Source organism: Pseudomonas sp. UBA7530, from assembly GCF_002479365.1.
GTDB lineage: Bacteria > Pseudomonadota > Gammaproteobacteria > Pseudomonadales > Pseudomonadaceae > Aquipseudomonas.
Genome location: NZ_DLMS01000013.1, coordinates 278,374 through 375,062, shown reverse-complemented (window position 1 = coordinate 375,062; position 96,689 = coordinate 278,374). Strand labels below are relative to the sequence as shown.

General features: G+C 63.3%; 87 protein-coding genes and 2 pseudogenes (1 of these 89 running past the window's edge). 42 read left to right on the top strand and 47 right to left on the bottom strand.

The window, feature by feature from the left end:
• The first annotated feature begins 243 nt into the window (after window positions 1-243).
• Window positions 244-1,011 carry a hypothetical protein gene (locus B2U07_RS22355; RefSeq protein WP_275546102.1) on the top strand — a complete coding sequence of 256 codons (768 nt, stop codon included), beginning with the start codon at window positions 244-246 and terminating at the stop codon, window positions 1,009-1,011.
• 64 nt (window positions 1,012-1,075) lie between these two features.
• Complete coding sequence (locus B2U07_RS22350; RefSeq protein WP_275546103.1) at window positions 1,076-1,738, top strand: glutathione S-transferase family protein; 663 nt, start codon at window positions 1,076-1,078, stop codon at window positions 1,736-1,738.
• 65 nt (window positions 1,739-1,803) lie between these two features.
• On the opposite strand, the gene B2U07_RS22345 is transcribed toward B2U07_RS22350, so the two are convergent.
• Both B2U07_RS22345 and B2U07_RS22340 read right to left on the bottom strand, forming a co-directional pair.
• Window positions 1,804-2,286 (bottom strand): GAF domain-containing protein, encoded by a 483-nt coding sequence (locus B2U07_RS22345; RefSeq protein WP_275546104.1) that lies wholly within the window; start codon window positions 2,284-2,286, stop codon window positions 1,804-1,806.
• Complete coding sequence (locus B2U07_RS22340; RefSeq protein ID WP_275546105.1) at window positions 2,283-3,173, bottom strand: ATP-binding protein; 891 nt, start codon at window positions 3,171-3,173, stop codon at window positions 2,283-2,285. Before B2U07_RS22340 ends, B2U07_RS22345 begins: the two co-directional genes overlap by 4 nt.
• Window positions 3,174-3,240: 67 nt before the next feature.
• Between B2U07_RS22340 and B2U07_RS22335 the strand changes: the two genes are divergently transcribed.
• Window positions 3,241-5,604, top strand: a complete 2,364-nt coding sequence (locus B2U07_RS22335; RefSeq protein WP_419096373.1) for a response regulator — start codon at window positions 3,241-3,243, stop codon at window positions 5,602-5,604.
• On the opposite strand, the gene B2U07_RS22330 is transcribed toward B2U07_RS22335, so the two are convergent.
• From B2U07_RS22330 to pdxB, 3 genes are all read right to left on the bottom strand, one after another.
• Complete coding sequence (locus B2U07_RS22330) at window positions 5,594-6,052, bottom strand: MarR family winged helix-turn-helix transcriptional regulator (protein ID WP_275546107.1); 459 nt, start codon at window positions 6,050-6,052, stop codon at window positions 5,594-5,596. The two genes, B2U07_RS22335 and B2U07_RS22330, sit on opposite strands and share 11 nt — an antisense overlap.
• A complete protein-coding gene (locus B2U07_RS22325) occupies window positions 6,049-6,534 on the bottom strand; it encodes a glutathione peroxidase (RefSeq protein WP_275546108.1) in 486 nt (161 codons plus the stop codon). Before B2U07_RS22325 ends, B2U07_RS22330 begins: the two co-directional genes overlap by 4 nt.
• Window positions 6,535-7,009: 475 nt before the next feature.
• Window positions 7,010-8,140 (bottom strand): 4-phosphoerythronate dehydrogenase PdxB, encoded by a 1,131-nt coding sequence (pdxB, locus tag B2U07_RS22320; protein WP_275546109.1) that lies wholly within the window; start codon window positions 8,138-8,140, stop codon window positions 7,010-7,012.
• A gap of 149 nt (window positions 8,141-8,289) precedes the next feature.
• Here pdxB and B2U07_RS22315 point away from each other — a divergent pair, with 149 nt between their 5' ends.
• Together B2U07_RS22315 and B2U07_RS22310 are read left to right on the top strand one after the other, a co-directional pair.
• Window positions 8,290-9,663, top strand: coding sequence for an MATE family efflux transporter (locus B2U07_RS22315; protein WP_296277966.1), 1,374 nt, complete (start codon window positions 8,290-8,292; stop codon window positions 9,661-9,663).
• A gap of 39 nt (window positions 9,664-9,702) precedes the next feature.
• The gene (locus B2U07_RS22310) at window positions 9,703-10,761 is read left to right on the top strand and encodes a DUF3080 domain-containing protein (RefSeq protein ID WP_275546111.1); all 1,059 of its coding nucleotides are present in this window, start codon (window positions 9,703-9,705) and stop codon (window positions 10,759-10,761) included.
• Between the two features lie 86 nt (window positions 10,762-10,847).
• Here the strand turns inward: B2U07_RS22310 and tusA are convergent, their stop codons facing one another.
• Together tusA and rlmM are read right to left on the bottom strand one after the other, a co-directional pair.
• Window positions 10,848-11,099: a sulfurtransferase TusA gene (gene tusA / locus B2U07_RS22305; RefSeq protein WP_003460892.1), complete on the bottom strand. Its 252-nt coding sequence runs from the start codon at window positions 11,097-11,099 to the stop codon at window positions 10,848-10,850.
• Between the two features lie 90 nt (window positions 11,100-11,189).
• Window positions 11,190-12,245: a 23S rRNA (cytidine(2498)-2'-O)-methyltransferase RlmM gene (gene rlmM / locus B2U07_RS22300; RefSeq protein ID WP_197856576.1), complete on the bottom strand. Its 1,056-nt coding sequence runs from the start codon at window positions 12,243-12,245 to the stop codon at window positions 11,190-11,192.
• Between the two features lie 256 nt (window positions 12,246-12,501).
• On the opposite strand from rlmM, the gene acnA reads away from it, so the two are divergent.
• The 8 genes from acnA to B2U07_RS22260 all read left to right on the top strand — a co-directional run bounded on the left by acnA (window position 12,502) and on the right by B2U07_RS22260 (window position 20,189).
• Window positions 12,502-15,243: an aconitate hydratase AcnA gene (gene acnA / locus B2U07_RS22295; RefSeq protein WP_275546112.1), complete on the top strand. Its 2,742-nt coding sequence runs from the start codon at window positions 12,502-12,504 to the stop codon at window positions 15,241-15,243.
• A 181-nt stretch (window positions 15,244-15,424) separates the two neighbouring features.
• Window positions 15,425-16,990: a methyl-accepting chemotaxis protein gene (locus tag B2U07_RS22290; RefSeq protein ID WP_275546113.1), complete on the top strand. Its 1,566-nt coding sequence runs from the start codon at window positions 15,425-15,427 to the stop codon at window positions 16,988-16,990.
• Between the two features lie 183 nt (window positions 16,991-17,173).
• Window positions 17,174-17,395, top strand: a complete 222-nt coding sequence (locus tag B2U07_RS22285) for a helix-hairpin-helix domain-containing protein (protein WP_275546114.1) — start codon at window positions 17,174-17,176, stop codon at window positions 17,393-17,395.
• Window positions 17,396-17,423: 28 nt separating this feature from the next.
• A complete protein-coding gene (locus B2U07_RS22280) occupies window positions 17,424-17,786 on the top strand; it encodes a VOC family protein (protein WP_275546115.1) in 363 nt (120 codons plus the stop codon).
• Between the two features lie 215 nt (window positions 17,787-18,001).
• Complete coding sequence (locus tag B2U07_RS22275; RefSeq protein WP_275546116.1) at window positions 18,002-18,703, top strand: SDR family oxidoreductase; 702 nt, start codon at window positions 18,002-18,004, stop codon at window positions 18,701-18,703.
• A 13-nt stretch (window positions 18,704-18,716) separates the two neighbouring features.
• Window positions 18,717-19,280 carry a GNAT family N-acetyltransferase gene (locus tag B2U07_RS22270; RefSeq protein WP_275546198.1) on the top strand — a complete coding sequence of 188 codons (564 nt, stop codon included), beginning with the start codon at window positions 18,717-18,719 and terminating at the stop codon, window positions 19,278-19,280.
• Window positions 19,281-19,302: 22 nt separating this feature from the next.
• Window positions 19,303-19,839: a DinB family protein gene (locus B2U07_RS22265; RefSeq protein WP_275546117.1), complete on the top strand. Its 537-nt coding sequence runs from the start codon at window positions 19,303-19,305 to the stop codon at window positions 19,837-19,839.
• Window positions 19,840-19,850: 11 nt separating this feature from the next.
• Entirely contained in the window at window positions 19,851-20,189 is a 339-nt protein-coding gene (locus B2U07_RS22260; protein WP_275546118.1) for a hypothetical protein, read from the top strand.
• 63 nt (window positions 20,190-20,252) lie between these two features.
• Here B2U07_RS22260 and B2U07_RS22255 read toward each other — a convergent pair whose 3' ends face one another.
• The 4 genes from B2U07_RS22255 to B2U07_RS22240 form a co-directional block, all read right to left on the bottom strand.
• A complete protein-coding gene (locus tag B2U07_RS22255) occupies window positions 20,253-20,960 on the bottom strand; it encodes a type 1 glutamine amidotransferase (protein ID WP_275546119.1) in 708 nt (235 codons plus the stop codon).
• A gap of 117 nt (window positions 20,961-21,077) precedes the next feature.
• The gene (locus B2U07_RS22250; protein WP_024307795.1) at window positions 21,078-21,422 is read right to left on the bottom strand and encodes a ribonuclease E inhibitor RraB; all 345 of its coding nucleotides are present in this window, start codon (window positions 21,420-21,422) and stop codon (window positions 21,078-21,080) included.
• Between the two features lie 360 nt (window positions 21,423-21,782).
• Window positions 21,783-22,712 carry an alpha/beta hydrolase gene (locus B2U07_RS22245; RefSeq protein ID WP_296277958.1) on the bottom strand — a complete coding sequence of 310 codons (930 nt, stop codon included), beginning with the start codon at window positions 22,710-22,712 and terminating at the stop codon, window positions 21,783-21,785.
• On the bottom strand, window positions 22,696-24,171 hold the full coding sequence (locus B2U07_RS22240; protein WP_296277957.1) for a flavin-containing monooxygenase: 1,476 nt from the start codon (window positions 24,169-24,171) through the stop codon (window positions 22,696-22,698). Before B2U07_RS22240 ends, B2U07_RS22245 begins: the two co-directional genes overlap by 17 nt.
• A gap of 103 nt (window positions 24,172-24,274) precedes the next feature.
• Between B2U07_RS22240 and B2U07_RS22235 the strand changes: the two genes are divergently transcribed.
• Entirely contained in the window at window positions 24,275-25,294 is a 1,020-nt protein-coding gene (locus tag B2U07_RS22235; RefSeq protein WP_296277955.1) for an AraC family transcriptional regulator, read from the top strand.
• Between the two features lie 4 nt (window positions 25,295-25,298).
• Here B2U07_RS22235 and B2U07_RS22230 read toward each other — a convergent pair whose 3' ends face one another.
• The 6 genes and pseudogenes from B2U07_RS22230 to B2U07_RS22205 all read right to left on the bottom strand — a co-directional run bounded on the left by B2U07_RS22230 (window position 25,299) and on the right by B2U07_RS22205 (window position 29,994).
• Window positions 25,299-25,481: a DUF1289 domain-containing protein gene (locus tag B2U07_RS22230; protein ID WP_197856588.1), complete on the bottom strand. Its 183-nt coding sequence runs from the start codon at window positions 25,479-25,481 to the stop codon at window positions 25,299-25,301.
• 108 nt (window positions 25,482-25,589) lie between these two features.
• Window positions 25,590-26,366: pseudogene (scpB, locus tag B2U07_RS22225) on the bottom strand (SMC-Scp complex subunit ScpB); the annotation flags it as partial.
• Entirely contained in the window at window positions 26,363-27,061 is a 699-nt protein-coding gene (locus B2U07_RS22220) for a segregation and condensation protein A (protein ID WP_275546199.1), read from the bottom strand. The gene B2U07_RS22220 and the pseudogene scpB, both read right to left, overlap by 4 nt.
• A 140-nt stretch (window positions 27,062-27,201) precedes the next feature.
• Entirely contained in the window at window positions 27,202-28,416 is a 1,215-nt protein-coding gene (locus B2U07_RS22215) for a tryptophan--tRNA ligase (RefSeq protein ID WP_296270479.1), read from the bottom strand.
• 71 nt (window positions 28,417-28,487) lie between these two features.
• Window positions 28,488-29,114, bottom strand: a complete 627-nt coding sequence (locus B2U07_RS22210) for an L-threonylcarbamoyladenylate synthase (RefSeq protein ID WP_296277951.1) — start codon at window positions 29,112-29,114, stop codon at window positions 28,488-28,490.
• Between the two features lie 13 nt (window positions 29,115-29,127).
• Window positions 29,128-29,994, bottom strand: coding sequence for a PHP domain-containing protein (locus B2U07_RS22205; RefSeq protein ID WP_296277949.1), 867 nt, complete (start codon window positions 29,992-29,994; stop codon window positions 29,128-29,130).
• A 118-nt stretch (window positions 29,995-30,112) separates the two neighbouring features.
• On the opposite strand from B2U07_RS22205, the gene B2U07_RS22200 reads away from it, so the two are divergent.
• The 5 genes from B2U07_RS22200 (at window position 30,113) to B2U07_RS22180 (ending at window position 33,454) form a co-directional block, all read left to right on the top strand.
• Window positions 30,113-30,412 carry a YciI family protein gene (locus B2U07_RS22200; RefSeq protein WP_197856593.1) on the top strand — a complete coding sequence of 100 codons (300 nt, stop codon included), beginning with the start codon at window positions 30,113-30,115 and terminating at the stop codon, window positions 30,410-30,412.
• Window positions 30,413-30,453: 41 nt separating this feature from the next.
• On the top strand, window positions 30,454-30,837 hold the full coding sequence (locus B2U07_RS22195) for a translation initiation factor 2 (IF-2, GTPase) (RefSeq protein ID WP_275546125.1): 384 nt from the start codon (window positions 30,454-30,456) through the stop codon (window positions 30,835-30,837).
• A gap of 4 nt (window positions 30,838-30,841) precedes the next feature.
• On the top strand, window positions 30,842-31,519 hold the full coding sequence (locus tag B2U07_RS22190; protein WP_275546126.1) for a response regulator transcription factor: 678 nt from the start codon (window positions 30,842-30,844) through the stop codon (window positions 31,517-31,519).
• 135 nt (window positions 31,520-31,654) lie between these two features.
• Entirely contained in the window at window positions 31,655-32,062 is a 408-nt protein-coding gene (locus tag B2U07_RS22185; protein ID WP_197856596.1) for a Spy/CpxP family protein refolding chaperone, read from the top strand.
• A 63-nt stretch (window positions 32,063-32,125) separates the two neighbouring features.
• Window positions 32,126-33,454, top strand: coding sequence for a sensor histidine kinase (locus tag B2U07_RS22180; RefSeq protein WP_197856597.1), 1,329 nt, complete (start codon window positions 32,126-32,128; stop codon window positions 33,452-33,454).
• 11 nt (window positions 33,455-33,465) lie between these two features.
• On the opposite strand, the gene B2U07_RS22175 is transcribed toward B2U07_RS22180, so the two are convergent.
• Together B2U07_RS22175 and B2U07_RS22170 are read right to left on the bottom strand one after the other, a co-directional pair.
• Window positions 33,466-34,026, bottom strand: a complete 561-nt coding sequence (locus tag B2U07_RS22175; RefSeq protein WP_197856598.1) for a nitroreductase family protein — start codon at window positions 34,024-34,026, stop codon at window positions 33,466-33,468.
• 163 nt (window positions 34,027-34,189) lie between these two features.
• A complete protein-coding gene (locus tag B2U07_RS22170) occupies window positions 34,190-34,561 on the bottom strand; it encodes a YkgJ family cysteine cluster protein (RefSeq protein WP_197856599.1) in 372 nt (123 codons plus the stop codon).
• A 321-nt stretch (window positions 34,562-34,882) separates the two neighbouring features.
• Between B2U07_RS22170 and B2U07_RS22165 the strand changes: the two genes are divergently transcribed.
• Window positions 34,883-36,337 carry a TrkH family potassium uptake protein gene (locus B2U07_RS22165; protein ID WP_197856600.1) on the top strand — a complete coding sequence of 485 codons (1,455 nt, stop codon included), beginning with the start codon at window positions 34,883-34,885 and terminating at the stop codon, window positions 36,335-36,337.
• Between the two features lie 3 nt (window positions 36,338-36,340).
• Window positions 36,341-37,795, top strand: a complete 1,455-nt coding sequence (locus B2U07_RS22160; protein WP_197856601.1) for a TrkH family potassium uptake protein — start codon at window positions 36,341-36,343, stop codon at window positions 37,793-37,795.
• A gap of 9 nt (window positions 37,796-37,804) precedes the next feature.
• Here the strand turns inward: B2U07_RS22160 and B2U07_RS22155 are convergent, their stop codons facing one another.
• Window positions 37,805-38,815, bottom strand: a complete 1,011-nt coding sequence (locus tag B2U07_RS22155) for an AraC family transcriptional regulator (RefSeq protein WP_197856602.1) — start codon at window positions 38,813-38,815, stop codon at window positions 37,805-37,807.
• A gap of 129 nt (window positions 38,816-38,944) precedes the next feature.
• Between B2U07_RS22155 and B2U07_RS22150 the strand changes: the two genes are divergently transcribed.
• The 3 genes from B2U07_RS22150 to B2U07_RS22140 all read left to right on the top strand — a co-directional run bounded on the left by B2U07_RS22150 (window position 38,945) and on the right by B2U07_RS22140 (window position 41,435).
• Window positions 38,945-39,262 carry an Mpo1-like protein gene (locus tag B2U07_RS22150; RefSeq protein ID WP_074675013.1) on the top strand — a complete coding sequence of 106 codons (318 nt, stop codon included), beginning with the start codon at window positions 38,945-38,947 and terminating at the stop codon, window positions 39,260-39,262.
• A gap of 39 nt (window positions 39,263-39,301) precedes the next feature.
• Entirely contained in the window at window positions 39,302-39,889 is a 588-nt protein-coding gene (locus B2U07_RS22145) for an HD domain-containing protein (RefSeq protein ID WP_197856603.1), read from the top strand.
• A 157-nt stretch (window positions 39,890-40,046) separates the two neighbouring features.
• On the top strand, window positions 40,047-41,435 hold the full coding sequence (locus B2U07_RS22140; protein ID WP_197856604.1) for an adenylate/guanylate cyclase domain-containing protein: 1,389 nt from the start codon (window positions 40,047-40,049) through the stop codon (window positions 41,433-41,435).
• A 227-nt stretch (window positions 41,436-41,662) separates the two neighbouring features.
• On the opposite strand, the gene B2U07_RS22135 is transcribed toward B2U07_RS22140, so the two are convergent.
• Together B2U07_RS22135 and B2U07_RS22130 are read right to left on the bottom strand one after the other, a co-directional pair.
• Window positions 41,663-42,703 carry a glycosyltransferase family 4 protein gene (locus B2U07_RS22135; RefSeq protein WP_275546127.1) on the bottom strand — a complete coding sequence of 347 codons (1,041 nt, stop codon included), beginning with the start codon at window positions 42,701-42,703 and terminating at the stop codon, window positions 41,663-41,665.
• Window positions 42,700-43,518: a UDP-2,3-diacylglucosamine diphosphatase gene (locus B2U07_RS22130; protein ID WP_197856606.1), complete on the bottom strand. Its 819-nt coding sequence runs from the start codon at window positions 43,516-43,518 to the stop codon at window positions 42,700-42,702. The genes B2U07_RS22135 and B2U07_RS22130 overlap by 4 nt, the downstream gene beginning before the upstream one ends.
• A 134-nt stretch (window positions 43,519-43,652) precedes the next feature.
• Here B2U07_RS22130 and B2U07_RS22125 point away from each other — a divergent pair, with 134 nt between their 5' ends.
• The 3 genes from B2U07_RS22125 (at window position 43,653) to B2U07_RS22115 (ending at window position 45,733) form a co-directional block, all read left to right on the top strand.
• Window positions 43,653-44,399 (top strand): AraC family transcriptional regulator, encoded by a 747-nt coding sequence (locus B2U07_RS22125; RefSeq protein ID WP_275546128.1) that lies wholly within the window; start codon window positions 43,653-43,655, stop codon window positions 44,397-44,399.
• Window positions 44,400-44,549: 150 nt separating this feature from the next.
• Window positions 44,550-44,885, top strand: coding sequence for a tRNA-binding protein (locus tag B2U07_RS22120; RefSeq protein WP_275546129.1), 336 nt, complete (start codon window positions 44,550-44,552; stop codon window positions 44,883-44,885).
• Window positions 44,882-45,733: a DMT family transporter gene (locus B2U07_RS22115; RefSeq protein ID WP_275546130.1), complete on the top strand. Its 852-nt coding sequence runs from the start codon at window positions 44,882-44,884 to the stop codon at window positions 45,731-45,733. Before B2U07_RS22120 ends, B2U07_RS22115 begins: the two co-directional genes overlap by 4 nt.
• 8 nt (window positions 45,734-45,741) lie before the next feature.
• Here B2U07_RS22115 and B2U07_RS22110 read toward each other — a convergent pair whose 3' ends face one another.
• Window positions 45,742-46,023 carry a SelT/SelW/SelH family protein gene (locus tag B2U07_RS22110; RefSeq protein ID WP_197856610.1) on the bottom strand — a complete coding sequence of 94 codons (282 nt, stop codon included), beginning with the start codon at window positions 46,021-46,023 and terminating at the stop codon, window positions 45,742-45,744.
• 72 nt (window positions 46,024-46,095) lie between these two features.
• On the opposite strand from B2U07_RS22110, the gene B2U07_RS22105 reads away from it, so the two are divergent.
• The gene (locus tag B2U07_RS22105; protein ID WP_296277942.1) at window positions 46,096-48,282 is read left to right on the top strand and encodes a patatin-like phospholipase family protein; all 2,187 of its coding nucleotides are present in this window, start codon (window positions 46,096-46,098) and stop codon (window positions 48,280-48,282) included.
• A 50-nt stretch (window positions 48,283-48,332) separates the two neighbouring features.
• Here B2U07_RS22105 and B2U07_RS22100 read toward each other — a convergent pair whose 3' ends face one another.
• The 3 genes from B2U07_RS22100 to recQ form a co-directional block, all read right to left on the bottom strand.
• Entirely contained in the window at window positions 48,333-50,375 is a 2,043-nt protein-coding gene (locus B2U07_RS22100; RefSeq protein WP_296277940.1) for a FimV/HubP family polar landmark protein, read from the bottom strand.
• 336 nt (window positions 50,376-50,711) lie between these two features.
• A complete protein-coding gene (locus B2U07_RS22095; RefSeq protein ID WP_275546133.1) occupies window positions 50,712-51,143 on the bottom strand; it encodes a MarR family transcriptional regulator in 432 nt (143 codons plus the stop codon).
• 243 nt (window positions 51,144-51,386) lie between these two features.
• On the bottom strand, window positions 51,387-53,519 hold the full coding sequence (gene recQ / locus B2U07_RS22090; RefSeq protein WP_275546134.1) for a DNA helicase RecQ: 2,133 nt from the start codon (window positions 53,517-53,519) through the stop codon (window positions 51,387-51,389).
• Between the two features lie 172 nt (window positions 53,520-53,691).
• Here recQ and B2U07_RS22085 point away from each other — a divergent pair, with 172 nt between their 5' ends.
• The 4 genes from B2U07_RS22085 to lapD all read left to right on the top strand — a co-directional run bounded on the left by B2U07_RS22085 (window position 53,692) and on the right by lapD (window position 57,518).
• Entirely contained in the window at window positions 53,692-54,276 is a 585-nt protein-coding gene (locus tag B2U07_RS22085) for a YecA family protein (RefSeq protein ID WP_197856615.1), read from the top strand.
• A 45-nt stretch (window positions 54,277-54,321) separates the two neighbouring features.
• Window positions 54,322-54,720, top strand: a complete 399-nt coding sequence (locus B2U07_RS22080; protein WP_275546135.1) for a YbaN family protein — start codon at window positions 54,322-54,324, stop codon at window positions 54,718-54,720.
• Between the two features lie 167 nt (window positions 54,721-54,887).
• Window positions 54,888-55,568 (top strand): cysteine protease LapG, encoded by a 681-nt coding sequence (lapG, locus tag B2U07_RS22075; protein WP_275546136.1) that lies wholly within the window; start codon window positions 54,888-54,890, stop codon window positions 55,566-55,568.
• Between the two features lie 9 nt (window positions 55,569-55,577).
• On the top strand, window positions 55,578-57,518 hold the full coding sequence (lapD, locus tag B2U07_RS22070; protein ID WP_275546137.1) for a cyclic di-GMP receptor LapD: 1,941 nt from the start codon (window positions 55,578-55,580) through the stop codon (window positions 57,516-57,518).
• A 49-nt stretch (window positions 57,519-57,567) separates the two neighbouring features.
• On the opposite strand, the gene B2U07_RS22065 is transcribed toward lapD, so the two are convergent.
• Both B2U07_RS22065 and B2U07_RS22060 read right to left on the bottom strand, forming a co-directional pair.
• Window positions 57,568-57,909: a tryptophan synthase subunit beta gene (locus B2U07_RS22065; RefSeq protein WP_197856619.1), complete on the bottom strand. Its 342-nt coding sequence runs from the start codon at window positions 57,907-57,909 to the stop codon at window positions 57,568-57,570.
• A 133-nt stretch (window positions 57,910-58,042) separates the two neighbouring features.
• Window positions 58,043-66,850, bottom strand: coding sequence for a retention module-containing protein (locus B2U07_RS22060; protein WP_296277936.1), 8,808 nt, complete (start codon window positions 66,848-66,850; stop codon window positions 58,043-58,045).
• A gap of 447 nt (window positions 66,851-67,297) precedes the next feature.
• Between B2U07_RS22060 and B2U07_RS22055 the strand changes: the two genes are divergently transcribed.
• The 3 genes from B2U07_RS22055 to B2U07_RS22045 all read left to right on the top strand — a co-directional run bounded on the left by B2U07_RS22055 (window position 67,298) and on the right by B2U07_RS22045 (window position 72,445).
• Window positions 67,298-68,653, top strand: coding sequence for a TolC family outer membrane protein (locus B2U07_RS22055; protein ID WP_296277934.1), 1,356 nt, complete (start codon window positions 67,298-67,300; stop codon window positions 68,651-68,653).
• Between the two features lie 270 nt (window positions 68,654-68,923).
• Window positions 68,924-71,074, top strand: coding sequence for a type I secretion system permease/ATPase (locus B2U07_RS22050; protein WP_296277932.1), 2,151 nt, complete (start codon window positions 68,924-68,926; stop codon window positions 71,072-71,074).
• A 12-nt stretch (window positions 71,075-71,086) separates the two neighbouring features.
• On the top strand, window positions 71,087-72,445 hold the full coding sequence (locus B2U07_RS22045) for an HlyD family type I secretion periplasmic adaptor subunit (RefSeq protein ID WP_296277931.1): 1,359 nt from the start codon (window positions 71,087-71,089) through the stop codon (window positions 72,443-72,445).
• Between the two features lie 166 nt (window positions 72,446-72,611).
• Here B2U07_RS22045 and B2U07_RS22040 read toward each other — a convergent pair whose 3' ends face one another.
• The 5 genes and pseudogenes from B2U07_RS22040 to aceK form a co-directional block, all read right to left on the bottom strand.
• The gene (locus B2U07_RS22040) at window positions 72,612-73,205 is read right to left on the bottom strand and encodes a tRNA-uridine aminocarboxypropyltransferase (RefSeq protein ID WP_296277929.1); all 594 of its coding nucleotides are present in this window, start codon (window positions 73,203-73,205) and stop codon (window positions 72,612-72,614) included.
• Between the two features lie 93 nt (window positions 73,206-73,298).
• The gene (locus B2U07_RS22035) at window positions 73,299-74,339 is read right to left on the bottom strand and encodes a methyl-accepting chemotaxis protein (RefSeq protein ID WP_419096376.1); all 1,041 of its coding nucleotides are present in this window, start codon (window positions 74,337-74,339) and stop codon (window positions 73,299-73,301) included.
• 243 nt (window positions 74,340-74,582) lie between these two features.
• A pseudogene (locus B2U07_RS23230) lies at window positions 74,583-74,864 on the bottom strand (PAS domain-containing protein); the annotation flags it as partial.
• A gap of 357 nt (window positions 74,865-75,221) precedes the next feature.
• Window positions 75,222-75,353 (bottom strand): PA1414 family protein, encoded by a 132-nt coding sequence (locus tag B2U07_RS22030; protein WP_269476126.1) that lies wholly within the window; start codon window positions 75,351-75,353, stop codon window positions 75,222-75,224.
• An 86-nt stretch (window positions 75,354-75,439) separates the two neighbouring features.
• Window positions 75,440-77,158, bottom strand: coding sequence for a bifunctional isocitrate dehydrogenase kinase/phosphatase (gene aceK / locus B2U07_RS22025; protein WP_296277925.1), 1,719 nt, complete (start codon window positions 77,156-77,158; stop codon window positions 75,440-75,442).
• 211 nt (window positions 77,159-77,369) lie between these two features.
• Between aceK and B2U07_RS22020 the strand changes: the two genes are divergently transcribed.
• Complete coding sequence (locus tag B2U07_RS22020; RefSeq protein WP_296277924.1) at window positions 77,370-78,260, top strand: DMT family transporter; 891 nt, start codon at window positions 77,370-77,372, stop codon at window positions 78,258-78,260.
• 243 nt (window positions 78,261-78,503) lie between these two features.
• On the opposite strand, the gene cysK is transcribed toward B2U07_RS22020, so the two are convergent.
• On the bottom strand, window positions 78,504-79,475 hold the full coding sequence (gene cysK / locus B2U07_RS22015) for a cysteine synthase A (protein ID WP_296277923.1): 972 nt from the start codon (window positions 79,473-79,475) through the stop codon (window positions 78,504-78,506).
• 136 nt (window positions 79,476-79,611) lie between these two features.
• Here cysK and B2U07_RS22010 point away from each other — a divergent pair, with 136 nt between their 5' ends.
• The 3 genes from B2U07_RS22010 to B2U07_RS22000 all read left to right on the top strand — a co-directional run bounded on the left by B2U07_RS22010 (window position 79,612) and on the right by B2U07_RS22000 (window position 83,069).
• A complete protein-coding gene (locus B2U07_RS22010; protein ID WP_296277921.1) occupies window positions 79,612-80,688 on the top strand; it encodes a DUF748 domain-containing protein in 1,077 nt (358 codons plus the stop codon).
• A gap of 150 nt (window positions 80,689-80,838) precedes the next feature.
• Window positions 80,839-81,684, top strand: coding sequence for an AAA family ATPase (locus B2U07_RS22005; RefSeq protein ID WP_072424653.1), 846 nt, complete (start codon window positions 80,839-80,841; stop codon window positions 81,682-81,684).
• Window positions 81,685-81,890: 206 nt separating this feature from the next.
• Window positions 81,891-83,069, top strand: a complete 1,179-nt coding sequence (locus B2U07_RS22000) for a vWA domain-containing protein (protein WP_296277919.1) — start codon at window positions 81,891-81,893, stop codon at window positions 83,067-83,069.
• 304 nt (window positions 83,070-83,373) lie between these two features.
• On the opposite strand, the gene B2U07_RS21995 is transcribed toward B2U07_RS22000, so the two are convergent.
• The 5 genes from B2U07_RS21995 to B2U07_RS21975 form a co-directional block, all read right to left on the bottom strand.
• Window positions 83,374-84,435: a DUF2167 domain-containing protein gene (locus B2U07_RS21995; RefSeq protein WP_296277917.1), complete on the bottom strand. Its 1,062-nt coding sequence runs from the start codon at window positions 84,433-84,435 to the stop codon at window positions 83,374-83,376.
• A gap of 138 nt (window positions 84,436-84,573) precedes the next feature.
• Window positions 84,574-85,098, bottom strand: coding sequence for a DUF2937 family protein (locus tag B2U07_RS21990; RefSeq protein ID WP_275546156.1), 525 nt, complete (start codon window positions 85,096-85,098; stop codon window positions 84,574-84,576).
• Between the two features lie 4 nt (window positions 85,099-85,102).
• Window positions 85,103-85,876, bottom strand: coding sequence for a class II glutamine amidotransferase (locus B2U07_RS21985; protein ID WP_197856640.1), 774 nt, complete (start codon window positions 85,874-85,876; stop codon window positions 85,103-85,105).
• 4 nt (window positions 85,877-85,880) lie between these two features.
• On the bottom strand, window positions 85,881-86,327 hold the full coding sequence (locus B2U07_RS21980) for an HIT family protein (protein WP_197856641.1): 447 nt from the start codon (window positions 86,325-86,327) through the stop codon (window positions 85,881-85,883).
• 63 nt (window positions 86,328-86,390) lie between these two features.
• A complete protein-coding gene (locus B2U07_RS21975; RefSeq protein WP_275546157.1) occupies window positions 86,391-86,864 on the bottom strand; it encodes an MFS transporter in 474 nt (157 codons plus the stop codon).
• Between the two features lie 101 nt (window positions 86,865-86,965).
• Between B2U07_RS21975 and B2U07_RS21970 the strand changes: the two genes are divergently transcribed.
• On the top strand, window positions 86,966-89,008 hold the full coding sequence (locus B2U07_RS21970) for a S9 family peptidase (RefSeq protein WP_275546158.1): 2,043 nt from the start codon (window positions 86,966-86,968) through the stop codon (window positions 89,006-89,008).
• 78 nt (window positions 89,009-89,086) lie between these two features.
• Here the strand turns inward: B2U07_RS21970 and B2U07_RS21965 are convergent, their stop codons facing one another.
• Complete coding sequence (locus tag B2U07_RS21965; RefSeq protein WP_275546159.1) at window positions 89,087-89,398, bottom strand: hypothetical protein; 312 nt, start codon at window positions 89,396-89,398, stop codon at window positions 89,087-89,089.
• Between the two features lie 75 nt (window positions 89,399-89,473).
• Between B2U07_RS21965 and B2U07_RS21960 the strand changes: the two genes are divergently transcribed.
• Window positions 89,474-89,842: a YajD family HNH nuclease gene (locus B2U07_RS21960; RefSeq protein ID WP_161866313.1), complete on the top strand. Its 369-nt coding sequence runs from the start codon at window positions 89,474-89,476 to the stop codon at window positions 89,840-89,842.
• 71 nt (window positions 89,843-89,913) lie between these two features.
• On the opposite strand, the gene B2U07_RS21955 is transcribed toward B2U07_RS21960, so the two are convergent.
• The 5 genes from B2U07_RS21955 to rnd all read right to left on the bottom strand — a co-directional run bounded on the left by B2U07_RS21955 (window position 89,914) and on the right by rnd (window position 94,234).
• Window positions 89,914-91,140, bottom strand: coding sequence for a hypothetical protein (locus tag B2U07_RS21955; RefSeq protein ID WP_275546160.1), 1,227 nt, complete (start codon window positions 91,138-91,140; stop codon window positions 89,914-89,916).
• A gap of 102 nt (window positions 91,141-91,242) precedes the next feature.
• Window positions 91,243-91,692: a YcgN family cysteine cluster protein gene (locus B2U07_RS21950; protein WP_197856646.1), complete on the bottom strand. Its 450-nt coding sequence runs from the start codon at window positions 91,690-91,692 to the stop codon at window positions 91,243-91,245.
• A 182-nt stretch (window positions 91,693-91,874) separates the two neighbouring features.
• Entirely contained in the window at window positions 91,875-92,807 is a 933-nt protein-coding gene (locus B2U07_RS21945; protein WP_275546161.1) for a D-2-hydroxyacid dehydrogenase, read from the bottom strand.
• 3 nt (window positions 92,808-92,810) lie between these two features.
• Window positions 92,811-93,104 carry a YcgL domain-containing protein gene (locus tag B2U07_RS21940; protein ID WP_013716186.1) on the bottom strand — a complete coding sequence of 98 codons (294 nt, stop codon included), beginning with the start codon at window positions 93,102-93,104 and terminating at the stop codon, window positions 92,811-92,813.
• On the bottom strand, window positions 93,101-94,234 hold the full coding sequence (gene rnd, locus B2U07_RS21935; RefSeq protein ID WP_275546162.1) for a ribonuclease D: 1,134 nt from the start codon (window positions 94,232-94,234) through the stop codon (window positions 93,101-93,103). Before rnd ends, B2U07_RS21940 begins: the two co-directional genes overlap by 4 nt.
• 130 nt (window positions 94,235-94,364) lie before the next feature.
• Here rnd and B2U07_RS21930 point away from each other — a divergent pair, with 130 nt between their 5' ends.
• Window positions 94,365-95,426: an SMP-30/gluconolactonase/LRE family protein gene (locus tag B2U07_RS21930; RefSeq protein ID WP_275546200.1), complete on the top strand. Its 1,062-nt coding sequence runs from the start codon at window positions 94,365-94,367 to the stop codon at window positions 95,424-95,426.
• 162 nt (window positions 95,427-95,588) lie between these two features.
• On the opposite strand, the gene B2U07_RS21925 is transcribed toward B2U07_RS21930, so the two are convergent.
• Window positions 95,589-96,269 (bottom strand): spermidine synthase, encoded by a 681-nt coding sequence (locus tag B2U07_RS21925; protein ID WP_275546163.1) that lies wholly within the window; start codon window positions 96,267-96,269, stop codon window positions 95,589-95,591.
• 169 nt (window positions 96,270-96,438) lie between these two features.
• Window positions 96,439-96,689: the 3' end of an NADP-specific glutamate dehydrogenase gene (gene gdhA / locus B2U07_RS21920; RefSeq protein WP_275546164.1), read on the bottom strand. 1,087 nt of this gene lie beyond the right edge of the window; only the last 251 of its 1,338 coding nucleotides appear in the window; its start codon lies beyond the right edge, outside the window; its stop codon occupies window positions 96,439-96,441.

The following is a 96,689-nucleotide window of genomic DNA, read 5'->3' as shown; positions in this document are numbered from 1 at the left end:
AGGCCACTAGACGAAGGGGACACACCCCGGAACATCAAGCAACTTTCCGGCTTCCTTCGCTTCGCTTTAGGCTTTGCGCTGGAAGTGGCGCGCATTCTATGGAGGCTTTGAGAGGTCGTCAACCACTCTCTAAAAAATTTTTAAAATCAAAGACTTCAGCCCATAAATTGACATGACACTAGGAGCGATGCGACCAAGCCACTACACTCGGTCGAAAAGTTGATTCTCGAGAGGTCCCAAGCAGTGTCCGCACTCGTGATAACCATGCTGATAGTCGGCGGCATCGCCCTGCTGATGGTAATTGCCTACATCAACCATGCCGTCGAGAACAGCAAGCTGGAGAAAGCCCGCCAGCGCGCCGACCTGCTCGACCGCATTCGTCGCTGCCAGGATATCTCCGAACGCATGCCCGGCCAGTTGATGACGCCGCAATTGAAGCTGCTGCTCAGCCAGCTACAGCTCCAGGTCAGCGAACGCCTGCTGCCGCTGGATAAGCAAAACGCCGCGTTGCAGAACGATATCGCCACCCTGAAGACCGAGATCGCCAAGGGCGAATCCATCGCGGTGCAGAACCCGCCTCAGCCCGTCACCAACGAAGCCAAGGCCAAGGACATACGTTTCCTTCTGGAAAATCTCCATGCGTTGATCACCGGCTCGGTACAGGGCGGCCTGCTGCCCGTCAGCGAAGGCAAGCATTGGCTCAAGCAGATTCGCCAAATGCTGGTGCTGGTGCATATCGAGTTCTTCAGCACCCTTGGCCAGACGGCAATGCAGCAGAACCAGCCTGGCCAGGCGCGCCTGGCCTTCGAGCGCGGCGTGCAGTACCTGCGCAAGCAACCCGAACCTGCGCCTTACCAGGCGCAACTCAAACGCTTCGAGGAGCAGTTGGCGCGCGCCAATGCAATGGTCCTCAACAACAATGCACCCGCAGCGCAAGAACCGAGCGAGTTGACCGAAGGTCTGAAAGACCTGGAAGACGACGACTGGAAAAAGAAGAACATCTACGACTGAGCGGCGGCAGAGCAACGTTCGCCTTCGCTCAGCCCAACACGCTGACCGAGGATTAGGAGCTGCAATGAGCATGACCGTTTACGGGGCGCCACTCTCCCCGTTCGTCCGTAAAGTCTGTCTGTGCCTGATCGAGAAGGGCCTGGATTACGAACTCGAAGTGGTCATGCCCTTCGGCCAGCCGGACTGGTTTCGCGAACTCAACCCTCTGGGGCGCATTCCTGCCTTTCGCGACGGCGACCTCACGCTGGCGGACTCCAGCGTCATCTGCCAGTACCTGGAAGAACATTACCCCGAGCACAAGCCGTTGTATGGCGCCGATGCCGAGCAACGCGCCAAGGTGCGCTGGCTGGAAAAATACGCCGACTACGAGCTTGCACCGCTGTGCACCTTCACCGTGTTCCGCAACCGCGTGCTGAAAGCCACCATGGGCCAGCCGTGCGACGAGGAAAAGGTGCAGCAGGCGCTCCGGGACAAACTACCGAACCACTTCGATTACTTCGAAGCCACGCTGGGCGATGCGCCCTATTTCCTCGGCGAGCGACTGTCGATGGCCGATCTGGCGCTGGCCTGCCAGTTGATCAACATGGAGCACGGCGGCGAAACACTGGACGCCGCGCGCTGGCCGAACCTGACCGCGCACTTTCAGCGCGTCAAGGCCAGCGCCTCCATGCAGCACCTGCTGCCACGCGAGCTGCGCACGCTGGAGAAGATCGGCGCCAAGCGTTAACAGCAAACGCACCGACCGTTAGCGGGATCAGCACAAACGGTCGGCACACATGATGGCCTTGCGACTCAGCAGTCGCTGGCGGCCAGGAAGATCGCCGCCAGCGCTTCGATGCCGGCCTGATCCGCTTCGGTGAAACGCCCTACCGACGGGCTGTCCAGATCCAGCACGCCGATCAGGCGGCCGTCCTTGACCAGGGGCACCACCAATTCGCTGTTCGACGCGCTGTCGCAGGCGATATGTCCGGCGAAGGCATGCACGTCTTCGACTCGCTGCGTCTGCAAACTCGCCGCAGCCGCTCCGCACACGCCGCGACCGAAAGCGATGCGCACGCAGGCTACCTTGCCCTGGAACGGGCCAAGCACCAGTTCGCCATCCTTGACCAGATAGAAGCCGGCCCAGTTGAGGTCGGCCAGTTCGTGAAAAAGAAAGGCGGAGAACTGTGCGGCGTTGGCGATGAAGTCACGTTCACCGGACAGCAGCGCCTGCAGTTGCGCACTCAGTAGCGGATAACCATTGAGGTCAGCCCCGGCCTGGGAAAGATCGATCATGCCTGTTGCTCCAGCAGTTGCAGCCCGACCCAGTGGCGGGCGAATTGATAGGCGCAGCGCCCATTGCGGTTACCGCGTCCCAGCGCCCAGCGAATGGCCGCCTTTTCCAGCGCCTCGTCCCAGCTCCAGTTCAGCCCCACCTGGCGCGCCTGCACGTCAACCCAGTGACGCACGACGATCAGGAAGTGATCCTGGCTGAAGGGATAAAACGACAGCCACAGACCGAATCGATCGGACAATGCGATCTTGTCCTCCACCGCCTCATTGGGGTGCAGTTCGCCGTCGACCATCTTCCAATTCTCGTTGTCACTCTGCCGCTCGGGCACCAGGTGGCGCCGGTTGGAGGTCGCATAGAGCAGCACGTTGTCCGGCGCCTGTTCCAGCGAACCGTCGAGCACGCTCTTGAGCACGCGGTAGTCGCCCTCGCCTGCCTCGAATGACAGATCGTCGCAGAACAGCACGAAGCGCTGCGGCAAACCGGCCAGCAGTTCCACCACGCGCGGCAGGTCGGCCAGATGATCGCGTTCGATCTCGATCAGACGCAGACCAGCCCTGGCGTGCTCGGCAAGCAGCGCACGCACCAGAGAGGATTTGCCGGTACCACGCGCACCCCAGAGCAACGCATGGTTGGCCGGCATGCCGCTGACGAACTGACGGGTATTGCGCGCCAGCTGCTCGCGCTGGGCGTCCACACCCAGCAGGTCGCTCAGCGACAGGTCGAGGCTGACCTCCAGCGGCAACAGGTAACCGCTGCGGCCATCGCGCACCCAGCGCGCGGCCACGCATGTGTTCCAGTCGACCTGCGGGCGCAGCGCAGGCAGCAAAGGCTCGAGACGCTCCAGCACCTGCTCGGCGCGGGCGAGAAAATCCAGCAATCGGGAATCCACGGTCTACTACTCCTTTTGCGCAGAGCCGCACGTTGCAGGCTCTGCCGGTACAGGGTCGCTATCAGCTATGCTTGGCAAGCGCCAAGGATCAGAGACTACGCACGCATTTATGGATATTTCGCTCACCAATCGCCTGTCATTCAAACAGGCCGGCTTGACCGTGCTGGTGGCGTTTATCCTTGGCACGCTGCTGAGCGTCACCCAGGTGGCGATCGATTATGCCAGCGAAGAGGCCTCCATCAACCGCGAGATTCGCGCACTGCTGGAAATCAGCCACAACCCCGCCGCCCGTATCGCCTACAACATCGATGCGGAACTGGCGCAGGAGCTGGTACTCGGCCTGCTGCGCTCGCCAGCGGTGACCCGCGCCGAGCTGATCGACAACAGCGGCCTGGTGCTGGCCAGCGTCAGTCGGCCGCGTAGCGAGAGCCGTTACCGTTTCATGAGCGACAGCCTGTTTGGCGCCGAGCGCGCATTCCAGGACCCGCTGTTCGTCTCCCACGCGCCTCACGAGCCGCTGGGTTTCCTGCGCCTGGAGATCGATACCTACGCCTTCGGCAGCCACTTCCTGCGGCGCTCGCTGCTGACCCTGCTCACCGGCTTCGCACGCAGCCTGTTGCTGTCGCTGATCCTGCTGGTGATGTTCTATTTCATGCTGACCAAGCCGCTGACCGGCGTGATTCGCGCACTGAGCCAACGCAACCCGCAGGATCCGCATCATCGCCCGGTGCCCTGCCCCAAGGGCCATGAGCGCGACGAGATCGGCATCCTGGTCGAAGTCACCAACCGCCAGCTGTCGAGCATTGCCCAGGAGATTGAGCAACGACGCAACGCCGAAGACCGGCTGACCCAATACCTCGGCGAGCTGGAAAACATCGTCTCGGCGCGCACCGCCGAGCTCAAGGCCACCAACGCCCGCCTCAGCCAATCCAACAGCGAACTGGAGATGGCGCGCACCACCGCGCTGAACATGGCGCAGGCACGCTCGGCCTTCCTGGCCAATATGAGCCACGAGATCCGCACACCGCTCAACGGCCTGCTGGGCATGCTGGCGTTGGCGCTGGACGGCCCGCTCAGCCCCGAACAACGTCAGCAGCTGGGCATCGCCCATGACTCCGGCAAGGTGCTGGTGGAACTGCTCAACGACATCCTCGATCTGTCGAAATTCGAAGCCGGCCAGCTGGAGCTGGAAGAAATCCCCTTCGACCTCGGCGCCCTGGCCGAGGAAACCGCCAGCCTGCTGTCGCAGAACGCCGCCAGCGCCGTGGAGCTGACCTGCCTGATCGATCCGGCACTGCCGGCGCAGGTGCTGGGCGATCCGACGCGGGTGCGCCAGATCGTCAGCAACCTGCTGTCCAACGCGCTCAAGTTCACCCGATTCGGCCGTGTCGACCTGATCGTCGCCAGCAGCGCGGACGGCATCAGCATTCGCGTGCGCGATACCGGTATCGGCATCGCCGCAGACGCCCAGGCGCGCATCTTCCAGCCCTTCGCCCAGGCCGAAGTGGGCATTACCCGCGAGTACGGCGGCACCGGGCTGGGTCTGGCGCTGACACGGCGTCTTTGCCAAGCGATGCAAGGCAAGCTGACCCTGCAATCGAAGGAAGGCTTCGGCAGCGAGTTCTGCGCCGAGCTGCCGCTGCCGGCTCATGCCCAAGCCGCCATGCAGCCCTCACTGCAGGGCCGCATCGTAGCCATGACGCCGGCCAGCAGCGGCCTGCAACAAATGCTCAGCCAATGGCTGCCCACCTGGGGCCTGAGCTACCAGCGCCTGGACACCGATGCCAGCCTGCTCGGCGTGGACGCCGACCTGCTGATCAGCGATTGCCCCGAGTGTCTGCTGGGCCTTCGCCCAACGATCACCACACCGGTTTTGCTGGTCACGGCCTACGGCAATTTCCTACCGCATGACCAGGCACAACGTCTCATGCCGCTGCTGCAGATTGCCCGCCCCCTGGCGCGCAACGGGTTGTTGCAGATGCTGCGGCACATCCTGCAGAGCGACGACAGCGAGCTGGGTAACGACGCCCAGGCGCAGCCTCGCCGGCAAAGCGCAGCGCGCGTGCTGCTGGTCGAAGACAATCCGGTGAACCAGATGGTCGCCAAGGGCATGCTGGCCAAGCTCGGCTATCAGGTTCTGGTCGCCGGTCATGGCGGTGAAGCCCTGGAAATGCTGGAGCAACAGCCCGTCGACCTGATCCTGATGGACTGCAACATGCCGGTAATGGACGGCTACGAGGCCAGCCGGCGCATCCGCAGCAACGGCCGCTGGCCGGAACTGCCCATCGTCGCCCTGACGGCCAATGCGCTGTCCGACGAGCGCGAACGCTGCCGCGCAGCCGGCATGAATGACTACCTGGCCAAACCCTTCCGCCGTGAAGAACTGGCAGCCATGCTCGACACCTGGCTGCCCAGCGACGTCACTCGCTGAGCCGCGCCAGCAAACGATCCAGGCTGCGACGCAGCCCTTCCATCTCCAGCAGGTCCTGATCACCGAACTGGCAAAGCAACTGCGCCTTGAGCGGCAGAACCTGCGCCTGCAGCGCCCTGCCGGTCTCGCTCAGCGCCAGATGCACCTCTCGCTCGTCCGCCTGCGCACGACGGCGCTGCACCAGGCCCATCTGTTCCAGACGCTTGAGCAGCGGCGTCAGGGTTCCAGAGTCCAGCTGCAGACGTTGCCCGAGCGCCTTGAGCGTCGGCTGCGCGGGCGCATGTTCCTGCCACTCCCACAGCACCAGCATCGCCAGGTACTGCGGGTAGGTCAGGCCAAGGGCATCAAGCATCGGCTTGTAGGCGCGAATCACGGCGCGCGAGGCGGCGTAAAGCTTGAAGCACAGCTGGTTGTCCAACTGCAGCCCGGCGGTATCGAACGCGGTCATTTCAGCAGCGCTTCGATCTCGCTGCTCAGTTCTTCCGGCTTGGTGGTCGGGGCGAAGCGCTTGACCACCTGGCCATCCTTGCCGATCAGGAACTTGGTGAAATTCCACTTGATACCCTGGCTACCCAGCAGGCCGGGGGCGCGCTTTTTCAACTGCACAAACAGCGGATGAGCGTCGGCGCCGTTGACGTCGACCTTCTTGAACAGCGGGAAGCTGACGCCGAAATTCAGCTCGCAGAACTCGGAAATCGCGCCTTCGTCACCCGGCTCCTGCTTGCCAAACTGGTTGCAGGGAAAGCCCAGCACCACCAGGCCCTTGTCCTTGTATTGCTGCCAGACGTTCTCCAACCCCTTGTACTGCGGGGTGAAACCGCACTTGCTGGCTGTGTTGACCACCAGCACGGCCTTGCCGCCGAAGTCGGCCAGGGTCTTCTGCTCGTCCTTAATGGTCGTGACTGGAATATCGAAAAGTGCATTGCTCATGGGGAATCGTCCTGATGGGCGGAAAGTGACGGACAAAATAGCGAGCAATTAAATTGCATGCAATTTAATTGCTGCAAGATAAGGCATGCAGATATCGCACTATCCGTAGGGCGGGTTAACGGCGCCGAATGCCGGGCTTCCAAACGCAGATGAACCCAGCGCGCCGCGTAACCCACCAGGCGATCTATCGCGTTGCGCCGATGGTGGGTTACGCCACACCCGGCATAGCGAGCTGATCGACAACCGAGACAAGTGGCTAACCCACACTACAAGACGATGGCGTCAATGCGTACATAGAGGGATACACGCTATCCCGTAGGGTGGGTTAGCGGCGCCGAATGCCGGACTTCCAAACGCAGATGAACCCAGCGCGCCGCGTAACCCACCAGGCGATCTATCGCGTTGCGCCGATGGGGGGTTACGCCGCACCGGGCTTAGCAACTGATCGATACACGTGACAGGCGGCTAACCCACCCTACGAAACGGTGGCGCCCAGGGCTCGTACCAGCGCGGTCAGTGGTGCTGCATCGTCCTGAATGCGTACGTGCAGGCCATCGATCTCGCGACGCATCGGGTAGTGCTTGCGCAAGCGGTCGAAACTGGCGCGACGAGCATCGGCATCGCCCACCAGGCTACGGCGAAAATCCGCATCGTCGCGGCGCGGATCGTAGACTGCTCGGCACAGGCTGGCCAGGGCCCAGGCCGGGTCGGCGTTGCCGTCGATGCTCAGCTCGCGGAGCCAGGGCGCTGGCAGCAGCTCGGCCAGGCTCACCTGCTCAGGTATGCCCAGCACACGGCAGCAAGCCTGATAGATTTGCGCCGTGCCGCGCAGCTTGCCGTCCAGGCTGTAACCGGCGATATGCGGCGTCGCCAGCTGGCACAGGGCGGCCAGTTCGACATCGGCCTGCGGCTCGCCTTCCCAGACGTCGAGCACCGCCTTCAGATCGGGGCGCTGCGGCAGCAGCGCGCGCAACGCCGCGTTGTTCACCACGGCACCGCGGCTGGCATTGATCAGCCAGGTTCCCGGCTTCAATGTCGCCAGGCGAGTCGCGTCGAACAGATGGCGCGTCGACGCGTCCAGCGGCGTGTGCAGGCTGATCACGTCGCATTCTTCGATGACCCGCTCCAGACTGACGAAATCGCCGCCCTCGGCAGCCTGGCGCGGCGGGTCGCACACCCGCACCTGCCAGCCAAGACCGCGCAACAGCTCGACCAAACGCCCACCGACCTGCCCCGCGCCCACCACCCCATAGACGCGCGCAGCGGGGTCGACGCCCTCGCGCTCGGCCAGGGTCAGCACGCTACCCAGCACGTAATCCACCACACCGCGGGCGTTGCAGCCCGGTGCGCTGCTCCAGGCGATGCCGGCTTCGGCGAAGTAATCGAGATCAAGATGGTCGGTACCGATAGTGCAGGTACCGACAAAGCGGACCCGGCTGCCTTCGAGCAGCGCACGATTCACCTGAGTCACCGAGCGCACCAGCAGCAGGTCGGCATCGCGCACGTCGGCCGCCGTGATGCCGCGCCCAGGCAGGCGGCGGATGCTGCCGAACGCAGCGAAGAATTCATCGAGCAGGGGAATGTTTTCGTCGGCGACTATGTACATGGCAGGCTCCATCGGGCAGGCCGCCATTCTATGCCAGCGTGATCGCCAGCGTCGCCCGCGAGGCGCCCGGCAGAGCCTTACGCCATACTTTCCTGACCGCTGCGTCAAGGCGTAGACTACGCGGTTTCCTGTTATCCCGAAGAGTCGAAATGTCCACCGACACCCGCCTTGGCCGCGTGCGCACGGAACTGCGCAGCCTGCTCATCCTGGCCACGCCCATCATCATCGCCCAGCTGGCGCACACCGCCATGGGCTTCGTCGACACGCTGATGGCCGGGCGCGTCAGCCCGCAGGACCTGGCCGCCGTGGCGCTGGGCAACTCGATCTGGGTGCCGGTGTTCCTGCTGATGACCGGCATCCTGCTGGCCACCACGCCCAAGGTGGCGGAGCGCTTCGGCGCCGGCGAGGAAGCAGCCATCGGCCCACTGGTGCGTCAGGCACTCTGGCTGGCGCTGGCGGTGGGCGGCAGCGCAGCGACGCTTTTGTGGAACGCCGAGTTCATCCTGCGCACCATGGACGTCGACCCGGCGCTGATCGCCCCGGCCATGGGCTACCTGCGCGCCGTGGCCTGCGGTTTTCCGGCGGTGGCGCTGTATCACGTGCTGCGTTGCTGCAGCGATGGCCTGGGCCATACCCGCCCAGCCATGGTGCTGGGCATTCTCGGCCTGCTGCTCAATATCCCGGCCAACTACATCTTCATCTACGGCAAGTTCGGCTTGCCGGCCATGGGCGGCGTGGGCTGCGGCTGGGCGACCGCGCTGGTGATGGGCTTCATGCTGGTCGGCATGCTGGTCTGGGTGAGATGGGCGCCCTACTACCGCGCCAGCGCCCTGTTCGCTCATTTCGAATGGCCACAGTGGACGGTGATCAGACGCCTGCTGAGCGTCGGCGTGCCGATTGGCATCGCAGTGTTCGCTGAAGCGAGCATCTTCGCAGTGATCGCCCTGCTGATCGGCGGGCTCGGCGCCACCGTGGTGGCCGGGCATCAGATCGCTCTGAATTTCAGCTCCATGGTGTTCATGATCCCCTACTCGCTGGGCATGGCCGCCACGGTGCGCGTCGGCCAGGCACTGGGCCGCGGCCAGCCGCGTGAAGCGCGTTTCGCCGCCGGGGTAAGCATGGGCGCAGCGCTGGGTTACGCCTGTTTATCGGCCAGCCTGATGTTCCTGCTGCGCGAGCAGATCGCGCAGATCTACACGCCGGACAAAGCGGTAATCGCCGTGGCCGCGACACTCATCGTCTATGCGGCGCTGTTCCAGTTCTCCGACGCCATTCAAGTCACTGCAGCCGGCGCACTGCGTGGCTATCAGGACACGCGCATCACCATGTTGCTGACCCTGTTCGCCTACTGGGGCATCGGCCTGCCGGTGGGGTATGCGCTGGGGCTGTCCGACCTGTTCGGCGAACCGAGCGGCCCCAGCGGCCTGTGGCAAGGTTTGGTGGTGGGCCTGACCTGCGCCGCGGCGATGCTCATCGTGCGCCTGGCGCGCAGCGCGCGTAAGCGCATTCGCCGGGCCGCCTGAGCCATTGGATAGGCAGGAGATCAGCTCTAGACTGGGCGCATGATTCGACCAGTCCTGCTCCTTTGCTTCCTTCTGCTCGCTGCATGCGGCCCGGCCAACGACGGACTGGCCCTGCAGAGCGACTACCTCCAGCGCTTGCAGCGTTCGCTCGATGCTGCTGACGTCAACGCCTTCGACAGCCGCAGCGTCAGCCAGTACCGCCTGCCGGCACGGCGCGAGCGGCTTGCGGAAATTCCCGAGCTGCGTATCGGCCTGCTCGATCTGGTGATCGACGCGCGGCGCTGTCCGCACCTGCAGCAGTTGATCAGCCAGCGCAACAGCAGCCTGGGCAAGCAGTTGATGCCCAGCCAGCGGCTTGGCTACGAAGGCGACCTGCTGCGCGCCATCGATGACTGCCTGCCGCATCTGCAGGACGACTCCAGCCTCAAGGCCACTCTGCAGCGCCTGGCCAGCGACAAGCGCCAGCAACTGCCAGCAGTGTTCTGGAATGCCCTGAACGGTAGCCCGGAGTTCGAGAACTACCTGCGTTTTGCCGACCAGGCATTGCCGGTCGACACTCAGGAAGACAGTGCCGCCCTGGACGCACTGCAGCGGCTGGGCATCATCGGCGCCGGCCTGCCGGGCCAGCTACCGCCGAGTGCCAAGGAGCTGGAGCCGCTGTTCTTCGCCCTATACGCCAGCGAACAGGGCGGCCAGTTGATCACCAGCCTGGCCAGCCTGCGCCACACCCTCGACGCCGGCAGCGAAATGCTGGAGCAACGCCAACATGGCCGCCCGCTGTGCCCACTGGGCCAGGCGACGCCGCGCGGGCGCATCCTGCAGAACATCTTCGTCAAGTTCTACGCCGGCGGCCTGCAGCCTTATCTGGCACAGGTCGACCAGCGCGGCCAGCAGTGGCAGGCGGCGCTGCTGCAATTGCAGCGTATCGACGGCATTCCGCCAGCCACCCGCGAGCATCTGCAGCGATTGGCGGGCGAGCAGGGTTCGTTATGGCAGGATTTCCGTATGGCCACGGCACGCCACGTCAAGGCCTGGCAGACGCTGCTGAACAGCTGCGGCCTGGCGCCAGGACAGGCGGGTTGGAATAGCGCGAGCTAGCGCACGCTCAGGTAGGGCGGGTGCAACCCGCCAGCCGCGACTAGGCGGGTTGCACCCGCCCTACGGCTTAAATTTACGGACGCAGCCTAATCGGCCTTCTTGCGAATCCAGTACAAATAGGTGCCGTCTTCCTCGGCCTGGCCGAGCAGTTCATGGCCGAGGAACACGCAGAACTTGGGAATGTCACGGCGGGTCGAGGGATCGGTGGCGATCACCTTGAGCAAGCCGCCCGGCGACAGGTCGCGCACCTTGTTGTGCAGCATCATCACCGGCTCAGGGCAATTCAGGCCACTGGCATCGAGCAGGTCATCGTGGTTGAGGGTCAGGGCTTCGGACATAAAGGGCTCCACAGGCAGGCGCGCATTGTCGCGCAAAGCTGATCTAAAGGTCACCTGCGCACAGCCAGCGCGCATGCCGGGTTCAGTTCGTCACCTGCCGTGTCGACGCAGGTGACAGGTCACTTCCTCGCGGTCGTGATACAGCTGCTTGCAACCGATGCTGACCTTGAGGCCGCGCTCGACCAGCCCCGACTCGATGCGATCGAGCAGGCGCCGCACCTCGGCGTAGCGCTGCTTCATAGGCAGTTTGAGATTGACCACCGCCTCGCGACACAGCCCTTCGCCCAGCCAGGTCTCGATCATCGCCGCCGTGCGCGCCGGCTTCTCGACGATATCGCAGACCATCCAGTGCACCGGATGGCGCGGGCGAAAGGTGAAACCATCGGCGCGCTGGTGCACGACGAAGCCGGAATACATCAGGCTTTCGGCCATCGGCCCGTTGTCCACGGCCGTCACACGAATCTCCCGATTGACCAGCTGCCAGGTCCAGCCGCCCGGTGCGGCGCCCAGGTCCACGGCGGTCATGCCGGGCGCCAGGCGCTGATCCCACTGCTCACGCGGGATGAAATGGTGCCAGGCCTCCTCCAGCTTGAGCGTCGAGCGGCTCGGCGCCTCGCGCGGGAACTTCAGGCGCGGAATGCCCATGGGCCACATCGCCTGGTTGTCCGCCTCGGCGATACCGGCGAAGACCTCGCGGCCGCTCTTGAAGGTCAGCAGCAGGCGCGACTTCCTGGCGTCGTCCACCAGCCTGCCGGCCTTGAGCAGCGCCTTGCGCAGCGGCGCCTCGAACTTCTTGCAGAAGGTCGAGACTTCCTTGCCCTCGTTGGTATCCACCACTTCCAGCCACAGGCTGCCGCACACCGGATAGTCGGCCAAGGCTTCCAGCAACACGCTGATACGGTCGCTTTCCGGCAGGCTGACGAACGCACCGCGCGCCCACTGCCGCGGGAAGATCAGCTGATTGAAACGCACGCTACGCATCAGCCGTTCACTATCGGCCGCCTCGCTGCAGACGAACTCGGCGCAGGCGCTGCCGGGCTTGGCCTTGGAGTAGCCGGGCACGTCCAGACGCGCCGCGAGGTCGGTGATCTCGGCGCAAACCTCTCCCTCGAAACCGGGGCGGCAATGCAGAAACAGGGTATTCATCAAAGGGTCTCCATGAGGCGCGCATGATACCCGAGACCGGAACCCAGAGCCGCTAAACCTGTCCAGCTACATATGTGCTGCCCACAGATACGGAGCCGCTGGCCATCGCGTCTCGATGAGATCCGGCCATCCAACACAGGCAGCGCATAGCAACCGATAAAGGATATGCGCTAGCCAGACCGCCCAAGCCGAACTAGCTTGAAGGTCTGCCGCCATCAGACACAGCCCGAACCGTGCGGGCCCAAGGAGATGTGCAATGCCCTCCCTCGATAGCCTGAACTGCCGCCGCGAACTGAAGATCGGCGACGCCACCTACCACTATTTCAGCCTGCCCGAAGCCGCCCAACGCCTCGGCAACATCGACCGCTTGCCCAAGTCGCTCAAGGTGCTGCTGGAAAACCTGCTGCGCAACGAAGACGGCAAGACCGTACAGCCGCAGGATCTGCAGGCTATGGTCGACTGGCTCGACAAGCGCGCCTCCGACCGCGAGATCCAGTACCGCCCGGCGCGCGTGCTGATGCAGGACTTCACCGGCGTGCCGGCGGTGGTCGACCTGGCCGCCATGCGCGACGCCATGGCCAAGGCCGGTGGCGATCCGCAGCGGATCAACCCGCTGTCGCCGGTGGATCTGGTCATCGACCACTCGGTTATGGTCGACCGCTACGCCTCCTCCAGCGCCTTCCACGACAACGTCGAGCTGGAAATGCAGCGCAACGGCGAGCGCTACGCCTTCCTGCGCTGGGGCCAGCACGCCTTCGACAATTTCAGCGTGGTGCCACCGGGCACCGGCATCTGCCACCAGGTCAACCTCGAGTACCTGGCGCGCACCGTATGGACCAAGGAAGAAGACGGCGCCACCCTCGCCTTCCCCGACACCCTGGTCGGCACCGACTCGCACACCACCATGATCAACGGACTCGGCGTGCTCGGCTGGGGCGTCGGCGGCATCGAGGCGGAAGCGGCCATGCTCGGCCAGCCGGTGTCGATGCTGATTCCCGAAGTGATCGGCTTCAAGCTCAGCGGCAAGCTCAAGGAAGGCATCACCGCCACCGACCTAGTGCTGACGGTAACCCAGATGCTGCGCAAAAAGGGCGTGGTGGGCAAATTCGTCGAGTTCTATGGCGACGGCCTTGCCGACCTGCCGTTGGCCGACCGCGCCACCATCGCCAATATGGCCCCGGAATACGGCGCCACTTGCGGCTTCTTCCCGGTGGACGACATCACTTTGGGCTACCTGCGCCTGTCCGGCCGTCCGGATGCCACCGTGCAACTGGTCGAGGCCTACAGCAAGGCTCAGGGCCTGTGGCGCGAGCCAGGCGCCGAGCCGCTGTTCACCGACAGCCTGAGCCTGGACATGGGCAGCGTCGAAGCCAGCCTGGCCGGTCCCAAGCGCCCGCAGGACCGCGTCTCGCTGGGCCAGGTCAGCCAGGCCTTCGACGACTTCGTCGGCCTGCAGCTCAAGCCGAGCGCCAAGGAAGAAGGCCGTATGCTCAGCGAAGGCGGCGGCGGCACCGCTGTTGGCGGCGACAAGCAGAGCGGCGAAATCGACTATGACGATGAAGGTCGCACCCATCGCCTGAAAGATGGTGCCGTGGTGATCGCCGCCATCACTTCCTGCACCAACACCTCCAACCCCAGCGTGATGATGGCCGCCGGCCTGCTGGCCAAGAAGGCCGTGGAGAAAGGCTTGCAGCGTCAGCCCTGGGTCAAGAGCTCGCTGGCGCCCGGCTCCAAGGTGGTCACCGAGTACTTCGACGCCGCCGGCCTGACGCCCTTCCTGGAGACACTTGGCTTCGACCTGGTGGGCTACGGCTGCACCACCTGCATCGGCAACTCCGGCCCGCTGCGCGAGCCCATCGAGAAAGCCATCACCCAGGCCGACCTGACCGTCGCCTCGGTGCTCTCCGGTAACCGCAACTTCGAGGGCCGCGTACACCCGCTGGTAAAAACCAACTGGCTGGCCTCGCCGCCCCTGGTGGTGGCCTATGCGCTGGCTGGCAGTGTGCGCATCGACCTGACCCGCGATGCCCTTGGCACCGGCAAGAATGGCCAGCCGGTCTACCTCAAGGACATCTGGCCGACCCAAAGCGAGATCGCCCAGGCCATCGCCCAGGTTGACACCGCCATGTTCCGCAAGGAGTACGCCGAGGTCTTCGCCGGCGACGAGAAATGGCAGGCCATCGCCGTACCCAAGGCCGACACCTATGCCTGGCAGGGCGACTCCACCTATATCCAGCATCCGCCGTTCTTCGAGAACATCGCTGGCGACCCACCCCGCATCACCGATATTCGCCAGGCGCGCGTCCTCGCCCTGCTCGGCGACTCGGTGACCACCGACCATATCTCGCCAGCCGGCAACATCAAGGCCGACAGCCCGGCCGGACGCTACCTGCGCGACAACGGTGTGGACAAGGCCGACTTCAACTCCTACGGCTCACGCCGCGGCAACCACGAAGTGATGATGCGCGGCACCTTCGCCAACATCCGCATCCGCAACGAGATGCTCGGCGGCGAGGAAGGCGGCAACACCCTGCACGTGCCGAGCGGCGAGAAGCTGGCGATCTATGACGCCGCCATGCGCTACCAGGCCGAAGGCACGCCGTTGGTGATCATCGCCGGCAAGGAGTACGGCACCGGCTCCAGCCGCGACTGGGCGGCCAAGGGCACCAACCTGCTGGGCGTCAAGGCAGTGATCGCGGAAAGCTTCGAACGCATCCACCGCTCCAACCTGGTAGGCATGGGTGTGCTGCCGCTGCAGTTCAATCCAGGTACCGACCGCAACAGCCTCAAGCTGACCGGTAAGGAAGTGCTGGCCATCGAAGGGCTGGAGGGCGTGGAGCTGCGCCCGCAGATGCCGCTGACGCTGATCATCACCCGCGAAGACGGCCAGCACGAGGAAGTCGAGGTGCTGTGCCGCATCGACACCCTCAACGAAGTCGAGTACTTCAAGGCCGGCGGCATCCTGCACTACGTGCTCCGGCAGATGATCGCCAACTGATGGACCTGCCCTGCCGCTCCATCCGGTAGGGCGCTTTTTCCCGTCGGGCCAGGGACGGCCAACGTCGTGACAAAAATGTGACGCCATTCAAAAAGCGTTTACACTCGCGCAAACGGACTCAGCCCTCAACTTCGCCGCTCGTCGGCCGATGACAAGGGCATTACAACGACGGACACCTGCCATGCGTAACAACCAGCCGGTCACTCAGCGTGAGCGTACCTTTCCTGCACAACAACGCCTGATATCCACTACCGACCTCAAGGGGCAGATCACCTACTGCAACGACGCCTTTGTCGAAATCAGTGGTTTCAGCCGCGAAGAGCTGACGCGTGCGCCGCACAATATCGTGCGCCACCCGGACGTGCCGTCGGCCGTGTTCGACCACATGTGGACGACCCTGAAAAGCGGGCGCCCGTGGATGGGTATCGTCAAGAACCGCTGCAAAAGCGGTGATCATTACTGGGTCAACGCCTACGTCACACCGATGACCGAGAACAACCAGGTCGTCGGGTACGAATCCGTCCGCGTCAAACCCACGGCCGAACAGGTACGCCGTGCCGAGGTTCTGTACAGCCGTATCAATGCCGGCAAATCAGCCATCCCAGCCAGCAACCAATGGCTGCCTGTGGTTCAGGCCTGGATGCCCTTCATCCTGGTCAGCCAGATCGGCTTCCTGATCGGCCACTGGATGGGCAGCAACTGGGGCTTCATCCTTGCCGCCCTGCTCTCCGTCCCGCTGGGCCTGGCCGGCATCGCCTGGCAGACCCGAGGCATCAAGCGCCTGCTGCGCATCGCCGAGCAAACCACCTCCGACCCGCTGATCGCGCAGATGTACACCGACAGCCGCGGCGCCGAAGCGCGCCTGGAAATGGCCATGCTCAGCCAGGATGCACGGCTGAAAACCTGCCTCACCCGCCTGCAGGACACCGCCGAACAACTGACCCAGCAGGCGCGTGAAGCCGACAAGCTGGCGCACAACAGCTCCGACGGTCTCGAACGTCAGCGCCAGGAGACCGAGCAGGTCGCAACCGCTGTCAACGAAATGGCTGCGACCACCCTGGAAGTGGCCAGCAACGTTGCCCGTACGGCCATCGCCACCCAGGAAGCCAACCGCCTCACCGACGAAGGCCGCACCATCGCCGCGGAAACCCGCGAAGCCATCCAGCGCCTTTCGCAATCGGTGGGCGATACCGGTGAAACCGTGACCCGCCTGGCCCAGGACAGCAACGAAATCGGCGGCGTGGTCGACGTGATCAAGGGCATTGCCGACCAGACCAACCTGCTCGCTCTCAACGCCGCCATCGAAGCCGCGCGTGCCGGCGAAATGGGCCGGGGCTTCGCCGTGGTGGCCGACGAGGTTCGCTCGCTGGCGCAGCGCACCGCCGAATCCACCGAACAGATCCATGGCCTGATCGCCAAGCTGCAACGCACTGCCGAAGAAGCCGTGTTAACCATGGAAATCGGTCGCAAGCAGGCCGATGAAGGCGTCGAACGCGTTCTCAAAGCCGATCAGGCGCTGTCTGGCATCAGCGACTCGGTCGCCAATATCGCCGACATGGCCAACCAGATCGCCGCCGCAGCGGAAGAGCAGAGCGCCGTCGCCGACGAGATCAACCAGAACATCACCACCATCGCCCAACTGGCCGACCAGACCGCTGGCGAAGCGCAAAGCACCGCCAAGCTCAGCGAAGCCCTGACCAACACTGCACATGGCCAGTACGCTCTGGTCGAACGCTTCAACCGCTGAAACAAGAGGCGCGGCGGCTTAGCCGCTGCGCCTTCTCCGCGCCTCCGTCGCCTGTAGGCGCGAAGTTGTTCGCGATCTTCCTATCCCTTTCGCAGAGCTCATAACAACTGGCTCAAACCGTTCGCCTCGCTCACTGCAACGGCTAAAGCCCGCCTCTTAATTCAATCCCCTAGCAAGCATCCAATGCCCTTCCCACCCGAAGAACACCAAGTTAAAGGCGTAGGCCCGACCGTGCAGCGCCTCGAGCAGATTGGCATCGACTCGCTGCACGAGCTGGCCAGAGCGAGCGTTGGCGATATCGTCACCGCAGTAGCGGGTCAACTTGGCTCCACCTGCTGGAAGAACAGCCCGCAAGCACGCGCAGCTATTCAAGCTGCCATCGATCTGGCCAAATCACGTCAGTAACCACACTTTCATTGCCAAGGAGTCCGGCATGCCTGCACACGAGAAGATCAACTACGTCGAATATCCTTCCCGTAACCTGCCAGCCACCAAGGCTTTCTTCCAGGCCGCTTTCAGCTGGCGCTTCACCGACTACGGGCCCGATTACGCCGCCTTCGCCGACGAAGGTCTGGATGGCGGTTTCTTCAGCGCCGAAATGTCTGCACGCAGCGACAGCGGCAGCGCATTGATCGTGTTCTACAGCGCAAAGCTGGAAGACACCCTGGCCAAGGTCGAGGCTGCCGGTGGGGAAATCGTCAAACCGATCTTTTCCTTCCCCGGAGGCAGACGCTTTCACTTCGTCGAACCGGGTGGCAACGAGTTTGCCGTATGGTCGGAGCCGGACGGTCAATAGTCCCCCCACCGGCCAGCAACCTCCCCTGCCATGTGCAGGCGAGGGCTTGGAATCGACGATGGAGACAATCCGTAACGCTTGAAAGGCGGCGCCTGCAGACCGTTATTTGACCGCCAGCCAGCTCCCAATTAACGTCCCAGCCTTTCCACCCTCGGGCGAGTATTGCCCTCGCCCGAGCCATGGAAAATCTCTGCAGGAATTCAAGGAGGCACAGGATGCGCATCATGGTGATCGGCGCGAGCCGAGGTCTTGGCCGTGCGTTGGTAGAGGGTTTGGCGCAAAGCCACGAGCTGATCGGGATTTCCCGTAGCCGTCCGGCCGATCTGGCCCCGGAGATACGGTGGATCGAAGCGGATATGAGCGATCCGCTGCAAGCTGTGGATGCCATCGAAACCCAGGCACCGCAAAAGCTGGACGCGATCATCTACAACCTGGGTATCTGGGAAGCTCGCGCGTTCGAGGATGATTACAGCTTTCTGCAGGACGACGACGCACAGATTCTCGAGATGGTCAGCGTCAATATCGGCGCGACCTTGCTGCTGCTCAAGCGCCTGCTACCGCGGGTGCTCGGCGGCGCCAAGCCGCAACTGATCCTCACCGGCTCCACCTCGGCCCTACCGCAAAGTGGCCGCCCGGAAGTCACCTTCGGTGCCAGCAAGTTCGCCCTCAAGGGCATCGCCGAGAGCCTGCGCGAAGGCTTTCGCGATCAGCGCCTGGCCGTCACCTGCCTGCAACTGGGGTACCTCAATACCCGGGATGGCTTGCAAACGCCCGTCGAGCAGGCGGCACGAAATGGTGAGGGCCAGTTGATTCCGCTGCACGATGTGGTCGCCCTGGTGCGAACGCTGCTGAACCTGTCCGAGGCCAGTTACGTACGCGAACTGGTGTTGCCTGCCATTGCCGACGAACGTTTCTGAAGCGAGGAAATCGATGCCCGATCTTTCCGTCACCCTGAAGACACCGCGTCTCGTACTGCGCCCTCTGCAAGCGGCGGACGCTCCGGCGCTGTTCGCTATTTTTTCCGATCCGCAGGTCATGCAGTACTGGAATACGCTGCCCTGGGATTGTGAGGCCGTGGCACGGGAATACATCTTTGAGGAGCAGCAGGCCATGCACGATGGCCAGCGCCTGACGCTGGCCATCGTCGACAGGAATAACGCCGAGCTGATCGGCAAATGCCTGCTGTTCAGCTACCACCCGGAGTCACGCCGCGCGGAAATCGGCTTTGGCATTGCATCTTCAGCCTGGGGCAAGGGGTACGTTCAGGAGGCGGCCGGCGAGCTGCTGCGCCACGGATTCGAAACCCTGGAACTCAACCGCGTCGAAGCGGAAATCGACCCGAGCAACGCCGCCTCCGGCCGCGCGCTCGAACGATTGGGATTCAGCCGGGAAGGTCTGCTGCGCCAGCGCTGGATCATCGACGGCCAAGTATCGGATTCGGCGCTCTATGGTTTGCTGAGTGAAAATTGGCGCAGCCGCCATAGTCACCAATAAGTCGTGAGCAACAGGTGAAGCCATGCAGAGAATCGAGCATATCCGCCTTATGGCGCGCTACAACAGCTGGATGAACGATCGGCTCTACACAGCGGCTTCCAGCCTGTCCGACGAACCTCTGAGCGCCGAACGTGGCGCGTTCTTCGACTCGATACTCGGCACGCTCAATCATCTGGTAGTGACCGACCGGATCTGGCTAGGGCGATTCGCTGCGCACCCGGCCGTTTACCAGGCGCTAGCGGCACTCGACACGCTGAACAAACCAGAACGACTGGATCAGCCGATGGCAGCGAATATCCGAGAACTTCTGGTGGTGCGCCAACGACTGGATGCCTGTCTCGAAGCCTTTTCGCAGGAAATTCGCGATGAGCAACTGGATCAGCCGCTGAGCTATCGCAATATGAAAGGTGTGGAAGCGAGAAAGAATTTCTTCGCCCTGCTGATGCACCTGTTCACCCATCAGACGCACCACCGTGGTCAGGCCACTACGCTACTGAACCAGGCGGGTGTGGATGTCGGGGTGACCGATCTACTAGTGTTGATCCCTGAAGAGCTATGAAACCGCAGTAAATGATGCGAGCACTCAAGTATCTGCTGATCACCCTCGGCGCCGCCCTGCTCATGGCGCTGGTGGCACTGCTAATCAACATTGCTGCCCGGGACACGGAGGCAACCTATGAGCTCAGAGGGCGCTACAAGCCCTCCGTCGACGGCAAGACCTACCTGGTCATCGAAGACGATAACGGTGGTCACTGCGGGACACTTTCTGTAGACGGCGCGCCCTGGCCGCACCGCCCCCATGAACCTGGTGAAATAAAGCCGGGGATACGCGCCATCCGTTGCGGCGCAGCGGTTGATCTCGAGATCAAACCCGGCAATATCTACTACTTCGATTACTGGGGACCGTAGAAACCAGAACAGGGAATCGCCGACCGTACAGGAGCTAAGCCAGCCGGTGCGGCTTTACGCCTCTCAGAGTCCGGCCAGCTTCAGCCAGTGCGTATAGAAACCTTCTGCGACACGGTTCAGCGCCCTGACATTCCGGCTCAGGTTTTCGCGCATCTCATCAATGCTCTGCTGACTGGGCTGGCTGGCATCGAGCAGGTGCGCCCAGTCGTCGAGCCAGCGCTGGATCAGCGCCTCGGTCATTTCCGGGTGCCCTTGCAGCGCCAGTACCTTGTCACCCCAGGCGAACGCCTGGTTGTCGCACCAGCGGCTGCTCAGCAGAGGCTGCGCCCCTTCCGGCATGGCGAAGGTGTCGCCATGCCACTGGAAGATGCTGAACGACTCGGGCAAATGTGCCAGCCAGGGACTGCCGGCTGACTCTGAGCGACGCTGCATGAGCTGAAAACCGGCTTCGGTGTAGGGCATACGGCGCACGCTGGCGCCGAGCGCCCTGGCCAACAACTGGCCGCCCAGGCAGTGGCCGATGATGGGAATATCGCGCGCGATCAAGCGTTGCAGCGCAGCCAACTCGTCGGCAATCCAGGGCAGCGGGTCGTTGACGCTCATCGGTCCGCCCATCACGGCGACCGCCTTGGACTGCTGCAGGTCGTAGCCGTGCAATTCGCCCAGGTCGACGCGCAGCACGTCGAAGCTGCAGCCACGCGCCTGCAGCACCTGCGCCAGGTGGGCTGGCGGGCAATAATCGATATGAGTCAGGATCAGAACATCAGCCATGAGCACCTCCGCCGCGCAGTCTGCGCGAGAAGAAGTGGCGAGTCGAGCTAGGCTGGGGTTGAAGCCATCGGCCGGACAACCGGCCGATGGTCTGTGGTGAATGCCGCTGCATTCGCCCTAACGCATGGCTGACGCTTTCACCTCCTGCGTGACGCCCCAGCCGTCCATCTTGCCGCCCAACGGGACGACGATGGACTCCAAGTCATGTTCAAATTCGCCGATACCGGCATGGGTGGCGTACATCACTTTGCTGATCTGCAGGTGCCAGACGCCGTCCTCGCGGGCGGATATCTGGGCGTTGAGCGACTCGCCGCGAAAGTTTCTGGCGGCCATTCTGGCCCGTTCTTCGTCGGGGAAGATGGCGTAGAACTCGATCGGGTGAAACTGGGCGAAGTCGAATCCCCCTTCTTTCATCCGACGCAGCACAGAAGTGCTGGAGTCTTCGTGGAAGGCTGTGCTCATAAACGACCCCCTCTCAGGCTATGGATGGATAAACCGCTTTCCCATTGCGACCGCCCTGCGGACGGTGTCGCGACCCCTATCGGGCATCTCTAAAAACGGCTTTCTAGAGAGTTCCAGTTGGTGCCGCCCCGAGAATCGAGCAGGTGCTCGATGTGTCTACTGCAAGCGTATCGACGACTGCCCGGCAGAGCGCCAGGCGGAAACCGTCTCTTCAAGGGTAGTCGCTGAACGAGGGTTTGGCGTCAGATGGAAAGCCTTTGTGACAAAGCCGGCGACCAGCGGCAATTGGCCAGCGTAAACCACAAGGCTCGAACGAGCGGCTCTACGCTCCGCTAGCAGCCCGCTGGAGAGCCTGCCCACTCACACGCCCCGCTCACGGAGAAAGCCCACCACACGGGCGATGGCGTAATCCGCAGCGCGCAGCACGCCGACATGCGCCTGGAATACGTGCCACAACCCCGGATAGCGCTCCAGGCGCACGGCCACTCCGGCCGCCTTGGCGCGCTCGGCCAGACGCAAGCTGTCATTGAGCAGCAACTCGTCTTCGCCCACCTGGATCAACGTCGGCGGCAAGCGGCTGAGGTCGGCGAACAGTGGTGACATGCCCGGGTCGTTGCGCGGCAGGTCGGGCGGGCAGTAGAGCTCGGCGGCCTGTTCGATCCAGCGCGGGTGAATCAGCGGATCGCCGGCGGGCGGCTCTTGCATGTGCTCGCCAGTGAAATCGGTGACCGGCGAGAAGCACACCAGCGCGGCCGGCGCCGGCAGGCCGAGCTCGATGATGCGCAGGCAGCCGACCAGGCTCAGGTTGCCGCCAGCCGAATCGCCACCAATGGCGATCTGCTGCGGCCCATGGCCCGCTTCCAGCAGCGCCTGGTAAGCGGCCACCACATCATCGCGCGCCGCCGGATAGGGATGCTCCGGCGCCAGGCGATAGTCCAGCGCACAGACCTCCAGGACGCCGCGCTTGGCCAGGCTGGCGCAGATGCCGCGATGGGTATCCGGGCCACCGATCATGAAGGCGCCGCCGTGCAGATAGAGCAGCACGCTGCCGCTGCTGACAGGTGGCCGATGCCATTCGCAGGGCCGCCCGGCCAGGGTCGCGGCGCTGCGGCTGACCCCGCGCGGCGTCAGGGTGATGGCGGTGAGCACGCGCAATATGCGGCGCTGCGCCGACACAGGCATCGGCGGCCGCACTAGGCCGCGAAAGAACAGCCACAGAAAGCCGCGCAACAGGCCGCGCAGCAGCATTTGTTCGGCGGCTGGGGCTTTGAAATCAGCGGACGCAGTCATAGTCGGCAAGCTCCGGAGTGCGGGTCATGAGTCGATAGGTGAAGGTGAAACCCGGCCAGTTATTGGTGTTCTTGCCGGTAGCGGTCTTGTACCAGCTGTCGCAGCCCCGCTCCCATATTGTTCGATGAGTCGCCTGTTGCAGGCCGGCGTTGTAGTTGCGTTGCACCGCCGGGCGCAGATCGAGATAGCGCAGCCCCTGCTCGCGCAGCGCGCGCAGACAGCCCAGCACATAGGCGTACTGGCTCTCAAGCATATAGAGAATGGAGTTGTGCCCAAGGTTGGTGTTCGGCCCATAGAGCAGGAACAGGTTGGGAAAGCCACTGACGCTAATACCCTTGTAGGCCTCGGCGCCGTCCTTCCAGGCCTGGTTCAGCTCCACGCCATTTAGGCCGCGAATACGCATCGGCGCGAGGAAATCGGTGGCAGTGAAACCGGTGCCGTAGATCAGCACGTCGCAGGGATGCTCACGACCATCAGCGGTGACCAGAGAATGTTCGCGCACCTCGCTAATCGCCGAGTCGACGATCTCGACATTGGCCTGCGCCAACGCCGGGAAGTAGTCGTTACTGATGAGGATGCGCTTACAGCCCATGGGATAGTCCGGCTGCAACCGCGCTCGCTTGCCGGCATCGGGCAGTTGTCGCCGCAGATGGCGAGTGAAGCTGTGGCGAAACAGGCGCATCAGCCAGGGAAAGCGGATGAACGCCAGCGCACGGCCCTCGTGATGCAGGTATTGCAGCAGGCGGTCGGCGCGTTGCCACAGAGGGAAACGCTGTTTCAGGGCGATCTCCCAGGCGCGGTAGACGCGATCAGGCTTGGCCAGCACATAAGCGGCCGAGCGCTGGAACAGGTGCAGGCTGGCCACCTTCGGCTGGATCTGCGGCACGAACTGGATCGCCGATGCGCCGGTGCCGATCACCGCCACGCGCTTGCCGGTCAGGTCGAGATCATGGCGCCAGCGCGCCGAGTGAAAGGCCTCGCCGCGAAAGTGCTCCAGGCCAGGCCGCTTCGGGTAAGCCGGCCGATTGAGCTGGCCACAGGCGCTGACCAGCGCCTGCGCCTCGACCACCTGGCCGCCAGCCAGTTCGACCCGCCAGACGCCCCGCTCGGCATCGAATTCGGCGCCGAGCACTTCGCTGTTCAAGCGGATATGCGGGCGCAGCCGGTTTTTCTCCACGCACTGCAGGATGTAGGCGTGGATTTCCGCCTGTGGCGCGAACTTGCGCGACCAGTCGTGCTTGGGCTCGAAGGAGAACGAATACAAGTGCGAAGGCACGTCGCAGGCGGCGCCTGGGTAGCTGTTGTCGCGCCAGGTGCCGCCGACTTCGGCAGATTTTTCCAACAGCAGGAAGTCGTCGTCACCGGCCTTGCGCAACTGCATGGCCAGGCCCAGACCGGCAAAACCGCTGCCGATGATCAGTACGCGCCAGGGCGTGTTCGTACGGGGGTTGTTATTCATTGTGGTCTCCCCGACCGTGTATGCCGAGGAGCAGATGCTACTTGCCGCGACACGCCCCGGTTATGGCATAGTCGGCCAGGGTATTGTGATTTTCGGACAATCTATGTCAGCACCCTGGCCCGCGCGACGCAGCATCACCAGCATTCAGCTACTGACCCAGCTAGGCCTCGATCTCGGCCTGAGCCTGGATAGGTGCCTGCACGAAACGGGGCTCAGCCCCGTGCAACTGGCCAGCCCGAACGGCGAAGTCGAAGCCCGGCGCGAGTTACGGCTGATCAGCAACCTGATCGGCGCGCTACCTGCAGTCGAAGACCTTGGTCTGCAGGCCGGCCGGCGTTACCACGTGACCAGCTATGGCGCCTGGGGCTACGCCATTCTCAGCAGCGCCACGGTACGCCAGGCCGCCGAGCTGGGCCTGCGCTATCACGGCCTGACCTACGCGTTCACCCGCATCAGCCTGAGCGTGGATGACGCTGTCGCCAGCCTGCACTTTGATGACAGCGCCCTCCCGCCGGCGCAGCATGACTTCATCGTACAACGCGACATGCTCGGCGCCCTGGTGGTGGTACGCGAGCTGCTCGGCAGTACGCTGCGATTGCTGGACGTGGAACTGCGCCAGGCCGCGCCGGCCGATCTCTCGCCTTTCATCGCCGCCTTCGGCCAGACGCCCCGCTTCGGCGCGGCGGGCAATCGAATGGGATTTGCCGCCGAGTTGCTGGACAACCCGCTACCGCGGGCCAATCCAGAACTGGTCAAGGCCTGCGAGCAACAATGCCAGGCATTGCTGGCGCGTCATCGATGGCACCAGGGTCTGGCCGGGCGCGTGCGCGAGTTGCTGCTTCAATCGCCAGGACAGATTGCCGATATGGAGCGCATAGCAGAGCGCCTGCACCTGAGCAGCCGTACCCTGCGGCGGCGCCTGATCGAAGAAGGCACCCGCTTCCGCACCTTGCAGGACGATGTGCGCCAGGCCCTGGCCGAAGAGCTGCTGGCTGCCGGCGGCCTGAGCCTGGAGGAAATCGCCGAGCGCCTGGGTTATGGCGAGCTGTCGAACTTCATCCATGCCTTCAAGCGCTGGAAAGGCATTACGCCAGGGCGCTATCAGCGCGGGGCGGTCGGCTGAACCGCTACCCCTTGCGCCGCCCGGTCGCCTCCAGTGCCAGCAAGCGCATATCGGCCTGGGCCAACAGGGCCAGGCGCTCGTGCTTGTCCAGGCGCTTCCAGCCCTTGATTTCCTGGCGGCTGCGGCCGCAGCCCAGGCAGATGTCCTTTTCGAATTCACAGATCTTGATGCAGGGGTTCTTGCTCATTGCGTCTCCTAGACCAGGACGGGTCGGATGCAGGCAAGAATAAAGGTCTGGGTAAGCGAGCGTGATTGAAGGATTCGATACCCGGCTTAAACGTTGTCAATGCAACGGCTGATCGCCATCCAGTTCGCTTTCGACTGGATCGCCCTCGCTCTCCTCGACCAGACGCAGGTCATCGAAGTCGGTCTTGAGCCCTTGTTCCATGTCGTCGAGTTCGGCCAGCAAACTGCGGAAGCTGGTTTCTTCGCGCGGCTCGGCGGTCTCGCCTTCCTCCTGCAACGCCAGGTCGGCGCGCGCCTGCAAGCCTGCCGGCACTTCCGCGTCGTCATCCAGCGCCAGCTCCGGTTCGGGCTCCAGTTCGCGCAGGGCTGCGAGCGGCGGCAGTTCGTCGAGACTCTTCAGGTTGAAGTGATCGAGAAAGCCCTTGGTGGTGGCGAACATCGCCGGGCGACCCGGTACGTCGCGATAGCCCACCACGCGAATCCACTCACGTTCCAACAGCGTCTTGGTGATATTGCTGTTGACCGCCACGCCGCGCACGTCCTCGATCTCGCCGCGCGTGATCGGCTGGCGATAGGCGATCAGCGCCAGGGTTTCCAGCAGCGCACGGGAATAGCGCTGCGGGCGTTCCTCCCAGAGCCGGCCAACCCAGGGGGCGAAGCGTTCGCGGATCTGCAGGCGATAGCCCGAGGCCACTTCCTTCAGCTCGAAGGCGCGGCCCTCGCAGGTTTGCCGCAGAATCTCCAGCGCCGCCTTGAACTGCGCCGGCTCGGGCCGCTCGCCCTCTTCGAAAAGCTCGAAAAGACGTTCGAGCGATTGCGCCTTGCCGGAGGCCAGCAGAAAGGCTTCGAGCAACTGGGCCAGGTCTTTGGGGTCGTTCAGGTTCATTCGGCACGGGCTCGGACGTGAATGGCGGCAAACGGCTCATTCTGCACCAGCTCCACCAAAGATTCCTTGATCAATTCGAGCACCGCCATGAAGGTCACCACCACGCCGAGCCGCCCCTCTTCGGCAGCGAAGAGCTCGACGAAAGGCACGAACGCCCCGCCCTTGAGGCGTTCCAGCACTTCGCTCATACGCTCGCGGGTGGACAATGCCTCGCGGGTGACCTGATGGCTTTCGAACATGTCGGCGCGGCGCAGCACTTCGGCCATCGACAGCAGCACCTCTTCCAGGCTGACGTCCGGCAGCAGCTTGCGCGCCCGGGCCTCGGGAGCGTCCAGCTTGGGTACGGTCACGTCGCGGCCGACGCGCGGCAGTTCATCGATGCCTTCGGCAGCGGCCTTGAAACGCTCGTACTCCTGCAGGCGGCGGATCAGCTCGGCGCGCGGGTCGTCCTCTTCTTCCTCGGCCTCGGCCGAGCGCGGCAGGAGCATGCGCGACTTGATCTCGGCGAGCATGGCGGCCATGACCAGGTATTCCGCAGCCAGCTCCAGGCGCACGGATTTCATCAGCTCGACATAGCCCATGTACTGCTTGGTGATCTCGGCCACGGGAATATCGAGGATGTCGATGTTCTGCTTGCGAATCAGATAGAGCAGCAAATCCAGCGGCCCCTCGAAGGCTTCGAGGAAGACTTCCAGGGCATCCGGGGGAATGTAAAGATCCAGCGGCAACTCGGTGACCGCCTCGCCGTAGACCAGGGCGAATGGCAGCTCCTGCTGGGCGCCGGCCTGGCTGTCCACGGCTGGCGTGGCGGTTTCACTCATCGGCCGCTGCTCCTTCAACGATGGTTCAGGCCCATGGCCATGCGCACTTCGGCCAGGGTGTTGCGCGCCTCGTCACGCGCCCGTTCGGCGCCTTCGGCAAGTATGCTGCGCACCAGGTCCGGGCTGTCCTCGTAATCCATGGCGCGTTGCTGCAGTGGCGCCAGTTCGGCCTGCAGCGCCGAGCACAGGGCATTCTTGCAATCGAGGCAGCCAATCGAGGCGCTGCGACAACCGTCGATGACCCAGTGCAATTGCTCGTTGTCGGAATACAACTGATGTAGCGACCAGACCGGGCAGCGCTGCGGCTCACCCGGATCGTCGCGGTGCACGCGCGCCGGGTCGGTGGGCATGCGCCGCAGCTTTTCCTCGATCTCGGCATCGCTGTCGCGCAGGAATATCGCATTGCCGCTGGACTTGGCCATCTTCTGCCCATCCAGGCCGGGCACCCGGGAAAACTCGGTGAGCAGCGGCTGCGGCTCGTTCAGAATCACCTTGCCGCCACCTTCGAGGTAGCCGTACAGACGCTCCTGATCGCCCAGGGTGATGCTGGTCTGCTCCTTGAGCAAGGCGCGCGCCGTCTCCAGCGCCTGGGCATCGCCCTGCTCCTGGTAGGCCTTGCGCAGGTTGCTGTAGAGCTTGCCGACTTTCTTGCCCAGCTTGCCGATGGCGGCCTCGGCCTTGAGTTCGAAATCCGGCTCGCTGCCATACAGGTGGTTGAAGCGGCGCGCCACTTCGCGGGCAAATTCGATGTGCGGCAGCTGGTCCGCCCCGACCGGCACCTGGCCGGCGCGATACAGCAGGATGTCCGCCGCCTGCAGCAGGGGATAGCCGAGAAAGCCGTAGGTGGAGAGGTCCTTGCCGCTGTGGCGCTCCTGCTGTTCCTTGTAGGACGGCACGCGCTCGAGCCAGCTGAGCGGGCAGATCATCGACAGCAGCAGGTGCAGCTCGGCGTGCTCCGGCACTTGCGATTGCACGAACAGTGTCGCGGAGCTGGGGCTGACGCCCGCGGCCAGCCAGTCCACGGCCACGTCCATGACGTGCTGGGAAAGCTGGCCGGCATCGGCGTATTCGGTGGTCAGTGCATGCCAGTCGACGATGCAGAAGAAGCAGTCGTACTCGTGCTGCAACCTGACCCAGCTCTTCAGCACGCCGTGATAGTGCCCGAGGTGCAGACGACCGCTAGGACGCATCCCTGACAGCACCCGACGTTCGGAGTCGTTAAGGCTCAAACCGTTCTATCCAAAATCCAGACAAGACCACGGAGTATAGGGTAGCTGCGCCCACAACGGAAAAGCCGGCGTCAGAGATCGTCGAACGGCGTCGGGTCGCCGCATCCGACACGCAGCACTTCCGGGCTGTCGTCAGCGAGATTGACCACGGTGGACGCTTCCAGCCCGCCAAAACCGCCATCGATGATCAGCTCGACATGGTGATCGAGAATCTGGCGCATTTCGTAAGGGTCGGACATCGGCAGCTCTTCGCCCGGCATGATCAGACTGACGCTCATCAGCGGCTCACCCAGTTGCTCCAGCAATGCCAGGGCGATGGGATGACTGGGCACGCGGATGCCAATGGTGCGGCGCTTGGGATGCAGCAGCATGCGCGGCACTTCGCGGGTGGCGTTGAGAATGAAGGTGTAGGGGCCAGGGGTGTGGTTCTTCAACAGGCGGAAGGCGGTGGTATCGACCTTGGCGAACAGGCCGATCTGCGACAGGTCGCGGCATACCAGGGTGAAATTGTGCTTGTCGTCGAGCTGGCGCAGGCGGCGAATGCGTTCGACCGCGTTCTTGTCGCCAATGGCGCAGCCAAGGGCGTAGGACGAGTCGGTAGGATAGACCACCACGCCGCCGCCTCGAATGATTTCCACGGCCTGTTTTATCAGGCGTGCTTGTGGGTTTTCCGGGTGAACCTGGAAAAATTGACTCACGCTTGCTCCCTGCTCATGAAGTGACAGCGGATGGCTGTGCATGTTCGAAGCGCTCCCAGAGCGCAGTCAGGTCATCAGGCAACGGGCGGTACATGCCCAACTCTGACCAGTCGCCCGGCGCATGGAAATCGCTACCGACGCTGGCCATCAAGCCAAACTCGCGCGCCAGAATCGCCAGGCCACCGACTTGTTCGGCTGGCTGCATGCCATTGACCACTTCCAGGGCATGGCCACCCGCTGCCGCGAAGTCGGCTACCAGGCGTCGACGCTTACTGCGAGTAAAGTCGTATTGCCACGGATGCGCCAGGCTGATCCAGGCCCTGGCCGAACGCAAGGTGGCGACGGTTTCTTCCAGCGCAGGCCAATGCTGCTTGACGTCGCCCAACTTGCCCGAGCCCAGCCATTTGCGAAACGCCTCGGCGCGATCCCGCACATGGCCGGCACGCACCAGAAACTCGGCGAAATGTGGACGCGCCGGCGCGTTGCCACTGTCGCCCAATTCCTGTTGGACAGCACGTGCGCCTTCAAGTGCGCCCGGCATGCCCTTGGCCGCCAGGCGTCGGTCGATTTCCTCGGCACGCTGCCAGCGCCCATGGTGCAGAGCGTCGATGGCAGCGCGCAGCGCGGGAGCTTCCCGCTCGAAGGCATACCCCAGCACATGGATGGTCGCCCCGCCCCAGGTGCAGGACAGTTCGATGCCATTGATCAGCTTCATGCCCAGGGCGGTCGCCGCGCGGCGCGCCTCATCGAGGCCTTCGAGGGTGTCATGGTCGGTCAGCGCCAGCAGCCGCACGCCGCGTTCGTGCGCCCGGGCCACCAGTACGGCGGGCGCCAGGGCGCCATCTGAGGCGGTGCTGTGGCAGTGCAGATCGACAATCATGGCGGCGCTTTCGTTGAGATTGATGTTTGTTATTATGCCCCACATCCGCGCCAACGCCGTCGCCGTGTGGCGCAAATGCTTCACTCCCTCCCCACTTCGACCCTAAATAAGGACTGAGATGCTCTACGCCATCATCGCCACCGACGTCGAAAATTCCCTGGAAAATCGTCTGGCCACCCGCCCCGCTCACCTCGCCCGTCTGGAGCAGTTGAAGCAGGAAGGTCGCCTGCTGCTGGCCGGCCCGCACCCGGCCATCGACAGTAACGATCCGGGTCCGGCGGGCTTCAGCGGCAGCCTGGTAGTTGCCGAGTTCGACTCGCTCGAGGACGCGCAGAACTGGGCCGATGCCGACCCGTACCGCGCAGCCGGCGTGTATGCCAGCGTGGTGGTCAAACCCTTCAAGAAAGTGCTGCCCTGACGTAGCACCACTCACGCGGCTTTCGCATACAAGGAATCGCGATGCGCACGATCCCGCTGTCCCTGCTGGTCACCCTGTTGCTGACCTGCGCCTCGCTGCAGGCAGAAGAAGAAAGCCTGCAACCTGCCCCAGCACAGGCAGCCGCAAGCGCTGAGCAGAGCCAGGAGCTCGAGCAGCGCCTGGCCCAAAGCGAGCAACTGCGCAACGAGCAGCAAGCCAGCAGCGCCGTGCAACTGCAGCGCCTGCGCCAGGAAAACCAACGCCTGCGCATGCAGCTCAAGGAAACCCAGGCGCAGACCCAGCCACGCCTACTCAGCGAGCATCAGACCTGGTTCGCCCTCGGCGCTGCGCTGAGCCTGGCGTCGATCTTGTTCGGCGCCCTGCTGCGAGGCTCGCGCAAGACTCGTCGCGAATGGATCAACTGAAGCCATGAGCCGCTTACTGCTGATCGATGACGACCAGGAACTCTGCGAGCTGCTCGCCAGCTGGCTGACCCAGGAAGGCTTTCAGGTCACCGCCTGCCATGAAGCGGGCGGTGCGCGCCAGGCCCTTGCTTTACAGGCGCCTGACGCCGTGGTGCTCGATGTGATGCTGCCCGACGGCAGCGGCCTGGAATTGCTCAAGCAATTGCGTGGCGAGCATCCGGAGTTGCCCGTGCTGATGCTTTCCGCCCGCGGCGAACCGCTGGATCGCATCCTCGGCCTGGAGCTGGGCGCCGACGACTACCTGGCCAAGCCGTGCGACCCTCGCGAGCTGACCGCACGCCTGCGTGCGGTACTCCGGCGCACCGCCCCCGCCCCCGCCAGCAGCCAACTGGAACTGGGTGATCTCAGCTTCAGCCCCAACCGCGGCGTAGTCAGCATCGGCGAGCATGACGTTCCGCTGACGCTTTCCGAAAGCCGCCTGCTGGAGGCCCTGCTGCACCAACCGGGCGAGCCGGTGGACAAACAGGCGCTGGCACAGCTCGCCCTGGGCCGCAAATTGACTCTGTATGACCGCAGCCTGGATATGCACGTCAGCAATCTGCGCAAGAAGCTCGGCCCGCATCCCGACGGCCGCCCGCGCATTCTCGCCCTGCGCAGCCGCGGCTATTACTACGCACCGTGATCGTTGCCGCCCTACGTAAACGCTCAGCAACATCGCCTTTACCCAAGCTTTACCCACGCCTGACTGCCCTTGACCTTGACCGCCGCATAATGAGCCCATCCGGTCGTTACCGGTTTCGAGACAAGGAGAATCACCATGCGCAAGACCCTCACCGCTCTGCTGCTCGCTGCCACTCTGCCAACCCTGGCCTTCGCCATGCCCGACGGCGGCCCACGCCACCATGACCGCGGCCATGGCATGTTCAAGGAGCTGAACCTGAGCAAGGAACAGCGCCAGGAATTCCGCAAATTGATGGGCGAGCAGATGAAGACCCATCGCGATATCACCAAACGCTACCTGGACAAGCTGCCAGAAGCCGAGAAACAGGCCATGAAGAAGGAGCTGGACCAGGCCCGCACCAACCAGCACAAGGCCCTGCGTGACCTGCTCAACCCCGAGCAGCAGAAAGCCTTCGACGAGCATCAGAAAAAAATGGAAGCTCGTCGCGCTGAAATGGCCGAATTCAAGGCCTGGAAGGCCGAAAAGGACAGCAAGACCAACTGATCCGTTACCCTAAACCCGCCGCCGCGCTCGCCGAGCCCGGCGGCTTTTGCGTGAGGAATCACCGTGCGTTCACTGTTCTGGCGCATCCTGGCGAGCTTCTGGCTGGCCATCGCTCTGGTGGCCGGCCTGTCGCTCCTGCTTGGCCGCGCTTTGAATCAGGACGCCTGGATACTCAGCATGCATCCAGGCCTTGATGACATCGACAGCGAGTGGGTCAACCGCTACGAACAGCAGGGGCCAGCCGCGGCGCAGGACTTTCTCGAACGACGCAAACGCAAGTACCGCATCGACACCCAGGTGCTTGGCGAGAGTGGCCAGCAACTGGTCAAAGGCACCTTTCCATCGCGCGCAGCGGCTTTCGAGGCGCGTCACGGCGATGACCGTCGCCTGCCCTGGCGCCGCCTGACGGCCGAATACACCAGCCCGCAAAGCGGCGAGAGCTATCTATTCATCTACCGCATCCCGCATCCTGAACTCGCGGCCTGGCACCGCGGCAGCCTGTTCTGGCCGCTCAGCGCCCTGGCCATCGCCCTGGTGGTGCTGACGCTGTTCAGCCTGATGCTGACGCTGTCGATCACCCGCCCGCTGGATCGCCTGCGCGGCGCCGTGCACGACCTCGGTCAGACCGCCTATCAGCAGAACAGCCTGGCGCGCCTGGCCACCCGCCGGGACGAATTGGGCCTGCTGGCCAAGGACTTCAACCGCATGGGCGAGCGCCTGCAGGGGTTGATCGGCAGTCAGCGCCAGTTGCTGCGCGATGTGTCCCACGAACTGCGTTCGCCCCTGGCACGCCTGCGCATCGCCCTGGCCCTGGCAGAACGCGCCGATGCCGCCGAGCGGGAAAAACTCTGGCCACGGCTAGACCAGGAATGTGATCGGCTGGAGGCGCTGATCAGCGAAATTCTCACTCTCGCCCGCCTCGACGCCGACCCTGGCGCCGCTCAGCCGGTAGACCTGCGCGCACTGCTTGGCAAATTGCAGGAGGATGCGCGCCTGACCACACCCCAGCAGCCGCTGCAAATAGAGCTCGATCAGGGCGCGCAACTGGAAGGCTGGCCGGACATGCTGGAACGCGCGCTGGACAACCTGCTGCGCAATGCCCTGCGCTTCAGTCCCGTTGACCAGCCCGTGGTCATCGACGTGCAGCGCCAGGGGCAGGACGTCCTGCTCAGTGTGCGCGACCATGGCCTCGGCGTGGCCAGTGAATACCTGCAGCAGTTGGGCGAGCCCTTCTTCCGCGCGCCGGGTCAGAGCGGTTCCGGCCACGGACTCGGGCTGGCCATCGCACGTCGGGCGGCGCAGCGCCATGGCGGTGAACTGCTGCTGAGCAACCACCCCGAAGGCGGTTTCGTCGCCACCCTCAGGCTGCCGGCCAGGCAACAGACAGCCTGAGCCCCGCTCGCTCAGCCTTGCCAGGCGCTGACGAAATCCTCGACGTTCAACTCAGGTGCGCGGCGCAATTCACGCTCCGGCGTGCCTAGGTACAGATAGGCGATGATCTGCTCGTCCGCCGTCAGGCCCAGCCCCTTGGCCACATGGGCGTTGTAAGCCATATCTCCGGTACGCCAGACCGCGCCGATGCCCTGAGCATGCGCCGCCAGCAAGATGCCATGGGCAGCACAACCGGCAGCGGTCACCTGCTCGGACGCAGGCACCTTGGGATGCGCCTGCACCCGGGCGATCACCACCACCAGCAACGGCGCGCGCAGCGGCATGCTACGCGCCTTGCTCAGAGCCTCCGGCGCAGCCTGCGCATCGGCGAGCTGCAAGGCCTCGGCGAACAGCTCGCCCATGCGTTCACGCGCCTGCCCTTCGACCGTGAGAAAGCGCCAGGGGCGCAGTTGGCCATGATCCGGCGCGCGCAACGCCGCGCGAAACAGCAAATCACGCTGCGCCGCGTCCGGAGCCGGGTCCACCAGGCGAGGAACGGAAACACGGTTAAGCAGTGCGTCGAGAGCCTCCATCGGCCACCTCCTTAAAACAAAGAAGGCGCATTCTCAATGCTGCAAGCTGCAAGCTGCAAGCTGACCAACCCACGGATCGGATGTCGGAGCTCGTGAGGTCGTGGCCCGGATGCAATCCGCGGATCGCCCGCCCTAGTTTGCAGCCTGTGGTCTGTGGCGGCTCTCAGGCTACCTGGTCGGGCGATATGACCGGCTGCACCGGCGGCGTCAGCGGCGGCAGGCCATGGGCCTGGCGCGCTTCATCGCAACGCGGGTTGTGCACACCGTTTTCCCAGGATGCCTCGAACTCGCGGCAACTGCTCGAACGCTGTTCGTAAAGGGTGCAGCGCACTCCACAACCGACATCGCCCAGCAGTTGGGTACAGCGCGCCGGCTTGCTCTCGGTGCCACGCATGGCGACGTAGTGAGGGCTGATCTGGATGACCTGCTCGTCCGGAACGCTACCGCCCGCGGATTGACACTCGCCCCAGAAGAAGGACACACGAAAAAACGCGCAGCAGGCGCCGCACGTGAGGCAGGGATTAGCTTCGGACATTTGAGGAAAACTCGGAAACCGACGGACGCCGGCAACTGGCGGCTATTCTATGCTTGGCTATACGCTTGTAAAGCCCCTTCACCGGGCACGTGTGAAAACTACTGCGCTCGCCAGGCTGCGTTAAAAACAGGCTCGTGCGCGAGTCCGATCAAAATGCTCATTTACAGCTCGTAAACTGCGCTTTCTCACCTGTTTTGTGGGGCCGCCATCGGTATTGCCTGACCTTCGCTCGCTACGTTTTCACACACCCGACTGTTCCGGTTTACAGCCGCCCGTCCGCGGGTAGAATGGCGCACTTTAGAACCCGCCAGAGCCCTTTACATGGCCTTGCCGACGCTGCGCATCATCGGTTTCATCATCGGCATATTTCTTATTACCCTGGCGGTCAGCATGGCCATTCCCATGCTGACCCTGCTGATTTTCGAACATCCGGAAGACCTCAATGCCTTCCTCTGGTCCAGCCTGATCACCCTGATCACCGGGCTTGCGCTGGTGATTCCCGGCCGCCCGCAGAATGCCCAGTTACGTCCACGCGACATGTATCTGCTGACCACAGGAAGCTGGACCCTGGTGTGCGCATTTGCTGCCCTGCCACTGATGCTGATCGCGCACATCAGCTACACCGACGCCGTCTTCGAGACCATGTCCGGCATCACCACCACCGGCTCGACCGTACTGACCGGGCTCGACAGCATGTCACCCGGCATCCTGATCTGGCGTTCGATGCTGCAGTGGCTGGGCGGCATCGGCTTTATCGGTATGGCCGTGGCGATTCTGCCGCTGCTGCGCGTCGGTGGCATGCGCCTGTTCCAGACCGAATCCTCGGACTGGGGCGAGAAGGTAATGCCACGCTCGCACATGGCGGCCAAGTATCTGCTGTTGCTCTACGTCGCGATCACCCTGTTCGGTGTGCTGGCCTACTGGGCGGCGGGGATGGAGCCTTTCGATGCGCTCAACCATGCGATGACCTCGATCTCCACCGGTGGTTACTCGACCTCCGACTCCTCGCTCGCGCACTGGCCACAACCGGCTGTGCACTGGACAGCGATCGTACTAATGCTGCTCGGCGGCATGCCCTTCATGCTCTATGTCGCCTTCGTCCGCGGCAATCGCCAGGCGCTGTTCAAGGATCATCAGGTCCGCGGCTTCATCGGCTTTCTGCTGCTCACCTGGCTGGTATTCGGCACCTGGCTGTGGATCAACTCGGACTACACCTGGCTCGATGCCTTTCGCATCGTCGCGGTCAACGTCACCTCGGTGGTCACCACCACCGGCTTCGCCCTGGGCGACTACACCACCTGGGGCAGTTTCGCCGTGCTGCTGTTTTTCTACCTGACCTTCGTCGGCGGCTGCTCGGGCTCAACGTCTGGCGGCCTGAAGATCTTCCGTTTCCAGGTCGCCTACGTGCTGCTCAAGGCCAACCTGATGCAGCTGGTGCACCCGCGCGCGGTGATCAAGCAGCAATACAATAACCACAACCTGGATGAAGAGATCGTCCGCTCGCTGATCACCTTCTCCTTCTTCTTCACCATCACTATTGGCGTGCTGGCTTTGGCCCTGACTCTGGTCGGCCTGGACTGGGTGACCGCACTGAGCGGCGCTGCCACCGCCGTGTGCAACGTCGGCCCCGGCCTCGGCCCGATCATCGGCCCGGCCGGCAACTTTGCCAGCCTGCCGGATTCGGCCAAGTGGCTGCTCAGCGCCGGCATGTTGCTCGGCCGCCTGGAAATTCTGACCGTGCTGGTGCTGGTCACCCGCAGCTTCTGGAAGCACTGACCGATGCCCATCTCCAGCCTGCGCATCCTCGCGTTCATCAATGGCATCTTCCTAGTCACCCTGGCAGTGAGCATGCTGGTGCCGGTGATCACCCTGTTGATTTTCGAACAGCCGCAAGACATCAATGCCTTTCTCTGGTCCAGCCTGATCACCGCGATCGCCGGCATCGCCATGATCGCTCAGGGCAGACCGAAGCAGACGCAGCTGCGCCCACGCGACATGTACATGCTCACCGTGTCGAGCTGGGTGATGGTGTCGATCTTCGCTGCGCTGCCGTTCGTCTTTGCCGAGCGCGCGAGCATCACCGATGCCTATTTCGAGAGCATGTCGGGTATCACCGCCACTGGCGCCACGGTGTTCAGCGGCCTCGACGACATGTCTCCCGGCACGCTGATCTGGCGCTCGCTACTGCATTGGCTGGGCGGCATCGGCTTTATCGCGATGGCAGTGGCGATCCTGCCGATCCTGCGCATCGGCGGCATGCGTCTGTTCCAGACCGAATCTTCGGACCGCTCGGAGAAGATCATGCCGCGCTCGCACATGGTCGCCAAGTACATGGTGCTGGCCTATGTCGGCCTCAGCACACTCGCTGTGCTGGGTTTCTGGCTGGCGGGGATGGGGTTGTTCGACTCGATAAACCACGCCATGTCCGCTATCGCCACCGGCGGGTTTTCCACCTCGGACTCGTCATTGGGCAAATGGCAGGCACCGGCCATCCATTGGGTTGCCATCGTGGTAATGGTGCTTGGCAGTCTGCCCTTCGTACTCTACGTCGGCGCCCTGCGCGGCAATTACCGCGCCCTGCTGCGCGATGCCCAGGTGCACGGATTTCTGCTGTTGCTGGTGGGCAGTTGGTTCATCCTGGCCAGCTGGAAATGGCTCACCACCGACTTGTACTGGCTCGATGCGCTACGCCTGGTCGCCGTGAACATCACCTCGATCATGACCACAACCGGCTTCGCCGTGGGCGATTACCATATGTGGGGCCCCTTCGCGAGCATGATGTTCTTCTATCTGGGCTTCGTCGGCGGCTGCTCCGGCTCCACCGCCGGGGGCCTGAAGATCTTCCGTTTCCAGGTCGCCTATATCCTGCTCAAGGCCAACCTCAAACAGCTCATCCATCCACGCGCGGTCATCAAGCAGCAGTACAACCGCCACCGTCTGGATGAAGATATCGTTCGCTCGATCCTCGCCTTCGCCTTCTTCTACACCATCACCATCGCCACCCTGGCGCTGGCGGTCGCCATGTGTGGAGTGGACTGGATCACCGCACTGACCGGCGCAGCGGCCATGGTGTCCGGCGTTGGCCCGGGAATGGGCGAGATGGTCGGCCCGGCCGGCAACTACGCCACCATTCCCGACCTGGCCAAATGGCTACTGAGCTTCGGCATGCTGCTCGGGCGCCTGGAAATCCTCACGGTGCTGGTGCTGCTGTTTCCGGCCTTCTGGCGCCACTGAGCGCGCGCACTAAGCAAGCCCGCGACGCGCTCGGTATTCGCCAGGCGTTTCGCCGAACCAGCGGCGAAAGGCCCGGAAGAAGTTGCTCGGATCGGCGAAGCCCAGTAGATAGGCGATCTCCAACAAGGTCAGGTCGACCTGGCCGAGGTACTGCTCGGCCAGCTCACGGCGGGTGTCGTCGAGCAGTTGCTGATAGCTGGTGCCCTCCTCCTGCAAGCGCCGCTGCAGGGTGCGCTGCGACAGATGCAGCGTCTGCGCCACCACCTCGCGCCGTGGCTCGCCCTGTGGCAGCAGGCGGCACAACACTTGGCGTGCCTGGTGAGTGACCCGGCTGCTGCAGAAACGCGCCAGGTATTCGCCGGCGAAACGATCATGCAGCTGTGCCAGCGCTTCGTTGGCACTGGGCAGCGGCGCCTCCAGATCGGCACGTTCGAAGATCAGCCCATAGTGCTCGGCGTTGAACTTCAGCGGCGCCTGGAACACCTGCTGATACGGCACCAGATCGGGCGGCGGCGGGCCTTGCAGGCGAATCTCGCGCGGACGCATGGGTTTGCCGGTCATCCAGCGGCAGAACGCCAGGCAGTAGGCCAGCGATGCTTCGGCGCTCTGCCGGGCCGGCGGCAGACGATCGCCATGAATGGCCAGGGTCAGGGCATAGCCGTCGGGCTGTGACAGGAAATTCAGATCCGCGCCTTCGCCGATGATGCGCTGATAGCGCACCAGACGGGTGAAGCCGTCGCGCAGGTTGCGGCTGGACATCAGCGCGTAGCCCACCACATGGAAGGACGCCGGGCGCACCACCTGCGCCATGTTCAGGCCAATCGCCGGGTTGCCCGACAGCGCCACGGCGCGCTGCCACAGGCGAGTCATGCCATCCTGCGGGAAGCGCGCGTCCGGGTCGTTCAGGGCGGCGTAATCCATCTCCAGCTCGGCGAACAGGCTGATGCAGTCGACGCCGCCCAGCTCGAGCGCCTGCACGATGGCCAATGCCCAGTTGGAAGAGGTGGTTCTTTCACTCATCGTCTTGTTCTTATGATCAATCAGCAAGGCCATCGTTGGCGGCGCAAGGATACTAGACTGGCACCTTAAGTCAGTGGCCCACGGAGACAGCGCCTTTACACTGACCGTGACAATAACAGGAGGTGCGCCATGACCGCCCAGACCACCGAACGCTACCAGAGCTTTGCCGAGTTCTACCCCTACTACCTGCAGGAGCACAGCAATCCGGTATGCCGCCGCCTGCACTACGCGGGCAGCCTGCTGGTGCTGGCGATCCTCGCCTATGCCCTGCTCACGCAGCAATGGCTGTGGCTGTTGGCCATGCCGCTGGCCGGTTACGGCTTCGCCTGGGTCGGTCACTTCATCTTCGAGAAGAACCGGCCCGCCACCTTTCAGTATCCGCTGTACAGCCTGATGGGCGACTGGGTGATGCTCAAGGATGCCTTCACCGGCCGTATCCGTTTCTAATCGGCAGCTCACACTAAAACAACAAGAACGAGAACAACCATGAATAGCCGAGCCCGCTTCACCCATATGCAGGACGGCCAGGCCGAGGACTGGGCCATCATCGCCCAGGACTTCGCCGCCTATGCCGCCCAGTTGCCCTCACGTATCCTGGCTCACCTGCGGCTGCTCGATGGCGACTTCGGCGGCTTTCCGGTGGACCGCCTGACCCACTCACTGCAAACGGCCACCCGCGCCTATCGCGACGGCCGTGACGAGGAGTACGTGATCTGCGCACTGCTGCACGACATCGGCGACACCCTCGGCAGCTACAACCATCCGGACATCGCTGCGGCCATCCTCAAGCCCTTCGTCAGCGCCGAGAACCACTGGATGGTGGAGAAGCACGGCATTTTCCAGGGCTATTACTTCTTCCATCATCTGGGCATGGATCGCCACCTGCGCGAGCAGTTCAAGGATCACCCGCAATACCAGGCAACCATCGACTTCTGCGCCAGGTACGACGCCGCCGCCTTCGACCCGGACTACGAAAGCCTGCCGCTGAGTTTCTTCGAACCCATGCTGCAGCGGGTCTTCGCCCGGCCGAAGAACTCCATCTACCTGGCCGCCATGGACAGCGCCGGCGCCTGACCGCTAGCCACTGTTATGCCACCGTTCGGCGGCCATGCTTGGCTGGTCGCCACCCCTTGGTTATGATCCCCGCCCAGCGAGCCTCTGGCTCAGGTCTTGCAGACCAGCCAGGCGTCCAGCAGAGACGCCAGAAATCCAGCAGGGACAGTTCCAACCGATGAAGCCAGCAACCATCAGCCGCGCCAGCGGGCTGCCCACTCCGCCTTTGCGCGAATACTATTCGCGCGTGCTGGCCTATATAGCCGCCGCTGCCAGCATCGCGGCGGGTACCTACGTGGGCCACTTCGCCTACGACATTCTGTGGATGGTGCCCTACGCCCTGCTCTACCCCCATCTGGCGCACAATCTCAGCCGCCGCTTCAAGCGCGACCATGCCAGACAGACCGAGGTGACCCTGCTGTTCTTCGATGCCCTGCATGCTGGCGCGTACTGCGTACTGCTGGGTTTCGCCGTCGTGCCCAGCCTGATGTTCCTGCTGATCCTCTGCTTCAGCGCGCTGGTAGTCGGCGGCCTGCGCTATCTGGGCCTGGCGCTGCTGGTAGCCGCCAGTGGCACGGCGCTGTGCGCTGCGCTGGTGAATGTACAGCCCAATCCGGACACACCGACGCTGGTGGCACTGGTCAGCATCCTCTTCGCCACCCTGTACATCTGCATCACCGCGTACTTCGTCAACCAGCAGGGCCTGCGTCTGGCGCAGGTGCGCAGCGAAATCAAACGCGAGCAGGAAAAGGCCGCACGCCTGGCGCGCAACCTGGCCAAGTACCTGTCGCCGCAGGTATGGGAGTCGATCTTCACCGGCAAGAAAAGCGTGCGCCTGGAGACCCAGCGCAAGAAGCTCACGGTGTTTTTCTCCGATATCAAGGGTTTCACCGAACTGTCGGAAGAACTCGAAGCCGAAGCGCTGACCGACCTGCTCAACACCTACCTCAACGAAATGTCGAAGATCTGCCTGAAATACGGCGGCACCATCGACAAGTTCATCGGCGACTCGGTGATGGTGTTCTTCGGCGACCCCAGCAGCAACGGCGCCAGAAAGGATGCGGTCGCGGCGGTTTCCATGGCCATCGCCATGCGCAAGCACATGAAGGTGCTGCGCCAGCAGTGGCGCGCCCAGGGCATCACCAAGCCGCTGGAAATCCGCATGGGCCTCAACACCGGCTATTGCACCGTGGGCAACTTCGGCGCTGACACGCGCATGGACTACACCATCATCGGCCGCGACGTTAACCTCGCCAGCCGCCTGGAGAGCGCCGCCGAGTCCGGCGAGATCCTGATCTCCCACGAGACCTACTCGCTGGTCAAGGACGTGATCATGTGCCGTGACAAGGGCCAGATCACCGTCAAGGGCTTCACCCGCCCGGTGCAGATCTATCAGGTGGTGGATTTCCGTCGCGATCTGGGTGCCACCTCCAGCTACGTCGAGCACGAGCTGCCGGGCTTCTCCATGTATCTGGACACCAACGGCATCCAGAACTTCGACAAGGAGCGGGTGATCCAGGCGCTCAACCAGGCTGCCGAGAAGCTGCGCGACAAGGTCATTCTCTGATTCGCGGCTGAGGCCGCTTACATGAACGGTGCGTCTTCACCGTTCTCTGTAGGAGCGAATTTATTCGCGATGGATCAATCCAGAATCGCGAATAAATTCGCTCCTACAGTAAGCAGAACTCGATCCGGCGGTGATTGAGCGGCGCGCGCGCAATGCATCCGAGCTACATGCTGGCAGCTTCGCGGCACAGGGCGCGTAGGAGCAGCTTCAGCCGCGATAAAAGCCACTTACAATGCGGTATCCGGTAACGCCTCAACCAACCTCACCGGCTCGCCATCGATCAGTGGCTGCAACGCCAGAAACTCCAACGCCGAAGCCCGCCAGGACTGAGCCGCAGCCAGTTCCGCGCAACGCCCTCGATCCAGCTCCAGCGCCGCCAGGCAGGCGCTGCGCAGATCCTCGTCCATCACCCCGCTCTGCCCTTGCAGCAGCACATCCAGCGGCCCTGCCACCGGGAAGGCCGCTACCGGCGTACCGCAGGCCAGCGCCTCCAGCATGACCAGGCCGTAAGTATCGGTACGCGAGGGAAAGACCAGCACCGAGGCATCCTGATAGCTTTCGGCCAATGCCTGGCCGTGGCGATAACCGAGAAAGCGCACCTGCGGATACTGCTGTTGCAGCGCCTCGCGCTGCGGGCCATCGCCGACCACGCGCTTCTCGCCGGGCAGACCCAGGTCGAGAAAGGCTTGCAGGTTCTTTTCCGCGGCGATGCGCCCGACATAGAGGAACACCGGTCGCACTGGCCGTGGGCGCGTCTCGTCCGGGCGAAACAGGCGTGTATCCACGCCCTTGCGCCACAGTTGCAACCTTTGCAGATCCCAGCCGGCGAACTCCTCGCGCAGGCGCTCGGTGGTCACCAGTACCGCCTGGCTGCGACGGTGGAAAGCGCGCAGCCGGGCGTAACCCCAGCGTGGCGCAATCCACGGCCAGCGGGTACTGACGTATTCGGGAAAACGCGTGTGAATGGCTGTAGAAAAGGCCAGTCCGCGCTTGACCAACCAGCGCCGCGCCGCCCAGCCCAGAGGCCCTTCCGTGGCGAGGTGAACGCAGTCGGGGCGAAAGTCGCGAATTGCTGCGCCCACTCGCCAGAGGTTCCATACCAGCGGAATCTCCGGGTAGGTCGGACAAGGCACGGCGCGAAAATCCGCCGGCGACAAGAGCTTGACCTGATGCCCCAGAGCGCTCAGCTCGGCGACCAGGGCTGCCAGGCTGGTGACCACGCCATTGACCTGTGGCGACCAAGCGTCGGAGACGATCAGTATCCTCATGCGCCGGTCTCGAGCACGACGCCCTGCTCCTCGCCGGCCTGTCGCACCTGCGCTTCGGCCAGGCGATAGAGTTCGATCTGCCCGTCCCAGTGCTCGATCAACGCCGTACAGGACTCCACCCAATCGCCGCAGTTCATGTATTCCACACCGCTCACCTGACGAATCTCGGCATGGTGGATGTGGCCGCAGACCACACCCTGCAGGCCACGCTTGACGCATTCGTGGGCGATGGCTTCCTCGAAGTCGCTGATGAAGTTCACCGCGGTCTTGACCTTGTGCTTGAGGTAGGCCGACAGCGACCAGTAGCCATAGCCCCAGCGGCTGCGCCAGTGGTTGAGCCAGCGGTTGAGGGTCAGGGTGAATTCGTAGGCCGAGTCGCCGAGGAAGGCCAGCCAGCGGTGGTAACGGGTGATCACGTCGAACTGGTCGCCATGGATCACCAGCAACTGGCGACCATCGGCCGTGACGTGCACCGCCTCGTCGACCAACTGGATATTGCCCAGCAGCAGACTGGAGTAGCGCCGGAGGAATTCGTCGTGGTTGCCGGTGACGTAGATCACCTCGGTACCGCGCTTGCTCATGGTCAGCAGACGGCGGATCACGTTGGTGTGCGCCTGCGGCCAATAGATGCCGCCGCGCAGCTTCCAGCCGTCGATGATGTCGCCCACCAGGTAGATGCGATCGGCATGGTAACGCTTGAGGAAGGCCGCCAGATGCTCGGCCTGACAATCACGAGTGCCGAGGTGCACGTCGGAAATCCACAGGGTACGGACACGTTGCTTGCGGCTGGGCTTGGCGAGCTGGGCGCTGGTCATGGGCGGCCTCCGGCTGGGTTTAGACGAGCTTGAGGCGTTGCGGTGAAAGACCTGTGACAGGCAAAAGACCGTTCGATGACGCAGCATCATCGCCAGCCAGGCGTTAAACTTCGCGCGCTGCCGAGGAAATTGTCATGTCCCCAATCCTGTCCCTGCGTCACTACAGCCACGAAGTGCTCAGCCACAGCCACGAACACGCCCAACTGGTGTTCGGCCTGGCTGGCGAACTGCAATTCGAAGTGGACGGTCAGGGCAGCCGGGTGCTGCGCCATCATCTGGCGGTGGTGCCGGCTGAATCGCGTCACACCTGCGGCAGCCCGCGCGGCAGTCAATGCCTGGTGCTGGACCTGCCGGCCAACGACTGGCTCGAGCGTCAGCTCGGCCACCATGCGAGCGATATCCAGCGTTTGCTGGACAAACCCAACGCTCTGCAGCTCGATCCGGCGCAGGGCCAACTGCTCAACTGGCTGGCCAGCAGCCCGGTCAATGACCCGGTCATCGCCGGCCAGGGCGCGGCCCTGCTGCTCGGCAGCCTGGCCTGCAGCCGCCAGCATGCCGAAGCGACCGGCTTGCCGATGGCAGCCCTGGACCGCTATATCGAGCAGCACGCCGCGCATCCGCTGCAGGTGGCGGACCTGGCGCGCCTGGCCGGTCTGTCGGTGGCGCGCTTCCATGCGCGCTTTCTCGCTGAGACCGGGCGCACGCCCATGGAACACATTCGCCAGCGACGTCTGCAACTGGCCGAACAACTGTTGCGTGGCAGCGACCTGGCCGTTGGCGAAATCGCTTGCCGTGTCGGCTACAGCTCGCAAAGCGCCTTCACCGCCGCCCTCTCCCGTCACCTGGGCATGACGCCGCGGCAGGTGCGCCGCACTCGCTAGCCGTCTTCCTGGCGTCGCCCATGAAGCGCGTCCGGACTTCATTCGGGCTACGGCTGGTGTCGAGAGTCTGGCGACAAAACTCATTACTCCTGCGACAGACAGCTGGCGTCTGCGGCACCTAGACTGCGCCGCATCATCGAGGAGTACCCCATGCAAACCATCGAATGGCAGGATTTCGAAAAAGTGCAGCTGCGCGTTGGCACCATTCGCAGCGCCCGTCCCAATGAAAAAGCGCTGAAGCCGGCCTATGTGCTGGAGGTGGATCTCGGCGAACTGGGTCTCAGAACCTCCAGCGCGCAGATCACCGCGCATTACACCTGCGAAGGGCTGGTCGGTCGCCAGGTGCTTTGCGTGTGCAACTTCGCCCCCAAACGCATCGCCGGCGTGCGTTCCGAAGTGCTGGTCACGGGTGTGTATGACAGCGACAACCGAGTGGTGCTCGCCGGCTTCGACAAGCCGCTGGCCAACGGGGCGCGCCTGGTATGACCGAGCGTAACGCCCTACTGGCGATTCACCTGGGTGCACTGCTGTTCGGCCTGTCCGGCATCTTCGGCAAGCTGGCGGCCACCACGCCGAACATGATCGCAGGTGGCCGCGCCTTCTTCGCCGTCATTGCCCTGGCCCTGGCCGCGCTGCTCTGGCGCAGCCGCAACGCGGTTCGCCCGAGTCTGCGGCAGATCGCCCTGCTGGCACTCGGCGGCCTGCTGCTGGGTACGCACTGGGTCACCTTCTTCGAATCGGTGAAAGTATCCGGCGTGGCCATCGCCACTCTGGGTTTCGCCAGTTTCCCGGCCTTTACCGTGATGCTCGAAGGCCTGCTGTTTCGCGAACGCACCCGCCCTGGCGAGTTCGCCATGGTCGGCGTGGTATGCGTGGGGCTGATACTGGTCACGCCCGAATTCAGCCTGGACAGCAGTGCCACCGTCGGCCTGCTGTGGGCAGTATTGTCGGGTTTTCTGTTCGCCCTGCTGTCGCTGCTCAATCGGGCCAGCACACGTGGCCTCGACCCGGTAAAGGCCGCGCTGTACCAGAACATCACCGTGCTGCTGTGCTTCCTGCCGCTGGCCTGGCCAATGCTGCCCAGCGTGCGCCCGGTGGATTGGCTATGGCTGGCCATGCTCGGCATCTTCTGCACGGGGCTGGCGCACAGTCTGTTCGTTGCCAGCCTGCGCGTGCTCAAGGCGCGTACCACAGCGGTGATCTTCGCCCTGGAGCCGGTCTATGGAATTCTGTTCGCCTGGTGGCTGTTCAGCGAGCAGCCGACATTGCGCATGCTGGCCGGCGGCGTACTGATCGTCAGCGCCATTTTCGTTTCGGCACGGATGGCGCGCTGAACAGAGGTTTAACGGTCGTTATGACCCAGATCGCGACCGGGATCGATCTGGTCGCGCACCCGCTGCTTGAGCACCTTGGCCTCGGGGAAGCCGCCATCGGCCTTGCGCTCCCAGATCTGCTGGCCATCGCAGAGAATGCGAAACACCCCGCCGGTACCGGGCTCCAGGGCCACCCGCGCCAACTCATCGGCAAAGGTGCTGAGCAGCTCCTGAGCCAGCCAGGCGGCGCGCAGCAACCACTGGCATTGGGTGCAATAGGTAATGACGATTTCCGGCTTGTGATCAGGCATGGCATCGGCTCTACAGTGGGGCTTGGTGCCTATAATAGCGGCCTTTGTCCCTGCTCCCTGCCGGAAACTGCCATGCGTCGCCTGCTCGTTTCACTGATCTGCCTGTTCGCCCTGTCCAGCCTGCCCGCCATCGCAGCCGAACGCGTCGGTCTGGTGCTGTCGGGCGGCGCCGCCCGCGGCCTGGCGCACATTGGCGTGCTCAAGGCGCTGGAGGAGCAAGGTATCCGTATTGACGCCATCGCCGGCACCAGCATGGGCGCCATCGTCGGCGGCCTGTACGCCGCCGGCTATTCGGTGCCGGAGCTGGAACGACTGGCGCTGGAGCTGGACTGGCAGCAGGCGCTCTCCGACTCACCGCCGCGCGAGGACGTACCCTTTCGCCGCAAGCAGGACGACCGTGATTTCCTGATCAAGCAGAAGCTCAGCTTCCGCGATGACGGCAGCCTGGGCCTGCCGCTGGGCGTGATCCAGGGCCAGAACCTGGCGCTGCTGCTGGAGAGCCTGCTGGTGCACCGCAGCGCCACGCGCGATTTCGATCAGTTGCCGATCCCCTATCGCGCCGTCGCCACCGATGTGGTCAGCGGCGAGCAGGTGATCATTGGCACCGGCCACCTGCCGCAGGTGATGCGTGCCAGTATGTCGATTCCCGCGGTATTCGCCCCGGTCGAAGTGGATGGCCGTCTACTGGTCGACGGCGGCATGGTCAACAACGTGCCGATCGATGTCGCGCGGCAGATGGGCGTCGATCACGTCATCGTCGTCGACCTGGGCATGCCGCTGAAGCCAGCCAAGGAGCTGCTCACCGTGGTCGATGTGATGAACCAGTCGATCAATCTGATGATGCGCAAGAACTCCGAGGAACAGCTACGCACGCTGACCACCGACGATGTGCTGATCCAGCCACCGCTGGCCGGTTTCGGCGTCGCCGACTTCAACCGTGGCGAGCAGATGCTCGATGCCGGTTACCGCGCCACGCAGATCAAGGCCGAACAGCTGGCGCGCCTGCGCACCAACGGCGCCGGCAGCCCGGCGCTGGCCATGGCGCGCACCCGCGAGCAGCGCAATCCGGTCATTCGCGAGATCCACGTGGAGAACGACTCGAAGGTCGGCGACGCAGTGATCCGCCGGCACATCCGCCAGCCGTTGGGCGAGCCGCTGGACATGGATCGCCTGCAAAAGGACATGGGCACGCTCTACGGCCTGGACTATTTCGAACGCGTGCAGTACCGCGTGGAGCCGCTGGACATGCGCGGCAGTGCCCTGGTGATCGATGCCAGGGGCAAACGCACCGGCACCGACTACCTGCGCCTGGGGCTGAACCTGGCCGACGACATGCGCGGCGACAGCGCCTTCAACATCGGCGCCAGTTACCGCGTCAACGGCATCAACGAACTGGGCGCCGAGTGGCTGACGCGCCTGCAACTGGGTGACCATCAGGAGCTCTACAGCGAGTTCTACCAGCCACTGGACGCCGGCTCACGCTATTTCATCGCGCCGTACCTGCTCGGCGAGGCGCAGAACGTCGAATCGATCCTGGACAACGACCCCATCGCCGAGTACCGCCTGGAACGCTATGGCTATGGCCTCAACCTGGGCCGACAGATCGCCAACAACGGCGAGATCCGCTTCGGCCTCGGCCAGGCCTGGGGCGAGGCGGACGTGCGCGTCGGCGAACGCGACCTTCCCAGCTTCAGCTTCAGCGAGGGTTATTACGAGCTGCTGTACTCCTTCGATACGCTGGACAACCTCGACTTCCCACGTACCGGTGAAGACATCGGACTGATGCTACGCAAGTATGACCGCGGCCTAGGCTCGGACGACGATTATCGCCAATGGCAGCTGAAGCTGGACAAGGCCTACAGCCACGGGCCCAACACCTGGCTGTTCGGCGGACGCTATGGGCGCACCCTGGATCAAGCGCAGGTGGTCACCTCGGGCTTCATCCTCGGTGGTGCGCAGGAGCTTTCAGGTTTTCGTCAGGACTCGCTGAGCGGCCAGAACATGGCATTGGCGCGGATGGTTTACTACCGGCGAATGACGCAAACCTCGCTGCTGCCGCTGAACTTCCCGCTGTACCTGGGCATGTCGCTGGAGCGTGGCCGCGCCTGGAACAACGACAACGCCTTCGACAGCGGCTACATCAATGCGGCCAGCGTCTTCCTCGGCCTGGACACCCCGCTGGGCCCGCTCAACTTCAGCTACGGCTTCAACGACGAGCGGGAAAAGGCGCTGTATCTGAACCTGGGCAAGAGTTTCTGAAACGACGAGGCCGCGCAGATGCGCGGCCTCGTCGGGAGCAGCAGGGTCGATCAGGCGATTTTTTCCAGCAGCTGGCGTGCGGCCTTTTTCTGCTCGTCGTCACCATGGTCGATCACCTCATTGAGGATGTCGCAGGCGGCAGCGATATCACCCTGTTTGATGTAGGCCAGGGCCTGGTTGAGCTGGGTCATGTGCTCGGGGTTGCCTGCCAACTGGTCGATATCGCCCTGCAGCGCTGCGGTGGCATCGGCGTCGCCAGCGAAGGTGTCGAGGAAGTTGTCGTCCACTTCGTCGCTCAGCACCATTTCCATCTCGCCGAAGGCGCTCAACTGCTCGTCCTCATGGTGCAGTTCGAACACCTCGGGCAGCTCCTGCAGATTGCTGGCGAACGACGAATCGAACTCCGGCTCGGCAGGTGCCTTGGACTTGGCTTTAGCCTTGGCCGGGAACGGGCTGACCAGATCCCAATCGGCGTCCAGCGACAGGTCATCGAGGTTGAGCTGGAAATCGGTTTCTGCCACGGGTTCGGCCATGGGCTGCGGTGCAGCGACAGGCTCGCTCGGCGCCTGCTGCGAGGCCTGTAGGCTCGGATGACGGGCCTTGAGCGCATCGATACGGGCAGCGTCGAACGCCTCGGCACGCAGCACCGCCTCTTCACGGGCGAAACCCGCGCCATCACCCTGCATCGCCAGAACTTCCAGCAGACGGAAGCGCAGGTCGCTGCGTTGCGGTTGCTGAGCCAAGGCCTTGCTCAACTCGCCACGCGCCTCGCTGATACGTCCATAGGCGATGTAGACATTGGCGGCCTCGAGCGGGTCGACCGGCCCTGGCGCACGTGCGGGAGCCGGGGCAGGCACCACCTTGGCCACCGGCGCAACGGCTACCGGAGCGACGACCGCAGCACCTTGAGCGCGGACAGGTGGCTGCGGCTGTGGCGCCTCGGTTTTGGGCTGAACCTGCACCACCACCGGCTTGGCTTTTTCGCCACGCCGCCGAGTGGCCCAGAACAGAGCGCCGAGCAACAACAGCAAGCCGATACCGCCAGCCAGCAGCGTCGACCACCAGCCGCGCTCCGCTGTCACTGGTTCTTCGACAGCTACCGGCGCCGTGGCAACGGGCTCGGCGACCGGCTCGGCCGGCGTACGCGCCGCCAGCTCAGCCAACTGAGCGTCCTTCTGCGCCAGTTGCTCCTGTAACTGCTGCAGTTGCAACTGCAACTGCGCCAATCCTTGTTGTAGCTGCTGGTTTTCCGCAGCCTGATTGGCCAGCTCCAGCTCGACCTGGCGCTGCTTCTCTTCCAGTTGCAGCAGGCTGTCGGCTTGTTCCGGCGCAGGCTCCACGGAGGTCGCAGGTGCGCTGACCGGGCCTTCGGCACCGCTCTGTGCAGCAACGACAGGGGGCGCGTCTGATGCTGCCGGAGCGGCCGTCGGCGCCGCGGCGCCGCTGCGAGCGGCATCCGGCAGCAGCAGATCGGCGCCAGCTTGCAAGCGGCTCGGGTCACCGCCAGCGAAGGCGTTCGGGTTGAGCGCGACGATGCCTTCCATCAGTGCCTGCTGGGTCAGCGTGCTGCCCTGCTCACGCAGACGCGCGGCAATCAGCCAAAGGCTGTCGCCGCGCGCGACCTGATGACGATGGCCCGCCGCGGCGCTCGGTGGCGCGACGGTTCTGACCGACGCAGGCGGAGTCGCAGCTGGGCTGGACGCTTGCGCTGCAGGCGCCGCGCTCGACGCAGCCGCCACGGAGGTATAGGCCGAGGAGCCCGGCGGATCGAGCAGTACCGTGTACTCACGCAGCAGCTGGCCATTGGGACGCGCCACTTCGACGATGAAATTCAGGTACGGCTCGCGCACCGGACGGCTCGAGACCACGCGGATCACGCTGCGCGAACCGCGCAGAAGCGGCGTGAAGCGCAGATCATTGAGAAAGTAGAAACGTTCGATACCCGAGCGGTTGAACACATCGGCAGGTGCCAGACCGACGCGCAAATCCTGCGCGCCCAGATCGCCCACTTCGAGCAATTCTATTTCGGCTTCGAACGGTTGATTCAACGCCGAGTGCAGCGTGATCTCACCCAAACCGAGCGCCGGTGCCATCCCCGAATACAAGGCGGACCCCGACGCCAAACCCAACATTAACTGACGCACCCGAGCCATGTGACCTCCAGGGTTATCCGGCTCGAACGCCACCTCCTCGACTTGCTGTCGAGCTTGCTTGGCCGTGAGGTTGGCGCCCTTGAAAGTTTCGAGAACGTTCGACAAAGTCCTTGTCGAGGTCGTCTCGAATAGCATTATGGCTACTAATTCACAAAGTAGCGGCTTGGGCGCGAGTTTGCCGACGAAAGCAGGGTGCTATCAAGATCAATCTGTCAAAAGTTAGGCACAAAATTCCAGCACGCAAAAAAGTGATCGCAAATTTGACAGCACCTGGGGTCACTTGATTAGGTTGCCAAGCACGCGAGCATGTACCTGCTGACAGCGGCGCAGATCATCCTCATCGATACCGGCGAAGACTTCCTGGCGCAGCTGGGTGGAAATCGCCTCGATCTTCTCGATCAGCGGCTGCGCCTTGGCCTGCAGGGCAATCTTCTTGGCGCGGCGGTCTTCGGGTACCGCCACACGCGTCACCAGGCCCTGGCCTTCCAGGCTGTCGAGCAGACGCGCCAGGGTCGGCCCTTCCACTCCGACGCTTTGCGCCAGCTCGCGCTGGGTCGGCATTTCGGTAAAGCGCGCCAGGTGCAGCAGCACCAGCCAACGTGCCTGGGACAGGCCCAGGCCAACCAGGCGTCTATCGAGTTCGGAACGCCAGGCACGTGACAGCTGGGCGACTTGCATGGCAAAGCGGTGTTGATCGGGGTAAGACATGGGCTAGCGGGCTCATACAAAGGTCAAAAACTAATTATTAGCTAGCTAGCCATAACCCGATGCGCACGGCAAGCGCAGATTGCGCCACGAGCGTTGCAGAATGCGACTGAATACCTTGGGGTTCTGGTTGTGCGCGATACCTGGGCTCATGCCAGGCGGGTGGTTGGGGCCGGCTCTGCTCTAGCCAGCTATCGCGCACAAGTAAGCCATGCCCTGCCCGGCGCGACAGCGATACCCCTTGCGTCAGAGCTCGAACTCGGCCTGCAGCGCCGCACGTACGCAGTAGAGCACTGCCTCGTCGACACGGCCGGCGAACAGCGGTGCGATCTCGCTGACGGTAGGGAGCTCACCCTCGCCGTCGAGGAAGCTTTCCTGAATCTCGCCGAGAAGTTCTTCGGGCAGATCCAGCGCCTGCTCCAGGGTCAGTTGCTGCTCGGCGATGGCCTCGGCCAGCAGGCTGTAGACGTTCTTCTCACTGCAATTGAGCTGCCCGGCGATCTGCGCAGGCGTCATGCCGGCACGTGCCAGGCTGACCAGCTCGTGACGCAGATCGGCCACCGGAGCCGGCGCATCGTCCGCGGCGGCGCCGTTGAGCACCTCCAGAAACGCCTGACCGTAACGCTCCAGCTTGCGCGCGCCCACACCGCTGACCTCGGCCATGTCGCTCAGCGAGCTGGGCTGGCTGCGCAACATTTCCAGCAGCGTGGCATCAGGGAAGATCACATAGGGCGGTACGCTGTGCTCCTCGGCCAATTTGCGCCGCAAGCTGCGCAGGGCTTCCCACATCTCCCGCTCGTGGCCACGTACCAGTTGGCTGGCGGCGCTGCTGGAGGTCTTGGCCGCCTGAGCCGGTTTCGGTTCGCGGCGCAGCTGCAGGCTGACCTCACCACGCAGCAGCGGCCGGCAGCTCTCGTCCAGACGCAGGCCACCGAAGCCTTCCAGATCGACATCGGCCAGGCCTCGGGCGACCAACTGGCGGAACAGGGTTCGCCATTCGATCTCGGAAAAGCCCTTGCCCACGCCGAACACCGCCAGGTGCTGATGGCCGGCAGCGCGGATTTTCTCGTTGTCGCGGCCGAGGAGGATGTCCACCAGATGGCCGACGCCATAGCGCTGGCCACTACGGTAGATGGCCGACAGCGCCTGACGCGCCGGCTCGGTAGCATCCCAAGTCTCGACGCCGTCGATGCAGTTGTCGCAGTGCCCGCATGGCTGCGGTAAATCTTCGTCGAAATAGGCCAGCAGCGCCTGACGACGGCAGCGTGTCTCCTCGCACAGGGCCAGCATGGCATCGAGCTTGTGCTGTTCGATACGCTTGTGGCGCTCGTCACCTTCGGAATTGGCCAGCATCTGCTTGAGGAAGATCACGTCCTGCAGACCGTAGGCCATCCAGGCATCGGCCGGCAGGCCATCACGGCCGGCACGACCGGTTTCCTGATAATAGGCCTCCAATGACTTGGGCAGATCGAGGTGGCAGACGAAGCGTACGTTGGGCTTGTCGATGCCCATGCCGAAGGCGATGGTCGCCACCATGATCAGGCCTTCCTCGTTGAGAAAGCGTTTCTGATGATAGGCACGTAGCTCGTTGGGCAGGCCGGCGTGATAAGGCAGCGCGGGGAAGCCCTGGCTGCTGAGGAAGTCAGCGACCTCCTCGACCTTCTTGCGCGACAGGCAGTAGACGATGCCCGCATCGCCCTTGCGCGCAGCGAGAAAGCCGAGCAGTTGTTTGCGCGGCTGATCCTTGGGCTGGATGCGGTAGAAGATGTTCGGCCGGTCGAAGCTCGAGAGGAAGCGCTCGGCGTTATCCAGATGCAGGCGCTGGACGATCTCCTCGCGAGTGCGCTTGTCGGCCGTGGCAGTCAGGGCAAGGCGCGGCACCTGCGGGAACAGCTCGGCAAGCTGACCGAGCTGCAGGTATTCCGGGCGGAAGTCATGGCCCCACTGCGACACGCAGTGCGCCTCGTCGATGGCGAACAACGCAATGTCCAGGCCTTGCAGAAAGCTCAGCATGCGTGGCTGCACCAGGCGCTCGGGCGCCAGGTAGAGCATCTTGATCTGCCCGCGGCGAATACGTTCGGCGATCTCGCGCTGCTCGTCGACGCTCTGCGTGGAGTTCAGCGCCACCGCTGCCACGCCCAGTTCGTCGAGTGTCGCCACCTGATCGTCCATCAGCGCGATCAGCGGGGAAACCACCACCGCCAGGCCGTCGCGCATCAAGGCCGGCACCTGATAGCACAGCGACTTGCCGCCGCCGGTGGGCATCAGTACCAGCGCATCACCGCCCGCCGCCACACGCTCGATGATCGCGGCCTGGTTGCCGCGAAAGGCGTCGTAGCCGAAAACGTCTTTGAGAATGCGCAGGGCGTGGTCAAGCATGAAGGCCTCCAAATCGAGCCGCGCATTATGCCGCAGGAACGCCCCGAACAGGGCGCCTACCCGTCCGAAGCCGCTGAATCGCCTCTTGCAGAGCGCCTATGCTGGTCGCAGAGGCGGCGGTGAACTAGAATCCAACCTCGTTTATCTTCCCAAGCCTCAAGGTAACCCCACGATGTCCTTCGCTGAGCAATTGTCCCGCCTGCAAGCCTTTCTCGATGCCGATGAGTTGCACGAAGAGGCGTTGGACTACGTGGCCGCCCACGGCTATCTCACCGCCCTGGCGATCTGCCCGGACCAGGTGCCGGAGCGCGAGTGGATCGATGCACTGTTCGCCGAGCCGCCGCACTACCGCAGCGACGCCGAACGCGAAGAGATCGAAAACACCCTTATGCACCTGAAGGCGCATATCGCGCGTCAGTTGGCTGGCGAAGAAGAGCCCGAACTGCCTTGCGACCTGGACCTTGGCGACGAGCCGGACGACTCCGACCTGCGCGGCTGGTGCATCGGCTTCATGGAAGGCGTATTTCTGCGCGAAGCCGTGTGGTTCGAGGATGCCGAGGACGAAGTCAGCGAACTGCTGCTGCCGATCATGGTCGGCTCCGGCCTGTTCGACGAGCAGCAGGAATTCGCCGAGATCGCCCGTGACCGCGACTTGGTGGACAGCATGATCGACCAGATCCCCGAACTGCTCACCGCCCTATTCCTCCTGTGCCAGGCGCCGGAAGAAAAGCCCGCGCTGCTCAAACCCCGTCACTGACCACTCAGGCCGGGGCGCTGCCCCGGCTGTCGCCAAGATCAGCCCATGCCGCGTGACTTCCAGCCAAGCCGCCATCGCAGTGTCCGCTATCTGCTGCTGGGCATCGGCTGGCTGAGCGTGGCGCTCGGGGTGATCGGCATCTTCCTGCCGGTGCTGCCGACCACACCTTTTCTGCTGCTGGCCGCCGCCTGCTTCATGCGCAGCTCACAGCGCTTCTATCTGTGGCTGGTCGAGCACCCGCGCCTGGGGCCATGGATACTGCCTTATCTGGATGGTGAGGGACTCCCGCTCAAGGCCAAGGTTTACGCGCTGACGCTGATGTGGGTGAGCATCGCCTTCTCCTGCTATCTGGTGCCCCTGCCCTGGGCCCGCGCCTTCATGCTGACCAGCGCGGTGCTGGTCAGCATCTACATCCTGCGCCAGAAGACCCTGCCCAGCCCCTGAGTGCTGTACGTAGCACGGATGCAATCCGCGGGTGAGCTAACGCTGCCTTTCGGACTACGGCACGCTGTCGCCAGCCTTTTGACTCCGCCTTCTTTTCCCAGCGAAGCGGCCGGCAAAAAGTCGACGCCTCGCCTAGACTCCGACGATCAGGCACTGAGACTAGACCCATGCGACGGCTGCGCATTCAGCGATGGCGGTGGCGGCTGCTGATCCTCTGGATTGGCGGCGGGTTGCTGGCCGCTCTGTCCCAGGCGAATTGGGACTTCGCCCTGATCATCAAGAATGCCGAGAACCGCTACGGCAACCTCGGCCCAGCGCGAGCACGCCTGCTCGACTGGGAAGAACTGATCAAGACCAGCGCGGCGCTGCCGGAGCCTGACAAGCTCAACGAGGTCAATCGCTTCTTCAACCGCAAGGTGCGCTTCGTCGACGACATGCAACTCTGGCGGGAAAACGACTACTGGGCCACTCCCGTGGAAATGCTGGTCAAGGGCGCCGGCGACTGCGAGGACTACTCCATCGCCAAGTACTTCACCCTGCGCCGCCTCGGTATTCCCAGCGAGAAGCTGCGCATCACCTACGTCAAGGCGCTGAACTACAACCAGGCGCACATGGTGCTGACCTACTACGCCAGCCCAGGCGCAGAGCCGCTGGTGCTGGACAACCTTATCAACGACATCCGTCCTGCGTCGCAGCGCAAGGACCTGCTCCCGGTCTACGCCTTCAATGCCGAAGGCCTCTACCTGCCCGGCTCCAACACACGCAAGAGCGACTCGAAGAAGCTTTCGCGCTGGCAGGACATCCTGAAAAAAATGCATGCCGAAGGTTTCGCCGTGGGCGAAGGCTAGGAGGAAGACATGTCCCTACTCAAACAACTGTTCCTCGCCATCTGCCTGTTTCTGGTCGTGGCCTTTACCGGCAGCTTCATCGCCAGCGTCGAGACCTCGCGCGAGCAACTGCTCAGTCAGTTGCGCTCTCACGCGCAGGACGCAGCCACGGCGCTGGGCCTGTCGATGACGCCCCATGTGGACGACCCGGCCATGCTCGAGCTGATGGTCAGCTCGATCTTCGACAGCGGCTACTTCGCCAGCATCCGCGTGGTGAGCATTCCTGACGACAAGGTGCTGGTCGAGCGCAGCACCGAGGTACGCGCGGAAAGTGTCCCGCAGTGGTTCGTCGATCTGGTGGACCTGGAGCCCGAAGGTGGCGACGCCCTGATCATGCGCGGCTGGGAACAGGCCGCGCGGGTCGAAGTGCTCAGTCATCCGCAATTCGCCCTGGCCAAGTTGTGGGACGGCGCCATAGGCAGCCTGCTCTGGCTGTTGCTGTGCGGCCTGGTCAGCGCCGTGCTCGGCGGCTGGCTGCTGCGCACCCAACTGCGCCCGCTGGACAACATGGTGCAACAGGCGCAAGCCATTACCCGCCGCGAGTTCCTCACCCTGCCCCGCGTACCACGTACCCCGGAGCTGAAACGCGTGGTCCTGGCCATGAACCAGATGGTCGACAAGCTCAAGACGCTGTTCGCCGAAGAGGCCGCGCGCAGCGAAAAACTGCGCGAGGAGGCTTATCAGGACAGCCTGACCGGCCTGGCCAACCGCCGCCAGTTCGATATTCGCCTGGGCAATCAACTGGTAGTCAACGAGCAGAATGCCGAGGGCTATCTGCTGCTGTTACGTGTCAACGATCTCGGGGGGCTGAATCAGCGCCTGGGCGGGCAACGTACCGATGCGCTGATCAGCGCCCTCGGCGAGCTGCTCAAGCGCCTGTTGCAGGCGCCGGGCCGCAGCGAATGGCTGGCCTCGCGCAGCCGCGGTGGCGAATTCGCCCTTCTTGCTCCGGGTTTGAACAGCGATGACGCCGATCGTCTCGCTGAAGAGATCAGCGAACACCTGAACAACCTGCGCCAGACCGGCGCCAGTGACTGCAGCCCCGTGGCCCACCTGGGTATCGCGGCATTTCGTCCGGGCGAGGCCCCGGCCAGCGTAATCGGCCGCGCCGACCAGGCGCTGGCCCAGGCCCAGAGCAATGCAACGCGCAGCTGGGAGCGCCTCGACGACTTCACCGCGCAGAGTGGTCAGGGCCTGCACGACTGGCGCGGCTGGATCAACGATGCGCTCAACCAGGGCAAGCTGCAGCTGTATTTCCAGCCGGTGGTGGAATGCGTTTCCGGCCGGCTGTTGCAACGCAAGGTGCTGGCGCGGCTGCTTGACCCGCAGGGCGAAGCCATCGCCGCCGGGCGCTTCCTGCCATGGATCGAGCGCCTCGGCTGGAGCGCCCGATTCGACCTGGCGATGCTCAAGCACGCCCTCACCCACCTGGCTCAACACGCCGAGCCTCTGGCGCTGAGCCTGTCCGCCGCGACCCTGCGCGAACCTGCGCAGCGGGAAAGACTGCTCGCCCTGCTTAAAAGCCACCCTGAGCAGGCGAGCCTGCTGACCCTGGAAGTGGACGAGCGTCATCTGCCACCCCCAGCAGAACTGGAGAGCTTGAGTCAGAACCTGCGTGAAATCGGTTACGGGCTGGGTTTGCAACATTTCGGCGGGCGCTTCAGCCTGATCGGCAACCTGACCCACCTGGGCCTGGCCTATCTGAAGATCGACGGCACCTATATCCGCGCCATTGATCAGGAGAGCGACAAACGCATGTTCATCGAAGCGGTATTCCGTGCCACCAACAGCATCGACCTACCGTTGATTGCCGAGATGGTGGAAACCCAGGGCGAGCTCGAGGTGCTCACCGAACAGGGCATACACGGCGCCATGGGTCGCTTGATCGGCGCACCGACGCCCTGGCTGTGAAGGGGTTTATCGCCTGTTCAAAAGCCTGTCGGGCGCTACCTCGCAGCGGTTACACGAGGTTATGTTCGTCGTCACCGAGCAGACCGCTCAAGCCTTCGATCTCGGCCCGAGCAATGGCGCGTTGATCGAGCTTCTGCCGCGCAGCCTCGGGCAGATCGGTGTAACGGATCACGCCTCGTTCAACCAGCACGCTTACGACGTCCTCGAGTACGCGCACCAGTTCCAGATCGGACTGTTTCAGGCTATCGAGGCGAGCCTTGACCTCTTCCTTGGCAGCCAGCCAGTTATGCAACTCCTCGCTCTCGACCGCCAGGTTCTCCGTCATCCCCTCGAAGGGTTCATGCTCAACCCGCAACAAACGCCCGGCTGCGTCGCGCTGTACGTAAACCATCGGTGCCTCCAACAAACACCCATAAGAAAGCCCGCCACCTCGCGGCAGCGGGCTTACTCTAGTTGAGAGAGCGGCCCAAGGGAACATCCCGTAGCGGATAAGGCGCTCGCAAACTGCGGGCGCCCTGCTCCACTCAGACCACCAGTTGGTTGTTGTCCAGCATGTTGTCGATAATGTCGGCCGCATTACCCATGCCACCGCCGACGATGGTGTTCTCCAGCGTGATGGTCTGGTCGACGTTGCCATTACCCGCGCTGGACACAGCGATCACTGTGCTGCCCGGGTCAATGGCGAAGTCGAAGCTCAGGTAGTGGCTAAGCGCATCACCATCGGCGTTGGGGCCAACACCGGTCAGCAGCTCGGACAGATCGAGTCGGTCATTGCCGTTGCCGAAGTCCTTGACGATGTCGTGATAGTTGCCGCCGCGATCCCCGGCATTCCAGACGAAGGTGTCGTCGCCAGCACCACCGATGAGGATGTCGTTACCCGGACCGCCGATGAGGATGTCATCACCGAGACCACCGAGCAGGATGTCGTTGCCAGCACCTCCTTCCAGGCGGTCGTTACCGGCGCCACCGTTCAGCACATCGTTGCCGGAATCGCCATATAGGGCGTCATCGCCATCCCCCCCGAGCAGGTGATCGTTGCCGTCGCCGCCGCTGAGCGTGTCGCTGCCCGCTCCTCCATAGATCACGTCGTTGCCGCGCAGGCCGCTGAGCGTATTTCCAACGTCGTTGCCACCGATCATGTCATTGCCGTTGGTGGCCCTCTCGCTGTACGACCAATCCTTGATATCGATCTTCAGCACCGCGCTGCCAGTGCTGCCATCGGCATCCACAATCTTATAGGCGAACTGTTCGGATGACCCCAGAGGCAGATCGGTAGCGTTCGGCGTGTAGGTATAGGCGCCGTCGCTGGCGATATGCAGGCTGCCATGCTGTCCTTGCAGGGTCAGCCCGTCAACCGGTATCGCATGACCATCGACATGGGTAACCTTCAGCCCACCATTCGGACCCGGATTGTCGCCGCCGAGCACATTGCCCGAAGCAAGCAGTGCAACGACCCAGGCGACGCCAGGTACCGTGACGTTGATGCTCTGCAGGTTGTTGGTGTACTGCAGCTTGTCGATGCGCAGATCAGCTCGATCATTGAACGGGTTCCAGCTGGAACCCGACTTGTCGAAAACGGTGAACTTGACGTAGTAGTCCCCCGACTCGTTAATCGAGTCGAAGCTCACATCCTGCCTACCGGCATCCTGATCGAAGATTGAGTCCACTGCCATGGCTTGACCAACTTTGAATAGCTCAGCCTGCCAACGATCCTCAGAGTTCCAGTCACTTGTCCGGACGCTGAAAGTTACAGTAGCCGGCGCCCCATCACGCGCTGTCACGCTGAACATCTCGGACGCCGAACTCCTCTGCCCTTGATTGGGCGCATTAGAGACGTCAGAAATCCCAATATCGATAGCATGTCCTGGGGCGACATACTCGGCGCTGTAGGTAACATTGCCATCGACTTTCCAGTAGCCCTCTTGTGCCACTGCGCGTTCGTCCACGGCAATCGGTGCACCATCAAGAATGTTGATGGTCAACTTGGCATTGGAGGTATCACCGTCACGATCAGCAATTGTGTACGTGAAGACTTCCTGTGCGCCTACAGGTGCGCTGCGAGGCGCCGAGTAGGTGTAGCTGCCATCACTGGAGATCACCAGCGTCCCCCCGAGTTCGGTAGTAAGCGGGCCGCTGGAACCACCCTCTAGTACTGCGGCGGTGACCTCGTTACCCTGCGCATCGATGTACGTGATAGATATCACTTTGACGGGGCCATCGGCTCCCGGATCGTCTACGCCATCGGGGCCCGCATCGGTGATCACGTTACCTTCCAGCGACGCCGGTACGGTATCGGCCAGCGTGGCCGAGAGTTCGTTCGGATCCTGCACCACAATTACTGCGTCGCCAGTGTTGCCGACCTTGCGCAGCTCGTTTACCGCGCTGCCGCTGTACGGTACCTGGATACCCACCGCGATCACGTCGATATCGTTGCTATCAACGAAATTTTGCCAGCCGGCTGGCACGCCATTGCCTGAAGGATAAGGTTCGCCGTCGGACAGGAAGTACAACCGGTTCTCATAGTCAGCCAGGCCGGGGTTGGACAGATCCTCTTCTAATTGCGCGCGAGCGAGGCTCAGAGCGCTGCTATAGTTGGTGTTTCCGCCTTCGCCCATAGCATTGATGGCAATCTTGGCCTCCGCTGCATCCGTGCCTTCGTAGACCAGACCGGAACCGCTGTCGAAATCTATCACTTTGAGGTTCAGCGGCACACCCAAGGCGATGTAGCTGTCGATCAGGTTGATCAACGCTGCCTTGGCCACATCCAGGCGGGTGGCGTTTTCCTTGTCGCCATCACCATCTAGATCGGCACTGACTACGTCGCCCATGCTACCCGACGAGTCCAGCACGAAGGTCAGGTTGTAAGGCGGCAGGCCGCTCTCAGGAACACTAGCCTCGTTGTCTTTGGCAACCGGCACGCCATCTTTGGTGCAGAGGATCAGATTAGCGCTAGAGGTGTCGCCATCCGCATCGCGAACGGTGTAGGTGAAGACATCCTCGCTGTCGTCGGCGACGCCCTTCGGCGCTACATAACTGTAGTTGCCATCACTGGCCATGACCAGCTTGCCGCCCCGGAAGGTTTCCAGCGGACCGGTCGTACCGCCCGTCGGCACAGCAGCCGTTCGCAATACACCGTCGGCAGCAAGATAGCTGACTGAGATTACGTTTAGCACACCGTCCGCACCGGGTACATCAACGCCGCTCGAGTCACTGTCGCTGATGACGTTACCCTCCACAGCATCCGGCACAGTTTCACCTAGGGTGGCCGACAGGTCGTTCGGGTCAGAAACCACGATGACCGAGTCACCGGCATTGCCGACCTTGCCCAGTTCAGCTGCGGCACTACCATTGACCGGAATCTGGATACCCACTGTGACCACATCGATGTCGTTGCTGTCGACGAAGACCTTCCAGCCTGCCGGAGCACCGTTGTTAGACGGATACGGCTCACCATCGGAGAGGAAGTACAGGCGATTCTCGTAATCTGCTAACGCCGGGTTGGATAGGTCGGATTCCAATTCGCTACGAGCCAGGTTGAGAGCACTGGCGTAGTTGGTGTTTCCGCCTTCCTCCATGGCGTTAATTGCAGTTTTGGCGGCAGCAGCATCAGTGCCTTCGTAAACCAGGCGACCACCGTTATCAAAGTCGATCACCTTGAAGTTGAGTGACACGCCCAGCGCGAGGTAGCTATCGATCAGATTGACGAGCGCAGCCTTGGCAACGTCCAGCCGGGTAACATTCTCATTGGTACCATCGCCATTCAAATCGGCATTGACCTTTTCATCCATGCTGCCGGAAGAGTCCAGTACGAGGGTCAGGTTGTAGGGTGGCAGGCCATTAACTTCGATGCAGACCTTGTTGTCTTTCGCTACCGGAACATCATCAATGATGGTGACATCGAGCGTGCCGGTGGCACTGTCCCCGTTACGATCGGTCACCACGATGCCGAACTGGTCGGTCACGGTATTCCGGCCCTGCTCTCCAGGATGGGCAACCGCATTCTCGAGCGTGTACTCATAACGGACGGTGTCAGCGCCGGAGGTGTCGTCGAAACCGGTGATCTTCAGCACACCCGCGGCACTTTCGATCAGCAACGGACTGCTGGCGCTGGCCCCCTGCAATTGGTCAAAGGTGAAGGCAGGGGCGTCGCCAACCTGCAGCGATGCGATACCGCCCGGCGCTTCGATGGTGAAGGTTCCGGAATGGGTCAGCGCATCGCTATCCGGCGCCGAGCCTGATGCCAGATGCTGCTCGTCCACTATCAATTCGCCACCCGATACATCCAGGTTGCCAAGGCTGACGCCGTTATTGCTACCAACGATTCTGATGGTCAGGTAGGCAGAGGACACGTCACCGTCGGCATCGCGTATTGTGTACTGCAAGCGCTGGCTAACGGTTTGTCCCTCGGCCAGAGCCAGGGTATCGGCGTCATCGTTGTCAAGGGTAAAGCTGTAGGCGCCGGTAGCGGGGTCAAGCAACAGCGAGCCGTATTTGCCGAGTTCGGCGATGGCGGCAGCGTTACTCGGCGAATCATTCCACTGCTTGAACGCCTTGCCACCGTCATTACCGGCCAGGTCGTTGTCTAGGACGTTGCCCTGCACCACATTGGTCGCGCTTCCCTCGACTAACAGCGCAGCAATATCATCCACCGCAGTCGGCGCGTCATCGCGGAAGCCAATGACTTGGCCCAGATCGATGCGGGCCGTGGCCTGATCGCCATCGGCATCGGTGATGGTGGCCTTGAGTTCCACCTTGCCAGCACCCAGGAGATTCAGCTCATCGGGCTGGCTGCTCGGATGCACGACGGCGCGCAGCTGCGTCAGGGTTGCGACGCCAGCCTGGTCGACCGCCAGGGTGAAGACCAATTGATTACCTGTTTCGGTACGGCCTTCCAGCACCCCCTGAGCGTTGAACGACAGCTTGACCTTCTCACCAGACGTGGTATCCACCAAGCCCGAGTCGGTGGCTTTGATCGCCAGGTCGTAGCGCAACCAACCCGCGCCATCAGCGCCGTATTCGGCATTGAACGCCGAGCTGAAATCGCGCGTGGCAACGGCGCCAGCGGGCGTGCCCAGGTCGGTTTCGTCTACCTGCAGCGGCATGCCCCAGCTCACATTGGTACTGACGTCGTTATAGTCATAATCTGGACTGCTGGCGACATCTTCCCAGTTCTGGTTACCCGGCTCGTCGTTGTCCTGCAGCGCCGAGCCACGGGGGTTGAGCTCGGCCCTATCAAACAGCACAGCTGCACCGCCCGCACCTGTCAATGGCGTGCCGTTGAGCACGGCCTGCCAGTTGCCGTTGGCATCCTGTTCGAAAGTCAGCTCGGCTTCATCGCTCAAGCCAGCGTTGGCGCCGCCGTTGGGGATGATAAAGAAGCCCATGTCAGTCGGGTCCAGGTCACCCAGGTCGAATTCGGTTCCGACTGCAACCGTTTTCACGTTGGCCCAGATCACCTTGCCGGCTACCGGATCACCGTCTGCGTCGCGGGTGTAGTAGCCATAACTGTTGCTGAAGCCAGCATCGGTGCCCAGGAAGGTCGCCTGAGACTCGAAGCCCGGCTGCATGGCCTGAATGGTCGGCGTGTCATCGTTGACGATGATTTTGAGCGTGCCATCAGCGGTGTCGCCGTCGCCATCGGTGATCTTATAACCGATGTTGAGGGTGACGTTGTCCTCAATGCCGCTGGTCGGATGCATCAGCGGCTTGAGCAAATTGACGGTGTAGGCGCCGCTGGCCAGGTCAGTCAGCACCACGGTCACCAGTTCGCCGCGAGCGGCGCTGCCGATGGTCAGGGTTTTGCTGGTGGTGTCCCAGGTCGAGGTCACGTTTTCTGTGCCCAGCATGCTGGGCCCGGTAAGCTCGATGGACTGCAGCCCGTCGGCCCCGGAGTAATATCCAAGGGTACCGCTGGTGCTGGTGTTGGCATCGTTCACATCGCCGGGCCCGCCATTGATGCCGCCCTTGAGGCCTTCGTCATCGAGTACCTTGCTGGCGATCACGTTGCTGGCAGTGGGGCCGTCGTCCTCGAAACGCACCGCGCCGCCGATACCGACGGAGTCCACCGATACGTCGCCGTCCCCGTCGGTGACGGTGACCACGGCGCGGATCTTGCCAGACAGGTTCAGCGCCTCGTCATGGCTGGCGTTATCCGGGTGTCGCAGGGGGAGGTACTGGGCGACGCTGAGGCTGCCGTCCGTCCCGATGGCCACGGCGAAGGCAGCCTTGCCATCATAGATGCCACCTTCCACGCGGCCGACGATCAGGCCGCCCTCCTCGCTGAGCCTGATGGGCGAACCGTCCAGGGCGCTGAGGCCCGAGTCGGCGTCCTGCACTGCCAGGCTGAGCACGGTAGTCGCGCCCTCCTGATCCTCGCCGGTGGTACTGCCGGAAGCGTCGACCACCGGGCCGTCGCTGCTGGCGTAGCCGGCCGCCAATACGGTGCCGGCATTGGCAACGCTGCTGAACAGGGCGATCACGCTGGGGCTGTTGCTGTCGTTGTCGTTCGCGTCGTTGCCCGGGCTCGGGGTGGCACTGCCGTTCTGCAGGCCGGGGGTTTCGTCGTGAGTGACGCGAGCGCCTTCCACCACCTGGATGTTGGCAGTGGGGGCGTCGTCCTCGAAGCGGATGGCGCCGCCGATGTTGACCGAGGCCACATCGACATCGCCGTCCCCGTCGGTGACGGTGACCACCGCACGGACCAGGCCACCGAGGTCGACGCCTTCATCGCGGCTGCTGGTGTCCGGGTGATTCAGCGACATGTACTGGGCGACGCTGATGGTACCGTCCTGGCCGATGGCCACGGCGAACACCGCGGAGCCGCGGCCGCTGTCGCCCCCTTCCACACGGCCAACGATCAGGCCATTCTCCAGGTACAGGCGGATGCTCTGGCCGTCGGTGGTGGTGAGGCCCGAGTCGGTGCCGTCGCCGCCATTGATAGCCAGGCTCAGCACGGTGGTGGCGCCTTCGTTGTCCTCGCCGCTGCTGCTGCCGGCGGTGCTGACCACCGGTCCGGCGCTGGTGGCGTAGCCCGCGAGGTCGGTGCCGACATTGCTCACGCCGGCGAACAGGGCGATCACGTCCGGGTTACTGGTGTCGTCGTCGAGGGCATCGCCCTGCGGCGCCGGGGTCTCGGTGGCGTTCTGCAGGCCGGCGCTCTCGTCGTGGGTGACGCGCACGCCTTCGAGCCGCTCAATGACGGCGCTGGGGCCGTCGTCCTCGAAGCGAATGGCGTCGCCGATGCCCACCTGAGCGCTGTCCACGTCACCATCGCCGTCGGTCACGGTGACCACGGCGCGCACCTTGCCGGCCAGGGTCACGGCGTCGTCGGGGCTGCCAGTGTCGGGGTGGTACAGCGAGACGTACTGGGCCACGCTGACGCTGCCGTCCTGGCCGATGGCGATGGCGAAGGCCGCCGCGCCGGGGCCGGCCTCACCGCCATCCACGCGCCCTACGATCAGGCCGTTCTCCAGGTACAGGCGGATGGTCTGGCCGTCGGTGGTGGTGAGGCCGGAGTCGCTGCCGTTGCCGTCGACGATGGACAGGCTGAGCACGGTGGTGGCGCCTTCATTGTCCTCGCCGCTGCTGCTGCCGGAGATGTCCACCACTGCGCCGTTGCTGGTGGCGTAACCGGCGGCGGAGAGATCGCTCCCGGGGTTGCCGACGCCGCTGAACAGGCTCGCCACTGCTCCGGAGGCGGTATCGTTGTCGTTGGCGTCGCCATTGGGCGTGGGGGTGACGGTGCCATTCTGCAGCCCGGCGCTCTCGTCATGGCTGACGCGCACGCCTTCGTTGGTCCGGATGCTGGCGGTCGGGCCATCGTCGACGAAGCGGATCAACTGGCCGATGTCGGCGCTGGCCACAGCCCTGTCGCCGTCGCCGTCGGTGACCGTCAGCACGGCACGGATCAGGCCATTGAGGTCGATACTGTCGTTGGCGTCGTCGCCATCGGGGTGACGCAGGGACTGGTACTGGGCAACGCTGATGACGCCGGTGCCCGGGTCGATGGCAACGGCGAACGCGGCGTTGCCGTCGGCGTCCCGACCGACCACCAGGCCGTTCTCGATGGTCAGGGTGATGGGACTGCCACTGGTAGTGGTCAGATCGCTGGCCTGGTCTTCGACCAGCGCCAGGGAATAGACGGCGCTGGCGCCACCTTCGTCGGCACCAAATTCATAACTGGCCACCACTGCAGGGGCGGTGCCCTGGGCGTAAGCGCGCATGTCGGAAGAGGCATTGGCGACGCTATCGAACACAGCCAGCGGACCGGCGACGTCATTGCTGCCCGCCTGCAGGCCGGCGCTCTCGTCGAGCACCACATCACCACCTTCGCGAGAGAACTCGAGGCTGGCGCTGGGGCCGTCGTCGTTGATGGCGATAGTCAGTGGCACGCTCGGCGATACATCACCATCGAGGTCGAACACACGCACGCTGAAGTTATCGAACAGTTGATCATCGGCCCCAGTGGCGTTGGGGTTACCGTGATTCAGGCTGTTGTCGGTCAGGGTGTAAGTCCAGTTGCCGGCAGCGTCGAACACCAGCACGCCATAGGCGCCCTGCACGGTGCCGCCGCCCGTGACGTTGACCCAGTTGCCGCTCGCATCCAGCACCTCGATGCGGCCAATGCCATCTGGAGAATTGATGATCAGGCTGCCGGAAGTCCTCTCGGCGTTGCTACCGGGGTTGCTGCCCGGTTGGCCACCGCCGTTCTCACCACCATCGAGCGCCGCCTCATCGACCACGCCGGGGCCGGTGACCACGCTGCCCTGCTCGTTCAGAAAGACCACCGTCAGCTCGGGGCTGAAGTCGGCGGTGGCGAATACCTCGCCTTCGGGAAACTCCGGCCCACCCGGCAGCCCTTCGGTTGGAAAGCCTATAACCGGATCGAGCGCACCGCCCACCTCGCTCAGCATCACGAATGAATTGCCGCCACCAGCACCGCCTGCGCCTCCGGCACCGGCGCCAGGACCGGCGGCTGTGGCCTCGCCTTCCAGGGTGGGATCGACACCCGCTTCGATGGCCGCTTGCAGGCGCTCGACATCGGTGAGGTCGTCATCGCTCGGCGCGGTGCTCGGAGGTGTATCTGCGCTCGGGGGCTGCGTCTCGCTGCCAGAAGCGAGCATCTGCGCATCGAGGGTGATGCTGCTGTCACGACCCAGGGTCAGTTGCTGTCCGTTGCTCATGGCCACCGCAACCGCACCGGACGCTCCGGTGACCAGCTGCTCGCCCGCGTAGACCCGATCACCTTCGCTGATTGGCCGGCGCGATCCGTCGCTCGCTACCGCGAACACTTCGCCGACAACCTGACTGACGACACCAATAAGAGTAGCCATGATTCCATCCTCACTACAGCTGCCGACCACCGCCGACACGTACCTAGCGAAAGGGTCAGAGCACCTTTTCGAAGCAGAGGAGAGAACCTGGACAGCTGATTGAAATGGAACGGCGCAAAACCTCAAAAACGCTACTGACAAAAAAATGTCACCACAGCATGCGTCGAACTACTCCATCAGTTGAAATCCCCGCCTTTTGATGTCTGACTGCCCATTTCAGCTGCACAGGCCACGGAAAATGCCGACCCAGGCAGCTCACAGGGTCAAACAATGTGCTCCTTTTCTCAGACTTCATAAGATTTTTTCTGAATATAGCTTGTGAAAAAATCATCTTATCTCCTTCAAAAGTTGTTCTTAGCTCTGATGTTACAAGCCTGAAACGGTTTGACAGGGAAAAACGCCATTTTTATGGCGACAGGATAAGAACTTCAGTCAGGAGAAACGCCAATGCGCACCTTAACCCCGCTGTGGAGCGCCATGTTTTTGGCGACTGTTTGCAGCCAGGCGCAAGCCATGAATTTGTCGGAAGCGATCCAGAGCACGCTGGACAACCATCCGGAGATACACGCTGCCGCCAATAGCCGGCTTTCATCGGATGAAGATGTGAAGTTCGCCAAGGGCGGCTACCTGCCAACCGTCGACCTGCTGGTCGGCTATGGGCGGGAACGCACGGACAGCCCAAGCACCCGGGCACTGGGCGATCACAACAAGGAGACGCTGAACTACCGTGACGCCGAGCTGCGTTTGCGCCAGATGCTCTTCGACGGCTTCAACACGCCCAACGAAGTGGCGCGTACCCAGGCCGTGGTCAATTCCCGAGCCTATCGCCTGCTCGGCACCTCCGAGAGCCTGGCGCTGCGTACCGTCGAGGTATATCTGGATCTGCTGATGCGCCGCGAGATGGTCACCCTGGCTCGCAACAACCTGCAGGCGCACCAGCGCATCAGCGATCAGATCGGCCTGCGCAGCCGCCAGGGCGTGGGCAGCAACGCGGACCTGGATCAGTCCGAAGCACGTTTGGCCCTGGCGCAGAACAACCTCTACACCGAAGAGGTCAACCTGGCCGATGCCGAGGCCAACTTCTTCAGTGCCACCGGTCGTCTGCCCGACCAGCTCGAAGCCCCCGCATCGATCAAGAGCAGCATGCCTGCCGACCTGATGGCCGCCCGGCAAACGGTGATGGACAACAACCCCTTCCTGAAATCGGCGCAAGCCGACGTCAACGCTGCCGAGAAGCAGTACGAGGTTGCCAAGTCCCCCTTCTACCCGCGCTTCGATCTGGAACTGGCTACCTCGGCCGATGACAACGTGCAGGGCGACGAAGGCCACTACAACACCTGGCGAGCCGCCGTGGTGATGAATTACAACCTGTTCAACGGCATGCGCGACAAGGCTCGCCTGCAGTCGGCCGCGCACCAGATCAACGAGTCGATGGACATCCGCAACAACGCCCTCAGGGTACTCAACGAGAACCTCTCGCTGGCCTGGAACGCCATGGAGAACGCGCGCCTGCAGACTCCCAAGGCGCGCGATTACGCGGACTACACCTCTCGCGTTCGCGAGGCCTATCAGCAGCAATTCAGCCTGGGGCAACGCACCCTGCTCGATCTGCTCGACAGCGAAAACGAACTGTTCACCGCCAACCGCCGTTACACCGAGGTTCGCTATGGCGAAGAGTTCTCGATGTACCGCGTCGTTGCGGCCATGGGGGATCTGCTGCGTCAGCAACAGGTCGTGGTCCCGGCAGAAGCTGTAGCCCTCACGGAAGTGAAAAGCGAAGCACGCCTGCCGGATATGAAGTGATCCCGGCTCGAAGGCCCACGCGAATGTACTTGGGCCGACGCGCAGCAGACATTGCACAGTCAGGTTTTGCCAGCTAGAGCCAGGCAAGGCGAAATTGGGCGAAGAAGCGGAGTTTACGTGCTGTAAATGAGCATTACTCGCTTCGCTCGCCCTTCGGGCCGCGCTGAAGCGCGTTAGCTAGAGCAGCTTTCTGAGCCCGATTTCAACGCAGCATGGCCGACGCGCAGCAAACCTGGCACAGGCTCTGAGGAGTAGTAGAAATTGACCACCATGGAACGACCAGGGCCAGCCAGTGATCCACGGCTCAGTCACGACGATCCGCTGTTGGATGGTTTGTTGATTCTTTGTCGGCTGCACGGCTGCAGCGCCAGTCGCGGCAGCCTGAGCGCCGGCCTGCCGTTGCCGGCGCAGCGCCTTAGCCCTGACCTGCTGGCTCGCGCCGCAGCTCGGGCCGGGCTGCAGGGTCGCCTGCTTCAGCGCGATCTCGCCAGCATCTCGCCGCTCAACCTGCCGGTGCTGCTGCTGCTCAAGGACGGCCGCAGCGCCGTGCTGCGCCAATGGGGGCCGAAGCAGCAGGCGCAGATTCTGCCCTGCGAGACCGATGGCGGCGAACAGTGGGTCAGCCGCGAACAACTGGCCGCCGCGTACAGCGGCCAGGCCTTTTTCGCGCGTCCGCGGCACGAGCTGGAAGAAGCCCGTACACCACTGGTGCCGCGCATCGAGGCCTGGTTCCGCGACACCCTCAAGCTGTCGCGCTGGCTCTACACCGATGCGGTGCTGGCCAGCCTGCTGATCAACCTGCTGGGCCTGATGGTGCCGCTGTTCGTGATGCAGACCTACGACCGCGTCGTACCCAACCAGGCCACCGCGACGCTCTGGGTACTGGCCATCGGTCTTTTTATCGGCACCGGCTTCGAACTGCTGCTGAAAGTGCTACGGGCGCATCTGCTGGATACCGCCGGCAAGAAGACCGATGTGGTGCTTTCGGCTACCCTGTTCGAGCGCATCACCGGCATGTCGATGAAGGCACGGCCGGCTACCATCGGCGGCTTTGCCCAGAGCATCCACGACTTCCAGGGGCTGCGCGATTTCCTCACTGCGGTCACCCTGACCAGCCTGATCGACCTGCCCTTCTCCCTGCTGATGCTGCTGGTGATCGGCCTGATCGGCGGACCGCTGGTGGTCATTCCGGTGCTGGCCTTCCCCATCACCATCCTTTTCGCCTGGATCATCCAGGTGCGCCTGCGCGACACCGTGCAGAAGAGCCTACAACTCGGCGCACAACGTCAGGCGCTGCTGATCGAAACGCTCGGCGGGCTGGAGATGCTCAAGGTCTGCGGTGCCGAGAGCGAACGCCAGCATCAGTGGGAACAGACCCATGGCGCCCTCACTCGCCTGGACGGCCATGCCAAGTTCCTTGCCTCGCTGGCCACCAACGGCACCCTGTTCCTCCAGCAGTTCGCCGGCATGGCCACCATCGTTTCCGGGGTGTACCTGATCATCGCCGGCAACCTCAGCGTCGGTGCGCTGGTGGCCTGCTACATGCTCGGCAGCCGGATTCTCGCGCCGCTGGGACAGATCGCAGGACTGATCACCCGCTACCAACAGGCACGCCTGACCATGACCAGTACCGACGCGCTGATGGCCCTGCCCCAGGAGCGCCAGGACAAGCAGCGCCCGCTGGACCGCACCCAGCTCAAGGGGACGCTGGAGGTGCGCCAGATCAGCTTCACCTACCCTGGCCAGAGCGCACCGGCGCTGAGCAACGTCAGCCTGCGCATGGCGGCTGGCGAGCGCCTCGGCATCATCGGCCGCAGCGGCTCGGGCAAGAGCACCCTGGCCCGCCTGCTGATGGCCTTCTACAGCACCGATGAAGGCCAGATCCTGCTGGACAATCTCGACCTGCGTCAGCTCGATGTGGCCGACCTGCGCCACCAGATCGGCTACGTTGCCCACGATCTGCCGCTGCTGGCCGGCAGCCTGCGCGACAACCTGACCCTGGGCGCGCGTTACATCAGCGATGCGCGCATGCTCGAAGTCGCCGAACTGACCGGCGTGGTCGACCTGGCGCGACAACATCCGCAGGGGTTCGACCGCCCGGTGGGCGAACGCGGCCAGCTGCTCTCCGGCGGCCAGCGCCAGGCCGTGCTGCTGGCCCGCGCGCTGTTGCTCGACCCGCCGATTCTGGTGCTCGACGAGCCCACCAGCGCCATGGACAACACCAGCGAAGACCAATTGCGTCAACGACTGCACAACTGGGTGCAGGGCAAGACCCTGATTCTCATCACCCACCGCGCCTCCATGCTCAGCCTGGTCGACCGCCTGGCCGTTCTCGACAATGGCCGCATCGTTGCCGACGGGCCGAAGGAAGCCGTCATCGAAGCCTTGCGCAAGGGCCGTGTCGGCCCGGCCAGCCTCTAGGAGCGCCCTGCCATGCAAGCTACACAGAGCCTCGGCAGTTACCTTGACGGCCTGCGCGAGAAACGCCAGGACACCGAATTCATGCCGGAAGTAGAAGGCGCCATTCTCGAGGATTCGCCCTGGTTGAGCCGCGTCACGGTATGGGCAGTAAGCGCCTGCCTGCTGACCGCAATGGCCTGGGCCCACTTCGCCGTGCTGGAGGAAGTCACCACCGGCGAGGGCAAGGCCATTCCCTCGAGCAAAATTCAGGTGATCCAGAACCTGGAAGGCGGCATCGTCAGCGAAATCTTCGTTCGCGAAGGCCAGGTGGTGGACAAGGGCGACACGCTGCTGCGCCTGGATGACACACGTTTTCTGTCCAATCGTGGCGAAACCGAAGCCGATCGCCTGGCGCTGATGGCTCGTCTGGAGAGGCTAGGCGCCGAAGCCGAAGGGCGCGAACCCAGCCTGCCAGAAGAGATCCTCCAGGGCGCACCGCAGTTGGCCGAAGACGAGCTGGCGCTTTACCGCTCGCGGCAACAGCGTTTGAAAAGCGAGCAGCGTACTCTTAGCGAGCAGTTGCGCCAGAAGGAGCAGGAGCTCGCCGAATTTCGCTCCAAGGCCCAGCAGTATCGTTCCAGCCTGGGTCTGCTGCAGCAGGAGCTGAACATGTCGCAACCGCTGGTGGCCTCGGGCGCGATTTCCCAGGTCGAAGTGCTGCGCCTGCGCCGCAGCCTGGTGGAGGTGCGTGGCTCGCTGGAAGCCACCAACCTGGCCATCCCTCGCGCCGAAGCGGCGATGAGCGAGATCAAGAGCAAGATGGACGAGTCCGAGCTGAGCTTCCGCTCCGATGCTTTCAAGGAACTCAACGAAGTGCGCACCGAACTGCAGAAGATCACCGCCACCCGGGTTGCCATCGAGGACAAAGTGACCCGCACTACCGTCACATCACCCGTGCGCGGGGTAATCAAGCAGCTCAAGGTCAACACCATCGGCGGCGTGGTGCAGCCGGGCAGCGACATGGTCGAGATCGTGCCGCTGGACGACAGCCTGCTGATCGAAGCCAAGGTACGCCCGCAGGACGTGGCGTTCCTGCACCCCGGGCAGAAGGCCATGGTCAAGTTCACCGCCTACGACTACACCATCTATGGCGGGCTCAAGGCCAACCTGGAACTGATCAGCGCCGACACCATCACCGATGAGGAAGGCAACAGCTTCTACCTGATTCAGGTGCGCACGGACAAAAGCCACCTGGGCAGCGAGGAGAGCCCCCTGCTGATCATCCCCGGCATGGTCGCCACCGTGGACATCATCACTGGCGAGAAGAGCGTGCTGTCGTACTTGCTCAAGCCGGTGCTCAAGGCCCGCTCGGAGGCCATGCGCGAGCGCTGAATACATGCCGTACATTCTGCGTAGCCCGGATGCAATCCGGGATTGATCGTCGAAACGTAGAACTTCCCCGGATTGCATCCGGGCTACGCGACATCGCCGAATCGCCATATGTCACGAGCCCGAACCCTAGCATTCATCAAGAGCTGGGGGGGCTGTGCGCACTGCATCAGCGCTGGTGATTGCGGATGAAGACCTCTTTTCCCATCGCCGCGATCTGCCCCTCGATCAACGCATCGAAGGGTCTGAGCAATGCAGCGAAACCCTGAGGTGCCTCGAGCGTATCCAATGCCGCGGCAATCGCTTCGATGGTCGACAGCGCACCCTCCTGCGGCGCCTTGCGCAACCGATAGCGTGACGGAGCGACGGTGCCCAGGCTGACGCGCGGCAATGCCGCTAACAGCGGGTTGAGGTGCAGCAGCTTGCGCGCCTTGCGCCAGGTGCCATCGGGCACCACCATCAGCAAGGGTTTCTCGTCAGGCGCATAAGCGCTCAGAGCGACAGCCTCTTCGCCGGGAAACAGCAGGCAGGCCCGATAGTCAGGCTGAGCGAGCAATTGCGGCAGATCATCGAATACCTCGCCGACGCGCAGCTCTGCATTGCGCAACCCCAACGCCGCCAGGCGCGCGGTATTCAGCGCATGGCCGACCTCACTCGGGTGCTGCAGGATGAGCACACGAGTACGGCTATCGAGATCGGGAATCAGCGGGCAGAGACAACGGCTGAGGGGGCGCTGACAACGGCAACAGGTCGGACGAGGCATGCGCCGCAGTTTGCCAGAATACCCCCGCGCTCGCGTAGCCCGGATGCAATCCGGGAATGATTCGAAGTTCCCGGACGCATCTGCGTTGCGCGGTCAGCGATTGAAGCGCTCAGCCAGACTGTGCAGATAATCGGCCATCTCTTCCAGCTCTCGGCTGATGGCCACGCCCTGATGCGCCTGACCGGCGCTGTGATCGGAAAGCTGGGCGATGCGGGTGATCTGCCGGCTGATATCCTCGGCCACGTGACTCTGTTCTTCGGACGCGGCCGCCATCTGCTGGCTCATGCCGGTGATACGCGTCACGGCCGAACTGATGCCCTCCAGCGCATCGCGCACCGATTCCACGCTTTGCACGCTGCCTCGGGAAATTTCCTCGCCCCTACCCGCGGTCACCACCGCACGCTCGGCCCCGGCACGCAGGTCGGAAATGATCTGGTGAATCTGCTCGGTGGACTGGCGCGTGCGCGAGGCCAGCGAACGCACCTCATCGGCCACCACCGCGAAGCCACGGCCCTGCTCGCCCGCCCGCGCCGCCTCGATGGCGGCATTGAGCGCCAGCAAGTTGGTCTGCTCGGCGATCGAGGTGATCACATCGGCCACGCTGCCGATGGACTGGGTGGAGTTGGCCAACTCGTTGACCGCCTGGCCAATGTCGTTGACGGCCTTGGCCATCTGCCGCATGGAGTCGAGACTGCCGACCGCCAGGTCGCGCCCGTCACGCGCCAGGCGATCGGCTTCCTCGGCAGCGTGCGAGGTGTTCTGGACGTTGTGCGCGACCTCCTGAATGGTCGCGGCCATCTGGTTAATGGCCGTTGCGGACTGGTCGGTTTCGGCACGTTGCTGGTCGAGAAGCTCGGAGCTCGAACGCGACAACTCGGCGGATTGCGATGCGCGTTTCTTGACGCCCTCCCCGGCGTCTTCCAATCGCGTCAGCGCCGTCTGCAAACGCGCTTCCTCGCTGATCATCGCCATATCCAGCAGCGCCTGGGCGCCGCGATTGTCGCTGTACGTCAACGCCACCAGACCGCTGGTGAAGGCTTTCGGATGTTCGGCGAGGGTCCGGCGAATGAGCTGCCGCTTGCTATGAAGCTGGTAGGAGCCCAGAGCGAACAGGGTCAGGATTATGAAGGCCATCAGTGGCCAGCCCGAGATCACCCAATGCGCCGCGACGATCAGTAATGACGCAACGATCAGCGGCCATGACCGTACCAGGTCGTAAGTCCAGTACTCGAGTTTCGGCACCGGCGGCTTGCCGGCACGCAGGCGAGCGTACAGCAGCTCGGCACGACGCTTCTGCGCCTCTGTCGGTAATGAACGCACCGACTCGTATCCGGCAATCCGGCCGTTCTCATAGATCGGCGTGACGTAGGCGCTGACCCAGTAGTAGTCACCATTCTTAGAGCGATTCTTGACGATCCCCATCCAGGGCTTGCCCTGCTTGATCGTCTCCCACATGTGGCCGAATACCGCTGGCGGCATGTCCGGATGTCGCACGAGGTTATGCGGCTGGCCGATCAACTCCTCACGCGTGAAGCCGCTGATCTCGACGAAGGCATCGTTGCAATAGGTGATCTTGCTGTTGAGGTCGGTGGTGGAAATCAGGCGGTCTTCCGCGGGGAAGGTTCTTTCCCGCTGAGTCACGGGCAGGTTCTGGCGCATCGAGGCTTCCCTGTTCGCATTAGAGTTGAGACAGACGTATGAATAAGTACTAGCACAGCCTAATAAGCGCGCCAGCGTTAGGCTGTACGCCTTTCGGAGAAGAAAGGCGACTCTGTTTCAGTTCTGATTCAGTTGCGTCTTGAAAGGTCTTGAGCAATGGCCTGCGGTTACGACCATGGCCACACAAGTCAGCCGCGCAGTCCGAGTGGTTGCGTTAGCACTGGAGGATTGGGCACTGCCGATGAGATCAGGGAAGGCCCCTAAGGTGAAATACAGCCGCAACCGCAGCCCTTGCCAGGCAAGCCGCAGGCAGGGTTGTGGCCACGATAAGCCCGGCTTGCTTCCGGGCCAAAGCGTTCAGCGACGCTGACGCGCTTCGCGACGCAGGCGCTCCTGCTCGGCTTCGCTGATACGAATCGGCTGGGGTTGCGGGACGAGGCCAAGGGCCTGCAGCACGGCTTGCAGTTGTTCTTGCAGCTTGGCGAGCATGGGTACGACCTCCTGCCAAGTAAAGGGAGAGCCAGGGGCTCACTTATCAGATTAGGCCGGGCAAAGCGGATTTCAACCCGGCTCGGTCAAATCACCGGGCTCTTGCGCCGATAGGGAAACACGTCGATCACCTTGCCTGCACGAATCGCTTCCTGCAGTTGTTTCCAGCAGTCGGCGTCATACAGGTTGCCATGCAGCTGGCTGAACAGCCGGCGCTGCCTGATATCGGCGAACAGGAACGGCGGGAACTCCTCGGGGAACACGTCCATCGGCCCCACCGAATACCAGGGTTCGGAGCTCATCTCGTCCTCGGGGAAGCGCGGCGGCGGGATGCGCCGGAAGTTCACTTCGGTGAGAAAGCAGATCTCGTCGTAGTCGTAAAACACCACGCGGCCATGGCGAGTGACACCGAAGTTCTTCAACAACATGTCGCCGGGGAAGATATTCGCCGCCGCCAGTTGCTTGATGGCCAGGCCGTAATCGTCCAGCGCTTCGCGTACCTGCGCCTCGTTGGCACTTTCCAGGTAGAGGTTGAGCGGCGTCATGCGCCGCTCGGTCCAGCAGTGGCGTACCAGCACGGCGTCACCCTCCACCACCACGGTCGACGGCGCCACTTCCAGCAACTCCGCCAGGCACTCGGGCTCGAACTTGGCCTTGGGGAAACGGAAGTCGGCGAACTCCTGGGTGTCGGCCATGCGCCCTACGCGGTCGACGCTTTTCACCAGGCGATACTTCTCGATCACCGTATTGCGGTCCACTGTCTTGGCGTGGGCGAAGCGGTCCTTGATGATCTTGAACACGGTATTGAAGCCCGGCAGGGTGAACACGCTCATGACCATGCCACGCACACCCGGCGCCATGATGAAGCGGTCGTCGGTACTGGCCAGATGGCCGATCAGCGCCCGGTAGAACTCGGATTTGCCGTGCTTGTAGAAGCCGATCGAGGTGTACAACTCGGCGATGTGCTTGCCCGGCAGGATGCGTTTGAGAAAGCCAACGAACTCGGCTGGGATCGCCACGTCGACCATGAAGTAGCTGCGGGTGAAGGAGAAGATGATCGACACCTCCGCCTCGTCGGTGATCGCCGCATCGGCCTGGATGCCCTGCCCTTCGCGGTGCAGCAGCGGGATCGCCAGTGGCCACTGCTCCTCAAGGTTGTAGATGCGTCCGATCAGGTAGGCGCCCTTGTTGCGATACAGCACCGAGGAAAACAGCTCGATGCATAGCTGTGGGTCCTTGCACACCCAGTCCGGCAGGCTGGCGCGCAGTTGTTCCTCCATGCGCTGCAGATCGCGAGGCAGGTCCTCGTAGGGCGCGTCGAAACGGTAATCCTCGAAGATCGCCTGCAACGTCGCATGCAGCTCGCCGGCGGGCCGGTAGCTGCGCGTCTGCGCAGCGCTGGGCTGGTTGCGCAGCGATGGCCGGGTGGTATGGATGAACATGCAGCCGTCGCTGATCTGGTCATGACTGAACAGGCTGCAGAAGATCGAGTTGAACCAGGTTTCCGCCAGCTCGTCGTCGAAGCGCCGGTCGATCAGGACGATATAGGCACTCTTGACCAGCGGCCACTGACCGACCTCCAGCAGCGACTGATCGAAGCCCGCGAGCAGACCTTCGCGGGTCTGCGCCACTTTCTCTTCGTACAGGTTGATCCGCGCCGCCGAGGCCTGCTGCGCCTCCTGCCACTGCGCCTGCTCGAAGCGCACACGGGCGCCATCGGTGATCTGGCGAAAGTGCTCGCGGTAATCGTCGAAGCCGTCGAGGATCAGGCGAGCGATCTCGCCGGCTGGCCATTGTTGCCCCATACATATGTCTCGCAAGGTAATGAGTGAAGCGAGCTTAGCCGCAAAGCCGGCCAAACGTAGCCCGGATGCAGTCCGGAGAATATCGCCCACGTCTTCCCGGATTGCATCCGGGCTACGGGTTGGCACAAACCTCGTTCAAAAGTGCAATGCGGATTGCCAGAACCCTGCCCAGCGGCAACACTCTCGCCCCCACCCTGCCGGATGTTTCACCGTGCGTACCGCCGATCTGTTTCGCCTGCTGCTACTCGCCGCCATCTGGGGCGCCAGCTTTCTCTTCATGCGCGTTGCCGCACCGGTGCTGGGCAGTATGCCGACCGCGTTCTTTCGCGCCAGCTTCGGCACGCTCGGGCTGCTCGCCGTGCTTGTGCTGCTGCGCAGCAATTGGGACTTTCGCGGCAAGCTGCGCATCTGCCTGGGCCTGGGCGTGATCAACGCCGGCCTGCCTTCGGCCATGTACTGCCTGGCGGCGCTCATCCTGCCGGCCGGCTATTCGGCAATCTTCAATGCCACCACGCCGTTGATGGGCGTATTGATCGGTGCGTTGTTCTTCCATGAGGGCATCACGCCAAGCAAGGCGGCGGGCGTGTTTCTCGGTCTGCTCGGCGTGGCGGTGCTGACCCGCACCGGGCCGGTGGCCTTCGACCTGCAACTGCTGCTCGGCGCCGGAGCCTGCCTGGTGGCCACCACCTGCTACGGCTTCGCGGGCTTTCTTACCCGCCGCTGGATCGGCCAGCAGGGCGGCCTGGACAACCGCCTGACCGCCTTCGCCAGCCTGGCAGGAGCCAGTCTGTTCCTGCTACCGCTGTTCGTCGGCAGCCTGGCGCTGCAACCGCCGCCCAGCTGGGGCGGTCTGGAAGTATGGTTATCGCTGGCCGGCCTGGGTCTGATCTGCACGGCGTTCGCCTACGTGCTGTATTTCCGCCTGCTGGCCGACATCGGGCCGATCAGGGCCAGTACCACGACCTTCCTGATCCCGCCGTTCGGCGTGTTGTGGGGCGCCCTGCTGCTGGGAGAGCCACTGAGCTGGGACTACCTGCCTGGCTGCGTACTGATCGCCCTGGCTCTGTGGTTGGTGGTCAGGCCTGGAGTAGCCAAGGTGTAGGGTCCGCCCCTACGAAAAGGCCGCCCGAAGGCGAATGCCAGTCAGTTAAGGCTGTAAGCGCATGGCTCCCCTCTCCCGTTTACGGGAGAGGGGCTGGGGGAGAGGGCCGAAATACCGCAAAACGGGCATTTACCCCTCTCCCTAACCCTCTCCCCAGAGGGGCGAGGGGACTGAATAGTAGCCAGTCGGCGCTTAACTGATCGGCATTAACCCGAAGGCGGCTTTGATCGCGAGCAGCGGGTCTTACTGCTGCAATTCCTGCTCGGTGAACAGATCGCTGAACAGCATGCTCGACAGATAACGCTCACCGGAGTCAGGCAGGATCACCACGATGGTCTTGCCCTGCATCTCCGGCTTTTCGGCCAGGCGCACCGCCGCCGCCATCGCCGCGCCACAGGAAATCCCGCAGAGAATGCCTTCCTCGCGCATCAGGCGCAGGGCCATGGCCTTGGCTTCATCATCATTGACCTGCTCGACCTGATCGACCATCGCCAGGTCGAGGTTCTTCGGCACGAAACCGGCGCCGATGCCCTGGATCTTGTGCGGAGCCGGCTTGACCTCGTCACCCGCCAGGGTCTGGCTGATCACCGGCGAACTCACCGGCTCCACCGCCACCGACAGGATCGGCTTGCCCTGGGTCTGCTTGATGTAGCGCGAAACGCCGGTGATGGTGCCGCCGGTGCCGACGCCGGAGACCAGCACGTCGATGGCGCCTTCGGTGTCGCGCCAGATTTCCGGCCCCGTGGTCTTTTCGTGGATGGCCGGGTTGGCCGGGTTCTCGAACTGCTGCGGCAGGTAGTAGTCAGGGTTGGCGGCGACCAGCTCGTGGGCTTTCTCGATCGCGCCCTTCATGCCCTTGGCCGGCTCGGTCAGCACCAGCTCGGCGCCCAGGGCCTTGAGCACCTTGCGCCGCTCCAGGCTCATCGAGGCTGGCATGGTCAGCACCAGCTTGTAACCACGTGCGGCAGCGACGAAGGCCAGGCCGATCCCGGTATTGCCGGAGGTCGGTTCAACGATGGTCATGCCCGGTTTGAGCACGCCGCGCTCCTCGGCATCCCAGATCATGCTGGCGCCAATGCGGCACTTGACCGAATACGCCGGGTTGCGCCCCTCGATCTTGGCCAGGATGGTCACACCTTTCGGCCCCAGACGGTTGATCATCACCAGCGGCGTGTTGCCGATGGCCTGGGCGTTATCTGCGAAAATGCGGCTCATGATGCATCGATTCCTTGTCGTTGCGGAGCCCATCAGCCTATGCCCGATGATCCATGGCGTCCAGCATCAGGAAGGTCGAACTCTGCACCCGCTCGCGCAGTCAACCTGAGGTGAACAGACCTGACGGATACACCAGATGAAACGCCGTTACAGCCTGCCGCTGTGGATTTGCCTCAGCCTGCTCGCCCTGCTGGTGATACTGCACGTTGCCCTGCCCTACGTCCTTCGCGACTACCTCAATGGCAAGCTCGCCGACATGGGCGACTACCGTGGGCACATAGAAGACATCGACCTCGCACTCTGGCGCGGCGCCTATCGCATCAATGGCCTGAACATCGTCAAGGCCGAACAGCAGGTACCGGTGCCTTTCGTCGATGCTCCGCGCATCGATATCTCGGTGAGCTGGCGCGACCTGTGGCAGGAGCGTGCCGTGGTGGCCAGAGTGATTTTCGACAAGCCGCAGGTGAATTTCGTCGACGGGCAAAGCAGCGACGACACCCAGACCGGTGAAGGTGTCGACTGGCGCGAGCAGCTGAACAAGCTGCTGCCGATCACCCTCAACGAAGTGCGCGTGCTCGACGGCACCCTGGGCTTCTACAACTTCAATGCCTCGCCACCGGTGAAGCTGCACGCCAATGCCATCGACGCCAGCCTTTACAACCTGACTAACGTGGCCGATGAACAGGGCGATCGCGTCGCCCGGTTCGAAGGCACCGCACAACTGCTCGATCACGCGCCACTGGAAGCAACTGCCGTGTTCGACCCCTTCCACAATTTCGAGGATTTCGAATTCCGCGTACGCGCGACCGGCATCGAGCTGCCGCGCCTGAACGACCTGGCCAACGCCTATGGCAAGTTCGACTTCAAAAGCGGTAATGGCGACCTGGTGATCGAGGCCCACGCCGAGGACGCGCAGCTCAGCGGCTATATCAAACCGCTACTGCGTAACGTCGAGGTATTCGACTGGCAGCAGGATGTAGAGGATCAGGACAAGGGCTTTCTGCGCTCGATATGGGAGGCGTTGGTCGGCGGCAGCGAGAAAGTGTTGAAGAACCAGCGCCAGGACCAGATCGCCACCCGCGTGGAACTCAGCGGCAGCACGCGTCAGCAGGACATCAGCGCCTTTCAGGCCTTCCTCGGCATCCTGCGCAACGGCTTCGTCGAAGCCTTCAATGCGCGCTTCGAGAACGCTCCGCCGGGTAGCGAAGACTAATCATCGCTGAAGATGGCCTCGATCGGCGTGACCCGCCATTCAGTGACTGAATACCGCGTCTTCGTTCACAGGCGAACCGGCTGCGCGTTATAGTCGCATTCACAAAGTCAGCCGGCTGCGCCGCGCGCGCCCGTTCGAGGAATCTTCCCGATGAAATTCGAAGGCACCCAGTCCTACGTCGCCACCGACGACCTCAAACTAGCGGTCAATGCCGCCATCACCCTACAACGCCCGCTGCTGGTTAAGGGTGAGCCGGGCACCGGCAAGACCATGCTCGCCGAGCAATTGGCCGATGCCTTCTCTGCCCGCCTGATCACCTGGCACATCAAGTCCACCACCAAGGCGCACCAGGGCCTCTACGAATACGATGCGGTCAGCCGCCTGCGCGATTCGCAGCTCGACTCTGACAAGGTCCACGACGTTCGCAACTACATCAAGAAGGGCAAGCTGTGGGAGGCGTTCGAGTCCGACGAGCGCGTGATCCTGCTGATCGACGAAATCGACAAGGCCGACATCGAGTTCCCCAACGACCTGTTGCAGGAACTCGACAAGATGGAGTTCTACGTTTACGAGACCAATGAGACGATCAAGGCCAAGCAGCGCCCGATCATCATCATCACCTCGAACAACGAGAAGGAGCTGCCGGACGCCTTCCTGCGCCGCTGCTTCTTCCACTACATCGCCTTCCCGGATCGCGACACGCTGAAGAAGATCGTCGACGTGCACTACCCCAACATCAGCGGCGAGCTGGTGGCCGAGGCGTTGGACGTATTCTTCGACGTACGCAAGGTGCCGGGCCTGAAGAAGAAGCCCTCGACCAGCGAACTGGTGGACTGGCTCAAGCTGCTGATGGCCGACAACATCGGCGAAGCGGTGCTGCGCGAACGCGATCCGACCAAGGCCATCCCGCCGCTGGCCGGTGCTCTGGTGAAGAATGAGCAGGATGTGCAACTGCTCGAGCGCCTGGCCTTCATGACCCGCCGCGCTTCTAGGTAGGAATTCGGGCTGCTGCGCGTCGGCCATGCTGTGTTGGAATCAGGCTTGCAATGCTCATGTACAAAAGTACACTGCGCTTGCTCACCTGATTCCGCCTTGCCTGGCTCTAGCTCGCAATCCCTTGCCCCGTGCAACAGAGAAGCCGTCCCCCGGCAATAGGCTTTGACGCAACGTGCCAGAGCCAACCAATAAACGAGGGCGCAGCCATGCTGCTCAATTTATTCAACGAAATGCGCGCGGCCAAGGTGCCGGTGTCGGTGCGCGAGCTGCTCGACCTGATCAACGCGCTCAAGCACAACGTCGTGTTCGCCGACATGGACGAGTTCTATTACCTGGCGCGCGCGATCCTGGTGAAGGACGAACGCCACTTCGACAAGTTCGACCGTGCCTTCGGCGCCTACTTCAAGGGTCTGGAAAACCTCAACGAACATATTGAGGCGATGATCCCCGAGGAATGGCTGCGCAAGGAATTCGAGCGCCTGCTGAGCGATGAGGAAAAGGCGCAAATCCAGAGCCTGGGCGGCCTGGACAAGCTGATCGAGGAGTTCAAGAAACGCCTCGAGGAGCAAAAAGAGAAGCACGCCGGCGGCAACAAGTGGATCGGCACCGGCGGCACCAGCCCGTTCGGCTCCGGCGGCTACAACCCGGAAGGCATTCGCGTCGGCGACGCCGGCAAGCGCCAGGGCAAGGCCGCCAAGGTGTGGGATCAGCGCGAGTACAAGAACCTCGATGACCAGGTCGAGTTGGGCACGCGCAACATCAAGGTGGCGCTGCGCCGCCTGCGCAAGTTCGCCCGCCAGGGCGCTGCCGAAGAGCTTGATCTGGACGGCACCATCGACCACACCGCGAAGGACGGCGGCTTGCTCAATATCCAGATGCGCCCGGAGCGCCGCAACACGGTCAAGCTCCTGTTGCTGCTGGATATCGGCGGCTCGATGGACGCCCACGTAAAGGTCTGCGAGGAGTTGTTTTCCGCCTGCAAGACCGAGTTCAAGCATCTTGAATATTTCTACTTCCACAACTTCATCTACGAGAGCGTGTGGAAGAACAACATGCGCCGCACCAGCGAGCGCACCTCGACCCTGGATCTGCTGCACAAGTACGGCGCCGACTACAAGGTGGTCTTCGTCGGTGACGCAGCCATGGCGCCCTACGAGATCACCCAGGCCGGCGGCAGCGTTGAGCACTGGAACGAGGAAGCCGGCTACGTCTGGATGAAGCGCTTCACCGAGAAATTCAAGAAGATCATCTGGATCAACCCCTACCCCAAGGACACCTGGAACTACACCGCCTCCACCCATCTGGTGCGCGAACTGATCGAGGACCGCATGTACCCGCTGACCCTGCAGGGGCTGGAAGATGGGATGAAGTACCTGTCCAAGTAAGCGAAAGCGCTGCAACGAAAGGGTAAAGCCTGTCACCCATCGCTGTTCAGGGCTACGCCACTGGTTTAATCGGTATCCAAGGGACAGGGCTTCGCGGACGATTCCGCTCCCACAGGAATTACCGCACCAGCCCTGCGAACGCTGGACCTATGTGGGAGCGGACTTGTCCGCGATAAGTTTGCCTCGCCGCGGCAGTCGCTGCTGCCTGATCAAATAAAAACGCCGCGCCCCTGCAGAGCAGTCGCGGCGTTTTCCTTGATTGACGACATAACCCCGAAGGGCCCTTTGCCTGGAAGGCGCGCACTCAGCGCTTGTCGTCGTCCGGCTTGTTCAGGTCCATCACCGTCTGCGCCGGGGTCTGCAGTGGCTCTTCCGGCTTGCTCTCGGCAGTGGCTACCGGCGCTTGCGGCGCACTCGCCTCTTCGCTCGGCATGTTCTGCTTGCTCCGGCCGATACGCTTGAACAGCCAGCCGATCACCACCACCGGGATGAACCAGAACTTCTTCAGCAGTACCAGCAGCATGGCCAGCAGGCCGGTCTTGGCCGCCACCTTGCCGGCTACTAACGCGCCCAGGCCGTAAGCGGCGACGGTGTCCAGATCCGGGTCGAATTCGGCGTAGCGCTGGCCAGGGTTGAATTCGGTAGCTGCCAGCACGGCCGGTACGTTGGCTTCGATTTCAGCCAGCTGGTCCATGTTGGCGACGAAATTCAGTACCAGCACACCTTTACGGCCCAGCACGCGGATGTTGTAGTTCAGGGTATTGATCTCGCTGTCGCCGAACTTAAGTTCCTTGGCCCAGTGCAGTTTCTTGCCTTCGGCATCGTAGCGTGGCGCAGCGGCCCAGCCGACCAGTTGTACCGGCTCGTAGCCGTTCTCTTCACGCCAGGTGTTGGCCTCGCGCATGTCGGCCTGCATGTCCTTGAGCATGTCGCCATAGTCGATATCGGCGGCGTCCTCGTCGGACACATAGCCGCTGTCTTCGTATTCGACGGTCACGCCCCAGGACTCGTCGGCCAACGGCGACACACCGGCCGGCAGGATCATGCCCAGCGGCGGTACGTCATCCGGCGGGTTGCCCCAACCGTCGACCAGCAGGCGCTGGGCATTCTCGCCATCGAGGAACACCAGCGAATCGGGCAGGTTGAGGGTAGCCAGGTTGTTGCCAAGCACCACTCGCCCGGTCTTGAACTCCAGGCTGGCGACGAATTCTTCAGGGCTGATGTACTGCGCCGAATCGTCACCTTCGGTGACCTCCTCGCTGACCGCAGCACTCTCAGGCTCGGTCTCGGGATTGGCATATGCAGCGGACGTGAACGGCAGAACGGCAGCCAGCGCGGCTGCCAGGATCGAATCCTTGATCGACATGGAAACTCCAGTGAAACAGGGTAAGAGATAAATGTAACGCGGTATTACATTACCATACCCTGCTCACACGTCTGGCGAACCAGCGCACCTTTTGCTCCGCTCGGCTTGCCCAACGTATTGCTCCCGGGGCTTGCCGATTCAGCGCCAGTGGCGTTGCTGGGCGCGTCTGGTCCGCCCTGCCCCGAATATCAAGCCGAACATCAGCACCAGCAGCTCCGCCAGCCAGGCCAGCAGCAACGCGCTGATTACGCCCCAGAGAATTGCATCCGGAGTGAACAGCACCTGATAGCGGTACGCCCGCAAGGTTTCCTGGAACAGCTCGTGATCGGCGCCAGTCGCCAGGTGCCAGGCCTGGGCGTACCATGGGCCCTGCATGGCCTGCCACTCGCGCTCGAGCAAAGCCGAGCGCTGCACCAGATGCCCGACGCTGTTGGCGTCGCTGCGCATCACCGGGTCGTCGCTGACGCGGTAGTGCGCCACCAGCGCGTCCATGTCGCCCTTGAAGAATTTCTGTGCGGTTTCCTGGAAGCCCTTGAGACTCTGTTGCGACTCCAGACGATGGGCCTCGACGCGCTTGGCATAGTCATCGATGAAGCCCGGCACCTGTACGCCAAGCAACAGGCCGAAGGCGAATAGCGTCAGACGCAGGTAGCTTCTAAGCATGGGATCAGGCCTTGCCGTGAGTGATGCATTCGCCGCGGCGCCACAGGCGCCATTCGCCCGGCTGGTACAGCGACCATTGTTCGTTGTCGGTCAGAGGTTCGGTGGCGATGACCGTCACCACATCGTTGGGTGTGGTTTCCGAGTGGAAGTCCACCTTGAGATCGGCGTCCTTGAGCTGCGCCGGACCGAACGGCGCGCGCCGGGTGATATGCGCTAGCTTGGTTGAGCAGAAGCTGAACAACCAGTCGCCATCGCTGAGCAGGCAGTTGAACACGCCGAGCTGGCGGTAGCTGGCACAGGCTGCGACCAGCACCGGCAGCAGCATTTCCACCGAGACCGGCTCGGGAAAGGCGCGCCGCACGCGGTTGAGCAGGTCGCAAAAGGCGGCCTCGCTATCGGTCTCGCCAACCGGTCGATAGAAACTGGTGGAGCCTTGCAGACCAGCGAGCTGACCGTTGTGCGCGAAACACCAGTTGCGCCCCCACAGCTCTCGGCTGAAGGGATGGGTATTGACCAGTGAAACCTGACCGACATTGGCCTGGCGGATGTGGCCGATCACCACCTCGCTCTTGATCGGATAGCGCTGTACCAGTTGCGCCACCTCGGACTCGCTGCTCGCCCGCGGGTCCTGAAACAGACGCAGGCCACGCCCCTCGTAGAAACCGATGCCCCAGCCATCACGGTGCGGCCCGGTACGGCCGCCGCGCTGCATCAGCCCGGTAAAGCTGAAGACGATATCGGTGGGGACATTGGCGCTCATGCCGAGCAATTCGCACATCGAATCAATTCTCCTTGCCGAGGATCAGGCGCAGACGCTCGGCTTCGTCCTGCAGACGCGCTTCGAGTCGCTTGCGGCCCATTGGCAGAAAACGCACCAGCAATCGCCAGAGCAGCGCCGGCAAGTCGCCCGGCCGACGCGGAATCAGGTGTAGATGAAGATGAGGCACGTGCTGGTTGGAGTCCGGACCATCGTTGATCAGCATATTGATGCCGTTAACCCCGTAACCGGCCTCACGCAGCGCACTGGCCACGCGCTCCGACAAGGTCAGCAGACGCTCACGAACCGGCACGGGCAAGTCACGCAGAAACGGCGCATGCAGGCGGCTGACGATCAGCACATGGGCCGGACGCATGGGAAAGATATCCAGCAGAACGATGAAGTCATCGTCCTCGTAAAGCCGATGAGCGGGTAGCCGCCGCTCGGCAATGGCACAGAAAACGCAATCCATCGAGCCTCCCTTGCACAAGGCCATCATGCTGAACGCACGGGCCAGCCGGCGCAAGGGGGCAAATCAGATACGCGGCTCCATACGGCCACTGCGATCGCGTTCGTAGTCGCGAACCGGCAGATCGTCGTCCTCTTCCATGCGCTCGCGCAGCGTGCGCGGGTCTTCGTCAGGCTCGGCGGCCACCTGGCCATGGCGGTTCTTCCACCAGCGCTCGATGGGCCAGCGAATGGCGACGAACAGCAGGTAAACGGCAAAAGCGATCAGGCTGTAGAGCGCCAGATCGGCCACGGCCCGCCAGGCGTTGTTGCCAACCTTGAGCAAAACGTCCATGGCGGTGACCGCCAATGCAGGCGCGAACAGCTCGCGCGTCGGATCGACGATGGTCGGGCTGAACAGCAGCACGGCCACCAGCACCGCCAGCGGCTCGCGCAGATAGCGCCACATCCAGCTGGTCAGGCGCATCCATACCAACAGGCAACCCAGGGCAGCGAAGCCGTAAGCCGCCCAGGCCAGAAGGTAGTCGTTTTCATTCATCATAAGCAGGCGCCGGCGTGGCAGGTCTGGCAAAGGGGCGCTTATGATAGCGGTTTTTACCCGGCTCGGCGCTCTTGCCGGCCAGGCCGATCTGGAGTTTCGCCATGTCCTCTGCCCCCATCGCCCGCCAGGAAGCCGGCAACGATCCCTATCACTGGCTGGAGAACCGCGACAGCGAGGAAGTACTGGCCCATCTGCAGGCGGAGAACACTTACCTGGAGAGCGTGCTGGAACCACAGCAGGCGCTGCGCGAGCAGCTGTTCGAGGAGATCAAGGGGCGCATCCGCGAGACCGACCTGTCGCTGCCCACGCCCTGGGGCGACTACCTCTATTACCAGCGCACCACCGCTGGTGACGAATATCCACGGCACTATCGCTGCCGTCGCCCTGCCGATGGTTCGCTGCAGGTCGACAGCGCCAGCGAAACGCTGCTGCTCGACCCCAACGAGCTGGCCGGTGGCGGCTTTCTTTCCGTGGGTGCATTCAGCATCAGCCCCGACCAGCAACGCCTGGCCTACAGCCTCGACAGCAGCGGCGACGAGATCTACCGCCTGTTCGTCAAGGAGCTGGGCAGCGGCCAGATCAGCGAGCTGCCCTTCGACGATTGCGACGGCAGCATGACCTGGGCGAACGATAGCCAGACGCTGTTCTTCACCGAACTGGACGACACCCACCGCCCCTACAAGCTCTATCGTCATCGCCTCGGCGAGGCCGCAGCCGAAGCGGTATTCGAGGAGGCCGATGGCCGTTTCTTCCTGCATTGCTATCGTTCCAGCTCCGAGCGCCAGTTGATTCTGCAACTGGGCAGCAAGACCACCAGCGAAGTCTGGGTGCTGGACGCCCAAACCCCGCAAGACGCCTTCACCTGCCTGGCGCCCCGCGAGGAAGATCACGAATACGACGTCGACCACGGCATGCTCAACGGCGAGTGGTGCTGGCTGATTCGCAGCAACCAGAGCGGTATCAACTTCGCGCTGTACCGCGCCACCGAGGGCAAGCCGCAGCGCGTGCATTGGCAGCAGATTCGTCCACATGACCCGCAGGTGATGCTAGAAGGCGCCACGCTGAACCAGCGCGCCATCGTCCTGGCGCTGCGCGAAGGTGGCCTGCCGATCCTCGAAGTGCAGCCGCAGGGCCAGATGGCATACCGCGTGCAGCTGCCGGATGCGGCCTACAGCCTCTATGTGCAGGACAGCCTGGAGTTTCACAGCCCGGTGATTCGGCTGCGCTACGAAGCGCTGAACCGCCCCGCCCAGGTACGTCAGCTGGAACTGGCCACGGGTGAGCAGCAGGTGCTTAAGCAGACGCCGGTGGAAGGCCCGTTCGATGCCGATGTCTATGAGAGCCGCCGCCTCTGGGCCAGTACAGCCGACGGTACGCAGATCCCCATCAGCCTGGTGGCGCGCCGCGAGGTGTTCGCGGCAGGCCAACCAGCCCCGCTCTACCTCTATGGCTATGGTGCCTATGGCGCGAGCCTCGACCCCTGGTTCTCTCATGCTCGCCTGAGCCTGCTCGACCGCGGTTTCGTCTTCGCCATCGCGCACATACGCGGTGGCGGCGAGATGGGTGAAGCCTGGTACCGTGCCGGCAAGCTGGAGCACAAGCAGAACAGCTTCGTTGACTTCATCGCCAGCGCCGAACGCCTGATCGCCGAGGGCTTGACCACCGCCTCGCAACTGGCGATCAGCGGCGGCAGCGCCGGCGGCCTGCTGATCGGCGCCGTGCTCAACCAGCGTCCCGAGCTGTTCGCCGCTGCCATCGCCGAAGTGCCCTTCGTCGACGTGCTCAACACCATGCTCAACCCGGACCTGCCGCTCACCGTGACCGAGTACGATGAATGGGGCGACCCGAACCAGCCCGAGGTCTTCGAGCGCATCAAGGCCTACGCGCCTTACGAGAACGTCCGCGCCCAGGCATATCCGGCGATTCTCGCCGTCGCGGGCTACAACGACAGTCGCGTGCAGTACTGGGAAGCCGCCAAGTGGGTGGCCAAATTGCGCCGCGACAAGACCGACGACAACCTGCTGCTGCTGAAGACCGACCTCGGCGCGGGCCATGGCGGCATGAGTGGGCGTTATCAGGGCATCAAGGATGTGGCGCTGGAATATGCGTTCATATTCCGCGTACTCGGCGTAGCACACTCGTAAGAGCGGTTGGGCGGCACTCCGCTTCAGCCGCGACGCCCCAAGCATCGCGGCTGAAGCCGCTCCTACACAAACCGACGCTCAGTCCTGCTTGCGCTGCCCTTCCAGGCCCTGGCTGTTGCGGCGTATCTGCTCATCCAGTTGCGGGATCGGCTGATCACCGTTGGGGCGAGGCGCACCGGGCAGGGGTTGACCCTGAGGCGGCGGAAGAAGGGGCGCCGTTCCCTGGCGCTTGATCGGTACAGCGTTCGAGGGCTGGCCATAGGGCTGTGGCGTCGCCGTTCCCGGCGACCCGGCCTCCGGGGCTGATGGCATGCGCATGGGCTGCTGCGCCCATGTCAGGGTGGCGACGCTGGATGCCAGGATCATCGCGGCGAGAATGGGGATACGCATGATGGCTCTCCTGCTCGACTGGCTTTCGTTCTATTCTGGCAACTCCTGCCCACCAACGTTCCAGCGAACCGCTCCATGAATCCGACCAGCAAGCTCGACAAGATTCTCGCCGAAGCCCAGCAACGCCGCGAAACCAGCTATCGGGAAAAGGCGCTGCGCATGTACCCACACATCTGTGGCCGCTGCGGCCGCGAGTTCAGCGGCAAGCGCCTGAGCGAGCTGACCGTGCATCATCGCGACCACAATCACGACAACAACCCGGAAGACGGTTCCAACTGGGAGCTGCTGTGTCTGTACTGCCATGACAACGAACACCAGCGTCAGGTCGACCTGCACTACCAGAAGGAAGAGGCGGCCAGCGCAGGTTCCGGCAGCAAGGTCACGCACAAGGGGCTGGCCGGCCTGGCCGCACTGCTGGGCCAGGCGGACGCTAAAAAGGACTGAACCGCGGTCCGTAGGAGCGAATTCATTCGCGAATCGCGGCTGAAGCCGCTCCTGCGGGATTGCACCAGGACTCAACGCAGCAAGCGCGTATCCAGCGTCTTCGACGGACCGCCGATGACGTTCTCGGTGATATCGATGAAGTCCCTGGTGCTGACGCGATCCAGGCGCATCAGCCCGCGGGTGACGTCGTCCAGCGAGAGATTGCCCTTGTCCTTGGTCTTCTGGCGGATTTCCCGGTCCAGCTCCTGCAACAACAGCACGGCGCGCGCGGTGACCTGGCCGCTGGCATTGTCGGTGCGCAGGCTGTTGACCGGTTTGCTCCAGCGAATCAGCTGCTCGCGGATTTTCTGATAGCGGTCCTCGCTGATACCTCCGGCACGGCGCATCACCTCGATGGCGTAGTACTCGGCCAGACCTTCAGCGATCCAATCACTGCGATCACGACCATAGATGCGACCGAATACATGCACCAGCTCATGCACCAGCGAACTGGTGCCGTTCTCGCTGACCAGTGGACGGTCGGCATGCATGTAGTAGGAATTGGCCGCCGACAGACCGCCGCGCCACATCGGGTTGCCGGCGCCGACGATCAGCAGCTTGTCCGGATCGCGCGGGAATACCTGCTGCATCTGCGGCCAGACGAAGGTGAGGAAGGTCATGATATCCATACGCCGCATGCCCTCGCCGACCGGCGCGGAAATGGCGACTTCGGTATCGCCCAGGCGCGTGCGGCGGGTGCCCAGCTTGCCGGCGAGCATCCAGCCGGTGGGACGATCGAACTTGCGCTCCGGGTTGTCGATACGAAAACGATTCTTGCCGATGCGCGGCCAGCCGGTTTCCACGCTCTTCCAGCCCTTGGGCAGCTCGAACTGCAGGCGCGCCACCAGGTCGGTCTTGTCACGCTGATCGAGCCTGGCTGCGGGCACCAGATCATCACCGCGAAACAGTGCCCAGTCCTCGGTCATCCTGGCATCGTAACGGCCAGGCTTGCGCTCGCTGTCGATCAGCACCCGATAGCTGAGCACGCTCTTGCCCTCGCCCGGCTGCCATTTGCCACGCCCGGCGACCTCCTGCGACCACTGGCCATCGGCCTTGAAATCACTGAAGCGCCCATCTTCGCCAAGATTGAAATCGAAACTGCGCACGCGCTCGCCCTTCTCCAGCGTGATGCTGACCTCAGCCTGATTGCTCTCGGGCAGAAAGCGCACGTGATAATCCAGATCGACCTTCTGCGTGGCAGCGAAGGCCGGCAGGCTCAGAAGCAGCAGAGACGCGTACAACGGCAAGCGAAGGGACATCGAGCAACACTCCTGATGCGGGGACATGGCGGCATATGACCGCCGTGCCACAGGGCAAATTCCATGAACGGGGGACAGATTTGCCACGAAGCCGCGCGGCAATCAACCAGCGCGGAAAATCAGATGATCTTCCCAGTCCTCTTCGGCCACGCTGTTCTCGCTCAGCATACGTCCCGACTGGGAAATCCGCTCGGCATGCACCGCATCCGCATCGCCGCTCACCAGGTGATGCCAGTGCGGCAGATCCTTGCCCTCACTGACCAGACGATAGGCGCAGGTCGGCGGCAGCCATTGGAACTGATCGGCCTGCGCCGGCGTGAGCTGGATGCAATCGGGCACATGCTTGACTCGATTGGGATAGTCGCTGCACCGGCAGCTCTGCAGGTCCAGCAGTTTGCAGGCGATACGCGTGTAATAGACGGCGCCGTCATCCTCGTCCTCGAGCTTCTGCAGGCAGCACAGGCCGCAGCCGTCGCACAGCGACTCCCACTCACCCGGATCGAGCTCGGCGAGCGTCTTGCGTTTCCAGAAGGGTTCGAGGTTGGCGGTCATGGAGCAGTATGGACTCAGGTGAAAAAAGCGCGGCAGTCTAGCTTGAGCCCCAGCCCTGGCCAAGCGGCGCATGCCGAATGGCGCCATCAGGGATTGATTGTACGAGCCGGTCATCGCCGCTGGCGGGGTGCACCCGCCCTACAGATCTGCACCCGTAGGGCGGGCGCAACCCGCCAAGTGCCTCAATAACCGCGAGCGAAATCCACTTCACCACGCAGCGGCTCTCCGGCTTGCCAGCGCGCCAGGTTATCGATGAACAGCTCACTCATCAGTGCCGGGTCGGTGGGCGCCGAGCTGTGACCGGTGAGCAGCAGGCGCGGCGCCGTCCAGAACGGGTGGCCTGGCGGCAGTGGCTCTTCGCGACAGACGTCGATCACCGCGCCGGCCAACTGGTTGCGCTCAAGCGCGGCGACCAGATCGGCATCGACCACGGCGACACCGCGCCCAGCATTGATCAACACGGTCTCTTCACGGAAATGAGCCAATAGATCGGCATCGTACAGATCGCGGGTTGCCGGCGTGTCCGGCAGCAGGTTGATCACGTAATCGGCCCAGGCGATCAGCCGAGGCAAGTCGTCCATGGCCGCCACTTCGGCAAAAGGCGCCTGCTCTCGGGCGTGGCTGGCAACGCCACGCAGTTCCACAGCGAAGGGCTGCAGAAAAGTGGCCACGGCCTGTCCGATATCGCCGCAACCGACCACCAGCACCCGGCGCCCACGCAGGCTGCGCGGCAAGCTGTGATCCCAACGCTGCTCGACCTGCGCTGCCAGCCGAGCGAACAGGCGCCGCTCATGGGCCAGCATATGGCCGAGCACGTATTCGGCCATTACCTGGCCAAAGACGCCGACGGCGCGGCTTAGGCGATAATCACGCGGCAGGCCGGCCGCCAGCAGCGGCGTGATGCCTGCCCAGGTCGACTGCAGCCACTGCGGGCGCAGCCCTTCGCGCAGCAAGGGGGCGAGCAGGTCGGGCTGACCCAGCCACAGCTCGCATTCGCCGGCGAGCGTACGCAGCTGTTCGGACTGCGAGCTGGCTACCAGCTGCAGCTCAGGGCAGGCACTACGAATACGCTCGGCATAGAGAACGTGGTCATCTTCTGCGATCAGCAGGCGCATGCTTCAGACCGGGTCGTTACGGCACAGCAACTCGTCGGGCAAGTGCTGAATGTAGTCTTCTTCGGGCGGCGGCATCTGCAGGTGATAACCCTGCTTTTCGAGATTCTCCAGCACCGTGGCGATGTCTTCCCGCGCCAACTGGCGCTCCGGGCTGAGCACCAGGTCGAAGGCGTGCGCGGGCGGGCCGAATACCGCGAGCAGGCCCTCGGGCACGCGGGTCAGGGCCTCGGCCTTGAGTACGTAGAGGTACATCTCGTTCTTGCGCGGGCTCTTGTAGATGGAACAGATGCGTTTCACGCGGATTCTCCTTCAGCGGCCAGGCAGTTCAGAAGCGCCTGACCCATCAACTCCCGGCGCCAGCCCCGCAGGGAGTCGGGCAATTGGTACGGGCCATTGGGAAAGCCGCTTTTCAGCAGGGCTTCCAGGGTTTTCTTGCGCAGCATCAGCTCGGGCACGATATCCAGGCGCTCGCCCTCACGCTGGCCGACGGCACGTAGTTTCTTCAGCAGCGCCGAGGCTTCGATTGGCAGCGGTTCGGGCAAGGCTTCCGGCCATTGCTCGGGCGGCAATGCTGCGGCCTCGCGAATCAGCTTGAGCAGGGTTTCGCCATCCTGGCGCACGGTCTTCGGGTGCATGTCCTCGATACGCGCCAGCGCCACCAGGTTATCCGGCTGGGTGCGCGCCAGCGGCCACAGCGAATGCTCGCGCAGCACGCGATTACGCGGCTGATTGCGCGACCGCGCCTCGCGCTCGCGCCAGGCGCACAGCGCGCGCAGCACCGCTTGCTGCTGACGCGACAGTTTCCAGGCCAGCTTGGCATCGCGCCAGGCGTCCTCTGGCGCCACTTCACGGCTCAGGTTGGCCACCAGTTCGGCGCCGTCCTCCAGCACCCACTCGACCTTCTGCGGCGCCAGGCGAGCCATCAGCGCACGGTACACCTCGACCAGATGCAGCACGTCTTCGGCGGCGTAACGCACCTGCAGCTCGGACAGCGGCCGCTGCAGCCAGTCGGAGCGGGTCTCGCCCTTGGGCAGTTCGATATCGAGCAGCGCCTGCACCAGGCGCGAGTAGCCCATGGAGAAACCGAGGTTGAGATAACCGGCCGCCAGTTGCGTATCGAACAGCGGCGCCGGCAGGCTGCCGGTCAGGCGCAGGAACACCTCCAGATCTTCACTGCACGAATGCAGCACCTTGACCACGCCCGGCGCTTCAAGCAGTGCAGCGAACGGTCGCCAGTCGCTGATACCCAAGGGGTCGATCAGATAGGCACCCTCGCCAGCGCTGACCTGCAGCAGCCCGGCGATGGGGTAGAAGGTGTCGACGCGCATGAACTCGGTGTCCAGCGCGACGAAAGGCAGCGCCTGCCAGGCAGCGCAATGCTCGGCCAGGCCGGCGTCGTCGAGAATCCAGTGAATGTCGTTAGCCACGCGGCTCTCCCATGAACAATGCCGCGCAGTATATATGCCTAGGCGATCCCACGGGGTGCGGCCTGCCGTCGGCAACAGGAACTGTGTAATCTGTGCCGCGCACCACCTCCGCCACGGAAGAACGACAATGCTGAAGAAACTGCTTGCCCTGCTCGTCATGCTGCTGGCCGCAGCGGCCGGTTACCTGGCCCTGACCCCCAGCCCGATCGATCCGCTGCCCTGGGACGCCGCGCCGGCCCCGGAGATGACCGGCGTGCTGGAACCCAACGACACCCTGATGAAGGCTGAACTGCTGGCGCGCGGTCAGGTTCACGGCCCGGAAGACACCGCGGTCGATGGCCAGGGCCGGGTGTACGCCGGCCTGCATGACGGGCGCATCGTGCGTGTTCAGGAGGACGACAGCCTGGAAACATTCGTCGACACTGGCGGCCGCCCGCTGGGCATGAACTTCGATGCCGATGGCAACCTGATTGTCGCCGACGCCTACAAGGGCCTGTTGAGCATCGACCCACAGGGTGCGATCAAGGTGCTGACCACCGAGGCCGACGGCCTGCCCTTCGCCTTCACCGATGATCTGGATATTGCCAGCGACGGCACCATCTACTTCAGCGACGCCTCCTCGCGCTTCGAACAGCCGGACTACCTGCTCGACCTGCTCGAAGCCCGCCCGCATGGGCGTCTGCTGAGCTACAACCCGGCCAGCGGCGAAACCCGCGTACTGCTCGATGGCCTGTACTTCGCCAACGGCGTGGCGCTGTCGGCGAACGAGGACTTCGTGCTGGTCAACGAGACCTATCGCTACCGCATCACCCGCTACTGGCTCAAGGGCGATAAGGCCGGCCAGCACGACATCTTCATCGATAACCTGCCAGGGCTGCCGGATAACCTGCAGGGCGACCGCAAGGGCACCTTCTGGGTGGCGCTGCCCACCCCGCGCAAGGCCGACGCCGATTTCCTCCATCGCCACCCCTGGCTCAAGGCGCAACTGGCCAAGCTGCCGCGCGCGCTGTGGCCGAAGGCGATTCCCTATGGCTTCGCCATCGCGCTCGATGAACAGGGCAACATCGTCCGCAGCCTGCACGACACCAGCGGCACGCATCTGCGCATGGTCACCTCGGTGAAGCCGGTGGGTGATTACCTGTACTTCGGCAGCCTCGACAACGACCGCATCGGCAAACTGCAGATTCACTAAGAGTCTGCCCACGATCGTTCGACCAGAGTCCACCTGCGAATGACAACAAAAAGGCAAAGCGGTCATTCGCAGTCGTGCCCAAGTTGGTGGGCTGAAGCGGATCGCCGCCCGGCCTACCCTATCGTAGGGCGGGCTTCAGCCCACCAAATCGAAAGGGTGGACTCAGACCTTCTGGGCAATCCAGATGGTATGCCGCGTGCCGCGGTTGCCGTGGGCATAGACTTGCACCGCCTCGCCCTTGAAACCGGCCTTGCGCACTTTCTCGGAGAACGCCCGGTCAGCGCTGGATGACCAGACCGCCAGCATGCCCTTGGGCCTCAGCGCTTTGGCACATTGGCGCAGGCCGTCCATGCTGTACAGCCAGTCATTGCCCTTCTGGGTCAAACCCTCGGGACCGTTGTCGACGTCCAGCATGATCGCGTCGTAGCACTGCTCGGCAGCCTGCAGCACCTTGGCGACGTCGTCCTGAATGATCAGCGCACGCGGATCGTTCAATGGGTAACCGGCTTTCGCCCCCAACGGGCCACGGTTCCACTCGACCACGCCAGGCACCAGCTCGGCCACCGCCACCTCGGCATCCGCGCCCAGGTGTTGGAGTGCCGAAGCCAGGGTGAAGCCCATGCCCAGACCACCGATCAGCACCCGCACCTGTGGACGACCGGCAATCTGTTTGCAGGGAATCGCCGCCAGGGCATCTTCCGAGCCGTGCATACGCGTATTCATCAACTGCCCGCCATCGCCACCGGCGATCTTGATGACGAAATCCTCTCCGTATTCGAACAGGTTCAACGCACCATTCGTACCCGGGATCGGAGCGGTGTCGAGCAGGACAAAACGTTTCATACGTGGCAAGGACCTGTGTAGCGAGCGTGAGGGCAGGCAGCATGCCTGAATCGCTCGGGCAACACAGCCACGCGCCAGAAATGACGAGGCCCCGCGTTCACACGCGTGGCCTCGAGGTCACAGCGGCGCTGCTTTCAGAGCCTGGTCAAAGTCAGACTTTGCGCAATTCTCAGACCACGCCCTGCGCCAGCATCGCATCGGCGACCTTGACGAAGCCGGCAATATTGGCGCCCTTGACGTAGTTGATGCGGCCATTCTCTTCGCCGTGGTGCACGCAGGCATGGTGAATGTTCTGCATGATGCCGTGCAGACGCTCGTCCACCTCGCCGGCGCTCCAGTGCAGACGCATGGCGTTCTGGCTCATTTCCAGACCGCTGGTAGCCACACCGCCGGCGTTGGACGCCTTGCCCGGTGCGTAGC

Bases quoted from the DNA above. Each gene is read 5' to 3' on its own strand.
- B2U07_RS21985 (WP_197856640.1), bottom strand. From the start codon at position 85,876: ATGTGCGAATTGCTCGGCATGAGCGCCAATGTCCCCACCGATATCGTC.
- B2U07_RS22060 (WP_296277936.1), bottom strand. From the start codon at position 66,850: ATGGCTACTCTTATTGGTGTCGTCAGTCAGGTTGTCGGCGAAGTGTTC.
- B2U07_RS21980 (WP_197856641.1), bottom strand. From the start codon at position 86,327: ATGGATTGCGTTTTCTGTGCCATTGCCGAGCGGCGGCTACCCGCTCAT.
- B2U07_RS22080 (WP_275546135.1), top strand. From the start codon at position 54,322: ATGCCGCGTGACTTCCAGCCAAGCCGCCATCGCAGTGTCCGCTATCTG.
- B2U07_RS22350 (WP_275546103.1), top strand. From the start codon at position 1,076: ATGAGCATGACCGTTTACGGGGCGCCACTCTCCCCGTTCGTCCGTAAA.
- B2U07_RS21945 (WP_275546161.1), bottom strand. From the start codon at position 92,807: ATGCGCCTGCTGATCGCAGAAGATGACCACGTTCTCTATGCCGAGCGT.
- B2U07_RS22250 (WP_024307795.1), bottom strand. From the start codon at position 21,422: ATGAGCACAGCCTTCCACGAAGACTCCAGCACTTCTGTGCTGCGTCGG.
- B2U07_RS22045 (WP_296277931.1), top strand. From the start codon at position 71,087: ATGCAAGCTACACAGAGCCTCGGCAGTTACCTTGACGGCCTGCGCGAG.
- B2U07_RS22245 (WP_296277958.1), bottom strand. From the start codon at position 22,712: ATGACTGCGTCCGCTGATTTCAAAGCCCCAGCCGCCGAACAAATGCTG.
- B2U07_RS22230 (WP_197856588.1), bottom strand. From the start codon at position 25,481: ATGAGCAAGAACCCCTGCATCAAGATCTGTGAATTCGAAAAGGACATC.
- B2U07_RS22290 (WP_275546113.1), top strand. From the start codon at position 15,425: ATGCGTAACAACCAGCCGGTCACTCAGCGTGAGCGTACCTTTCCTGCA.
- B2U07_RS22240 (WP_296277957.1), bottom strand. From the start codon at position 24,171: ATGAATAACAACCCCCGTACGAACACGCCCTGGCGCGTACTGATCATC.
- acnA (WP_275546112.1), top strand. From the start codon at position 12,502: ATGCCCTCCCTCGATAGCCTGAACTGCCGCCGCGAACTGAAGATCGGC.
- B2U07_RS21955 (WP_275546160.1), bottom strand. From the start codon at position 91,140: ATGTCCCTTCGCTTGCCGTTGTACGCGTCTCTGCTGCTTCTGAGCCTG.
- B2U07_RS21925 (WP_275546163.1), bottom strand. From the start codon at position 96,269: ATGAAACGTTTTGTCCTGCTCGACACCGCTCCGATCCCGGGTACGAAT.
- lapG (WP_275546136.1), top strand. From the start codon at position 54,888: ATGCGACGGCTGCGCATTCAGCGATGGCGGTGGCGGCTGCTGATCCTC.
- B2U07_RS22030 (WP_269476126.1), bottom strand. From the start codon at position 75,353: ATGCTCGCCAAGCTGCAAGAACAACTGCAAGCCGTGCTGCAGGCCCTT.
- B2U07_RS22155 (WP_197856602.1), bottom strand. From the start codon at position 38,815: ATGAGTGAAAGAACCACCTCTTCCAACTGGGCATTGGCCATCGTGCAG.
- B2U07_RS22205 (WP_296277949.1), bottom strand. From the start codon at position 29,994: ATGATTGTCGATCTGCACTGCCACAGCACCGCCTCAGATGGCGCCCTG.
- B2U07_RS22135 (WP_275546127.1), bottom strand. From the start codon at position 42,703: ATGAGGATACTGATCGTCTCCGACGCTTGGTCGCCACAGGTCAATGGC.
- B2U07_RS22005 (WP_072424653.1), top strand. From the start codon at position 80,839: ATGAAATTCGAAGGCACCCAGTCCTACGTCGCCACCGACGACCTCAAA.
- B2U07_RS22130 (WP_197856606.1), bottom strand. From the start codon at position 43,518: ATGACCAGCGCCCAGCTCGCCAAGCCCAGCCGCAAGCAACGTGTCCGT.
- B2U07_RS22145 (WP_197856603.1), top strand. From the start codon at position 39,302: ATGAATAGCCGAGCCCGCTTCACCCATATGCAGGACGGCCAGGCCGAG.
- B2U07_RS22195 (WP_275546125.1), top strand. From the start codon at position 30,454: ATGCGCACGATCCCGCTGTCCCTGCTGGTCACCCTGTTGCTGACCTGC.
- B2U07_RS22325 (WP_275546108.1), bottom strand. From the start codon at position 6,534: ATGAGCAATGCACTTTTCGATATTCCAGTCACGACCATTAAGGACGAG.
- B2U07_RS22095 (WP_275546133.1), bottom strand. From the start codon at position 51,143: ATGTCTTACCCCGATCAACACCGCTTTGCCATGCAAGTCGCCCAGCTG.
- B2U07_RS22270 (WP_275546198.1), top strand. From the start codon at position 18,717: ATGCCCGATCTTTCCGTCACCCTGAAGACACCGCGTCTCGTACTGCGC.
- B2U07_RS22280 (WP_275546115.1), top strand. From the start codon at position 17,424: ATGCCTGCACACGAGAAGATCAACTACGTCGAATATCCTTCCCGTAAC.
- B2U07_RS22335 (WP_419096373.1), top strand. From the start codon at position 3,241: ATGCTTGGCAAGCGCCAAGGATCAGAGACTACGCACGCATTTATGGAT.
- pdxB (WP_275546109.1), bottom strand. From the start codon at position 8,140: ATGTACATAGTCGCCGACGAAAACATTCCCCTGCTCGATGAATTCTTC.
- B2U07_RS21950 (WP_197856646.1), bottom strand. From the start codon at position 91,692: ATGACCGCCAACCTCGAACCCTTCTGGAAACGCAAGACGCTCGCCGAG.
- B2U07_RS22255 (WP_275546119.1), bottom strand. From the start codon at position 20,960: ATGGCTGATGTTCTGATCCTGACTCATATCGATTATTGCCCGCCAGCC.
- tusA (WP_003460892.1), bottom strand. From the start codon at position 11,099: ATGTCCGAAGCCCTGACCCTCAACCACGATGACCTGCTCGATGCCAGT.
- B2U07_RS22115 (WP_275546130.1), top strand. From the start codon at position 44,882: ATGACCGAGCGTAACGCCCTACTGGCGATTCACCTGGGTGCACTGCTG.
- B2U07_RS22175 (WP_197856598.1), bottom strand. From the start codon at position 34,026: ATGGAGGCTCTCGACGCACTGCTTAACCGTGTTTCCGTTCCTCGCCTG.
- B2U07_RS22010 (WP_296277921.1), top strand. From the start codon at position 79,612: ATGAAACGCCGTTACAGCCTGCCGCTGTGGATTTGCCTCAGCCTGCTC.
- B2U07_RS22330 (WP_275546107.1), bottom strand. From the start codon at position 6,052: ATGACCGCGTTCGATACCGCCGGGCTGCAGTTGGACAACCAGCTGTGC.
- rlmM (WP_197856576.1), bottom strand. From the start codon at position 12,245: ATGAATACCCTGTTTCTGCATTGCCGCCCCGGTTTCGAGGGAGAGGTT.
- B2U07_RS22065 (WP_197856619.1), bottom strand. From the start codon at position 57,909: ATGGTTTACGTACAGCGCGACGCAGCCGGGCGTTTGTTGCGGGTTGAG.
- B2U07_RS22170 (WP_197856599.1), bottom strand. From the start codon at position 34,561: ATGTCCGAAGCTAATCCCTGCCTCACGTGCGGCGCCTGCTGCGCGTTT.
- B2U07_RS22040 (WP_296277929.1), bottom strand. From the start codon at position 73,205: ATGCCTCGTCCGACCTGTTGCCGTTGTCAGCGCCCCCTCAGCCGTTGT.
- recQ (WP_275546134.1), bottom strand. From the start codon at position 53,519: ATGCTTGACCACGCCCTGCGCATTCTCAAAGACGTTTTCGGCTACGAC.
- B2U07_RS22185 (WP_197856596.1), top strand. From the start codon at position 31,655: ATGCGCAAGACCCTCACCGCTCTGCTGCTCGCTGCCACTCTGCCAACC.
- B2U07_RS21960 (WP_161866313.1), top strand. From the start codon at position 89,474: ATGAATCCGACCAGCAAGCTCGACAAGATTCTCGCCGAAGCCCAGCAA.
- B2U07_RS22285 (WP_275546114.1), top strand. From the start codon at position 17,174: ATGCCCTTCCCACCCGAAGAACACCAAGTTAAAGGCGTAGGCCCGACC.
- B2U07_RS22120 (WP_275546129.1), top strand. From the start codon at position 44,550: ATGCAAACCATCGAATGGCAGGATTTCGAAAAAGTGCAGCTGCGCGTT.
- B2U07_RS21970 (WP_275546158.1), top strand. From the start codon at position 86,966: ATGTCCTCTGCCCCCATCGCCCGCCAGGAAGCCGGCAACGATCCCTAT.
- B2U07_RS22085 (WP_197856615.1), top strand. From the start codon at position 53,692: ATGTCCTTCGCTGAGCAATTGTCCCGCCTGCAAGCCTTTCTCGATGCC.
- cysK (WP_296277923.1), bottom strand. From the start codon at position 79,475: ATGAGCCGCATTTTCGCAGATAACGCCCAGGCCATCGGCAACACGCCG.
- B2U07_RS22100 (WP_296277940.1), bottom strand. From the start codon at position 50,375: ATGGCACCGGCGCTCGGTTTGGGTGAGATCACGCTGCACTCGGCGTTG.
- B2U07_RS22190 (WP_275546126.1), top strand. From the start codon at position 30,842: ATGAGCCGCTTACTGCTGATCGATGACGACCAGGAACTCTGCGAGCTG.
- B2U07_RS22150 (WP_074675013.1), top strand. From the start codon at position 38,945: ATGACCGCCCAGACCACCGAACGCTACCAGAGCTTTGCCGAGTTCTAC.
- B2U07_RS21990 (WP_275546156.1), bottom strand. From the start codon at position 85,098: ATGCTTAGAAGCTACCTGCGTCTGACGCTATTCGCCTTCGGCCTGTTG.
- B2U07_RS22140 (WP_197856604.1), top strand. From the start codon at position 40,047: ATGAAGCCAGCAACCATCAGCCGCGCCAGCGGGCTGCCCACTCCGCCT.
- B2U07_RS22055 (WP_296277934.1), top strand. From the start codon at position 67,298: ATGCGCACCTTAACCCCGCTGTGGAGCGCCATGTTTTTGGCGACTGTT.
- B2U07_RS22000 (WP_296277919.1), top strand. From the start codon at position 81,891: ATGCTGCTCAATTTATTCAACGAAATGCGCGCGGCCAAGGTGCCGGTG.
- B2U07_RS22105 (WP_296277942.1), top strand. From the start codon at position 46,096: ATGCGTCGCCTGCTCGTTTCACTGATCTGCCTGTTCGCCCTGTCCAGC.
- B2U07_RS22265 (WP_275546117.1), top strand. From the start codon at position 19,303: ATGCAGAGAATCGAGCATATCCGCCTTATGGCGCGCTACAACAGCTGG.
- B2U07_RS22110 (WP_197856610.1), bottom strand. From the start codon at position 46,023: ATGCCTGATCACAAGCCGGAAATCGTCATTACCTATTGCACCCAATGC.
- B2U07_RS22200 (WP_197856593.1), top strand. From the start codon at position 30,113: ATGCTCTACGCCATCATCGCCACCGACGTCGAAAATTCCCTGGAAAAT.
- B2U07_RS22235 (WP_296277955.1), top strand. From the start codon at position 24,275: ATGTCAGCACCCTGGCCCGCGCGACGCAGCATCACCAGCATTCAGCTA.
- B2U07_RS22260 (WP_275546118.1), top strand. From the start codon at position 19,851: ATGATGCGAGCACTCAAGTATCTGCTGATCACCCTCGGCGCCGCCCTG.
- B2U07_RS21965 (WP_275546159.1), bottom strand. From the start codon at position 89,398: ATGCGTATCCCCATTCTCGCCGCGATGATCCTGGCATCCAGCGTCGCC.
- B2U07_RS22050 (WP_296277932.1), top strand. From the start codon at position 68,924: ATGGAACGACCAGGGCCAGCCAGTGATCCACGGCTCAGTCACGACGAT.
- aceK (WP_296277925.1), bottom strand. From the start codon at position 77,158: ATGGGGCAACAATGGCCAGCCGGCGAGATCGCTCGCCTGATCCTCGAC.
- B2U07_RS22125 (WP_275546128.1), top strand. From the start codon at position 43,653: ATGTCCCCAATCCTGTCCCTGCGTCACTACAGCCACGAAGTGCTCAGC.
- lapD (WP_275546137.1), top strand. From the start codon at position 55,578: ATGTCCCTACTCAAACAACTGTTCCTCGCCATCTGCCTGTTTCTGGTC.
- B2U07_RS22345 (WP_275546104.1), bottom strand. From the start codon at position 2,286: ATGATCGATCTTTCCCAGGCCGGGGCTGACCTCAATGGTTATCCGCTA.
- B2U07_RS22310 (WP_275546111.1), top strand. From the start codon at position 9,703: ATGATTCGACCAGTCCTGCTCCTTTGCTTCCTTCTGCTCGCTGCATGC.
- B2U07_RS21975 (WP_275546157.1), bottom strand. From the start codon at position 86,864: ATGATGAATGAAAACGACTACCTTCTGGCCTGGGCGGCTTACGGCTTC.
- B2U07_RS22275 (WP_275546116.1), top strand. From the start codon at position 18,002: ATGCGCATCATGGTGATCGGCGCGAGCCGAGGTCTTGGCCGTGCGTTG.
- B2U07_RS22035 (WP_419096376.1), bottom strand. From the start codon at position 74,339: ATGGCCTTCATAATCCTGACCCTGTTCGCTCTGGGCTCCTACCAGCTT.
- B2U07_RS21995 (WP_296277917.1), bottom strand. From the start codon at position 84,435: ATGTCGATCAAGGATTCGATCCTGGCAGCCGCGCTGGCTGCCGTTCTG.
- B2U07_RS22165 (WP_197856600.1), top strand. From the start codon at position 34,883: ATGGCCTTGCCGACGCTGCGCATCATCGGTTTCATCATCGGCATATTT.
- B2U07_RS22160 (WP_197856601.1), top strand. From the start codon at position 36,341: ATGCCCATCTCCAGCCTGCGCATCCTCGCGTTCATCAATGGCATCTTC.
- B2U07_RS22315 (WP_296277966.1), top strand. From the start codon at position 8,290: ATGTCCACCGACACCCGCCTTGGCCGCGTGCGCACGGAACTGCGCAGC.